The 112,605-nt window shown below is 67.5% G+C and carries 109 protein-coding genes, 1 tRNA gene and 1 pseudogene (1 of these 111 only partly in view); 63 read left to right on the top strand and 48 right to left on the bottom strand.

Going from position 1 to position 112,605, the window contains the following annotated elements:
• Positions 1 to 1,478: the 5' portion of a DNA-3-methyladenine glycosylase 2 family protein gene (locus ACQI46_RS24235; RefSeq protein ID WP_427096594.1), read on the bottom strand. The gene continues 139 nt to the left of window position 1, outside the view; only the first 1,478 of its 1,617 coding nucleotides appear in the window; its start codon is at positions 1,476 to 1,478; the stop codon falls past the left edge of the window.
• A gap of 91 nt (positions 1,479 to 1,569) precedes the next feature.
• Positions 1,570 to 2,169, bottom strand: coding sequence for a TetR/AcrR family transcriptional regulator (locus tag ACQI46_RS24230; RefSeq protein ID WP_427096593.1), 600 nt, complete (start codon positions 2,167 to 2,169; stop codon positions 1,570 to 1,572).
• A 179-nt stretch (positions 2,170 to 2,348) separates the two neighbouring features.
• Here ACQI46_RS24230 and ACQI46_RS24225 point away from each other — a divergent pair, with 179 nt between their 5' ends.
• Genes ACQI46_RS24225 through glsA form a run of 3 tightly spaced genes read left to right on the top strand, consistent with a single transcriptional unit; the run spans position 2,349 to position 5,499 of the window.
• Positions 2,349 to 3,719: an aromatic ring-hydroxylating oxygenase subunit alpha gene (locus tag ACQI46_RS24225; protein ID WP_427096592.1), complete on the top strand. Its 1,371-nt coding sequence runs from the start codon at positions 2,349 to 2,351 to the stop codon at positions 3,717 to 3,719.
• A gap of 14 nt (positions 3,720 to 3,733) precedes the next feature.
• Positions 3,734 to 4,177 carry a hypothetical protein gene (locus tag ACQI46_RS24220; protein WP_427096605.1) on the top strand — a complete coding sequence of 148 codons (444 nt, stop codon included), beginning with the start codon at positions 3,734 to 3,736 and terminating at the stop codon, positions 4,175 to 4,177.
• A 41-nt stretch (positions 4,178 to 4,218) separates the two neighbouring features.
• Positions 4,219 to 5,499: a glutaminase A gene (gene glsA / locus ACQI46_RS24215; RefSeq protein ID WP_427096591.1), complete on the top strand. Its 1,281-nt coding sequence runs from the start codon at positions 4,219 to 4,221 to the stop codon at positions 5,497 to 5,499.
• 12 nt (positions 5,500 to 5,511) lie between these two features.
• Here glsA and ACQI46_RS24210 read toward each other — a convergent pair whose 3' ends face one another.
• The 4 genes from ACQI46_RS24210 to ACQI46_RS24195 all read right to left on the bottom strand — a co-directional run bounded on the left by ACQI46_RS24210 (position 5,512) and on the right by ACQI46_RS24195 (position 11,147).
• Complete coding sequence (locus ACQI46_RS24210; RefSeq protein ID WP_427096590.1) at positions 5,512 to 6,444, bottom strand: LysR family transcriptional regulator; 933 nt, start codon at positions 6,442 to 6,444, stop codon at positions 5,512 to 5,514.
• Positions 6,445 to 6,509: 65 nt separating this feature from the next.
• Positions 6,510 to 8,855, bottom strand: coding sequence for a CoA transferase (locus tag ACQI46_RS24205; RefSeq protein WP_427096589.1), 2,346 nt, complete (start codon positions 8,853 to 8,855; stop codon positions 6,510 to 6,512).
• Between the two features lie 2 nt (positions 8,856 to 8,857).
• Positions 8,858 to 10,051, bottom strand: coding sequence for an acyl-CoA dehydrogenase family protein (locus tag ACQI46_RS24200; RefSeq protein WP_427096588.1), 1,194 nt, complete (start codon positions 10,049 to 10,051; stop codon positions 8,858 to 8,860).
• Between the two features lies 1 nt (position 10,052).
• Positions 10,053 to 11,147, bottom strand: coding sequence for an acyl-CoA dehydrogenase family protein (locus ACQI46_RS24195; RefSeq protein ID WP_427096587.1), 1,095 nt, complete (start codon positions 11,145 to 11,147; stop codon positions 10,053 to 10,055).
• A 235-nt stretch (positions 11,148 to 11,382) separates the two neighbouring features.
• On the opposite strand from ACQI46_RS24195, the gene ACQI46_RS24190 reads away from it, so the two are divergent.
• Both ACQI46_RS24190 and ACQI46_RS24185 read left to right on the top strand, forming a co-directional pair.
• Positions 11,383 to 12,549: a thiolase family protein gene (locus ACQI46_RS24190; RefSeq protein ID WP_427096586.1), complete on the top strand. Its 1,167-nt coding sequence runs from the start codon at positions 11,383 to 11,385 to the stop codon at positions 12,547 to 12,549.
• 15 nt (positions 12,550 to 12,564) lie between these two features.
• The gene (locus tag ACQI46_RS24185) at positions 12,565 to 12,960 is read left to right on the top strand and encodes a Zn-ribbon domain-containing OB-fold protein (protein WP_427096585.1); all 396 of its coding nucleotides are present in this window, start codon (positions 12,565 to 12,567) and stop codon (positions 12,958 to 12,960) included.
• Here the strand turns inward: ACQI46_RS24185 and ACQI46_RS24180 are convergent.
• The gene (locus ACQI46_RS24180; RefSeq protein ID WP_427096584.1) at positions 12,957 to 14,564 is read right to left on the bottom strand and encodes an adenylate/guanylate cyclase domain-containing protein; all 1,608 of its coding nucleotides are present in this window, start codon (positions 14,562 to 14,564) and stop codon (positions 12,957 to 12,959) included. The two genes, ACQI46_RS24185 and ACQI46_RS24180, sit on opposite strands and share 4 nt — an antisense overlap.
• 47 nt (positions 14,565 to 14,611) lie before the next feature.
• On the opposite strand from ACQI46_RS24180, the gene nucS reads away from it, so the two are divergent.
• Together nucS and ACQI46_RS24170 are read left to right on the top strand one after the other, a co-directional pair.
• On the top strand, positions 14,612 to 15,283 hold the full coding sequence (nucS, locus tag ACQI46_RS24175) for an endonuclease NucS (protein ID WP_427096583.1): 672 nt from the start codon (positions 14,612 to 14,614) through the stop codon (positions 15,281 to 15,283).
• Positions 15,283 to 15,576 (top strand): hypothetical protein, encoded by a 294-nt coding sequence (locus ACQI46_RS24170; RefSeq protein ID WP_427096582.1) that lies wholly within the window; start codon positions 15,283 to 15,285, stop codon positions 15,574 to 15,576. The genes nucS and ACQI46_RS24170 overlap by 1 nt, the downstream gene beginning before the upstream one ends.
• Position 15,577: 1 nt before the next feature.
• Here ACQI46_RS24170 and mce read toward each other — a convergent pair whose 3' ends face one another.
• Positions 15,578 to 16,054, bottom strand: a complete 477-nt coding sequence (mce, locus tag ACQI46_RS24165; protein ID WP_427096581.1) for a methylmalonyl-CoA epimerase — start codon at positions 16,052 to 16,054, stop codon at positions 15,578 to 15,580.
• A gap of 92 nt (positions 16,055 to 16,146) precedes the next feature.
• Between mce and ACQI46_RS24160 the strand changes: the two genes are divergently transcribed.
• Genes ACQI46_RS24160 through ACQI46_RS24150 form a run of 3 tightly spaced genes read left to right on the top strand, consistent with a single transcriptional unit; the run spans position 16,147 to position 18,676 of the window.
• Positions 16,147 to 17,328: an acetyl-CoA C-acetyltransferase gene (locus ACQI46_RS24160; RefSeq protein WP_427096580.1), complete on the top strand. Its 1,182-nt coding sequence runs from the start codon at positions 16,147 to 16,149 to the stop codon at positions 17,326 to 17,328.
• Positions 17,329 to 17,373: 45 nt separating this feature from the next.
• Positions 17,374 to 17,769, top strand: a complete 396-nt coding sequence (locus tag ACQI46_RS24155) for a DUF3817 domain-containing protein (protein WP_427096579.1) — start codon at positions 17,374 to 17,376, stop codon at positions 17,767 to 17,769.
• Between the two features lie 13 nt (positions 17,770 to 17,782).
• On the top strand, positions 17,783 to 18,676 hold the full coding sequence (locus tag ACQI46_RS24150; protein ID WP_427096578.1) for a tetratricopeptide repeat protein: 894 nt from the start codon (positions 17,783 to 17,785) through the stop codon (positions 18,674 to 18,676).
• 110 nt (positions 18,677 to 18,786) lie between these two features.
• Here the strand turns inward: ACQI46_RS24150 and glgB are convergent, their stop codons facing one another.
• A complete protein-coding gene (gene glgB, locus ACQI46_RS24145) occupies positions 18,787 to 21,024 on the bottom strand; it encodes a 1,4-alpha-glucan branching protein GlgB (RefSeq protein ID WP_427096577.1) in 2,238 nt (745 codons plus the stop codon).
• Positions 21,025 to 21,027: 3 nt separating this feature from the next.
• Entirely contained in the window at positions 21,028 to 23,118 is a 2,091-nt protein-coding gene (locus tag ACQI46_RS24140) for an alpha-1,4-glucan--maltose-1-phosphate maltosyltransferase (protein WP_427096576.1), read from the bottom strand.
• A 221-nt stretch (positions 23,119 to 23,339) separates the two neighbouring features.
• On the opposite strand from ACQI46_RS24140, the gene glgP reads away from it, so the two are divergent.
• Both glgP and ACQI46_RS24130 read left to right on the top strand, forming a co-directional pair.
• On the top strand, positions 23,340 to 25,979 hold the full coding sequence (gene glgP, locus ACQI46_RS24135; RefSeq protein ID WP_427096575.1) for an alpha-glucan family phosphorylase: 2,640 nt from the start codon (positions 23,340 to 23,342) through the stop codon (positions 25,977 to 25,979).
• Entirely contained in the window at positions 25,976 to 26,824 is an 849-nt protein-coding gene (locus ACQI46_RS24130; protein WP_427096574.1) for a virginiamycin B lyase family protein, read from the top strand. Before glgP ends, ACQI46_RS24130 begins: the two co-directional genes overlap by 4 nt.
• 2 nt (positions 26,825 to 26,826) lie before the next feature.
• On the opposite strand, the gene ACQI46_RS24125 is transcribed toward ACQI46_RS24130, so the two are convergent.
• From ACQI46_RS24125 to ACQI46_RS24115, 3 genes are read right to left on the bottom strand one after another with little or no spacing between them, the layout of a single operon-like run.
• Complete coding sequence (locus tag ACQI46_RS24125) at positions 26,827 to 28,269, bottom strand: neutral zinc metallopeptidase (RefSeq protein ID WP_427096573.1); 1,443 nt, start codon at positions 28,267 to 28,269, stop codon at positions 26,827 to 26,829.
• Positions 28,266 to 30,284: an ATP-dependent DNA helicase gene (locus tag ACQI46_RS24120; RefSeq protein WP_427096572.1), complete on the bottom strand. Its 2,019-nt coding sequence runs from the start codon at positions 30,282 to 30,284 to the stop codon at positions 28,266 to 28,268. The genes ACQI46_RS24125 and ACQI46_RS24120 overlap by 4 nt, the downstream gene beginning before the upstream one ends.
• Positions 30,285 to 30,289: 5 nt before the next feature.
• Complete coding sequence (locus tag ACQI46_RS24115) at positions 30,290 to 31,666, bottom strand: nicotinate phosphoribosyltransferase (protein ID WP_427096571.1); 1,377 nt, start codon at positions 31,664 to 31,666, stop codon at positions 30,290 to 30,292.
• Here ACQI46_RS24115 and clpS point away from each other — a divergent pair.
• Genes clpS through rdgB form a run of 11 tightly spaced genes read left to right on the top strand, consistent with a single transcriptional unit; the run spans position 31,665 to position 39,123 of the window.
• The gene (gene clpS / locus ACQI46_RS24110; protein WP_427096570.1) at positions 31,665 to 31,979 is read left to right on the top strand and encodes an ATP-dependent Clp protease adapter ClpS; all 315 of its coding nucleotides are present in this window, start codon (positions 31,665 to 31,667) and stop codon (positions 31,977 to 31,979) included. The two genes, ACQI46_RS24115 and clpS, sit on opposite strands and share 2 nt — an antisense overlap.
• Positions 31,980 to 31,985: 6 nt before the next feature.
• Entirely contained in the window at positions 31,986 to 32,567 is a 582-nt protein-coding gene (locus ACQI46_RS24105) for a DUF2017 domain-containing protein (protein WP_427096569.1), read from the top strand.
• A 13-nt stretch (positions 32,568 to 32,580) separates the two neighbouring features.
• Entirely contained in the window at positions 32,581 to 33,603 is a 1,023-nt protein-coding gene (locus tag ACQI46_RS24100; RefSeq protein WP_427096568.1) for a P1 family peptidase, read from the top strand.
• 41 nt (positions 33,604 to 33,644) lie between these two features.
• A complete protein-coding gene (locus tag ACQI46_RS24095) occupies positions 33,645 to 34,058 on the top strand; it encodes a Mov34/MPN/PAD-1 family protein (protein ID WP_427096567.1) in 414 nt (137 codons plus the stop codon).
• A 20-nt stretch (positions 34,059 to 34,078) separates the two neighbouring features.
• Entirely contained in the window at positions 34,079 to 34,360 is a 282-nt protein-coding gene (locus ACQI46_RS24090) for a MoaD/ThiS family protein (protein ID WP_427096566.1), read from the top strand.
• Between the two features lie 9 nt (positions 34,361 to 34,369).
• Positions 34,370 to 35,341 (top strand): cysteine synthase, encoded by a 972-nt coding sequence (locus ACQI46_RS24085; protein WP_427096565.1) that lies wholly within the window; start codon positions 34,370 to 34,372, stop codon positions 35,339 to 35,341.
• Entirely contained in the window at positions 35,332 to 36,021 is a 690-nt protein-coding gene (locus ACQI46_RS24080; RefSeq protein WP_427096564.1) for a rhomboid family intramembrane serine protease, read from the top strand. The genes ACQI46_RS24085 and ACQI46_RS24080 overlap by 10 nt, the downstream gene beginning before the upstream one ends.
• A 7-nt stretch (positions 36,022 to 36,028) precedes the next feature.
• Positions 36,029 to 36,859, top strand: a complete 831-nt coding sequence (murI, locus tag ACQI46_RS24075) for a glutamate racemase (protein WP_427096563.1) — start codon at positions 36,029 to 36,031, stop codon at positions 36,857 to 36,859.
• 58 nt (positions 36,860 to 36,917) lie between these two features.
• Positions 36,918 to 37,712, top strand: a complete 795-nt coding sequence (locus tag ACQI46_RS24070) for a cyclic nucleotide-degrading phosphodiesterase (protein WP_427096562.1) — start codon at positions 36,918 to 36,920, stop codon at positions 37,710 to 37,712.
• 9 nt (positions 37,713 to 37,721) lie between these two features.
• Positions 37,722 to 38,504: a ribonuclease PH gene (gene rph / locus ACQI46_RS24065; protein ID WP_427096561.1), complete on the top strand. Its 783-nt coding sequence runs from the start codon at positions 37,722 to 37,724 to the stop codon at positions 38,502 to 38,504.
• A 10-nt stretch (positions 38,505 to 38,514) separates the two neighbouring features.
• The gene (gene rdgB / locus ACQI46_RS24060; protein ID WP_427096560.1) at positions 38,515 to 39,123 is read left to right on the top strand and encodes an RdgB/HAM1 family non-canonical purine NTP pyrophosphatase; all 609 of its coding nucleotides are present in this window, start codon (positions 38,515 to 38,517) and stop codon (positions 39,121 to 39,123) included.
• Between the two features lie 26 nt (positions 39,124 to 39,149).
• Here rdgB and ACQI46_RS24055 read toward each other — a convergent pair.
• The 3 genes and pseudogenes from ACQI46_RS24055 to ACQI46_RS24045 form a co-directional block, all read right to left on the bottom strand.
• Positions 39,150 to 40,211, bottom strand: a pseudogene (locus ACQI46_RS24055) (acyltransferase family protein); the annotation flags it as partial.
• A complete protein-coding gene (locus ACQI46_RS24050) occupies positions 40,183 to 40,557 on the bottom strand; it encodes a DUF3817 domain-containing protein (RefSeq protein WP_427096559.1) in 375 nt (124 codons plus the stop codon). The gene ACQI46_RS24050 and the pseudogene ACQI46_RS24055, both read right to left, overlap by 29 nt.
• The gene (locus ACQI46_RS24045) at positions 40,554 to 40,949 is read right to left on the bottom strand and encodes a hypothetical protein (RefSeq protein WP_427096558.1); all 396 of its coding nucleotides are present in this window, start codon (positions 40,947 to 40,949) and stop codon (positions 40,554 to 40,556) included. The genes ACQI46_RS24050 and ACQI46_RS24045 overlap by 4 nt, the downstream gene beginning before the upstream one ends.
• Before the next feature lie 92 nt (positions 40,950 to 41,041).
• Here ACQI46_RS24045 and ACQI46_RS24040 point away from each other — a divergent pair.
• Positions 41,042 to 41,127: transfer RNA gene (locus tag ACQI46_RS24040), tRNA-Leu, on the top strand.
• A 102-nt stretch (positions 41,128 to 41,229) separates the two neighbouring features.
• Here the strand turns inward: ACQI46_RS24040 and ACQI46_RS24035 are convergent.
• From ACQI46_RS24035 to ACQI46_RS24020, 4 genes are read right to left on the bottom strand one after another with little or no spacing between them, the layout of a single operon-like run.
• Positions 41,230 to 41,529 (bottom strand): cytochrome C oxidase subunit IV family protein, encoded by a 300-nt coding sequence (locus ACQI46_RS24035; RefSeq protein ID WP_427096557.1) that lies wholly within the window; start codon positions 41,527 to 41,529, stop codon positions 41,230 to 41,232.
• 2 nt (positions 41,530 to 41,531) lie between these two features.
• Positions 41,532 to 42,137: a cytochrome c oxidase subunit 3 family protein gene (locus ACQI46_RS24030; protein WP_427096556.1), complete on the bottom strand. Its 606-nt coding sequence runs from the start codon at positions 42,135 to 42,137 to the stop codon at positions 41,532 to 41,534.
• A 17-nt stretch (positions 42,138 to 42,154) separates the two neighbouring features.
• Positions 42,155 to 42,904 (bottom strand): hypothetical protein, encoded by a 750-nt coding sequence (locus ACQI46_RS24025; RefSeq protein WP_427096555.1) that lies wholly within the window; start codon positions 42,902 to 42,904, stop codon positions 42,155 to 42,157.
• Entirely contained in the window at positions 42,901 to 43,644 is a 744-nt protein-coding gene (locus ACQI46_RS24020; RefSeq protein ID WP_427096604.1) for a hypothetical protein, read from the bottom strand. The genes ACQI46_RS24025 and ACQI46_RS24020 overlap by 4 nt, the downstream gene beginning before the upstream one ends.
• A gap of 205 nt (positions 43,645 to 43,849) precedes the next feature.
• Between ACQI46_RS24020 and ACQI46_RS24015 the strand changes: the two genes are divergently transcribed.
• Complete coding sequence (locus ACQI46_RS24015) at positions 43,850 to 44,452, top strand: TetR family transcriptional regulator (RefSeq protein WP_427096554.1); 603 nt, start codon at positions 43,850 to 43,852, stop codon at positions 44,450 to 44,452.
• A gap of 7 nt (positions 44,453 to 44,459) precedes the next feature.
• Here the strand turns inward: ACQI46_RS24015 and ACQI46_RS24010 are convergent, their stop codons facing one another.
• Positions 44,460 to 44,699 (bottom strand): hypothetical protein, encoded by a 240-nt coding sequence (locus tag ACQI46_RS24010; protein WP_427096553.1) that lies wholly within the window; start codon positions 44,697 to 44,699, stop codon positions 44,460 to 44,462.
• A 45-nt stretch (positions 44,700 to 44,744) separates the two neighbouring features.
• A complete protein-coding gene (locus ACQI46_RS24005; RefSeq protein ID WP_427096552.1) occupies positions 44,745 to 45,596 on the bottom strand; it encodes an AraC family transcriptional regulator in 852 nt (283 codons plus the stop codon).
• A gap of 36 nt (positions 45,597 to 45,632) precedes the next feature.
• Between ACQI46_RS24005 and ACQI46_RS24000 the strand changes: the two genes are divergently transcribed.
• Entirely contained in the window at positions 45,633 to 46,895 is a 1,263-nt protein-coding gene (locus ACQI46_RS24000) for an amidohydrolase family protein (RefSeq protein ID WP_427096603.1), read from the top strand.
• A gap of 5 nt (positions 46,896 to 46,900) precedes the next feature.
• Here ACQI46_RS24000 and ACQI46_RS23995 read toward each other — a convergent pair whose 3' ends face one another.
• Entirely contained in the window at positions 46,901 to 47,476 is a 576-nt protein-coding gene (locus ACQI46_RS23995) for a TetR/AcrR family transcriptional regulator (protein WP_427096551.1), read from the bottom strand.
• Positions 47,477 to 47,589: 113 nt separating this feature from the next.
• Between ACQI46_RS23995 and ACQI46_RS23990 the strand changes: the two genes are divergently transcribed.
• The 6 genes from ACQI46_RS23990 to ACQI46_RS23965 are packed head-to-tail and all read left to right on the top strand — an operon-like array spanning position 47,590 to position 53,745.
• Complete coding sequence (locus ACQI46_RS23990; protein WP_427096550.1) at positions 47,590 to 48,603, top strand: NAD-dependent epimerase/dehydratase family protein; 1,014 nt, start codon at positions 47,590 to 47,592, stop codon at positions 48,601 to 48,603.
• The gene (locus ACQI46_RS23985) at positions 48,600 to 50,825 is read left to right on the top strand and encodes an acyl-CoA dehydrogenase family protein (RefSeq protein ID WP_427096549.1); all 2,226 of its coding nucleotides are present in this window, start codon (positions 48,600 to 48,602) and stop codon (positions 50,823 to 50,825) included. The genes ACQI46_RS23990 and ACQI46_RS23985 overlap by 4 nt, the downstream gene beginning before the upstream one ends.
• Before the next feature lie 28 nt (positions 50,826 to 50,853).
• The gene (locus tag ACQI46_RS23980; RefSeq protein ID WP_427096548.1) at positions 50,854 to 52,062 is read left to right on the top strand and encodes a thiolase family protein; all 1,209 of its coding nucleotides are present in this window, start codon (positions 50,854 to 50,856) and stop codon (positions 52,060 to 52,062) included.
• Positions 52,063 to 52,071: 9 nt separating this feature from the next.
• Positions 52,072 to 52,488: a Zn-ribbon domain-containing OB-fold protein gene (locus ACQI46_RS23975; RefSeq protein ID WP_427096602.1), complete on the top strand. Its 417-nt coding sequence runs from the start codon at positions 52,072 to 52,074 to the stop codon at positions 52,486 to 52,488.
• Between the two features lie 34 nt (positions 52,489 to 52,522).
• Positions 52,523 to 52,936, top strand: coding sequence for a nuclear transport factor 2 family protein (locus ACQI46_RS23970; protein WP_427096547.1), 414 nt, complete (start codon positions 52,523 to 52,525; stop codon positions 52,934 to 52,936).
• Complete coding sequence (locus tag ACQI46_RS23965; protein ID WP_427096546.1) at positions 52,933 to 53,745, top strand: SDR family NAD(P)-dependent oxidoreductase; 813 nt, start codon at positions 52,933 to 52,935, stop codon at positions 53,743 to 53,745. The genes ACQI46_RS23970 and ACQI46_RS23965 overlap by 4 nt, the downstream gene beginning before the upstream one ends.
• A gap of 7 nt (positions 53,746 to 53,752) precedes the next feature.
• On the opposite strand, the gene ACQI46_RS23960 is transcribed toward ACQI46_RS23965, so the two are convergent.
• From ACQI46_RS23960 to ACQI46_RS23930, 7 genes are read right to left on the bottom strand one after another with little or no spacing between them, the layout of a single operon-like run.
• Positions 53,753 to 55,069, bottom strand: a complete 1,317-nt coding sequence (locus tag ACQI46_RS23960) for an MFS transporter (RefSeq protein ID WP_427096545.1) — start codon at positions 55,067 to 55,069, stop codon at positions 53,753 to 53,755.
• Positions 55,066 to 55,923, bottom strand: a complete 858-nt coding sequence (locus ACQI46_RS23955) for a putative hydro-lyase (RefSeq protein WP_427096544.1) — start codon at positions 55,921 to 55,923, stop codon at positions 55,066 to 55,068. Before ACQI46_RS23955 ends, ACQI46_RS23960 begins: the two co-directional genes overlap by 4 nt.
• Positions 55,924 to 55,968: 45 nt before the next feature.
• The gene (locus tag ACQI46_RS23950; protein WP_427096543.1) at positions 55,969 to 57,429 is read right to left on the bottom strand and encodes an adenylate/guanylate cyclase domain-containing protein; all 1,461 of its coding nucleotides are present in this window, start codon (positions 57,427 to 57,429) and stop codon (positions 55,969 to 55,971) included.
• A gap of 13 nt (positions 57,430 to 57,442) precedes the next feature.
• The gene (locus ACQI46_RS23945) at positions 57,443 to 58,783 is read right to left on the bottom strand and encodes an MFS transporter (RefSeq protein WP_427096542.1); all 1,341 of its coding nucleotides are present in this window, start codon (positions 58,781 to 58,783) and stop codon (positions 57,443 to 57,445) included.
• A gap of 4 nt (positions 58,784 to 58,787) precedes the next feature.
• On the bottom strand, positions 58,788 to 59,090 hold the full coding sequence (locus ACQI46_RS23940) for a hypothetical protein (RefSeq protein WP_427096541.1): 303 nt from the start codon (positions 59,088 to 59,090) through the stop codon (positions 58,788 to 58,790).
• A gap of 40 nt (positions 59,091 to 59,130) precedes the next feature.
• Complete coding sequence (locus tag ACQI46_RS23935; protein WP_427096540.1) at positions 59,131 to 60,639, bottom strand: class I adenylate-forming enzyme family protein; 1,509 nt, start codon at positions 60,637 to 60,639, stop codon at positions 59,131 to 59,133.
• Complete coding sequence (locus ACQI46_RS23930) at positions 60,636 to 61,499, bottom strand: SDR family oxidoreductase (RefSeq protein WP_427096539.1); 864 nt, start codon at positions 61,497 to 61,499, stop codon at positions 60,636 to 60,638. The genes ACQI46_RS23935 and ACQI46_RS23930 overlap by 4 nt, the downstream gene beginning before the upstream one ends.
• Before the next feature lie 171 nt (positions 61,500 to 61,670).
• On the opposite strand from ACQI46_RS23930, the gene ACQI46_RS23925 reads away from it, so the two are divergent.
• Genes ACQI46_RS23925 through ACQI46_RS23910 form a run of 4 tightly spaced genes read left to right on the top strand, consistent with a single transcriptional unit; the run spans position 61,671 to position 65,710 of the window.
• Positions 61,671 to 63,248, top strand: a complete 1,578-nt coding sequence (locus ACQI46_RS23925; RefSeq protein ID WP_427096538.1) for a methylmalonyl-CoA mutase family protein — start codon at positions 61,671 to 61,673, stop codon at positions 63,246 to 63,248.
• Between the two features lie 2 nt (positions 63,249 to 63,250).
• The gene (locus tag ACQI46_RS23920) at positions 63,251 to 63,670 is read left to right on the top strand and encodes a cobalamin B12-binding domain-containing protein (RefSeq protein WP_427096537.1); all 420 of its coding nucleotides are present in this window, start codon (positions 63,251 to 63,253) and stop codon (positions 63,668 to 63,670) included.
• A 28-nt stretch (positions 63,671 to 63,698) separates the two neighbouring features.
• Positions 63,699 to 64,655, top strand: a complete 957-nt coding sequence (locus ACQI46_RS23915; protein WP_427096536.1) for an LLM class F420-dependent oxidoreductase — start codon at positions 63,699 to 63,701, stop codon at positions 64,653 to 64,655.
• Positions 64,652 to 65,710: a CaiB/BaiF CoA transferase family protein gene (locus ACQI46_RS23910; RefSeq protein ID WP_427096535.1), complete on the top strand. Its 1,059-nt coding sequence runs from the start codon at positions 64,652 to 64,654 to the stop codon at positions 65,708 to 65,710. Before ACQI46_RS23915 ends, ACQI46_RS23910 begins: the two co-directional genes overlap by 4 nt.
• On the opposite strand, the gene ACQI46_RS23905 is transcribed toward ACQI46_RS23910, so the two are convergent.
• Complete coding sequence (locus tag ACQI46_RS23905) at positions 65,698 to 65,994, bottom strand: 2Fe-2S iron-sulfur cluster-binding protein (protein ID WP_427096534.1); 297 nt, start codon at positions 65,992 to 65,994, stop codon at positions 65,698 to 65,700. The genes ACQI46_RS23910 and ACQI46_RS23905 overlap by 13 nt on opposite strands.
• A gap of 141 nt (positions 65,995 to 66,135) precedes the next feature.
• Between ACQI46_RS23905 and ACQI46_RS23900 the strand changes: the two genes are divergently transcribed.
• From ACQI46_RS23900 to ACQI46_RS23885, 4 genes are read left to right on the top strand one after another with little or no spacing between them, the layout of a single operon-like run.
• A complete protein-coding gene (locus ACQI46_RS23900; protein WP_427096533.1) occupies positions 66,136 to 67,569 on the top strand; it encodes a class I adenylate-forming enzyme family protein in 1,434 nt (477 codons plus the stop codon).
• Positions 67,547 to 68,362 (top strand): acyl-CoA dehydrogenase family protein, encoded by an 816-nt coding sequence (locus ACQI46_RS23895; protein ID WP_427096532.1) that lies wholly within the window; start codon positions 67,547 to 67,549, stop codon positions 68,360 to 68,362. Before ACQI46_RS23900 ends, ACQI46_RS23895 begins: the two co-directional genes overlap by 23 nt.
• Positions 68,349 to 69,431, top strand: a complete 1,083-nt coding sequence (locus ACQI46_RS23890) for an acyl-CoA dehydrogenase family protein (RefSeq protein ID WP_427096531.1) — start codon at positions 68,349 to 68,351, stop codon at positions 69,429 to 69,431. Before ACQI46_RS23895 ends, ACQI46_RS23890 begins: the two co-directional genes overlap by 14 nt.
• An 8-nt stretch (positions 69,432 to 69,439) precedes the next feature.
• Positions 69,440 to 70,204: an enoyl-CoA hydratase/isomerase family protein gene (locus ACQI46_RS23885; protein ID WP_427096601.1), complete on the top strand. Its 765-nt coding sequence runs from the start codon at positions 69,440 to 69,442 to the stop codon at positions 70,202 to 70,204.
• Positions 70,205 to 70,433: 229 nt separating this feature from the next.
• Here ACQI46_RS23885 and ACQI46_RS23880 read toward each other — a convergent pair whose 3' ends face one another.
• Positions 70,434 to 71,198, bottom strand: a complete 765-nt coding sequence (locus tag ACQI46_RS23880; RefSeq protein ID WP_427096530.1) for an SDR family NAD(P)-dependent oxidoreductase — start codon at positions 71,196 to 71,198, stop codon at positions 70,434 to 70,436.
• Complete coding sequence (locus tag ACQI46_RS23875; RefSeq protein ID WP_427096529.1) at positions 71,195 to 71,959, bottom strand: SDR family NAD(P)-dependent oxidoreductase; 765 nt, start codon at positions 71,957 to 71,959, stop codon at positions 71,195 to 71,197. The genes ACQI46_RS23880 and ACQI46_RS23875 overlap by 4 nt, the downstream gene beginning before the upstream one ends.
• A gap of 108 nt (positions 71,960 to 72,067) precedes the next feature.
• Here ACQI46_RS23875 and meaB point away from each other — a divergent pair, with 108 nt between their 5' ends.
• Positions 72,068 to 72,943, top strand: a complete 876-nt coding sequence (gene meaB / locus ACQI46_RS23870; RefSeq protein ID WP_427096528.1) for a methylmalonyl Co-A mutase-associated GTPase MeaB — start codon at positions 72,068 to 72,070, stop codon at positions 72,941 to 72,943.
• A gap of 6 nt (positions 72,944 to 72,949) precedes the next feature.
• On the opposite strand, the gene ACQI46_RS23865 is transcribed toward meaB, so the two are convergent.
• Both ACQI46_RS23865 and ACQI46_RS23860 read right to left on the bottom strand, forming a co-directional pair.
• A complete protein-coding gene (locus ACQI46_RS23865; RefSeq protein ID WP_427096527.1) occupies positions 72,950 to 74,566 on the bottom strand; it encodes an FAD-dependent oxidoreductase in 1,617 nt (538 codons plus the stop codon).
• Between the two features lie 27 nt (positions 74,567 to 74,593).
• Positions 74,594 to 75,325: an IclR family transcriptional regulator gene (locus tag ACQI46_RS23860; RefSeq protein ID WP_427096526.1), complete on the bottom strand. Its 732-nt coding sequence runs from the start codon at positions 75,323 to 75,325 to the stop codon at positions 74,594 to 74,596.
• Between the two features lie 145 nt (positions 75,326 to 75,470).
• On the opposite strand from ACQI46_RS23860, the gene ACQI46_RS23855 reads away from it, so the two are divergent.
• Genes ACQI46_RS23855 through ACQI46_RS23765 form a run of 19 tightly spaced genes read left to right on the top strand, consistent with a single transcriptional unit; the run spans position 75,471 to position 96,072 of the window.
• Positions 75,471 to 76,337 (top strand): alpha/beta fold hydrolase, encoded by an 867-nt coding sequence (locus ACQI46_RS23855; RefSeq protein ID WP_427096525.1) that lies wholly within the window; start codon positions 75,471 to 75,473, stop codon positions 76,335 to 76,337.
• The gene (locus ACQI46_RS23850) at positions 76,334 to 78,037 is read left to right on the top strand and encodes a bifunctional 3-(3-hydroxy-phenyl)propionate/3-hydroxycinnamic acid hydroxylase (protein WP_427096524.1); all 1,704 of its coding nucleotides are present in this window, start codon (positions 76,334 to 76,336) and stop codon (positions 78,035 to 78,037) included. Before ACQI46_RS23855 ends, ACQI46_RS23850 begins: the two co-directional genes overlap by 4 nt.
• A complete protein-coding gene (locus ACQI46_RS23845) occupies positions 77,985 to 78,902 on the top strand; it encodes a 3-carboxyethylcatechol 2,3-dioxygenase (protein ID WP_427096600.1) in 918 nt (305 codons plus the stop codon). The genes ACQI46_RS23850 and ACQI46_RS23845 overlap by 53 nt, the downstream gene beginning before the upstream one ends.
• Positions 78,902 to 80,701, top strand: a complete 1,800-nt coding sequence (locus ACQI46_RS23840) for an FAD-binding protein (protein ID WP_427096523.1) — start codon at positions 78,902 to 78,904, stop codon at positions 80,699 to 80,701. Before ACQI46_RS23845 ends, ACQI46_RS23840 begins: the two co-directional genes overlap by 1 nt.
• Before the next feature lie 6 nt (positions 80,702 to 80,707).
• On the top strand, positions 80,708 to 82,027 hold the full coding sequence (locus ACQI46_RS23835) for an LLM class flavin-dependent oxidoreductase (RefSeq protein WP_427096522.1): 1,320 nt from the start codon (positions 80,708 to 80,710) through the stop codon (positions 82,025 to 82,027).
• Position 82,028: 1 nt separating this feature from the next.
• The gene (locus ACQI46_RS23830; RefSeq protein WP_427096521.1) at positions 82,029 to 82,865 is read left to right on the top strand and encodes a coniferyl-alcohol dehydrogenase; all 837 of its coding nucleotides are present in this window, start codon (positions 82,029 to 82,031) and stop codon (positions 82,863 to 82,865) included.
• A 1-nt stretch (position 82,866) separates the two neighbouring features.
• Complete coding sequence (locus ACQI46_RS23825) at positions 82,867 to 83,865, top strand: cyclase family protein (RefSeq protein WP_427096520.1); 999 nt, start codon at positions 82,867 to 82,869, stop codon at positions 83,863 to 83,865.
• Between the two features lie 2 nt (positions 83,866 to 83,867).
• Positions 83,868 to 84,464 carry an NADPH-dependent FMN reductase gene (locus ACQI46_RS23820; RefSeq protein WP_427096519.1) on the top strand — a complete coding sequence of 199 codons (597 nt, stop codon included), beginning with the start codon at positions 83,868 to 83,870 and terminating at the stop codon, positions 84,462 to 84,464.
• Entirely contained in the window at positions 84,461 to 85,285 is an 825-nt protein-coding gene (locus ACQI46_RS23815) for an alpha/beta fold hydrolase (protein WP_427096518.1), read from the top strand. The genes ACQI46_RS23820 and ACQI46_RS23815 overlap by 4 nt, the downstream gene beginning before the upstream one ends.
• Positions 85,282 to 86,106, top strand: coding sequence for an SDR family NAD(P)-dependent oxidoreductase (locus ACQI46_RS23810; protein WP_427096517.1), 825 nt, complete (start codon positions 85,282 to 85,284; stop codon positions 86,104 to 86,106). The genes ACQI46_RS23815 and ACQI46_RS23810 overlap by 4 nt, the downstream gene beginning before the upstream one ends.
• A 53-nt stretch (positions 86,107 to 86,159) precedes the next feature.
• Entirely contained in the window at positions 86,160 to 86,813 is a 654-nt protein-coding gene (locus ACQI46_RS23805; protein ID WP_427096516.1) for a TetR/AcrR family transcriptional regulator, read from the top strand.
• Between the two features lies 1 nt (position 86,814).
• Entirely contained in the window at positions 86,815 to 87,009 is a 195-nt protein-coding gene (locus ACQI46_RS23800; protein WP_427096515.1) for a ferredoxin, read from the top strand.
• Between the two features lie 40 nt (positions 87,010 to 87,049).
• On the top strand, positions 87,050 to 88,279 hold the full coding sequence (locus ACQI46_RS23795) for a cytochrome P450 (protein ID WP_427096514.1): 1,230 nt from the start codon (positions 87,050 to 87,052) through the stop codon (positions 88,277 to 88,279).
• Between the two features lie 35 nt (positions 88,280 to 88,314).
• Positions 88,315 to 89,490, top strand: coding sequence for an amidohydrolase family protein (locus tag ACQI46_RS23790; RefSeq protein ID WP_427096513.1), 1,176 nt, complete (start codon positions 88,315 to 88,317; stop codon positions 89,488 to 89,490).
• 8 nt (positions 89,491 to 89,498) lie between these two features.
• Positions 89,499 to 90,767 carry a M24 family metallopeptidase gene (locus ACQI46_RS23785; RefSeq protein WP_427096512.1) on the top strand — a complete coding sequence of 423 codons (1,269 nt, stop codon included), beginning with the start codon at positions 89,499 to 89,501 and terminating at the stop codon, positions 90,765 to 90,767.
• Positions 90,757 to 91,890 carry a M24 family metallopeptidase gene (locus ACQI46_RS23780; RefSeq protein WP_427096511.1) on the top strand — a complete coding sequence of 378 codons (1,134 nt, stop codon included), beginning with the start codon at positions 90,757 to 90,759 and terminating at the stop codon, positions 91,888 to 91,890. The genes ACQI46_RS23785 and ACQI46_RS23780 overlap by 11 nt, the downstream gene beginning before the upstream one ends.
• On the top strand, positions 91,883 to 92,842 hold the full coding sequence (locus ACQI46_RS23775; protein WP_427096510.1) for an enoyl-CoA hydratase/isomerase family protein: 960 nt from the start codon (positions 91,883 to 91,885) through the stop codon (positions 92,840 to 92,842). Before ACQI46_RS23780 ends, ACQI46_RS23775 begins: the two co-directional genes overlap by 8 nt.
• 6 nt (positions 92,843 to 92,848) lie before the next feature.
• Complete coding sequence (locus tag ACQI46_RS23770) at positions 92,849 to 95,260, top strand: CoA transferase (RefSeq protein ID WP_427096509.1); 2,412 nt, start codon at positions 92,849 to 92,851, stop codon at positions 95,258 to 95,260.
• Positions 95,261 to 95,271: 11 nt separating this feature from the next.
• Positions 95,272 to 96,072 (top strand): SDR family NAD(P)-dependent oxidoreductase, encoded by an 801-nt coding sequence (locus tag ACQI46_RS23765; protein ID WP_427096508.1) that lies wholly within the window; start codon positions 95,272 to 95,274, stop codon positions 96,070 to 96,072.
• On the opposite strand, the gene ACQI46_RS23760 is transcribed toward ACQI46_RS23765, so the two are convergent.
• The gene (locus tag ACQI46_RS23760; protein WP_427096507.1) at positions 96,069 to 97,130 is read right to left on the bottom strand and encodes an NAD-dependent epimerase/dehydratase family protein; all 1,062 of its coding nucleotides are present in this window, start codon (positions 97,128 to 97,130) and stop codon (positions 96,069 to 96,071) included. The two genes, ACQI46_RS23765 and ACQI46_RS23760, sit on opposite strands and share 4 nt — an antisense overlap.
• A 58-nt stretch (positions 97,131 to 97,188) precedes the next feature.
• Between ACQI46_RS23760 and ACQI46_RS23755 the strand changes: the two genes are divergently transcribed.
• Complete coding sequence (locus tag ACQI46_RS23755) at positions 97,189 to 97,986, top strand: lysophospholipid acyltransferase family protein (protein ID WP_427096506.1); 798 nt, start codon at positions 97,189 to 97,191, stop codon at positions 97,984 to 97,986.
• Positions 97,987 to 98,047: 61 nt separating this feature from the next.
• The gene (gene fadD12 / locus ACQI46_RS23750) at positions 98,048 to 99,592 is read left to right on the top strand and encodes an acyl-CoA ligase FadD12 (protein ID WP_427096599.1); all 1,545 of its coding nucleotides are present in this window, start codon (positions 98,048 to 98,050) and stop codon (positions 99,590 to 99,592) included.
• Here the strand turns inward: fadD12 and ACQI46_RS23745 are convergent.
• The 5 genes from ACQI46_RS23745 to ACQI46_RS23725 form a co-directional block, all read right to left on the bottom strand.
• A complete protein-coding gene (locus tag ACQI46_RS23745) occupies positions 99,589 to 101,028 on the bottom strand; it encodes a WS/DGAT/MGAT family O-acyltransferase (protein WP_427096505.1) in 1,440 nt (479 codons plus the stop codon). The two genes, fadD12 and ACQI46_RS23745, sit on opposite strands and share 4 nt — an antisense overlap.
• 54 nt (positions 101,029 to 101,082) lie before the next feature.
• A complete protein-coding gene (locus ACQI46_RS23740; RefSeq protein WP_427096598.1) occupies positions 101,083 to 102,114 on the bottom strand; it encodes a phosphotransferase in 1,032 nt (343 codons plus the stop codon).
• Between the two features lie 75 nt (positions 102,115 to 102,189).
• Positions 102,190 to 103,026: a mycofactocin-coupled SDR family oxidoreductase gene (locus ACQI46_RS23735; protein ID WP_427096504.1), complete on the bottom strand. Its 837-nt coding sequence runs from the start codon at positions 103,024 to 103,026 to the stop codon at positions 102,190 to 102,192.
• Positions 103,027 to 103,066: 40 nt separating this feature from the next.
• On the bottom strand, positions 103,067 to 104,191 hold the full coding sequence (locus ACQI46_RS23730; RefSeq protein ID WP_427096597.1) for a cytochrome P450: 1,125 nt from the start codon (positions 104,189 to 104,191) through the stop codon (positions 103,067 to 103,069).
• 333 nt (positions 104,192 to 104,524) lie between these two features.
• Positions 104,525 to 105,247, bottom strand: coding sequence for a TetR/AcrR family transcriptional regulator (locus ACQI46_RS23725; protein WP_427096503.1), 723 nt, complete (start codon positions 105,245 to 105,247; stop codon positions 104,525 to 104,527).
• A gap of 190 nt (positions 105,248 to 105,437) precedes the next feature.
• Here ACQI46_RS23725 and ACQI46_RS23720 point away from each other — a divergent pair, with 190 nt between their 5' ends.
• Complete coding sequence (locus tag ACQI46_RS23720) at positions 105,438 to 106,220, top strand: enoyl-CoA hydratase (protein ID WP_427096502.1); 783 nt, start codon at positions 105,438 to 105,440, stop codon at positions 106,218 to 106,220.
• A gap of 206 nt (positions 106,221 to 106,426) precedes the next feature.
• Here ACQI46_RS23720 and ACQI46_RS23715 read toward each other — a convergent pair whose 3' ends face one another.
• The 7 genes from ACQI46_RS23715 to ACQI46_RS23685 are packed head-to-tail and all read right to left on the bottom strand — an operon-like array spanning position 106,427 to position 112,235.
• Positions 106,427 to 107,230: an acyl-CoA dehydrogenase family protein gene (locus ACQI46_RS23715; protein WP_427096501.1), complete on the bottom strand. Its 804-nt coding sequence runs from the start codon at positions 107,228 to 107,230 to the stop codon at positions 106,427 to 106,429.
• A 2-nt stretch (positions 107,231 to 107,232) separates the two neighbouring features.
• Complete coding sequence (locus tag ACQI46_RS23710) at positions 107,233 to 108,354, bottom strand: acyl-CoA dehydrogenase family protein (RefSeq protein ID WP_427096500.1); 1,122 nt, start codon at positions 108,352 to 108,354, stop codon at positions 107,233 to 107,235.
• The gene (locus ACQI46_RS23705) at positions 108,351 to 108,782 is read right to left on the bottom strand and encodes a nuclear transport factor 2 family protein (protein WP_427096499.1); all 432 of its coding nucleotides are present in this window, start codon (positions 108,780 to 108,782) and stop codon (positions 108,351 to 108,353) included. The genes ACQI46_RS23710 and ACQI46_RS23705 overlap by 4 nt, the downstream gene beginning before the upstream one ends.
• A complete protein-coding gene (locus ACQI46_RS23700; protein WP_427096498.1) occupies positions 108,766 to 109,986 on the bottom strand; it encodes an amidohydrolase family protein in 1,221 nt (406 codons plus the stop codon). Before ACQI46_RS23700 ends, ACQI46_RS23705 begins: the two co-directional genes overlap by 17 nt.
• A 38-nt stretch (positions 109,987 to 110,024) precedes the next feature.
• The gene (locus ACQI46_RS23695; protein WP_427096497.1) at positions 110,025 to 110,354 is read right to left on the bottom strand and encodes a hypothetical protein; all 330 of its coding nucleotides are present in this window, start codon (positions 110,352 to 110,354) and stop codon (positions 110,025 to 110,027) included.
• On the bottom strand, positions 110,347 to 111,684 hold the full coding sequence (locus ACQI46_RS23690; protein WP_427096496.1) for an aromatic ring-hydroxylating oxygenase subunit alpha: 1,338 nt from the start codon (positions 111,682 to 111,684) through the stop codon (positions 110,347 to 110,349). The genes ACQI46_RS23695 and ACQI46_RS23690 overlap by 8 nt, the downstream gene beginning before the upstream one ends.
• A gap of 8 nt (positions 111,685 to 111,692) precedes the next feature.
• The gene (locus ACQI46_RS23685; RefSeq protein ID WP_427096596.1) at positions 111,693 to 112,235 is read right to left on the bottom strand and encodes a carboxymuconolactone decarboxylase family protein; all 543 of its coding nucleotides are present in this window, start codon (positions 112,233 to 112,235) and stop codon (positions 111,693 to 111,695) included.
• Positions 112,236 to 112,605 lie beyond the last annotated feature (370 nt).

Here is a 112,605-nt window from a genome sequence, read left to right as displayed (position 1 = left end):
CCCTCCTTCGGTGGCCAGTGATTGACGGCATGGTCCAATGCCGTCCAAAGATGTTGCGTGGCATAGGAACGCCACGGCCGCCAACGGCTGCTGTACTCGACCAGAGTCCTCGGCGCCGACGGTATGCCAAGCCGAGCTGCGGCCGATGTGACACCCAGATCCGTCGCTGGAAACGCGTCCGGATCACCGAGACCGCGCATCGCGATCATCTCCGCCGACCACGGCCCGATGCCGGGCACTGCCAGCAGACGTCGTCGTGCGTCGTCCCAGTCGCAGCCACTGTCGAGCACCAGTGCGCCGGTAGCCAGCGCGTCGACCAACGCGGCCAGCGACCGCTGCCGCGACTTCGGCATGGCCAGATGGCGGTCGTCGATGTCCAACAGCTGCTCCACGGTCGGGAACAGGTGGGTGAGGCCGCCATCCGGGTCGGCGACAGGAGAGCCGTAGGCCGCGGTCAGGCGGGCGGCATGGGTGCGTGCCGCGGCTGTCGACACCTGCTGCCCCAGCAGCACCCGTAAGGCCAATTCGTGCTCGTCGACAGTTCGCGGGATCCGTTGTCCCGGCGCACGTTCCACGAGCGGTGCCAGGGCGGTGTCGGCGCTGAGTGCCTCCACCACCGCTGCGGGGTCAGCGTCGAGGTCGAGCAGTCGCCGGCATCGTGCGATCGCCGCAGACAGGTCGCGGAAGTCGTCGAGAACCAGTCGGCACCGGACATGGTCGGGCTGCGGTGTCAGGGTGACGATGCCCGCTCCGTGCGGCAGCCGGAGAGTCCGACGGTAGGCGCCGCCACGGACCTCCTCCACACCCGGAACCGCGGTCGCAGCCAGGTGACCGAACATGCCCTCGAAGGCGAATGGTTGCCGCACCGGCAGGCGAAGCGTCATCACCCCCGTCGCCTCCGGCTCTTGACGGCGGAAACGGGCGCGGGAGCGCAGTGCCGTCGGGGTCAGATCGCTCACCGCTCGCACCGTGTCGTTGAACTGGCGGATGCTGGCGAAGCCCGCCGCGAATGCCACGTCGCTGAACGGCATATCGGTCGTCTCGATGAGGACCCGAGCGATCTGCGTGCGCTGGGCTCGGGCCAGCGCCAGCGGTGCGGCGCCCAGCTCAGCCTGCATGAGGCGCTCGAGCTGACGCACGGTGTAGCCCATCCGGGTGGCCAACCCGGTGACGCCTTCGCGGTCGACCGTTCCGTCGGCGATCAGGCGCATGGCACGGGCGACGGTGTCGCCGCGCACATTCCATTCCGGAGAGCCCGGTGACGCGTCCGGCCGGCAGCGCTTACAGGCGCGGAAACCGGCTCGTTGCGCGGCCGCCGCAGTGGGATAGAAACGCACGTTGCGGGGCAGTGGTGTCCGTGCCGGACAGCTCGGCCGGCAGTAGATCTTGGTGGTGAGCACGGCGGTGACGAACCAACCATCGAACCGCGCGTCCCTGGATTGGACGGCGCGGTGGCAGCGGTCGAAGTCGGTGTGCATCTCTTTGACAATCGCATGCCGGTGCACCCGGGCACTAGCGGAAAAGCGACATCCGAGCGGCAGAAGATGCCCAGTCGCGCAGCGCCGGGAATTACTCGGCGACGCGCACGCTGGAGATCACCAACTGCAGATAGGGGCGGTAGAGGTCCTCGCCATCGAGGTGACTGTCGAGGGTGATGCCGTTGTTGGCGGCCAGAACGACTCGAGCGAGCGTCTCGGCATCAATGGTCAGGGTGCCGCCGATGCGTGCCACGTTCTTGCTGATGAATTCGCCCAGCGCGCGGACGGTTTCGCGACGCTGGGCCGCGACTCGTTCCCGCGCATCGGGGTTGCGGAGCAGGAACAATGTCAACTCGTATCCGAGTGCTGCGCGGTCCGGGCCGCTGCTGAGTTGACGCCATCGCTCGGCCAACTCGTCGATGTCGACGTCGCTGAGGCGATGGAAGGACATCATCACCTCGGCGAAACCGTCGAGGAATCGCTGACGTTGCCGGTCGACGACCTCGAGAAAGAGCTTCTCTTTCGCGCCGAACTGGGAGTAGATCGCTCCGCGGGTGAACCCCGCTGTTTCGGCGATCTCTTCGAGCGCTGCGCCGGTCAGACCCTTGCGGGCGAAGACTTCTTCGGCGGCATCGAGCAGGATCTGGCGGGTGTGCTCGGTACGCCGCTCCTTGGTCCATCGTTCGGCCACGAGCCCATCCTCCCACCACAGCCGGGGATCGTGTGACGCCCGAGAGCGCAACGGTAGATACAGTCTTGTATTCAAGATACGCCTCTGTATAAAGTGAGGCCTGTCACATCCGCGCCAAGGTCAGCCCCGCCGTCGCGAGATGTCCGACCGGCCCACCAAGGAGGACTGCCGTGCTGCCGATGACCCGCCCCGGAGAGTGGCTCGATCCCGACTCAGGCCTTGGTTTGTGCCTGGACGACCTCCAGCCCGGGACGTTCAACATGACCATCTCCACCGACCGCTACACGTGTCCGGACTACGCCGCCCGGGAGCGGCGCGCGATCTGGAAGCGGACGTGGCAGATTGCCGGTCGGGTCGAGGATCTCCCGAAGGCCGGCGACTGGAAGAAGTACGAGATCCTCGATCAGTCGTTCCTCATCGTGCGCGGCAAGGACGAGAAACTCCGCGGATTCGTCAACGCCTGCCGTCACCGGGGAAATGCGCTGTGCACCACCGAGACCGGCAATGCCAAGCGGGGCTTCCTCTGTCAATACCACCTCTGGTCCTATGACCTCGAAGGCAAATTGAAAGGCCTGCTCCGCGAGAATCTCGCCGGACCGATCGACAAGAACGAGAACTCGCTGCTGGAGGTGTGTGTCGACACATTCGCCGGGTTCATCTTCCTCAACCCGGATCCCGATGCCGAGGCGCTGCGCGACTACCTCGGTGAAGACGTCGTCGCCTTGCTGGAGCCGTACAACATCGAGAAGTTCACGACGGTCATGGACGTCACTGAGGACCTCGAGTGCAACTGGAAAGTCGTGATGGACGCCTTCGAAGAGGGCTACCACATCAACGGCATCCATCCCCAGTTGCTACAGGTGCTGCACATCAATCCGCGGACCGCGCGGTACCGGTTCTTCGAAAACCACAGTGTCGCAATGGCGCCGTTCGAGGTGGTGGGCGCCGGCGTGCAGGATCAGGTCGCCGGGATCCTGGCCCTGCCCGAAACCTTCCCGGGCACAGTCGCGGTCATTCCGAGGTTCCAGGAACTCATCGCGCCGTACCAGGACCAGGACGGCAACGTGACGTTACCGGAGGGGCTCACCGCGCGACTGCTGCTGCAGCAGGCCACTCGCGAGGTGCTCACCGGTATGGGACTGGATGTCAGCGGTCTGACGGATTCACAGATGGTCGACAACCAGGGTTGGGTGCTGTTCCCCAACTACTTCATGACGGTGCGCGCCGGAGAATGCCACGTCATCATGTCCCGGCCCCATCCCAGCGGGGACCCGAACCGGTGCATCTGGCACGTCGCCAGTTACATGTACGTGCCCGACGAGTTCCGCGACGCAGTCCGCGCTGAGCCGCTCGTGGTCGACACACCAGGCAGCCACAAATACTTCGAGGCGTTGCAACAGGACTACGAGCAGATGCCGCGACAGCAGAAAGGTCTGCGTAACGACCGACTCGACCACATGTCGCTGGTCAAGGAGGAAGTCGTGATCGCGCACTTCCACTCCGTGGTGGACCGTTTCATGGCCGATACCGTCACGAAGGGACATCTGTGAACATCAAGAGCGCCATGACCACCATCGACGAGGCGATCAACGGCACCACCGGGCGATCGCGTGCGGTGTTGCAGTACAGCCAGACCATGAGTCGTCTGGTGAAAAGCGCCAAGGAACCAGGATTCTCCGAGCAGAGTTGGGAGCCTTTGGCGGAGTTGATCGCACTGGACGACTTTGTGCGAATCGGCCCGTTCAAGGAGGTGATGAACTGGGCCGAGTACACCGAGTTCCTGACCACCTGGGCAAAGTCCTCGGATTGGGACTGCTCCTTCAAACGCATCAGTGAGACCGGCGAGATCGTCCTGCTCGAACTCGAAGAGCGCAGCCAGATCGGCGATTTCAGCAGCGTGGTGAACAGCGCATCGGTTTACGAGTTCGACGCCGACAACAAGATCACCCTTGTGGCGATCTACCTGCAGATGCAGTTGCCCGACCAGGCGCCGCTGCCCGAGCTGTAGAGCGACGACGCGACGCGTGTCGGTGCCCTACACTCGCGCCCATGGCCGAGTTGGTGCAGCGGTACCTGGACCGCATCCGCGCCGAGCACGCCTCCGTCGACGACGGTGCGGTGGCCGACTACATTCCCGAGCTCGCCGGGGTCGACCCCGACAAGTTCGCCCTGTCGCTGTCCATGGCCGACGGTTATTCATACGAATCCGGCGATGCAGCATGCCAATTCACCATCCAGTCGATATCCAAGCCGTTCACCTACGCGCTGGCGCTCGACCAGATCGGCGTCGCGGCCGTCGACGCCAAGATCGGTGTCGAGCCCTCGGGTGAGGCCTTCAACGAGATCAGTGTCGACCGCGCCACCAAGATCCCGAAGAATCCGATGATCAACGCTGGCGCCATCGCCGCGGTCTCGCTGGTTCCGGGTTCGTCACCCGAGCAGAGATTCGGGTTGATCCGGGATTTCTACTCCGCGTTCGTCGGCCGCCGCCTCGAGCTGGACGACGCCGTCTATCGGTCGGAGAAGGCGACCGGCAGCCGCAACCGGGCGATCGGGTACATGCTGCAGAGTTTCGGCGTGCTCGACGACGATCCCGACGAAGTCCTCGACGTGTACTACCGGCAATGCGCCCTGCGTGTCACGAGCACAGACCTGGCCACCATGGGGGCGACGCTGGCCCGAGGCGGGTTGAACATGCGCGGAGAGCGTGTCACCGACGCCGCGGTGGTCAAACGCACGCTGTCGGTGATGGTGACGTGCGGCATGTACGACGCCGCCGGAGATTGGGTGAGCGCGGTGGGGATGCCCGCCAAGAGCGGGGTCGGCGGCGGAATCGTCGCGGTGTTGCCCGGCCAGTTCGGCATCGGCGTCTACTCACCACGGCTAGACCAGAAGGGCAACAGCGTGCGCGGAGTGCGCGTGTGCCGCAGCCTTTCCGAGCAGTTGGGCATGCACTTTCTGACCGTGCGTCGCGATTCGCGCACCACGCTACGCAATGTGTACGAACCCAGCGCCGGCATCCGGATCTACGAAACCCACGGCGATTTGTTGTTCAGCGGAACCGAGCAGGTCGTGCGCATCGTCGAGCATGACCGTGACCGCTTCGACGTCGCGATCCTCGACGTGTCGCGTGTCGACGACATCGACGATGCGGCGCGCGCGATGCTCGCGGAACTGGGGTCCGAACTCCGCGCGGAAGGCAAGCAGGCCATCCTCGTCGATCCCGACGGCGCAGTCCTGCGATCCGCCGACGATGTCGGAAAGATTCGGTTCTCCACCCCCGATGACGCGCTGGCCGCCGCGCGAAAATCGTTGCGCCCCAAAGTGTGACGCCTCCGGGGTTCAGGCTCCGCGATGCACCGGTGCCAGCCGCTCGGCGATCTGCCCGACCAGCAACTCCACCTCAGCGGCTCGCCCCTGTACTCGCTCAGGAGCCCACGCCAACGCGATATCGGCCGGGGCCCAGGTGCTTTCGTCGACCGGAATGAGTTTGAACTCCGGGGGCGAGAAGATCTTGCCGATGAACGAGTCGGGTGCGTAGCTGACGACCGCCACCAGGTGACGGTTGAACACCTGCGTGGCCATCTCCACCTCGCCGCCACGCTGGTTGGTGGTGCGGACGATGCGGTGGATGCCCCTCTGGTTGAGCAGTCGGGTCAGCCCGGCCAGGACCACCGGGTTGGGTCGGGCGAAGTCGATGGCCACCTCGCGGTCACGCAGTTCCTCGATCGCCACCACGTCGCGGTCGGCCAGAGGGTCGTCGAAACGGACCGCGATCGCTCCCTGATAGCTGGCCACCACCTGGTACCGCAACCGCTTGTCGGATGCCGGCAGATGGATCAGCCCGATCTCAGCTTGTCCCGCGATCAGTTTCGCCGTCACCTCGGCCGCCGAGCCGGGGACACTGAACTCCGACGGCGTCGGCAACGCGGCCAGCGCAGTCTCCACCTGAGTCAACAGGTCCGACGGAGCGTAGGCGGTGGCGCTGACCCGGATCGGGGCAAGGCCCTGCACGCCGCGCACGGCGGTCGCCTTGAAGTCCTCGACCTGCCGGAGGATCTCGCGGGCCGGCCCGATCAGACGCTCACCGAGCGGGCTGAGACGCACCTCGTGGTAACCGCGTTCGAACAGCGGCCCACCGAGTTCCTTCTCGAGCAGCTTGATCTGCTTGCTCAGCGGCGGGGGAGTGATCATCAACTTGTCCGCGGCACGCTTGAAGTGCAGTTCGTCGGCGACCGCGACGAAATACCGGAGCCTGGTGAAGTCGATGTCCATTCCTGCGCATTCGGATGTGGTGGCGTACCACCTCCGCATGCTACGAGATCGGCGCTGCGAGCCCGTCAGGCCTGCATCGGGCTCTCGACCTGCGGCGTCTCGAGCACCCCGCGCTCGTGGAGGGCCGTGATCTCGTCGGCATCGAGCCCGAGCAGTTCGGCGGCGATCTCGGCGGTCTGCTCACCGAGCAGCGGGGCCTGACCCAGTGGAGGATCGGCGACGTGATCGCAATGGATCTGCACGTTTTCCATCATGAACGGCTCGGACCCGTACGGGTGCAGCTCCTCCCGGAACGCGCGGCGCTGCTCGTAGTAGCGCCAGGTCGGGACCTCGTGGGCGTGCAGCACGGCGCCGGCCGGCACCCCGGCGGCCTGTAGCGCTTCCATCGCCTCGGCGGCCGACCGCTGCGTCGTCCACTCGCGTAGAGCGCTTTCCAGGCTGTTCTGCTCGTCGTGGGCGACGCCGAGTACCTCCCGCAGTGCGCGGCGGTCGTCGTCGTCGCGGACGGTGACCGCGACCCAACTGTCCTCACCGGCGGCCGGGAACATGCCCCACGGCCCGTGCCGAGCGTCCTCACCGCGGTGGTGCCCGGCGCGCTCGAGCGCTTCGGCGGTGATGTCGGCGGCCAGATGGCTGAGCATGACCTCCGCCTGGGAGATGCTGGCCGCGCCTCCTGTCCCGGTGCGTTCCCGACGCAGCAGCAGGGCCATCGCCGTCAGCGCGCCGATGCGGGCCGCGACGTGGTCGGGATACACGGTGACGGTGTCGCAGAACGTCTCCGACTCGCCGGGGTAGACCCACAGATTGGTGAACCCGACAGCGGCGCGCACCAGCGGTCCGTAGCCCAGGCGCTTGGCCCACGGTCCGGTGGGCCCGAACGCGGAGCTGTCGACGACGACAACTTCGGGGTTGACGTGCTGCAACGTCGCGTAGTCCATACCCAGTGCTTCGGCCACCCCGGGCTTGTAGTTGGTCAACACCACATCGGAGACCTTCACGAGGCGGTGCGCCAGTTCGCGGCCTTCGGCGCTGCGCAGGTCCAACCCGATCGAACGCTTGTTGCGATGGCCGGCCGCAAAGGGCTGGGTCATCGACGTCAGCCGGCCGACCCGGAGTCCGTCCGGATGGGCCGAGTGTTCGATCTTGACGACATCGGCGCCGAGATCGCCGAACAATCGCGCGGTGTCGGCACCGACCACGATGACGCCGAGATCCAGCACCCGGATTCCCTCCAGCGGCAGGCCGTCGCCGCGGCGTTGCCGTGCCGCAAGAAGCGGTGCGCTGCTCGGGCGCGGATGCGCCGCGCCATCGACATTGAGCGCGCTGGCACGTTGGCCGTCGATTTCGGCGACGCCGACCGGCACCGGGCCGACCACCCCGGGCGCCAGCTCCGCGTCGCGGAAAAAGCCGCGCTCGGCGAAGTGCTCGGCGTTGAGCGCTTCCGCCAACGTCAGGACCGCGGCGGTCGGAACACCGTGCGCTTGCCCCTGGGCTTCGAGTTCTGAACGCGTCTTGTCGGCGCAGAACCGTTCGATCGCGTCCAGCAGATGCGGTGAGTGGAACCGTTTTCCGAGCTTGTCGTAGCTGGGGTCGGCGAATTCCTCTGGGCTGCCCATCCATTCGAACATGCCGCGCCACTGCCGCTTGGCCAGGATGCAGATGCGGACGTGACCGTCCTTACACGGAATGATCGGGTAACGCTGACGTTCGGCGTTCCAGTCGCGGCGCTGTGCGCTCAACGCCACCCCCGCCGATGCACTGCCGGCGGTGCCGAACGGCGGATCCAGTGTCTGCATCGCGCCGTCGAGGACCGAGAAATCGATCAGATCGCCTTCGCCGGTGCGCAACCGGTCCAGATAGACGGCGATTGTCATCACCGCGGCCTGGGCGGCGGCCACCTGATACGGCAGTTCCGCCGGCGGAACCAGCGGTTCGCGACCCGGGATGCCGGAGCGCGACAGCTCACTGGTCAGCGCATGCAACACCGGGGTGGTGGCCTGCCACTGCCGGTAGTCGGTGTCCCGGCCGAAGTCGCTGATCGACAGCACCACCAGTTCCGGGTGCTGGGAGCGGATGCTGCGGACCGACAGCGCGGCTTCAGCGGCTGAGCCCGGTCGGCTGTTCTCGACGAGAATGTCTGTAGCCCCGACCAAGTCGGCAAAGTGCTGTCGGCCCGCCTCGTCGGCCAGGTCGACGTCGACGGTGTCCAGGCCGTGTCGGTCGATCGCCGTCTGAATCGGGACCTCATCGATGAACGGACCCGCCGCGGTGTCGTCGGTGATGCCGGGCAGACGCACCACCGTGACGTGCGCGCCCAGGTCGGCGAACAGACGGCCGACCGCGGTCATCGGGCCCGAGGTCAGGTCCAGGATCTCGACACCCGCCAACGGCGGGTCATAAGAGGTGGTCACGGTCAGCTCCGGCGTGCTTGGCGGAACGGGATGTCGCGGTCGGCCTCGGGTTCCTTGGGCAGGCCCAGCACCCGCTCACCGATGATGTTGCGCTGAATCTGGTCGGTGCCGCCGCCGATCGAAGTGAAGAATGCGTTGAGCGTCAGGAAGTTGACGTCGTCGGCCTCCGGGTTCTCCGGGCCGGACAGCAGCGCCTTGGCTCCGATGATCTGCGTCTTCATCGCCGCCTCGGTGTGCAGGATCTTCGACATCGCCAACTTGCCCAGTGACATGATCGAACTCGAGGTGCCCTGCGACGCAGAGGCTTTCGCGCGGGCATTGTTCAGCCGGTTGAGTTCGCGCATCGCCAGCACCTTCGCCAGGGGGTGGCGCACGGCGGGGTCGTCGAGGACGCCGTGCTCGCGTGCGAGGTCGATGAGGCTGTCGGCCTTGCGGTTTCGCGAGCCGCGCCCGCTGTCACCCATGATCGAGCGCTCGTAGGCCAACGCGACCTGCAGTGCGCGCCAACCATTGCCCTCTTCGCCGAGCATGTACTCGTTCGACACGGTTGCGTCGGAGATGAACACCTCGTTGAAATGTGACTCGCCGGTGATCTGCACCAGTGGACGCACCTCGATGCCCGGCTGCTTCATCGGCATGATGAACAGGCTCAGGCCCTTGTGCTTCGGGACATCCCAGTCGGTGCGTGCGAGCAACAGTGCGTAGTCGGCGGTTTGGGCGCCGGAGGTCCACACCTTCTGTCCGTTGACCACCCACCGGTCGCCGTCCCGGACCGCGGTGGTGCGCACACTGGCCAGGTCGGACCCGGCGCCCGGCTCACTGTAGAGCAGGCAGGTGCGGGCGCGTTCGACGAGGAAGTCGCGCAGCAGGTCGTTCTTGAGTTTCTCGGTGCCGAGCGCGAGGACGGTGTTGGCGGGGATGTTGTACTTGTCCTGCCGGGAGCCCGGCGCCTTGACCGCGGCGAACTCCTGGCCGATCACGTTGGCCAACTTGTTGGGGTAGCCGCGGCCGAACCACTCGGCCGGGTAGGTCGGAACGGCGTATCCCGCGTCGAGCACCTTCTCCAGCCAGGCCACCCGCTCCGGCGACGATGCCCATGGATCGGAGTTCTTCGGCAGCGGTTCGTAGTTGTCCCGCAGCCAGGTGCGGACCTCTTCGCGCAGGTCGTCGGCGCTGGGCAGATCAGCGGTGGTCATGTCAGGCACCTTTCGAGACGAGGTAGCGCTCCCGATGAAGCCGCGAGCCGCCGAACAACTGCATGCCGGTGCGCGCCCGACGCAGGTACAGGTGAGCCGGATGCTCCCAGGTGAAGCCGATACCGCCGTGCATCTGGATGGCGTTCATCGCGATGGTGTCGTAGGCCTCCGCGCACGAGAAGCCCGCCAGCGCGATGGCGCCACCGGCACCCTCGCTGCCGGACGCCTTCTCGGCCGCCGCGTGCTGTGCCGCCGAGGTTGCCGACTCCACCTCGAGCAGCAAGTCGGCGGCCATTTGCTTGAGCGCCTGGAAACTGCCGATCTGGCGGCCGAACTGAACGCGTGTCTTCAGGTAGTCGACGGTCATGTCGAAGATACGGCGGCTGCCGCCGACCTGCTCTCCGGCCGAGGCGATGACGGTGTGGTCCAGCGCCTCCTGCACGGCCTGCCACCCGGCCTCGCCGAGACGGCGGGCCGGGGTGCCGTCGAAGGTGAACGTCGACAGCCGCACGGTGGGATCGAACACGGTCGCGGCCGTGCGCTGGAGACCGGTCGCCTCAGGGGAGACCTCGAACACACCCACTCCGTCGTCGGTGCGCGCGACGACCAGAATGACGTCGGCAACCTGACCCCAAGTCACGTAGTGTGCGGCGCCGTTGAGCGTGCCGTCCGAATCAGCGGTCACCTCAACACCTTCCGGTGTCCACGTACCAGCGCTACCGGTCAGGGCCACGGTGCCGATGGCGGTGCCGTCGGCCAGCCCGGGCAACAGCCGCTGCTTGTCCTGCGCGGAGCCGGCCGCCTCGATCAACGCGACGGTCAGCACGGCACTGGAGATGAACGGCGCGGGCAGCAGCGCCGCGCCGGTCTCCTCGGCGACAGCCTCCACCTCCAGCGCGCCGAACCCGAGTCCACCGTGGTCGGCGTCGACCAGCATGCCCAGCACGCCCTGTTCGGCCAGGCGTCGCCACAGCTCGCGGTCGAAGCCTTCCTCGGAGGTCATCACGCGGCGCACGTCGTCCTCTGTGCACTTGTCGCGCAGCAACTCTCCGACCGCCGTGCGCAGCTCTGCGCGCTCGGCCACACTGATGGTCATTCCAACCGCCTTCCTGGTCGTTGGCTCCCATGCTCGGGGTTGCCCGACGCGGTGTACATCACGAATCGCGACACCGACGCGTTTCCGTTTCGGACATCGTGCCCCGAACGCGTTTCCGAAGCGAGCATGTGCCGGTGTGCCGTTCGGTCGTTTACCAGAGCGGAATGGTCGCGCCGAGAATCAATGCGCCAGACTGTGCGAGCAGCCTGTGAGCAGATGAGGAGCCGCATCGTCGATGAGCGTTGTCACGCCGGCCATCGCCGGTCTCGGGATCACCGAACAGGGCAAGGTCTACGGAAAGACCGCGCGGCAGTTCGCCGCGTCGGCCGTGCGGCTCGCCGCGGCCGACGCCGGCCTGGAGCTCGACGAGATCGACGGGCTGCTGGTTTCCGGCGGGATCAAGGCGCGTGTCGGCATCGAACTGCAGGACACCCTGGGACTGCGCGATCTGAAACTGTTGACGTCGATGCAGGGCTTCGGTTCCACGGCCGGTCAGATGGTGCAGTACGCGTCGATGGCCGTGCAGGCAGGCATGGCCGGCGCGGTGGCGATCGTCTGGGCCGATGCGCCGTTGAAGGAAAAGTCCCGGTCGTCGGCAGCATACTCAGGAGGCGGCTCGCTGCCGCGCGGGTTCGACGGCATCACAGCGTCCAACGGCATCATGTCGCCGACGACGATGTACGCCCTGGCGGCGCGCCGCCACATGAAGAAGTACGGGACGACCAGCGACCAGCTCGGACACATCGCTGTGGCACAACGGGATTGGGCGCAACTCAACCCGCTGGCACAGTTCCACGGAACGCCGCTGACGCTCGACGAGTACCACCGCAGCCGCTACATCGCCGAGCCCTTCCACCTCTTTGACTGCTGCCTGGTCAGCAACGGCGGTGTGGCGGTGATCGTCACCTCGCTGGAGCGCGCCCGCACGCTGCGTCAACCGCCGGTGCGGGTGCTGGGTTGGGCGCAGGCGCATCCCGGTCGCTCCGGCATCCGCAACGACGACTTCGGTCTGGTCAGCGGCGCGGCGCAGTCGGGTCCCGCCGCGTTGAAGATGGCGCAGACCTCGCTCGACGAAATCGGGGTGGCGCAGATCTACGACTGCTACACCTTCACCGCACTGCTGACCCTCGAGGACTACGGGTTCGTCCCGAAGGGCGAAGGCGGACCGGCGATGGCCGAGCCCGGAATGATCGGCCCGAACGGCAAACTCAAGTTCAACACCGGCGGCGGTGAGCTCAGCGCGTTCTACATGTGGGGGATGACCCCGCTGCACGAAGCTGTGGTCCAGGCACGCGGACAGGGCGGCGACCGGCAGGTGGCCGACCATGACCGGGTCCTGGTCTCGGGCAACGGCGGAATCCTCGACTACCACTCCACCCTGGTTCTGGGCACCGACAACTGAGGAGCGCGAAAGTCCATGCCCATCTTCCCCGTTCAGCGTGACGCGGCCTCCGCAGAGTTCTTCGACGGCGCCAAGCGCGGCGAGTTCCTCCTGGTGCGTGACACCGAGACCGGCGAGTTCCTCGCGCCCCAGTTCGACGTCTCCGTCGATCCGACGCGTTACACCTACGTCGCCGCAGCCGGCACCGGCACCGTCGTCAGCTGGTCGGTCGTGCACCAGCGCGGCGGTGACGGCGTGGTGCACCGACTGCCGGTCGGCATCGTCGAACTCGACGAGGGGCCGTGGTGGTGGACGTCGTTCCCCGCGGCCGATCCCGACGCCGACCTGTTCGGGGCGCGGGTGCAGGTCGCGTTTCAGGTGCTCGGCGACAGCGAGGACGCCGAGGCGATCCCGTACTTCACGGTGATCTAGTCGACGACCGGGGTGGCCAGCTGCGTGGGCTGCTCGTACCCGCGCAGCGTCACGGTCTGCCCGAGCGTCCACTTCGCACGTTCGGCCTCGGTGGCGCGGTTCACCGCCTCGGCGGACGCGACCACCCGTCCGTCCTCCTTCTTGGCCAGCTCGCACAGTCGCGCCGCCTCGTTGACCGGTTCCCCGATGACGGTGTACTCGAAGCGTTCTTTGGCGCCCACGTTGCCCGCCACCACCACTCCGGCGGCGACGCCGACACCCGCTGGGCATTCCGGAACCTCGTCCCGCAGTCGTTCCGCCATGGTGCGGGCCGCGGCCAGGGCTTCAGTCTCGGCGTTGTCGAGCGAGACCGGTGCGCCGAACACAGCGAGTACCGCGTCGCCCTCGAATTTGTTCACCAGGCCGTGGTGCTTGTCCACCTCGTCGACGACGACGTCGAAGAACCGGTTGAGTACCTCGACGACCTCGACGGGCGGGCGGCTGGTGACGAGCTGGGTGGAACCGGTGATGTCGACGAAGACGACGGCGGCGTAGCGTTCCTCACCGCCCAACTCGATCTGCTGCCTCTCAGCGGCCAGCGCGACCTCGCGTCCCACATGCCGACCGAACAGATCGCGCACCCTTTCCCGCTCGCGCAGACCGTCCACCATCGAGTTGAATCCGCGTTGCAGCTCACCGAGTTCGGTGCCGTCGAACACCACGAGGTTGCAGTCCAGATCGCCGTCCTCGACGTGCTTGAGCGCGCTTCGCACGACGCGGACCGGAGTCGCGATCAGCCACGACAGCAGCCACATCAAGACCAGACCGAAGAGCAGGGCGATGATCGCGATGATCATCACGGCCACCGCGAACTGGGTGGCGCTGAGATTGCCCATCGACAACGTGAACAGCGCCAGCAGCAGGATGCCCAGGACGGGGACCCCGGAACTGAGCAGCCACACCGTCATTGTCCGGCCCATGACGCCGTGGGCCAGTCGCCGTGGCGGGCGGCCCGCTTCCAACGCCTGAGCGGCGATCGGCCGTAGCGCGAACTCGGTGATCATGTAGCAGGCCGTGGCCACGACGATTCCCGGGAAGCCCACCGCGAACAGGAACCTCGGGATGAAGTCGGTGTCGTGCATGCCGTAGAGCACGGTCAGCAGCACGGCGCCCACACCCCACAACAGAAGCAACGCCTGCGCCACCCGGGCCGGGGCGCGGAATACGTTGCGCTGGTCGTCGCGCGTGGGTCGCCGTTCTTCGAGGGCCCAGCGCAGCGCACTGACCGTGCGCGAGGTGATCCAGGCCGTACCGAAGATCAGTGCCACCCCCATGTACGCCGGCACGACCCCGAAGGTCAACCACGCCGGGGCATCGCTGAACACGCTGGGCACGGGGATGGCGACGGTGTTGAGTAGCAGCGACACCGCGATGCCGAGCACGTTGGTGAACAGGAGGAAAAACGTGAGGATGATCTGGATCCGGACGCGCCGACGGCGCTGGTTCTCTTCGGATCTGCCGAGCAGCCAGGAGCCGTAATCCGGCGTGCCGAGCCGCCCGCTCTGCCGGGTCAGCGTCTCCAGCACCTGGCCCAACCGGTGCGGCACGCTCTTGGTGGCGTTCATCGTCCCGTCAGCCTAGTGACCGGACGCGCGGCATCTATGGTGGTTCGGTGCGTCTTGTCATCGCCCAGTGCACCGTGGACTACGTCGGCCGACTCACCGCGCACCTGCCGTCGGCGCGACGGCTGTTGCTGTTCAAGGCCGACGGGTCGGTCAGCGTGCACGCCGACGACCGGGCTTACAAGCCGCTGAACTGGATGAGCCCGCCCTGCTGGGTCTCCGAGGAAGCCACCGGCGACGTGAAACTGTGGATCGTCGAGAACAAGGCCGGCGAACAACTGCGCATCACCGTCGAGGAGATCGAGCACGACTCCAGCCACGAACTCGGAGTCGATCCGGGTCTGGTCAAAGACGGCGTCGAGGCCCATCTGCAGGCGCTGCTGGCCGAGCACGTCCAGCTGCTCGGGGATGGCTACACGTTGGTCCGTCGCGAGTACATGACGCCCATCGGGCCGGTCGACCTGCTGTGCCGCGACGAACAGGGTCGATCGGTGGCCGTGGAGATCAAACGCCGCGGGGAGATCGATGGCGTCGAGCAGTTGACGCGCTATCTGGAACTGCTCAACCGGGACTCACTGCTGGCTCCGGTCGCCGGCGTGTTCGCCGCCCAGCAGATCAAACCGCAGGCACGCACGCTGGCCACCGATCGTGGAATTCGTTGCGTGATCCTGGATTACGACAAGATGCGCGGCATGGACAACGACGAGTTCCGCTTGTTCTGATGGGTAAGCGGCGCGCTCCGCGCAAACGGACTGTCGTACGCGCGCCGCTACCCGCGTCGCGATGGGTCGAGGTCGGACCCGACGGTGATGACTACGAGGTGCGACCGATCACGGCGACCCGGGCGACCAAGGTCTACCGGTGCCCTGGCTGCGACCACGAAATCCGGCCGGCGACAGCACATGTCGTGGTCTGGCCGGCCGACGGTGCCGGCGGCGTCGAAGATCGCAGACATTGGCACACGGCGTGCTGGCAGCACCGCGCCACGCGCGGCCCGACCCGGAAGTGGTCGTGAGTCAGTGAGTGGCGTCGGCGGCCGGCTCGACCAGCTCGATCAGCACGCCGCCGCCGTCCTTGGGATGGACGAAGTTGATGCGGGAGTTCGCGGTGCCCCGGCGCGGCGCGTCGTAGATCAGGCGGATGCCGTCTTCGCGCAGACGTTCGCTGATCTTGTCGATGTCGCTCACCCGGTAGGCGAACTGCTGCAGACCCGGCCCGCGCTTGTCCAGGAACTTCGCGATGGTGGAGCTGTCGTCGATCGGGGCCATCAGCTGGATCTGGGTGCTGCCGACGGGCGCCCCGCGCACCGACAGCATCGCCTCGCGGATGCCCTGTTCTTCGTTGACTTCCTCGTGCAAAACGATCATGCCCAAGTGGTCGTGGTACCACTTGATCGCCTCATCCAGGTCGCGGACGGCGATGCCGACATGGTCGATCGCGGTCACCAGCGAAGTGGCCAGGGCCGGACGGGCGTCAGTCTGCTCGGCGGTCATATCAGAAAGGTAACCTAACAAGATCAGTTTCGAATACCCAGGTACGCCCGTATAGCCTTTTCCCCAGTGCTTGAAACAGCTTGGAGGTAGTCATGACCACGTCGGTGATAGTTGCTGGAGCGCGGACCCCGGTGGGGAAGCTGTCGGGATCGCTGAAGGACTTCTCCGGAAGCGACCTGGGCGCCGTGGCGATCGCCGGCGCGTTGGAGAAGGCGAACGTCGCACCGTCGGCGGTCGAGTACGTGATCATGGGGCAGGTCCTCTCGGCCGGAGCCGGGCAGATGCCCGCGCGCCAGGCCGCCGTCGCGGCCGGCATTCCGTGGGACGTCCCGGCGCTGACCATCAACAAGATGTGCCTCTCCGGCATCGACGCGATCGCGCTGGCCGACCAGCTGATCCGGGCCGGTGAGTTCGAAGTCGTCGTCGCCGGCGGTCAAGAGTCGATGACCCAGGCACCGCACCTGCTGATGAACAGCCGGTCGGGCTACAAGTACGGCGACGTCACCGTCCTGGACCACCTGGCCTACGACGGCCTGCACGACGTGTTCACCGACCAGCCGATGGGCGCGCTCACCGAGCAGCGCAACGACGTCGACAAGTTCACCCGCGAGCAGCAGGACGAGTACGCGGCCGGCTCGCATCAGAAAGCCGCGGGTGCCTGGAAGGACGGCGTCTACGCCGACGAGGTCGTCCCGGTCAAGATTCCGCAGCGCAAGGGCGATCCGATCGAGTTCACCGAGGACGAGGGCATCCGCGCCGACACCACCGGCCAGTCGCTGGCCGGGTTGCGTCCCGCCTTCCGCAAGGACGGCACCATCACCGCCGGCTCGGCGTCGCAGATCTCCGACGGCGCCTGCGCGGTCGTGGTGATGAGCAAGGCCAAGGCCGAGGAGCTGGGCCTGAGCTGGCTGTGCGAGATCGGCGCGCACGGCGTGGTCGCCGGACCGGACTCCACTCTGCAGAGCCAGCCGGCCAACGCGATCAAGAAGGCCGTCGCCAAGGAGGGCATCGGGCTCGACGACCTCGACGTCATCGAGATCAACGAGGCGTTCGCCGCGGTTGCGCTGGCCTCGACCAATGAGCTCGGTGTGGACCCGGAGAAGGTCAACACCAACGGCGGCGCCATCGCCATCGGCCATCCCATCGGGATGTCCGGGGCACGCATCACGTTGCACGCCGCGCTCGAGCTGGCCCGCAGAGGTTCGGGTTACGCGGTGGCCGCTCTGTGCGGTGCCGGTGGTCAGGGCGACGCCCTGATCCTCCGTCGCCCCTGAGACGTCAACGACACTTTGTAGTAGTTCGTGTCGGACTCGGGCACAATGGCGGCCATGACACGCAGTTTCGATGTCCGCAGTGCGGCGGCATGGTTCCGTCTGGTCGCCTTCGCCGAAGCGCTGAGCTGGGTGGGTCTGCTGGCCGGCATGTTCTTCAAGTACCTCGGCTCGCCGCGCACCGAGATCGGCGTCAAGATCTTCGGCCCCGTCCACGGCGGCATCTTCGTCGCCTTCCTCATCGCGGCGTTCTTTACCGGCATCGCCCTGCAGTGGCGGCCCGGCACATGGTTGCTGGCGTTGCTCGGCAGCATCGTCCCTCTGGGCAGTGTGATCTTCCTCATATGGGCCGATCGGACCGGCCGGATGGCGGAGCCGCAGACCGATCCGGCCGGGTCGGACGGCTTGGGTCAGGCACGGCGAACGGTGCCGGAAACGACGTGACAAACTTGGTGCCGTGACGCGTCCTCGACCTCCGATCGGCCCCGCCCTGGCCGGCGCCGTAGACCTGTCGGCACTCAAGCAACGTCCCGCCACCGGTGAGGGTGCGCCCGCGGGCGCCACCCCGGGCGGTGTCGAGATCACCGAGGCCAACCTCGAAGCCGAGGTGCTGGTCCGCTCCAACGAGATTCCCGTCGTGGTGCTGCTGTGGTCACCGCGCAGCGACGCCAGCGTGCAGCTCGGCGACGTGCTCGCCGGCCTGGCCGCCAACGATGCGGGGAAGTGGTCCCTGGCCACGGTCAACGTCGACACCACACCGCGGGTGGCGCAGATGTTCGGCGTGCAGGCGGTGCCGACCGTCGTGGCGCTCGCCGCGGGCCAACCGCTCTCGAGCTTCCAGGGCATGCAGCCGCCCGAGCAGCTGCGCCGCTGGGTCGATTCGCTGCTCAACGCCACGGCCGGCAAACTGAGCGGCTCGGCCGATGCCGACGTCGAGCAGGTCGACCCCGAGGTGGCCCAGGCGCGGGCCCATCTCGACCAAGGTGACTTCGAATCCGCCCGCAGCGCTTACCAGGCGATCCTGGACGCCAACCCGGGTCACGCCGAAGCCAAGGGTGCGGTCCGTCAGATCAGCTTCCTGCAGCGCGCGACCACTCATCCGCAGGATGCGGTCGCCCTGGCCGACGCCGCACCGCAGGACATCGACGCCGCGTTCGCCGCCGCCGACGTGGAAGTCCTGCAGCAGGATGCGGCCGCGGCGTTCGCCCGGTTGACCGCACTGGTCAAGAGCACCGCCGGAGACGACCGCGCCAAGGTGCGCGCGCGACTGGTCGAGCTGTTCGATCTGTTCGACCCGGCCGACCCCGATGTGATCGCCGGCCGACGCAACCTGGCCAACGCGCTGTACTGACCCTCGTCTCACGCCGCCGAAATTGCATTCCACGCGCGTCAACTCGCGACTTGACGCGCGTGGAATGCAAGTTCGGCAGGGAGGGCGGGAGGTTCCCGAGGCTGAGGGTGCTAGGGCTGCTCGGGTGCGGACGGGATCTCCGGTTCGAACCACACCGCTGACAGCGGCGGCAGCACCATCACCGCCGACGCCGGCCGGCCGTGCCACGGCTCATCGGTCGCTTCGACCGCGCCGTAATTGCCGATGCCTGCACCGTGATAGGCGTCCGAATCGGTGTTGAGCACCTCGCGCCACACCCCGGCGTGCGGCAGGCCCAGCCGGTAACGGGAGTGCTCGGATCCCGAGAAGTTGAACACGCACGCCATCATCGATCCGTCGTCACCGAACCGCAGGAAGCTCAACACGTTGTTGGCCGAGTCGTTGGCGTCGATCCACGAGTAGCCCTCGGGCTTGGTGTCGCGCGACCACAGCGCGCGTCGGCTGCGGTAGATGTCGTTGGCGTCGGTGAGCATGCGCAGAATGCCGTCGGAGAAACCCTGCTCGTCGAGCTGGAACCAGTCGACTCCCCGCTCTTCGGACCACTCGCCGCGCTGACCGAACTCCTGACCCATGAACAGCAACTGCTTACCGGGGTGGGCCCACTGGTAGGCCAGCAGGCTGCGGATGCCGGCGGCCTTCATGTGGTCATTGCCGGGCATGCGGCCCCACAACGTGCCCTTGCCGTGCACGACCTCGTCGTGGCTGATCGGCAGGACGAAGTTCTCGCTGAAGGCATAGATCATCGAGAAGGTGATCTCGCCGTGGTGGAAACTGCGGTGGATCGGGTCGCGCTTGATGAACTCCAGGGTGTCGTTCATCCAGCCCATGTTCCACTTCATCGAAAAGCCAAGACCGCCAAGGTTTGTCGGTCGGGTGACGCCCGGCCACGACGTGGATTCCTCGGCGATGGTGACGATGCCGGGCGTCGCCTTGTGCACGGTGGCGTTCATCTCCTGCAGGAACTGCACCGCCTCGAGGTTCTCCCGGCCGCCGTAGATGTTGGGCGTCCACCCACCTTCGGGACGCGAGTAGTCCAGATACAGCATCGAGGCGACGGCATCCACGCGTAGGCCGTCGACGTGGTACTCCTGCAACCAGTACAGCGCGTTGGCGACCAGGAAGTTGCGGACTTCGGCACGCCCGAAGTCGAAAACGTAGGTGCCCCAGTCCAACTGTTCGCCGCGGCGGGGGTCCCCATGCTCGTAGAGGGCGGTTCCGTCGAACCGGCCCAGCGCCCACGCATCCTTGGGGAAGTGCGCGGGCACCCAGTCGACGATGACGCCGATACCGGCCTGGTGCAGCTTGTCGACCAGGTACCGGAACTCGTCGGGGGTGCCGAACCGGGACGACGGCGCGTAGTACGACGTCACCTGGTACCCCCAGGAGCCGCCGAACGGATGCTCGGCGACCGGCAGCATCTCCACGTGCGTGAAGCCGTGCTGCACCACGTATTCGGTGAGCTGATCGGCCAGTTCGGTGTAGCTCAGGCCGGGCCGCCAGGAACCCAGGTGCACCTCGTAGGTGCTCATCGGTTCGAAGACCGGGTTACGCAGCGCCCGCGCCGACATCCACTCGTCGTCGTTCCATGTGTAGTCGCTGGCGAACACTTTCGAGGCGGTCTGCGGCGGCACCTCGGTGGCGAACGCCATCGGGTCGGCGCGTTCGGTGACCGCACCGTCGGCGCCGTGCACCCGGAACTTGTACAGGCCACCGTCGGGGAATCCGGGCCAGAACAACTCCCACACCCCGGTCGAACCCAGCACCCGCATCTGCGCTTCGTTGCCCCAGTGGTTGAAGTCGCCGATGACGCTGACGCCCTTGGCGTTGGGTGCCCAGACCGCGAACGACACTCCCTCCACGACGCCGTCGGCGGTGGTGAAGCTGCGCGGGTGCGCGCCGAGCACCTCCCACAGCCGCTCGTGGCGTCCCTCGGCGAACAGGTGCAGATCCATCTCGCCGAGGGTGGGCAGGAACCGGTAGGCGTCGGCGACGGTATGGACGAACGCCGACTCGTCTTCGGAGTAGCTGATCTCGAGGCGGTAGTCGATGAGATCGGTGAAGGGCACCGCAACCGCGAACAGGCCGGCCTCGATGTGGAGGAGCGGGTAGCGCACGCCGCCGATGACGGCGTTGACCTTGACCGCGTGTGGACGGTAGACGCGGATGACGGTGTGGTCGTCGTACTCATGGGCGCCGAGCACCGCGTGGGGGTCATGATGTTCGCCGGCGAGCAGCCGGTTCAAATCGGCCGTGTGTGGCCGCAGATGCGGGCTGTCGACGGTGTTGGTCACTCCGGACGCGTTGGTCATCAGTCACTCCCTACGCAGTAGGTTCAGTCGTTGGTCGGCGGGAATCTGGGGCATGTTCAGCACATGGGCCACCGCGCGGGCGGGTTCGAGCCGCACGTAATTGCCCTGGCCCCATTGGTATTCCTCTCCGGTGATCTCGTCGCGAACCCAGAACCGGTCCTGCTGCTCCATGCCCACGGCGCCCATGTCGAGCCACAACGTGCCCTCTTCGGGCCCGAACGGGTTGAGCGTGACCACCACGAGCACCTGATCGCCGGACACCGGATCGAACTTGCTGTAGGCCAGCAGCGCGTCGTTGTCGACGTGGTGGAACGTGATGGTGCGCATCTGATGCAGTGCCGGATGCACACGGCGGATCTCGTTGAGCCGGGTGATGAACGGCTCCAGCGATTCGCCGTCGGCCAGCGCGGCGTCGAAGTCGCGCGGACGCAGTTCGTACTTCTCCGAGTTCAGGTACTCCTCGCTGCCTTCCCGCACCGCGCGGTGCTCGAACAACTCGTACCCGGAGTAGACGCCCCACGTCGGGCTCATCGTCGCGGCCAGCGCAGCGCGGATCGCGAACATGCCCGGCCCGCCGTGCTGCAGGCTCTCGTGCAGGATGTCGGGGGTGTTCACCCAGAGGCTCTGCCGTGCGTAGTCGGCGTGCTCGGCGAGCTGCTGACCGAACTCGGTGAGCTCCCACTTGGCGGTCCGCCAGGTGAAGTACGTGTACGACTGCGTGAAGCCGAGTTTGGCCAGGCCGAACAGCCGCGCCGGGCGGGTGAACGCTTCGGACAGGAACAGCACGTCGGGGTCGACGTTCTTGGCCTCACCGATCAGCCACGCCCAGAAGTTCGGCGGTTTGGTGTGCGGGTTGTCCACGCGAAACACCTTGACGCCGTGGGAGATCCAGAACTTGACCACTCGCAGCACCTCTTCGTACAACCCGGCCGGGTCGTTGTCGAAGTTCAGCGGGTAGATGTCCTGGTACTTCTTCGGCGGGTTCTCGGCGTAGGCGATCGTGCCGTCGGGCAGCACCGTGAACCACTCGGGGTGCTCGCGTGCCCACGGATGGTCGGGCGCGCACTGCAGGGCCAGGTCGAGCGCAACCTCCAAGCCCTCGTCCCGGGCGGCGGCGACGAAATCGTCGAAGTCCTCGATGGTGCCCAGGTCGGGGTGCACGGCGTCGTGGCCGCCCTCGTCGCTGCCGATCGCCCAGGGCGAGCCGACGTCGTTCGGGCCCGCGGTGACGCTGTTGTTACGACCCTTGCGGTGCACTTTGCCGATCGGGTGGATCGGCGGCAGGTACGCGATGTCGAACCCCATCCGGGCGACGCGGGGGAGGGCTTTGGTCGCGGTGGCGAACGTGCCGTGGACCGGGTGGCCAGCGCTGTCCCACCCGCCGGTCGACCGTGGGAAGAACTCGTACCACGAGCTGAACCGCGCCAGCGGCCGGTCGACCCAGATGCCGTACTGCTGGCCCCGGGTGACCAATTCGCGCAGCGGATACTTGTCGACCAGCTCGGTCACCTCGGGCGCCAGCGCCGGGCCTGCGCGGTAGAACGGATCGCCGGGTTCGCGCAGCCGCGCCACGGCCTCGGCCAACGGATAGCGGTCCTGACGCGGCACCCCGGTGGCGGCACGCTCGAGCAGCTTCGCGCCGACCAACAGGTCGTTGTTCAGTTCGCCCTCGCTCTGGCCGGCTTCGAGCTTGGCGGTCACGTTCTTGCGCCACGTCGCGATCGGGTCGCCCCAGCCGTCGACCCGGAACGTCCACAAACCCACCGCGTCGGGGCAGAACTGGCCGTGGAAGACGTCGGGGGTGCGGCCCTGCGCCATCGGCAGCGTGCTCGGGCGTACCCGCGCCGCGGTGTTGACCACCTCGTCGATCGGCACGGCCTCCGGGGAGCGCACGCGTCCGGGTGGCTCCTCGGCCAACGGCGGATACGTCGTTCCGTGGTAGCGCACCACCAACGTCGCGGAGACCGCGTCGTGGCCCTCGCGCCACACCGTGGCGCTCACCGGCACGACCTCGCCGACTACCGCTTTGGCGGGAAACCGTCCATTGGACACAACAGGCGCTACGTCGTCGATCTCGATACGACCGGCGGTCACTGGCCACCACTCCCTACCACTCGTCCGTGTGCGCGGCGCGCTTTGCGCGCGCCGCTGCTGGTGTCGCGCACAGCCCGGTGTTCGGCGCTGAACCCCGCTGAATCTCTTCTGCCGCCTATACCCACCGTAGTGTCGCGCTCAACCACGGGAAGTGCTCGCGAAGGCCGGCAAAAGCAGCCGGGCGCCCCTCACCGCCGGCGATGTCAGTAAGGTTGACTTGCGTGAAAGCTCTTCGCAGGTTCACCGTCCGTGCCCACTTGCCCGACCGGCTGGCTGCGCTCGAGCGGCTCTCCACCAATCTGCGTTGGTCGTGGGACAAACCAACCCAGGACCTCTTCGAGGCCATCGATCCGGAACTGTGGGCGTCGGTGGGCTCGGACCCGGTTGGTCTGCTCGGCCAGGTCAGCCCCGCGCGTCTGCAGGAACTCGCCGACGACGACTCGTTCGCCGCCCGGCTGGACAAACTGGCCGCGGATCTGGACGACTACATGACCCGACCGCTGTGGTATCAGCAGCTGGCCGAACGCAACGGCAAGCAGGGCGACCCCGATGGCGTCGTCCTGCCCAACGGCATCGCGTACTTCTCGATGGAGTTCGGGGTGGTCGAGGTACTGCCGAACTACTCCGGCGGGCTGGGCATCCTGGCCGGTGACCACCTCAAGTCGGCGTCCGATCTGGGGCTGCCGTTGATCGCCGTGGGGCTGTACTACCGCTCCGGGTACTTCCGGCAGTCGCTGACCGCCGACGGTTGGCAGCACGAGAACTACCCGTTGCTCGATCCGCAGGGCCTGCCGCTGCGGCTACTCACCGGTGCCGACGGCAAATGCGCTCTGATCGATCTGGCGCTGCCCGGCGGCGCCACCTTGTACGCGCGCATCTGGATCGCCCAGGTCGGGCGGATCCCGCTGCTGCTGCTCGACTCCGACATCCCGGAGAACGAGCACGATCTGCGCGGGGTCACCGACCGGCTCTACGGCGGCGATCAGGAGCACCGGATGCGCCAGGAGATCCTGGCCGGCATCGGCGGGGTGCGTGCCATCCGCGCGTTCACCGAGATCGAAGGGCTGCCCGCCCCCGAGGTGTTCCACATGAACGAGGGCCACGCGGGTTTCCTCGGGGCCGAGCGCATCCGCGAGTTCATCGAGGCCGGGCTGGATTTCGACACCGCGCTCACCGTCGTGCGCGCTTCGACGGTGTTCACCACACACACCCCGGTGCCCGCGGGGATCGACCGGTTCCCGTTGGATCTCGTGGAGCGCTACTTCGGCCCGGAGAACGGTTCGGGAGGCTCGCGCCTGCTGCCCGGTGTCCCGTTGGAGCGCATCTTGTCCTTCGGCGCCGAGGACGACCCCACGAAGTTCAACATGGCGCACATGGGTCTGCGGCTGGCCCAGCGGGCCAACGGCGTCTCGCTGCTGCACGGCCGGGTCAGCCGTGAGATGTTCTGCGATCTGTGGCCGGGGTTCGACGCCGCCGACGTGCCGATCGGTTCGATCACCAATGGTGTGCACGCACCCACGTGGGCGGCGCCACAGTGGCTCGAGCTGGGCCGCGAGCTGCTGGGCAGCGAGGATCTCACCTCCTTGCGGGAACCGGAGACCTGGAAGGGTCTCCACCGTGTCGAGCCCGGCCACCTGTGGTGGATCCGATCGCAGCTGCGGGCCGAGTTGATCGACGACGTGCGTGCGCGTCTGCGCCGGTCCTGGCTGGAGCGGGGGGCGCCGGCCGCGGAGTTGGGTTGGACGGCAAAGGCATTCGACCCTTCGGTGCTGACGATCGGGTTCGCGCGCCGCGTTCCGACCTACAAGCGGCTCACGTTGATGCTGCGTGACCCGGAACGGTTGGCCAAACTGCTGCTCGACCCGGAGCGACCGATCCAGCTCATCGTCGCGGGCAAGTCCCATCCCGCCGACGAAGGCGGCAAGGCGCTGATCCAGCAGGTCGTTCGGTTCGCCGACCGCGAGGATCTGCGGCACCGCATCGCGTTCCTGCCGGACTACGACATGTCGATGGCACGCAAGCTGTATCACGGGTGCGATGTGTGGTTGAACAACCCGCTGCGGCCTCTCGAGGCCTGCGGCACGTCGGGCATGAAGAGCGCGCTCAACGGTGGCCTGAACCTGTCGATCCGCGACGGGTGGTGGGACGAATGGTTCGACGGTGACAACGGATGGGAGATCCCGACCGCCGACGGTCTGACCGACGAAAACCGGCGTGACGACCTGGAAGCGGCTGCGCTGTACGACATCCTCGAACGCGCGGTCGTGCCGAGGTTCTACGACCGCGACGAGCACGGCATCCCGGTGCGGTGGGTGGAGATGGTGCGACACACCCTCGAGGTGCTCGGCCCCAAGGTGCTCGCCTCGCGCATGGTGCGCGATTACACCGAGAAGTACTACCTGCCCGCGGCACGCGCGCTGCGGTTGTCGATCGAACCCGCGCAGTCGGCGCCGGAGTACGACGTGCCCTTCGGCTCGGCGCGCGAACTCGCCGAGTACCGGCGACGGGTCGGACACAACTGGCCGGGTGTCCGCGTCGTCGAGGTGGACAGCTCCGGGCTGCCCGACACGCCGCTGCTCGGCTCGGAGATGACGTTGACGGCGCGGGTGCAGCTGAATGGGCTGCGGCCCGACGAAGTTTCGGTCCAGGCGCTGGTCGGACGCGTCGACGCCAGCGACACGCTGGTCAAGCCGGTCACGGTCGCGATGACCCATGCGCGGACGGGCGAGGACGGGGTGGAGATCTTCTCGGCGACCACGCCGCTGCCGGTCACCGGGTCGGTCGGGTACACGGTGCGGGTGCTGCCGCATCACCGGCTGCTGGCCGGGGACAACGAACTCGGACTCGTCAGCTTCGCGTGACGTCGCCGTTGCAGGTCGCGCTCGACGGCGGGCCGTACCAGTTGGTCGTCGGCCCCGACGGGGCGATGTGGGTGACGCTGGCACACGCGGGGGCGATCGCGCGTGTCACCGGCGCCGGTGCGGTGACGGTGTATCCGATCGGGCCGGACAGCCGCCCGACGGTCATCACCGCCGGACCCGACGGCGCCCTGTGGTTCACCCGCTCCGGCGACGACCGCATCGGTCGGATCACCACGGACGGTGAGTTGAGCGCCTTCGATCTACCTGACGGCTCCCACCCGTACGGGATCACCGCCGGACCCGACGGAGCGCTGTGGTTCACCGCGATGACCGCCGGCACGGTCGGCCGGATCACCGTCGACGGTGAGATGTCGGCCGAACACCGGGTCGGCGGCGCACCGGCGATGATCGTCACCGGACCGGACAACGCGTTGTGGTGCACGCTCAATCAGGCCGGCGCCATCGGTCGAGTGACTCTGTCCGGGGACGTGACCGTGCGCGAAACACCCACGCGGGCTTCGGGTCCCGTCGGGATCACCACGACTCACGACGACACCGTGTGGTTCACCGAGATCCGCGCCGAACGCCTGGGTCGGATCCCGATGAACGACGCGATCCAGGAGATCGAACTGCCCGGGAAGCCGCACGCGGTGCTGGCCGATCCCGAGGACGGCGTGTGGGTCACGCTGTGGGGGTCGAGCCAGGTGGCCCGTGTCAGCGGCGACGGCGACATCGGCACCATCGACCTGCCGCCCGGCTGTGAACCCCACGGCCTGGCCGTCGACACCGAGGGCGCCATCTGGGTTGCGCTGGAAGCCGGGTTCGTGGTCCGCCTGCCCGGCTGAGACTAGGCGAACCGCGCAAAGCAGCGGTCGGCGTCGCCGAGTACGCCCACCCGGAACGCGTCGATGCGGGAGAAACCCGACGGCACCGATTCGCCGTTGACGTCCCCGGCGGCCAGCCCGTTGGTCAGCAGCCCGGACACGGCTTCGTCGACGTCGCCGGCGGTCAGTACCACTGTGTCACCGCCGGGAGTGTGGAGTTCGGCGGTCATCTTCGCCGTCGCCACCCCCGTCAGACACGCGGTCCGCAGTGCCGCGCCGGCGGTGTCGAGTGCGACCCCACCGCGTTCGTGTTGCAGGGCAAGCATGAACCGGGACACCAGTACCGAGTAGGCGACGTTGTCGCCGGTGGCCAATGGGTCGGCCTGCGGCAGGTGCGCCTGTCCGCCCAGCTCGTGCAGTCCGTCGAGATCGACCAGCACCGTGTTGGTCGCCGGACAGAACGACACCGGAGGGCTGGGTCGCGCGTCGGCGCAGCCGCCGTGCTCGGCGGTGAACCGCAACGCCGGTGGGGTGCGCGGACGGAACAGGATGGTCATCGCATCGGCCACGGCGTGGACCGTCTTCTCGGTGACCGGCAGCTCGCCGGTCTGGTCGTCGGCGAGCAGCAGCGGCAGATCGCCTCGCCGCTGGGCGATTTCGCGCAGGTCGATCACTGCGCACGCCGACGGGCCGTCGGTGAAGCCGAACTGGAATGCCGACAGGCGTTCGAAGGCCGATCCGTGCTCGTTCACGCCGACGTCGAGATCGTTCTCGTGCAGCACGGGATCGCGGAACGCGACCACCGCGGCCAGCACCGTGTTCAGGCCGTCACCGGTGTTGAGGGCAAAGCGCGGCGAGTTGTCCTCGGCGACCCAGCGCAGATACGCGCCCGCGAAACAGTCGGCCTGCTGTTCGGCCACCAGGGTTGCGCTCTCGTCGGACGTCAGGCCGGCTTGACGGGACACGGCGTGGCCGTACTCGTGGGCGAGCACCATCACCACACCCATGTCACCGAACGCGCGCTGCAGGCCGGGCATCATCGCACCGCGGTCCCATCCGATGGTCCGGTCGGGGTAGCAGTACGCGGCGTTGATCAACGCGAACGTGGAACCGCCGCAGAACTGTCCGTCGAAGCCGTCGGCATCCCACGAGATCACCGCGGTCGCCGGAACAAACTGCGAGCCAAAGGTTTCCGGGTACGCCGTCTGCCAGAATCGTTCGACGTCGCTGATCGCCAGCCCGGCCAGGGCGTCGACGTCACCGCCGTCGGTGTCCACGACGGTCCGCGTGGCGGGTTGGGCGCTCGACCGCAGGCCGCTGGGCCCGTCGGTGGCCGGCATCCCGGCGACCGAGAACGGGTCGGCGAACACCGAGACCGGCCGACCCTGCAGTGCGGCCGAGCATCCCACGGCTCCGATCGCCGTGGCCGCCGCGACGGCCGCGGCCAGCAGCCCTGCCAGTCTCACCGCACCGCCGTTTCCTGCGGCGCCGAGGCGCCCGAGCCGCGCAAACGTTGCAGCGCGGCGCGCACGGCTGCGCCGTCGGTGGTGGTCCAGAACGGCGGCAGTGAGGCGCGGAGGAAGTTGCCGTAGCGCGCCGTGGCCATCCGCGAGTCCAGGACCGCGACCACGCCGCGGTCGTCGACGCGGCGCAACAGCCGGCCGGCCCCTTGCGCGAGCAGCAGCGCGGCATGGCTTGCGGCCACGGCCATGAAGCCGTTGCCGCCGCGGGCGGCGATGGCGCGCTGACGTGCGGTCAGCAGGGGATCGTCCGGGCGGGGGAACGGGATGCGGTCGATGAGCACCAGCGACAGCGACGGTCCGGGAACGTCGACGCCCTGCCACAGCGACAGAGTCCCGAACAGTGACGTGGATTCGTCGCCGGCGAACCGGGCCACCAGTGCGGCTGTGGTGTCCTCGCCCTGACACAGCACGGGGCTGTCGAGCCGTTCGCGCATCACCTCGGCGGTCGCCCGGGCGGCTCGCATCGACGAGAACAACCCGAGGGTGCGGCCGCCGGCCGCATTGATCAGCGCGGCGATCTCGTCGAGCTGCTCGGCCGAGCCGGTGCCGTCGCGACCGGGTGGTGGCAGATGCGCTGCGACATAGAGGATTCCGGCGCGCGGGTGATCGAACGGCGAACCGACGTCCAGGCCGCGCCAGCGCATGGCCTTCTCGCCGGTGCCGGCCAGGCCCCACGCGGCGGCCATCGCGTCGAAATTGCCTCCGATGGTCAGGGTGGCCGAGGTCAGCACCGCGGTGGCGCGGCCGAACAGCCGGCTGCGCAACAACCCGGACACCGACAGCGGCGCCACCCGCATCACCGCGCGAGCGCCGGATCTGGCGTCCTCGCTGTGCTCGACCCAGACCACGTCGGTGCGGTCGGGGATGGCGGGCACGAAAGAGTCGAGAATCCGGGCGGCGGTATCGGCGATGTCGGACAGCGCCGTCGACGCTTCGGAGCGGGCCGCCGCGGTCTTCGGGTCGTTCGGTGCGGTGTCGACCGCTGTGCGGGCCGCCTGGGCGGCGTCGCGCAGCAGGGTGAGGTAGGAGGCCATCTCCTCGTCGAGGGTGTCGATGCGTCCGTCCCGCGCGTCGAACAGGGCCGAGGAGAACGTGGCGGCGGCCGCGTCGAGCCGCTCGGTCAATTCGGGTCCGATCAGCCGCGACGATCGCCGCTGGGCCACGCCGAGGGCTGTCGCCGACAGTTCTGCGGTGGCCGCGGAGGTCACCCGGTCGACGAGGTCGTGGGCTTCGTCGACGACGAGCAGATCGTGCTCGGGCAGCACATTGGCGCCACCGATCGCGTCGATGGCCAGCAGTGCGTGGTTGGTGACGACGACGTCGGCGTGCGCGGCGCGGTCCCGGGCGCGTTCGGCGAAGCAGTCGGTGCCGAACGGACAACGCGACACCCCGATGCACTCTCGTGCCGACACACTGACCTGGCCCCAGGACCGGTCGGGCACGCCGGGGACCAGATCGTCGCGGTCACCGGTGTCGGTGTCCGAGGACCACTCGGTCAGGCGGGCCACGTCGCGACCCAGGGCGCTGGCTGCGACCGGCGAGAACAATTCCTCCTGGGGTCTGTCGTCGGGCTCCTGGAGGCCGGCGGCTCCGTTGTGGACCTTGTTGAGGCACAGGTAGTTTCCGCGTCCCTTCAAGAGTGCGAACGCCGGACGGCGGGGGAGTGCGGGCGTGAGTGCCTCGGCCAGACGCGGCAGGTCGCGGTCGACCAGCTGACGTTGCAGCGCGATCGTCGCGGTGGACACCACGACGGGTTGCTCGGCCGCGAGCGCATGGGCGATCGCCGGTACCAGGTAGGCCAGCGACTTCCCGGTTCCGGTGCCGGCTTGCACGGCGAGGTGCTCACCGCTGTCGAAAGCGCGCGCGACGGCTTGGGCCATCGCGATCTGGCCCTGGCGCTCGGCGCCGCCGAGAGCGGCGACCGCCTTGGCCAGCAGGGGAGTGACGTCGGGGGCCATCGGACTCAGTGGGTACGCACCGGCGGAACCAGCCGGGTCGGAATCGCCGGCTCACCTTTCGAGAGGCTCAACCCGTCCCACGGCAGTTGCCGCAGACCGCGGGCGACCCGTTCGCGTGCGCCTTCCAGCGACAGGTCGGCCACCGGTTCGCCGGCGCGCACCAGCGGGACGGTCAGCGGTTGGTGCACCAGGTCGTCCGGCAGCTCCGGCGGCGCGCCCGCGGGGTGGACGACCTCCTCGACGACGGTGCCGGTGTCTCGCGCCAACCGCAGCGCTTCCTTGCGTCCGCCGTGGGACTGCTTGAGCGTGCTGCGCTTCTCGACCGGGATGCCGTCGACCTCGACCAGCTTGTAGACCATGCCCGCGGTCGGCGCGCCGGAACCGGTGACGACCGACGTGCCGACGCCGTAGCTGTCCACGGGCTCGGCGCGCAGCGCAGCGATACCGAACTCGTCGAGGTCGCCGGAGACCACGATGCGGGTGTCGGTGGCCCCGAGCGTGTCGAGCTGCCGCCGGACCTGGCGGGCCAGCACGCCGAGGTCGCCGGAGTCGATGCGGACCGCGCCCAGTTTCGGGCCTGCGACCTCGATCGCGTGCGCGACCCCCGCGGTGATGTCGTAGGTGTCCACCAGCAGTGTGGTGTCGATGCCCAGCGCGTCGACCTGAGCGCGGAACGCGGCCTTCTCCGAGTCCGCGCGCGACTGACCGGCCTGCGTGTGCAGCAGCGTGAACGCGTGTGCGCTGGTGCCCAGCGCCGGTACCCCGTACTCGCGTTGGGCCTGCAGGTTGGACGTGCCGGCGAAGCCGGCGAGGTAGGCCGCGCGGGCGGCGGCGACGGCGGCCCGTTCGTGCGTACGCCGGGACCCCATCTCGATCAGCGGTCGGTTGTCGGCGGCGCTGACCATCCGGGCGGCCGCCGAGGCGATGGCGCTGTCGTGGTTGAAGATCGACAGCGCCAGCGTCTCGAGAACCACGCATTCGGCGAAGGTGCCGTGCACCGACAGGACCGGGGAGCCCGGGAAGTACAACTCGCCTTCGGAGTAGCCGTCGACGTCACCGGTGAAGCGGTATCCCGCCAAGTAGTCGAGGGTGTCGTGGTCACAGAAAGCGGACAGTTCATCGAGGATGTCGCTGTCGAATCGGAACTGTGCCAGCTCCTTGACGAAGCGGGCGGTTCCCGCGGTGACGCCGTAGCGTCGGCCGTCGGGCAGTCGCCGCGCGAACACCTCGAAGGTGGTGCGACGTTGGGCGGCGCCGCCGTGTAGCGCTGCGGCGAGCATCGTCAGCTCGTATTTGTCGGTCAGCAGCGCCGGGGACGACGAAGTCACAGGCCAACCGTATCGGTTCGGAGCGCGAGTGTGACCCCGGTATTCTTGCGCCATGGTCACACCGGCGCTGGCTCGACCGGGAACCCGCGAGGACACCGAAGCGGCCACCGATGTCGAGGAAGATGTCGCTACCGACGCCCCCTGGGTGACCATCGTCTGGGACGACCCGGTCAATCTGATGACCTATGTGACCTACGTTTTCCAGAAGCTCTTCGGTTACAGCGAGCAGCACGCCACGAAGCTCATGCTGCAGGTCCACAACGAAGGTAAGGCGGTGGTGTCGGCGGGCAGCCGGGAGTCCATGGAAGTCGATGTGTCCAAGCTGCACGCTGCGGGGCTGTGGGCGACCTTGCAACAGGATCGCTAACCCGCTGTGCGTAAATGGAAGCGGGTCGACAGTGCCCAGGGTCCGCGGTTCCGGTCCGCGCTGGCCGCGCACGAAGCCGAGTTGCTGAGCAGTCTCGTGACGTCATTGGCCGGAATGCTCGACGACCGCGCGGCCTCGGCTCCCGTCGACGAACTGTCCGAGATCACCGGCATGCGAACGGGCAATTCCGTTCCCCCGCAAGACGACACGATGAAACGCATCCTGCCCGACTTCTACCGGCCGGCGACCGACCATCCTGCCGGCTCCGGTCCGGCGGAGAGCCTGAACGGCGCGCTGCGCAGTCTGCACGAACCCGACATCATCGACGCGAAACGCCAAGCGGCGCAACGGCTTCTGGACACCGTCCCGGCCGGCGGCGGGAAGGTCGAATTGTCCGAGGAGGACGCGCACGCCTGGGCCGGTGCGGTCAACGACGTGCGGCTGGCGCTGGGCACCATGCTCGAGATCGGTCCCGACGGGCCCGACCGGCTGCCGCCGGAGCACCCGATGGCCGCCCACCTCGACGTGTATCAGTGGCTGACGGTGTTGCAGGAGTATCTGGTGCTCGCCCTGATGGGTTCGCGATGAGCAGAAGGTCCCGATGAGCGGCGCGATCACCGACGTCGGCGGCATCCGCGTCGGCCACCACCATCGCCTCGACGACGACGCGCAGCTGGGTACGGGGTGGGCCACCGGCACCACCGTGGTGCTGACCCCACCCGGCACCGTCGGCGCCGTCGACGGACGTGGCGGCGCGCCCGGCACCCGTGAAACCGACCTGCTCGAGCCGAGCAACTCTGTGCGTCACGTCGATGCGGTGGTGCTCACCGGGGGCAGCGCGTTCGGGCTGGCGGCCGCCGACGGCGTGATGACCTGGCTGGAGGAACAGCAGCGAGGCGTGGCGATGGACGGCGGCGTGGTGCCGATCGTGCCGGCGGCGGTGATCTTCGATCTGCCGGTCGGGGGTTGGCGGTGCCGGCCCGACGCCGACTTCGGTTACCAGGCGGCGCAGACCGCCGGCGGCGACGTCGCGATCGGCACCGTCGGCGCCGGTGTGGGCGCGCGGGCCGGTGTCCTCAAAGGCGGGGTGGGGACAGCGTCGATGACGCTCGAGTCCGGGGTCACCGTCGGCGCGCTGGTCGTGGTCAACTCCGCGGGCGACGTCGTCGACCCGGCCACCGGGCTGCCGTGGCTGGCCGGGCAGATCGAGGAGTTCGGGCTGGTGCCGCCGCCGGCGGCGCAACTCGCCGCCTACGCGGACCGTCACGGCGAGCTCAGCCCGCTGAACACCACGATCGCGGTGGTCGCCACCGACGCGGCGTTGAGCAAGGCGGCGTGCCGGCGGGTGGCGGTCGCCGCGCAGGACGGTCTGGCCCGCACCATCCGGCCATGCCATACCCCGCTGGACGGCGACACCGTGTTCGCGTTGGCCACCGGGGCGGTGGAGGTGGTGCCCGATCCGACCACCCCGGCGTCGATGTCACCGGAGTTGTCGCTGGTCGCCGCGGTGGGTGCGGCGGCGGCGGACTGTCTGGCCCGCGCGGTGCTCGTCGGGATGCTGGCCGCCGAACCGGTGGCAGGAATACCCACCTACCGTGGCATGTTGCCCGGAGCATTCGGGTGAGACGCTCCCGACGCGTCGGGGTGTGAGAAAGGAACTGTGCAGTGCTGGTGATCCGTGCCGATCTGGTCGAGGCGATGGTCGCTCACGCGCGCGCCGACCATCCGGACGAGGCGTGCGGCGTCATCGCCGGACCGGAGGGCTCTGACCGGCCCGAGCGGTTCATCGCGATGACCAACGCCGAGCGGTCGCCGACGTTCTATCGGTTCGACTCGATGGAGCAGCTGAAAGTGTGGCGATCCATGGACGAGGCCGACGAGGCTCCGGTCGTCATCTACCACTCCCACACCGGGACCGAGGCCTACCCGAGCCGCACCGACGTCAACCTGGCGTCCGAACCCGGCGCCCACTACGTGTTGATCTCCACCCGCGACCCCGAGACCCACGAACTGCGCAGCTACCGCATCGTGGACGGGGTCGTCACCGAAGAGCCTGTCACCATCGTCGAGCAGTACTGAGAAGTCAAGGAGACCGAACCATGGCTGTATCCGTGTCCATCCCCACGATCCTGCGCACGCACACCGGCGGCGAGAAGCGCGTCTCCGCGTCGGGCGAGACGCTGCAGGCGGTGATCGCCGATCTCGAAGCCAACTACTCCGGCATCTCCGAGCGCCTGATCGATCCGGACAAGCCGGGCAAGCTGCACCGGTTCGTCAACATCTACGTCAACGACGAGGATGTGCGCTTCTCCGGCGGGCTCGACACCACGATCTCCGACGGGGACTCGGTGACGATCCTGCCCGCCGTCGCCGGCGGCTGAGCACCGTCTATGACGCGATACGACTCGCTGCTCCAGGCGCTGGGTAACACCCCGCTCGTCGGACTGCCGCGGCTCTCGCCGCGCTGGGCCGACGAGGACGGTGTGCCGCACGTGCGGCTGTGGGCCAAACTCGAGGACCGCAACCCGACGGGTTCGATCAAGGACCGGCCGGCCCTGCGCATGATCGAGGACGCCGAACGCGAGGGCCGGCTGCGTCCCGGCGCGACGATCCTGGAGCCCACCAGTGGCAACACCGGGATCTCGCTGGCGATGGCCGCCCTGCTCAAGGGCTACCAGATGATCTGCGTGATGCCGGAAAACACCTCGATCGAACGGCGACAACTGCTGGAGCTCTACGGTGCGCGCATCATCTACTCGCCCGCAGAGGGCGGCTCGAACACCGCGGTGGCCCAGGCGAAAGAGCTTGCCGCGCAAAACCCTTCGTGGGTGATGCTGTACCAGTACGGCAACCCGTCGAACGCGGCCGCGCACTACGACGGCACCGGCCCCGAGTTGTTGGCCGACCTACCGGAGATCACGCACTTCGTCGGCGGACTCGGCACCACCGGCACCCTGATGGGTACGGGGCGCTTCCTGCGTGAGCACGTGCCGGGAGTGCAGATCGTGGCGGCTGAACCGCGCTACGGCGAAGGCGTCTACGCGTTGCGCAACATCGACGAGGGATTCATCCCCGAGCTCTACGACCCGGACGTGCTGACGACGCGGTTCGCGGTGGGCTCATACGACGCGGTGCGACGCACCCGCGAACTGGTGCAGCGGGAGGGCATCTTCGCCGGCATCTCCACCGGCGCGATCCTGCATGCGGCGCTGGGGATGGCGGCCAAGGCCGTCAAGGCCGGCGAGCGCGCCGACATCGCGTTCACCGTGTGCGACGCCGGGTGGAAGTACCTGTCCACCGGTGCCTACACCGGTAGCCTGGACGACGCGGAAGATGCGCTGGAAGGGCAACTATGGGCGTGACGGGCACCGGTGGTCATCCCGGCCCGCCCGGACGCCCCGCGCAGAAGCGGCCCGCGTGGGTCGTCGGCGGTGCGACCATCGTCTCGTTCGTCGTGCTGTTGTGGCTCATCGAGATCCTGGATTCGTTGCTGGGCCACAGCCTCGACAGCAACGGCATCCGCCCATTGGAGAGCGACGGTCTGACCGGCATCCTGTTCGCTCCGTTGCTGCACGCCAACTGGGAGCATCTGATGGCCAACACCGGCCCGGCGCTGGTGCTCGGCTTCCTGATGACGCTGGCCGGGCTGGCCCGGTTCGTGTGGGCGACGGCCATCATCTGGATCGGCGGAGGTCTCGGCACCTGGTTGATCGGCAATCTCGGGGCGCCGACGTATCAGGGAATGGCGGTGGAAACCAACCACATCGGGGCGTCCTCGCTCATCTTCGGTTGGTTGACGTTCCTGATCGTGTTCGGGTTCTTCACCCGCAAGGTGTGGGAAATCGTCGTCGGTGTGGTCGTGCTGTTCGTCTACGGCAGCATCCTGCTCGGCGTGTTGCCCGGCACCTTCGGGGTGTCCTGGCAGGGCCACCTGAGCGGCGCGGTAGCCGGGGTGCTGGCCGCCTACCTGCTGTCCGGCCCGGAGCGCAAGGCCCGGGAGAGTCGCAGCCGACGGCCGACCCCGCCGTACCTGACGTCGTGAGGCGCCGGTGACCGACCAGCAGGCGCCGATCGGGATCTTCGACTCGGGCGTCGGCGGACTGACCGTCGCGCGCGCCATCATCGACCAACTCCCCGGCGAGGGCATCGTCTACGTCGGGGACACCGGCAACGGCCCCTATGGCCCGTTGACCATTCCCGAGATCCGGGCGCACGCGCTGGCGATCGGCGACGACCTGGCGGGCCGCGGTGTCAAGGCCCTGGTGATCGCCTGCAACAGTGCGTCATCGGCGTGCCTGCGGGACGCCCGCGAACGGTATGCGCCGATTCCGGTGGTGGAGGTGATCCTGCCCGCGGTGCGTCGCGCCGTCGCCGCGACCCGCAACGGACGGATCGGCGTGATCGGCACCGCGGCGACCATCGCGTCGGGGGCCTATCAGGACGCGTTCACCGCGGCGCGCGACGTCGAGGTGTTCGCGACCGCCTGCCCGCGGTTCGTCGACTTCGTCGAACGCGGAGTGACCAGCGGCCGGCAGGTCCTCGGGCTCGTCGAGGGCTATCTGGAACCCCTCCAGCTCGCCGGGGTCGACACCCTGGTGCTCGGCTGCACGCACTACCCGATGTTGTCGGGCCTGATCCAGCTGGCGATGGGCGACGGCGTGACGTTGGTGTCCAGTGCCGAAGAGACAGCGAAGGATCTGCTGCGGGTGCTCACGGAACGGGATCTGCTCCGGCCGCGCGACGCCGACGGGAATCCACCGCAGCGGATATTCGAGGCGACCGGCGATCCGGAGTCGTTCACCATGCTGGCGACGCGCTTCCTGGGTCCGACACTGGACCGGGTGCGCCCCGTGCAGCGTCACGTTCGCGCCCCCGGGTGATCTGTGTCAGCGAAAGCGCCGATGTTTTCGTCGAAGCCGTGACGGGCATGGCAAGCTAGTGAGCGTGCGAATCACCGTACTCGGTTGCTCCGGCAGTGTGGTCGGTCCCGATTCGCCCGCGTCGGGATATCTGGTCACCGCGCCCGATACGCCACCCCTGGTCCTGGACTTCGGCGGCGGTGTGCTCGGTGCGCTGCAACGCCACGCCGACCCGAACGCGGTGCACGTGTTGCTGTCGCACCTGCACGCCGACCACTGCCTGGACTTGCCCGGCCTGTTCGTCTGGCGTCGCTACCACCCGACCCCGGCGACCGAGCGCGGCGTCATCTACGGCCCGGCCAACACCTGGACCCGGTTGGGTGCGGCGAGCTCCCCAGAGGGGGGCGAGGTCGACGACTTCACCGACATCTTCGACATCCGCCACTGGATCGACAACGAGCCGGTCCAGATCGGCGCGCTGACGGTCGTGCCGCGATTGGTCTGCCACCCCACCGAGTCCTACGGGATGCGGATCACCGACCCGTCGGGCGCCACGCTGGTCTACAGCGGCGACACCGGTTATTGCGACGCCCTGATCGACCTGGCCCGGGACGCCGACGTCTTCCTCTGCGAAGCGTCGTGGACGCACTCGCCGGACCGTCCGCCGCGTCTGCACCTGTCCGGCACCGAAGCAGGTCGCGCAGCCACCGAAGCCGGTGTGTCGGAATTGCTGCTCACCCACATTCCACCGTGGACGTCCCGGGAGGACGTCATCAGCGAAGCCAAAGCCGAGTTCGACGGACCGGTCCACGCCGTCGTCTGCAACGAGACCTTCGAGGTCACGCGAACGGAGCGGGCTGAAACGACCCGCTAGGGTTGGGCCGTGTCCACACGAGAAGACGGCCGCCAAGACCACGAGTTGCGGCCGGTCACCATCACCCGTGGTTTCACCACCCATCCGGCCGGTTCGGTGCTGGTGGAGTTCGGGCAGACCCGAGTGATGTGCACCGCCAGCGTCACCGAAGGCGTCCCCCGTTGGCGCAAGGGCTCCGGGCAGGGCTGGTTGACCGCCGAGTACGCGATGCTGCCGGCAGCCACCCACGACCGTTCCGACCGCGAGTCGGTCAAGGGTCGCGTCGGAGGCCGCACGCAGGAGATCAGCCGCCTGGTCGGGCGGTCGCTGCGCGCGTGTATCGACCTTGCGGCGTTGGGGGAGAACACCATTGCCATCGACTGCGACGTGCTGCAGGCCGACGGTGGCACCCGCACCGCAGCCATCACCGGTGCTTACGTGGCGCTGTCCGACGCCATCACCTATCTGTCCGCGGCCGGCAAGCTGTCGGATCCCCGCCCGCTTTCCTGCGCGATAGCTGCCGTCAGCGTCGGGGTGGTCGACGGGCGCATCCGCGTGGATCTGCCCTACACCGAGGACTCCCGCGCCGAGGTCGACATGAACGTCGTCGCCACCGACACCGGAACCCTGGTCGAGATCCAGGGCACGGGCGAAGGTGCGACGTTCCCGCGCTCGACCCTGGACAAGATGCTCGACGCCGCGATGGCCGCATGCGACGAGTTGTTCGAGGTCCAGCGGAAGGCGTTGGAGCTGCCGTATCCAGGGGTGCTGCCGGAGTCCGGCGAACCGCCGAAGAAGGCTTTCGGGAGCTGATCGGCGCTTGATGCCGCAACTGCTTGTCGCCACCCGTAACCGCAAGAAGCTCGTCGAGTTACGGCGTGTCCTCGACGCCGCGGGACTGGCCGGTGTGACGTTGCTGAGTCTCGATGACGTGCCGCCGTTCGAGGAGGCGCCGGAGACCGGCGCGACGTTCGAGGCCAACGCACGGGCCAAGGCGCGCGACGCGTTCAACGCGACCGGGGTGCCGACGGTCGCCGACGACTCGGGTCTGGAAGTCGACGCTCTGAACGGCATGCCCGGCGTGCTCAGTGCCCGGTGGGCCGGACGGCACGGCGACGACGCGGCCAACACCGCGCTGCTGCTGGCCCAGCTCGCCGATGTACCCGACGATCGTCGCGGTGCGGCGTTCGTGTCGGCGTGCGCGCTGGTCTACGGTCCAGAGGCGTCGGACAGTGCGGTGGTGCGCGGTACGTGGAGCGGCGCGATCACACGGGAACCGCGGGGCGCGGGCGGATTCGGGTACGACCCGGTGTTCCTGCCGGCGGGGTCGGAGAGAACCGCCGCAGAGTTGACGCCACAGGAGAAGGACGCCGCCTCGCACCGCGGCCGAGCGTTGGCCGAGTTGCTGCCGTCGCTGCGCGCGGTGTTCTGAGGTCGGGTCAGGCGGTGTAGGAGCCAGGCCGCGGGCACTGTCCCGAGCAGGGTGGCGGCGATGAGGCCCGGCATCGACCCGGTGAACAGCGGCCAGTCGAGCACCAGGTGCAGTACCAAGCCCATGATCACCACGTGGACGAGGAAGATCTCGTAGGAGATTTCGCCCAGCCACACCATCGGGCGGCTGGCCAGCACGCGCCGGAACGAGTTGTCGCCGCCCAGCACGAGTGGCGCCAGCACGAGAGTCGCAACCGCAGCGAACAGCAGCGCCTTGATGCTCGGCACCCACACCGGGTCGGGACCGAGGATGGCACCGCCGAGCGGGGTCGCGGCCACCAGGAACGCGACCCCGGCGAGCGGTACCGCGACGATGGCCGAGCAGCGCGCACCGAGGTGCTGCAGGACCGCCAATCCCATCCCGCCGGCGAAGCACGCGAGATGGCCGGGCAACCACATGCCGGCTGAGTTGGGCAGCACGTCGGTGCCGGCGACCACCAGCAGCCACACCGGGGACACCGCGGCCAGGCCCGCCACCAACGTCAGTGCGCGCCGCGGCCGCCAACCGCGGCCGATCACCAGAGCGGCCAGGGCGGGCAACGCGACGTAGAAGCTGGCTTCGACGGCGAGGCTCCACATCTGCGACAACCCCGGATGCAGCAGCGTGATCACGTAGTCGTCGGTGTAGATCTGCGTGAACGTCAGGTGGCGCAGCAGACCGTGCCAGCTCTGGCCCGGGTTCGGCCCGGGCGTGAAGTACAGGTACACGGTGTAGGTGATCAGTACCGTCGCGACGTAGGCCGGAACGATCCGACGGATCCGGCGCCGCCCGTAGGTGGCCACACCCGGTCCGGGTCGGCCGTCGGCGGCGGCACGCACCCACGGACGGAACAACAGGAAGCCCGAGAGCGCGAAGAAGATCGCGACGCCGACTTCGAGGCGGGCGTAGATGGCGCCGAGGTAGCCGTGGGTGAGATACCCGGTCGCGAACGCGGCGTGGGTCGCGACGACCAGGAGCGCCGCGACGGCTCGGAGACCGGTGAGGGACGGATCCCGCCGGTCAAGCACGCGCGTGTGGGTCGGCTCCATCGTCGAGGCCGAACTGTTCCTTGATGTTCTGGGTCTGGACGTGCTCGACGATGATGCCGACCAGCGGGATGGTGCCGGCCAGCAGCACGCCGACCGTCTTGGCGATGGGCCAGCGCACCTTCACCGCGAGGTTGGCGGTGAACAGCAGGTAGATGAAGTAGACCCAGCCGTGCACGACGGCGATCCAGCCCAGCGAGTCGTCACCGAACCCGTACTTCATCACCATCTCGTAGCAGAGCGCGATCAGCCATACGCCGGTGATCCACGCGAGCACTCGGTAGCCCAGCAGTGCCTTGCGGATGGTTTCGACAGGGATCAGGGGGGTGGGGGAGTCGGGTGCGGTCACGTACCGGTTCCTCTTGTCTGCTGCGTCCTGTGGTCTTCGGTATCGGCTTTGGCCAACTCGGCGAGGTAGGCGTTGTACTCCCGCAGGGTCGTGTCGGCGTCGGTGGCGGCGGCCGGCGCGGGCCGTTCGGGGAGGAGACCCGCAGGGATCTCGGTGACAGTCTGACGGTTCGGCGGTTCCGGTGGGGCGTCTTCGTAGCGCACGAACTTGTAGTACGCGTACACACAGAACCCGGCGAACAACGGCCATTGCAGCGCGTACCCGAGGTTCTGGAAGCTGCCCGAGCTGGACTCGAACCGCTCCCACTGCCACCACGCCAAAGCCAGACAGCCCAAGGTTCCGGCGCTCACCAGAAGGATGAGCGCCGGCCTCCTACGCCGCGTAGTGGACATCCTTCCAAGGTACCGCGACATCTTTGGGTCCGATGAATTCGTCCATCACGAGACAGGCCCTGACAATCCGGCGTTGATACGATCGCTGCGCTGCGGGCGTGGCGGAATGGCAGACGCGCGGTCTTTAGGTGTCCGTGTTCGAAAGAACGTGTGGGTTCGAGTCCCACCGCCCGCACCAATGTGGCGCTCCGCTTTCGCCGAGTGTGCGGGCAGGGTGGTGTACCGGTCGTTTTTCCGCCACAGGTGCACGTTGGGCGAACGTCACTAAATCGCCGCCGCCTCAGAGCAGATAGATGACGAACACCACGGCGACCAGTCCCGCCAGCCAGCCGTCGGTGGCGCGTCGCAGCCAGCGCGGAGCGGTGCGGACCTCCATGAAGTACTGGATCACCAGTCGGCTCTTGATCACCGTCAGCGCCAGGACGAGTGCGGTGATCGGCGTGCTCGGCTCCACGGTCTCGGTGAAATGAGCCGGGGCCAGCCACCACGAGCCGATGGTGATGGCCACCAATGCCACCCACGCCCACGTGATGGCGCGTTGGGTGGTGGGTTCGCGGCGGCGTGTGAAGACGGTTGCCATGTTCACCTCAGTACGTAGAGCAGGCCGAAGATGATGACCCAGAGCAGGTCGACCATGTGCCAGTAAATGGCGCCGGACTCGACCATGGAGACGCGGCGGCGAGCCGGGTTGCGCAGTTCTCGGACCACGACGCCCAACACGATCAACCCGATCAGCACGTGCACCAGATGCACGCCCGTGATCACGTAGTAGAACGAGTAGAACAGGTCGGCGTTGGTGTGGCCGGCGGTGATCTTGGCGTACCACTCGTAGCCCTTGAACACCATGAACAGCACACCGCCGAAGCCGCTGGCGTACACCAGCTGGATGGCTCGACGGTGGTCTCCCGCTCGTGCCGCCAAGACGCTGCGGGCCACGAACCATGAACTGGTCAACAGGATCACGGTGTTGACGACACCGATGTTGATGTCCAGATGCTGTTGTGCGGCAAGGAATTCCGCCGAGTTCATGGTCCGGTAGATCATGTAGACGACGAAGTATCCGGCGAAGATCACCAGGTCGCCGAGCACCATGACCCACATGTCGGTGTCGCCGGGCAGGTGGCTGCCCGGTTTGAGTGTGTCGGTGGGTCGGCGGGTGGCCGACGAACGCGACGTGGATTGCGTCATGGGTTTCTTCCTCGAGCTCAGTCCACGGGTGGGGCGTCGGCGGGTTCGCGTTCGGCGGCTCTCTTCAGCAGCAGGATCAGCAGTCCCAGCCAGGCGGAGAACACGACGACCGACCACCAGAAAGCCAGTGAGCCGTTCCATGCGAACGGGCCCGACTGGAAGACGAACATCTGCGTGGCGATCACCTCGGTGACGATCTGCCAAATGGTCACGTAGGCAAACCACTTCGGGAAGATGTCGTTCTTGTCGTAGAGGATCGCGATCGCGAACACCAGGTAGGCGGCGGTGAAACAGCCCAAAGACCCGTTGTACGACAGCATTCCGACGTCGTAGAGCAGGCTGACCAGTTCTGGGTCGCGATCGGCCCGGAAGGTCGCGGTCAGGAAGCACACCGCGACGAGTAGGAACCCGGGCAAGGCTCCGACGCCCATCCCCGCGATGTAGCCATACGCGAATACCGAGCCGACCGACATCCGCTTGATCTGGTAGGCGACCAGTCCGTTGGTGACCGCGGCTCCACCGAGGAGAATGAGCAGCAGCGCGAACCCGATCTGGATGGTCAACCGGTTGTCGGTGAAGAACGCGACCTTGTCGACCGCGGTCACGTCCGGACGTGGTGGCGGCGTGACCCGTGCCAGTACGCAGATGATCACACCGAAGACGCCGTACCACGCCGGGAAGAACCAGGTGATCAGCCGGACGTCGGGTTTGGCGGGACCGGGCTGATCCGATGTGGGCGCGGAACGTCCCGGTGTCAGGACGCTCATCCGGCGATGACCCCGTCTTGGACGGCCTGTTGGCGCAGCACTTTTCGTAGGACGACGAACATCACGACGACGAAGGCGGCGAACGCGCCGTTGCGCAACCAGAACGCCAGCAGGCCGTCCCAGGCCAACGGCCCGGACTGCATGACCGCCGCGCCGGCGGCGGGGATCATGGCCACCGCGGTGGCCGCCGAGTAGTGCCCGACCCATCGTGGGAACACCGCGTCGGGTCCGTTGTCGAAGTAGACCGCGACGGCCAGGAGCAGGAATTGGGCCACCACCATGCCGACCGGGGCGATGAAGACGATCCATGCCAGGTCGTTGAGGAGCATGACCAACTGCGGGTCACGCTCAGGGCGGAATGCCGCCACGAGGAAGAAGATGTTCGACAGCGCGAAGATCGTCGCTCCGCTCACCACTGCGGTCAGATAGCAGTATGCCAACACGTGGCTTTGGTCCATGCGCTTCATCTGCGTCACGATCACCATGAAGAACGGCAGGATCATGATGCCGCACAGGTTGAACGTGACCTGGCTGAAGCGGATCCACGCAGTGTTGTCGGTGTAGAACGAAGCCACCTCTCCGGCGTTGAGCAGCGGCGACATCGGCGGCCAGAAACCGGGAAAGGCCAGCAGTGCGATCAGTAGCACCGCTCCGACGGCAGGTCCGGTCCACAGGCTGACCCACTGCGCCTTGATATTGCCCGCCTGCGGGCTGTCCTGCACTTGCTCGAGGATCTGCACCTCGACCTCCATCATGACTTGAGTCAGGTTCTGTTTCTAAAGGACGAAGCCCGAGAAGTCCGGACCACGCGTAAAGAGCGGCCATACCGCGCCTTTGACTAGATTGAACCGTAACGCCCGGGAGGCGGTTAGGGAAGACTTTCTGATTCCAGTCAGTAATTGGGCTACGGTTGTCTGCAGAGATGGCCGGATCAGGAGGCGAGCGATGGTGCTGAACGTCCCCCCACGCGTCCGCAAGGGTCAGCAGACGCGCGAGCGGTTACTCGGCGCAGCGGTCGCCGAGTTCCAGCGTGCCGGCATGGCGGCAGCCGACATCAGCGCGATCGTGTCGGCCGCGGGCGTGGCTCACGGGACGTTCTTTTTTCACTTCCCGACCAAGGAACACGTCCTGCTCGAGCTGGAGAAGCGCGAGGAGGAACGTATGGCCGCGGAGCTGGCACGCATGGTGGCCACCGACCACAAGGTCGAGGACACCTTGCACGAGGTGCTGCGGGTGTTGGAGAAGGTGGAACGCCGACTCGGCCCCCGATTGTTCAAAGACTTTCTGGCGCTGCACTTCACGACCAAGAGGCCGCCCGCCGAAGCCTGGTCGAGTCACCCGTTCGTCGCAGCGGTGGTCGAGGAACTGCTTCGGGCACGCGAACGCGGGGAGATACCCGTCGAAGTCGACGTGGTGCATTGCGGGGTTTCGTTCCTGGTCGGCCTCTACGCCTTGCTGATCACGATGCCCGAGGACAAGGGCGCACGCTCCGCCGCGCTGGCCGAATATCTCACGACCTACCGGTACGGGTTGCGGATCGTGGAGTAGCGCTGAGTCACACCCCTGCTTCGACTGCGACGACGCGCTCGGTGGCTTCCATCTTGAAGCAGAAGATGCTGGCCGAAAAGCTCAGTAGTGCCGCGGCGCCCGCCAGAACCGCGATCAGGGTCTCCGACATGCCCCAACTGGCCAGCCCCACCGCCAGCGCGATGACGGCCGCCATCAACAGGAACAACCCCGTGGTGGCGACCGCCTCGTTGAAGGGATCGTCAGAGTGAGGGGTGCCTTCTGCCATGCCGCCTAGATAGCCGCGTGGCAACGTCGCCAAACCTCGCGGCGGTCACAGGTTCGATTCGCCGACCCGGCGTCGATATGCCGATGGGGTCTCGCCGCAGTACTGCGTGAACGCTCGGGTGAAGGAGCTCACGCTGTCGAATCCGACGGCGGTGGCGGTGTCCTGAACCGACTGCAGCGGCGCGGCCAGCAAGGCCATGGCGCGCAGCATGCGGGCCTGCAGGAGATAGGTGCGCCACGGCAGACCGAGGGTGTCGGCGAACAGGCGGCGCAACGTGCGTTCGGACACCGAGACCGCGCGGCTGACCTGCGCACAGGTGGCGGTGTCGAGGTGTTCCTTGGTGTAGGCCATGGCCGCAGCGACGATCGGGTGGTCCGAGGTGGGCAGGCTCAGCGGCGCCTCGTGGTCGAGAGCCTCGGTGACCAACTCGGCCAGAGTGCGGAAGAACGCATCGGAGATGTCGTCGCCCTGCGCGCGTTCGATCGGCCAGCGCAGCGCGTAGACCATCATCTCCCGGATCAACGTGGACACCGCGAGAATGCGTGCGCGGTCGCCGGCCTCGGTGATCAGCGAAGGGTCGAACATCACCGCGATCGTCTTGACATCGGGGTTCATCACGGCCTGGTGCTCGAGTCCGGCCGGGATCCAGGCCGCCTGCTGCGGCGGCAACAGGTAATGGGCCGCATTCGTCTCGACCTCGACGACGCCGTGCAGCGCGTACTCGATCTGGTGCACGTCATGCGAGTGCCAACCGGTGATCAACGCGTCGCCCTCGTAGAGGTAGCTGCCGCCCAGGGCTCGCCCGCCGCGGCGCAGGTCGATCACGCGGCGGGCAGGCCGTGAATCCAGATTGGCCGCCTCGGACAAGTATCTGTCCGAGAATGCAGAGACGGTCATGTCTGTAGACGGTACTACTGGGATATGAGCACGGAAATGAGCCCTGACGACCTGATCCTCGTGAGTATCGACGACCACGTGGTGGAGCCGCCGGACATGTTCCTGCGCCACGTGCCGGCCAAGTACAAGGAGGAGGCGCCGATCGTCGTCACCGACGACAAGGGCGTCGACCAGTGGATGTACCAGGGCCGTCCCCAGGGGGTGAGCGGGCTCAACGCCGTGGTGTCCTGGCCCGCCGAGGAATGGGGCCGTGACCCGGCCGGCTTCGCCGAGATGCGGCCCGGTGTCTACGACGTGCACGAACGCGTCCGCGACATGAACCGCAACGGCATCCTGGCCTCGATGTGCTTCCCGACCTTCACCGGTTTCTCGGCCCGTCACCTGAACATGCATCGCGAAGAGACGACTCTGGTGATGGTGTCGGCCTACAACGACTGGCACATCGACGAGTGGGCCGGCTCCTACCCGGACCGCTTCATCCCGATCGCGATCATGCCGACCTGGAACCCGGAAGCCATGTGCGACGAGATCCGCCGGGTGGCCGCCAAGGGCTGCCGGGCCGTGACGATGCCTGAGCTGCCGCACCTGGAAGGCCTGCCCAGCTACTTCGACGAGGACTACTGGGGTCCGGTGTTCCGCACGCTCTCGGAGGAGAACGTGGTGATGTGCCTGCACATCGGCACCGGCTTCGGCGCGATCTCGATGGCCAAGGACGCACCCATCGACAACCTGATCATCCTGGCCACCCAGGTGTCGGCGATGTGTGCCCAGGACCTGCTGTGGGGTCCGGCGATGCGCAACTACCCGGACCTGAAGTTCGCCTTCTCCGAGGGCGGCATCGGCTGGATTCCGTTCTACCTCGACCGCAGCGACCGCCACTACACCAACCAGAAGTGGCTCCGGCGCGACTTCGGCGACAAGCTGCCGTCGGACGTGTTCCGTGAGCACTCCCTGGCTTGCTACGTGACCGACAAGACCTCGCTGAAGCTGCGCCACGAGATCGGCATCGACATCATCGCGTGGGAGTGCGATTACCCGCACTCGGACTGCTTCTGGCCGGATGCGCCCGAGCAGGTGCTCGCCGAGCTGAACGCCGCAGGCGCCGACGCCACCGATACCAACAAGATCACGTGGCAGAACGCGTGCAACTTCTTCAGCTGGGACCCGTTCGCCCGCACGCCCAAGGCCGAAGCCACCGTGGGGGCGTTGCGCGCCAAGGCCACCGACGTCGACACGTCGATCCGCTCGCGTGCCGAGTGGGCGCGGCTCTACCAGGAAAAGCAGCTCGCTCGAGCCTGATCACCTCACGTCGCTGCGATACCCGCCAACACCGTGCGGGTGATCGCTTCGGCGCGAACGGGTTCGAAGGACCGTCCCTCGGTCAGGATGGCGTACACGATGCCGCCGACGATTGCGTCGGCGGCATCGCGCGCCGCGTCCTCACCGAATCCCGCCGATTGCAACCGGTCTCGCACCGTGTCGTGCAGAGGCACGCTGAACCCCGCGCGCAGCCGGGCCGCGGTGTCGCGATGTTCCATTCCGGCGGTGGTCAGAATGCGCAGCATCGCGTTGCCGCGTGCGGTGGTCAATGTGGTGGCCAATTCGGTTGTCCACCGGCAGCAGTCCGCGGTGAGGTCGCCGGTATCGGTCATCGGCCGCAGGATGCGGTCGGCGTACTCCAGGATCACGTCGGCGACCAAGGCGTACCGACTGGGCCACCACCGATAGATCGTCTGTTTCCCCACGCCGGCGCGGGCGGCTACCGCCTCGATGCTGAGCTTGTCGAAGCCGCGCTCGAGCAGCATCTCCCGGGTGGCGCGGACGATGGCCAGCCGCGACTTCTCGCTGCGTCGCCGCGGTGCCGCGACTCCAGTGGTCATGGATTTCCGATCCTGTTGGCTCGCACCTTTACACGCGTGGACACTGCCCCGTAGTCTCCCACAAGACGAGACGGTGCGTCTCGCAGATGGTGGATCGCGCGAAGGGTGAGGTGATGGCGACGAAGCTGGTGATCGGCGCCAGCGGATTCCTCGGATCGCACGTCACCCGGCAGTTGGTCGCCCGCGGCGACGACGTACGCGTCCTGATCCGCCCGACGAGCGCCACACGGGCGATCGACGGACTGCCGCTCGACGTGCGCCACGGGGACATCTTCGACACGGCTGCCCTGCAGTCGGCGATGGACGGCTGCGACGTCGTGTACTACTGCGTCGTCGACGCGCGTCCGTGGCTGCGCGACTCCCGACCGTTGTGGCGCACCAACGTCGACGGTCTGCGCAACGTGCTCGACGTCGCGGTGCGCGCGGATCTGTCCCGATTCGTCTTCACCAGCACCATCGGCACCATCGGGCGGGTCGAGACCGGCCTGGCCGACGAGACGACGACCCACAATTGGGCCGATGTCGGCGGCGACTACATCGCATCCCGGGTGGCCGCGGAGCGGCTCCTGTTCGACTACTGCGCCGCCGCGGGGCTACCGGGGGTAGCCATGTGCGTGGCCAACACCTACGGACCCGGCGACTGGTTGCCGACTCCCCACGGCGGTCTGCTGGCAGGTGCGGTCCGCGGCAAGCTGCCGTTCTACATCGACGGCTATGAGGCCGAGGTGGTCGGTGTCGAAGACGCCGCTGCCGCACTGCTGCTGGCTGGAGAGCGCGGCCGTCCGGGGGAGCGCTACATCGTCTCCGAACGATTCATGAGCGCCCGCGAGATCTATGAAATCGGCTGCGCTGCAGTCGGTGTGGCGCCGCCCTCGCGCGGCATTCCGATCAGGGCAATGGCGGCGGCCAGTCACGTCGCCAATGCGGTGTCCCGGATGCGGGGTACCGAGACCAAATTCACGCCGCTGAACATCCGCCTGATGAACATCATGTCGCCGATGGACCATTCCAAGGCGGTGCGCGAACTCGGATGGCAGCCGCGTCCGACACCCGACGCCATCGCCGCCGCCGCACACTTCTTCTCCGACCGACGCCGCGGCAAGAACACCCAGGAGGCCACCGCGTGAGCATCGGCCTCACCCCGGAACAGCAGCAGCTCGCCGACGCGGTCACGCAGTTCGGCATCCGGCATGCCCCGGTCGCAGACACGCGCGCAGCGTTCGACACGCTGGCCGGTGGGCAACTGCCCAGTTGGTGGAAAACCTTCACCCAACAGGGATTCCATGCCGTGCATCTGTCCGAGGCGGTCGGCGGCCAGGGCGGCTCGCTTGTCGACACCGCGTGCATGTTGGAGGCCGCCGGCACGGCGCTGCTCCCGGGCCCGGTGCTGCCCACGGTGCTCACCGGGGCAGTGGCGATGCTCGCACAGGACACCCGAGCGTCGAAGGCGCTGTTGACCCGGCTGGCCTACGGTGTCCCGGCGGCGCTGATCCTGCCGGTGCGCGGAGCCGTGGCGGCCACCGCGGTGGACGACGGATGGCGGCTCCACGGCAGCACACCGGCCACACCGGGGGTATGTGCGGCGCAAGTCATCCTGCTCGGCGTGACCACCGACGACCAAACGCTGTGGTGCGTGGTCGATCCCGCCGGGCCGGGGGTCACCGTCGAGCAGCGCACCGGCACCGACAAGACCGTCGACGTCGGGGTTCTGCGCCTCGACGGTCACGTCGTCGCATCCGACGGTGTGCTCGCCGGTGTGGACGAACTGCGGGCGCACTCGACCGTCGTGGCGCTGACCGCCGGCGCGGCCGCCGGCGCGGTGCGCTGGTGCGTCGATGCGGTGACGGGTCATCTGCGCACCCGCGAACAGTTCGGCAAGCCGATCGGCGCCTTCCAGGCACTGCAACACCAGGCCGCGATGCTGCTGGTCAACTGCGAACTGGCGACGGCAGCGGCATGGGATGCGGTGCGGGCACTGTCCGAGCCGTCCCCGACGCAGCACCAGATCGCCGCCGCGGGTGCGGCGCTGATGGCGATCGCTCCCGCCCCCGACCTCGTCTTCGATGCGCTGACCATGTTCGGTGCCATCGGGTTCACCTGGGAACACGACCTGCACCTGTACTGGCGCAAAGCCACCAGCCTGGCAGCCTCGATCGGCCCGGCCGGTGATTTCGCGGAAACCCTCGGCGCACTCACCGTGACCGAAAACCGGGACGTATCGGTCAAATTGGGTGACGCCGACGCCGAATTCCGGCGCTGGATCGCCGACACACTCGATCACGCGATGACCCTGCGCAACGACCGCCCGGGCCGGCAAGGTGACTACGAGAACCTGGCCACCGGTCCGCAGCGCACCCTGCTGGCCGACGCCGGACTCATCGCGCCGCACTGGCCCAAACCGTGGGGTGTGGCCGCCACCCAGCGCCAGCTCCTCATCATCGACGAGGAGTTCGCCAAACGCCCGGCGCTGGTGCGTCCGTCGCTGAACATCGCCGAGTGGATCTTGCCGACGATCATCAGCTCGGCGCCCGAACATCTGCAGCAGCGGTTCATCCCGCCCACCCAACGCGGCGACATGACGTGGTGCCAACTGTTCAGTGAGCCGGGCGCAGGATCGGACCTGGCCTCGCTGACCACCAAGGCCACCAAGGTCGACGGAGGGTGGCGCATCAACGGCCACAAGATCTGGACGTCCTCCGCGCACGTCGCCGACTACGGCGCACTGCTCGCACGCACCGATCCGGACGCCGCCAAACACCGCGGGATCGGCTATTTCATCGTCGACATGCGCTCCGACGGGGTCGAGTTGCACCCGATCCGCCAGGTGACCGGCGAGGCACACTTCAACGAGGTGTTCCTCAACGACGTGTTCGTGCCCGACGAGATGCTGCTCGGCGGCCCCACCGACGGCTGGAACCTCGCGATCGCGACCATGGCGCAGGAGCGCGTCGCCATCAGCGGCTACGTCAACTTCGACCGAGCCCGCATCCTGCGGGCCATGGCCGCGCAGGATCGCCCCGACCGTGCACGGGTGCTGGCCGCCCTCGGAGAAGCCGACGCGTACGCCAACGCGATCAAGGTGTTGGCAGTGCGGGAGGTCATGCGGCTGCTCGACGGGCAGGCCCCCGGCCCCACCTCGAGCATCGCCAAGGTCGCCATGAACGTGATGCTGCGCCGAACCTTCAAAGCCACACTGGATCTGGCCGCACCCGCCGCGCTGGTCGAGGATGCTGACCCGGCGATCATCGAACCCTACTTCCACCTGCCCGCCGAACTGATCGGCGGCGGCACCAAAGAAATCCAGCTCAACATCATCGCCCAGATGATCCTCGGACTGCCCCGGGGATGAGCGGGCCATCGTAGGGAAGCGAGAGTACATGGGACTGCGCGGAGAAGCGGCGATCGTCGGCTACGTCGAGCTGCCGCCGGAGCGGCTCAACAAGGCCACCCCGGCCGGATTCACCCTCGAACAGTGGGCCGAACTCGGCTCGGCGGCCCTTGCCGACGCAGGACTGTCCGGCGAACTCGTCGACGGGATCGTCACCACGCATTTGAGCGAGTCGGAGATATTCGTTCCGTCGACAGTGGCCGAATACCTCGGAGTACGAGCTGGTTTCGCCGAGATGGTCGATCTGGGCGGCGCCAGCGCTGTGGGCATGGTGTGGCGTGCCGCAGCCGCCGTCGAACTCGGCATCTGCGACGTCGTGCTCTGCGCCATCCCGGCCCGTTACATCACCCCCACATCGGACAGGAAGCCCAAACCGCTCAGCGACGCGGTGTTCTTCGGCGCCTCCAGCAATCAGTACGGTTCTCCGCAAGCCGAATTCGAGATCCCGTATGGCAATCTCGGCCAGAACGGGCCGTACGGCCAGGTGGCCCAGCGGTATGGGGCCGTCTACGGCTACGACGAGCGTGCCATGGCCAAACTCGTTGTCGACCAACGGTTCAACGCCAACCACACCGAGGGCGCCATCTGGCAGCACACCCCGGTGACCATCGAGGACGTGCTGGCCAGTCCCGTCATCGCCGACCCCTTGCACATGCTCGAGATCGTGATGCCCTGCGTCGGCGGCGCGGCCGTCGTCGTCGCCAATGCCGAGGTGGCGGCCCGAGCGGCCAACCGCCCCGTGTGGATCAAGGGATTCGGCGAGCAGGTGCCGTTCAAGACGCCGACCTACGCCGAAGATCTGCTGAACACCCCCATCGCGCGCGCCGCCGACACGGCGTTCTCGATGTCCGGCCTGACCCGGGAGCAGATGGACATGGTCTCGATCTACGACTGCTACACCATCACCGTGCTGCTCAGCCTCGAAGACGCCGGCTTCTGCGAGAAGGGCAAGGGAATGGAGTTCGTGTCGTCTCACGACCTGACGTTCCGCGGGGACTTCCCACTCAACACCGCCGGTGGACAGCTCGGGTTCGGACAGGCCGGCAACGCCGGCGGCATGCACCACGTCTGCGATGCCACCCGTCAGATCATGGGCCGCGCCGCGGCTGCACAGGTGCCCGACTGCAACCGCGCGTTCGTCTCCGGCAACGGCGGCATCCTCAGCGAGCAGACCACCCTCGTCCTGGAAGGGGACTGATCCGTGACCATGCCGTCGTTCGAACGACCGATGCCGGTGAAAACCCCTACCACAGCACCTTTTTGGGATGCCCTGGCCGAGCACAAGGTGAGGATTCAGTACTCGCCGTCACTTCAGTCCTACGTGTTCTACCCGCGGGTGCGCGCCCCGAGAACCTTGGCCGACGATCTGGAATGGCGCGAGATCTCCGGCATGGGCACCCTGTACTCGTTCACGGTGGCGCGCCGGCCCGTGGGCCCGCACTTCGCCGACGCGGTGCCGCAGCTGCTGGCCATCGTGGAATGGGATGAGGGACCGCGGTTCTCCACCGAACTCGTCGACGTCGCCGTCGAAGACATCCGCATCGGCATGCGGGTCAAGCCGGTGTTCTGCGATTACCCCGAGCACGACGTGACGATGCTGCGCTACGCACCGGCCGACCGCTGACGGCAACCGGCCGCCGCCCGAATGGAGACATCTCATGAACGTCCGTGAGGACCGCCAGGACATCGCCGATGTCCTGACCCGCTATGCCACCGGGATCGACCGTCGGGACTGGCCGTTGTTCCGCACCGTGTTCACCCAGGACTGCGAACTCGACTACGGCGACATCGGCACCTGGCACGGGGTCGACGCCGTCGTCGACTTCATGACCGCCGCACACGAGATGGCCGGCCACACGCTGCACCGCATCACGAACACCGCGATCGAGGTCGACGGGGACACCGCCACTTCACGCGCGTACGTCGACGGGCTGATCCTGTCGCCGGACAACACCTCCGGCGTGAACGCGACCGGCTTCTACGATGACGACCTCGTACGCACCGACACCGGTTGGCGGATACGGCGCCGCCGGTTCACCGTCGTGCTGATGCGGACAGTGAGCGCGGGATGACGTTCGCCGAAACCTACGGGCCCTGGGCGCTGGTCGCCGGCGCATCCGACGGCGTCGGCGCTGCGTTCGCGGCCGCGCTGGCGCAGCGCGGTGTCAACGTCGTCCTGCTGGCGCGCCGGGAGGCGGTGCTCGAACAGGTCGCTGACGACATCCGCGCGGCCACCGGTGTGCAAACCCGGGTGCTGTCCGTCGATCTCGCGACCGAGACGGCGGTGCAGACGGTGATCGACGCGACCGCCGACCTGGACATCGGTATGCTCGTGTACTGCGCCGGGGCCGATCCGAACTTCAAACCCTTTCTCGCCGAACCGGTTCAGGCCGCCGAGGCGATGGTGGCCCGCAACTGCATGATGCCCGTGCGGCTGTGCCACCACTTTGCGCCGGCGATGGTGGCGCGCGGACGCGGCGGCATCGTGATCTTCGGGTCCGGGGCCGGGTGGGCCGGGGCGCCCAACATGGTGGTCTACGGCGCCAGCAAGGCGTTCGACATGGTGTTCGCCGAGGCCCTGTGGGCGGAACTGCACGACAGCGGCGTCGACGTCCTGGGACTGATCCTCGGCAAGACCGACACTCCGTCGCTGCGCCGGCTCGAACACGAGCGCGGCATACTCGCGTCGCCCGAGGAACGGCCGCAGGACGCCGTGTCGGTCGACGACGTGGTCGACGAGGCGTTCGCCAACCTACGCAACGGGCCCACGTGGATCGTCGGCGAGAACGGCCGCGCTGCGGCGCAGATGATCGGCGCCATGCCGCGCAACGATGCGGTACGGCTGATGATGCAGGCGACCGCCGAGTCGATGGGCGACTGACGCCGGCTCACGCGTCGACGAGTTTGCGTAGTGGGCGGCGCGCCGTCTCGCGCATGGTCAGCAACGTCCCCAGTGTCACCACGGCGGCGATGATGACGTAGTACGCCGGTGCGAGGTCGTTGCCGGTCCGCGACACCAGCCACGTCGCCACGTACGGGGCGGTGCCGCCGAACACCGCGACCGACAGGTTGTAGCCGACCGAATACCCGCTGGACCGCACCCGCGTGGCGAACAGCTCCGCCGCCGCGGCCAGTGATGCACTGACGAAAACTGCTTCGATCGCGGCCAGCGCCGCATGGGCGGTGACCGCCGCGGCCAACGACCCGGTGTTGAGCAACAAGAACAGCGGATAGGTGAAGACCGCGAACGCGATGGCCCCGGTGTACAGCAGCGGCTTGCGTCCGACCCGGTCCGACAGCGCGCCCAGCGGCGGGATCAGCACCAGCGCAACCACGCTCGCGACCGTGATGGACACGAACGCGTCGGTCTTGGTGAACTCGAGCGTCTCGGTGAAGTAGCTGGGCAGGAACGTGAACACCACGTAGAAGCCCACGTTGTGGATCACCACCAGCCCGAAGATCTGCAGGATGGGCCGCCACGCGGTGGTCAGCGCCTCCTTCAGCGGCGAGGACGACACCTCGCCTTCCTCGCGCAGCGCCTCGAATTCCGGTGTGTCACTGAGCTTCATACGGATGTAGAGGCCCACGACACCCAGCGCGCCGGCGATCAGGAACGGGATCCGCCAACCGTAGGAATCCATCGCCTGCTGCGACAGCACCGTTTCCAGTGCGGTGACGGTGATCGATCCCAGCACGAAGCCCAGCACCACCGACCAGACGAGGAAGGACACGACGAACCCGCGGTGCTTGTCGGAAGCGTATTCGGCCAGGAAGCAGGCGCCGCTGCCGTATTCACCTCCGGCCGAGAAACCCTGAAGGCAGCGCATCAGCAGCAGCAGGATCGGGGCCAGCATGCCGATGGTGTCGTAGGTCGGAATCAAGCCGATGGCCAGGGTCGATGCCGACATCAACAGGATGACCAACGCAAGCACCTTCTGGCGGCCGATCCGGTCGCCGAGCGGGCCGAAGAAGAAGCCGCCGAGGGGACGCATGAAGAACGCGGCCGCGAAGATCGCGAAGGTGTTCAACAGCGCCGCGGTGTCGTCGCCCTCGGGAAAGAACTTCGTGGCGATGTAGGTGGCCAGGAAGCCGTAGATCGCGAAGTCGAACCACTCGACGGCGTTGCCGATGGCGGCCGCACGCACCGCGGCGCTCACCGGTGAAGGCGCATCGGCGCGACGGGTGGAACTCTGGTCGACGGTCATGGCTTTCCTCCGGGCGATTCGGAATCCAATGCTGTTGCGGCGGTGTCGAAGTCCTGGTGGGGGCGGTCGGTGAGGAACATGTGGCCCGGGGCGTGGAAGATGGCCAGCGCGGTTCGCGCCTCGGTGACCGCGATCTGCGGGGTGACGCCACAGGCCCAGAAGACCGGCACCTCGTCCGTTCCGACCTGCACCGGGTCGCCGAAGTCCGGGCGCCCCAGGTCGGTGATCCCCAGTGCGGCGGGATCGCCGACGTGCACGGGTCGGCCGTGCATCGCCGGGAACCGCGACGTGATCGCGACCGCGGTGGCGATGCGCTCGGGCGGCAGGGGCCGCATCGAGACCACCAGAGGCCCGGCGAAGCGGCCCGCGGCTGCGCACGGGCGGTTCGTCACATCCATCGGCACGTTGACGTTCTGCTCCTGATGCGCCAGGGGGACACCCGCTGTGCCGAGCGCCCATTCGAACGTGAACGAACACCCGAGGAGAAAACCGACGAGATCGTCGCGCCAGTAGGAACCGATGTCGGTCGGCTCGTCGACGCACCGACCGCCGCTCATGACGCGGTAGCGCGGCAGGTCGGTGCGCAGGTCGGCGTCCGCGGCCAGCGTCGTGGGATGGGGCGATCCAGTGTCGGTGATCTCCAGAACCGGGCACGGCAGAGGATTGCGGGCGCAGAACCGGGCGAAGTCCAGCGCGTCGCCCTCCGGCAGCACCACCAGGTTGGCCTGTGCACAACCGGGCGCCAGACCGCTGGTGGGACCCGTGTGCGCACCGCGTCTGATGTCGCGGCGCGCCGCCGCTGCGCCGGTGGCCGCGACGACAGCGTCGGATGCCCGAATCGCTGTAGAACGCATACGCCTGCATTCCCCGCCGTGCGGGCGTAGTAACACGCGGGCACGTCACACGTCGGTTAACTCCGGCCGGTAGAGCCGCGTCGGCTCGGTGCGCCCGCGCAACACGGCTTCCCCGCACGGAGCCCAATGCTGCTGTTCCTCGACGGGTGCCCGACGATAGGCCGCCTGCGAACACAAGGCGCGTTCCTCGCCGTCCTTGGCGCGGTCGGCGAGTCGCGCGGCTTCGTTGACGGCGTCGCCCACCACGGTGTACTCGTAGCGGTTGGCCGCGCCGATGTTGCCGGCAAAGACGGCGCCGGCCGACACCCCGATCCCGAAGTCGACGGGCAGGGTGCGCAGTTCGGTGGCCAGGGCGCGGGCTGTCGCCAGCGCCGCCGCCGCCGGTGCGTCGATGCGCAACGGCGCGCCGAACACCGCCAGTGCCGCGTCGCCCTGGAACTTGTTGATCAGCCCGTCTCGGTCGTCGACGGCCGCCACCACGAGGCGGAAGAAATCGTTGAGAACGGCTGCCACTTCATGGGGTTCGCGGTCCACCGCCAGCCGGGTCGAATCCACCAGATCGATGAACAGCACGGAGACGTCGCGCTCGTCGCCCGACAGTGAAGCGCTTTGATGAACGGCGCGTCGGGCCACCTCCTCGCCCACATGGCGACCGAACAGGTCGCGCAACACATTACGTTCGCGCAGCCCGGCGACCATGCTGTTGAAACCGCTTTGCAGCCGACCGATCTCCGACCACTCGTACACCTCGATGGACCGGTCGAAGTTGCCCTTCTCGACGTCGGCCATCGCGGTGACCACTTCGTTGACCGGGTCCGAGATCGACATCGACACCAGCATGACCGCGCGGAAGCCGAGAACCACCGCCACCAACGCCAGGACGAGCACGGCGAGCTCGATCGGCGCAGTCGGATCCAACAACCAGTCGTTGGAGCGCAGCGTCAACAACACCGCGATCGCGGTCCCGGGAAGCCCGGTGCAGACCATCCAGGTGAGGAGCAGCCGGGTGCGCACGCCCGGCGCCACCGCGCGCACGGCTCCGGCGGGCACGGCGGCCAGCAGCGGCCGCACGGTGCGCAGCGTGAACAGGAAGCCCGTGCAGACCGTTGCGATGGCGCCGAACATGATGGCCGAGGTGATCACGACGAACGTGTCGACGGGCGCGGTGCGGTTCAACGGTACGACGATCGCGGCCGCGAAGATCCACGGAGCGAGCGTGAGGGCCGCCTGACGACGCATCGTCTTGGCGGCGGTCTTCACCTCGTCGGGCGTGGGTGCGCGGTCGTGGCCCAGCCAGCGCAGCGACGGAGCGAGGATGGCGACCGCACCGCCGGCGACCGTGGCGGTGCCGACGGTGCCGATGACGGCCAGGGCGATGCCGTTGGATGCGGTCAGCACACTGCTGCCGGCCAGTGAGATGACGAGGGCGACCACCTCGCCGAGGGTGAACAGCCACGCGGAGATCAGGCCCGCGGCGTAGCGGAACATCAGGCGTGGCGGCCTCATCGGGCCGAAGGTATCAGCCGGTCGCCGTCGACGGCTCTGCTTCGACGCGTTCGCCGATCGGCCCGTGCTCGGGGCGACGCCAACCGCCGGGCAGGAAGCACACGGCCAGCGCCGAGATCACCGAGACGCCAATGAGATACGCGGCGATGGCGGTGCTCGTGCCGAACGCGGCATAGAGGGCGGTGGCGATGGTCGGGGCGAACGCCGAGCCGACCACCTGCGAGAGTGTGTAACCCATCGACACACCCGAGTAACGAACGTCGGCGTCGAATGTCATGGAGAACAACGCGCCGGTGACGCCTGCTGCCGGTGCCATCGCCAAACCGAAGATCAGCACCAGTGCCACCACGAACAGTGCCGGCCGTCCGGTGTCGATCAAGGCGAAGGTGGGGAAGACGGCCACGCCCATCGCCACCACGCCCGCCAAGTACAGCGGCTTGCGTCCCACCCGGTCCGACAGCGACCCGAACAAGGGATAGGTCACCACCGCCACAACCGCACCGATGAAAACCCCGAGAAGAGCCCACTGCCGCGGGATTCCGGCAGCCGTCGTCGCGTAGGAGACCAGGTATGCCACGCAGATGTAGGCGAACACACCCTGGGACAGATACGCACCCGCGATCAACAGGATCTCGCGCCAGTGCCGGCGCACCGCGGCCACGATCGGGGTGCGCGCCACTTCCGAGCGGCGCTGCAGGTCGGCGAAATCCGGGCTCTCGGTGACGGTCAGCCGCACGACCAGGCCGATCACGATGAGGATCGCGCTGACCAGGAACGGAATTCGCCAGCCCCACGAGAGGAACTGTTCGTCGGGCAACTGGGCGGCCAGGTAGAACGCCAGTGTCGCCGCAGCTGTCCCGGCAGGAGCGCCCATCTGCGGGAACGCGCCGTAGAAGCCGCGGCGGCGTGCGGTGGCGTGCTCGACCGCCATCAACGTCGCACCACCCCATTCGCCTCCGACGGCGAACCCCTGCGCCAGACGCAGCAGGGTGAGCAGGATGGGCGCCGCCAGACCGATCTGCGCGTAGGTGGGCAACAACCCGATCAGGACGGTCGAGACGCCCATGCCGACCAGCGAGTAGACCAACATTCGGCGACGGCCGACCCGGTCCCCGAAATGACCGAACACGATGCCGCCCAACGGGCGGGCGAAGAAGCCGACCCCGAACGTCGCGAACGAGAGCAGCACTCCGGCGGCGGGGGATGCGCTGGGAAAGAACAACTTCGGGAACACCAGCGCGGCGGCGGTCCCGTAGATCAGGAAGTCGTAGAACTCGACCGTCGTGCCGATGAAGCTCGCCAGCGCGACCCGGCGCGGGGAGACCCGCGCCGGCGCGGTCGAACGCTGCGACACGGTGTCAGTCGCTGGCCGGAAGCGGCTTGGCTTCCTTCAGCGACAGCGGCGTCGAACCGACGCTCAGAGTGCCCTTGCCGGCCTTGGTGACCAATACCTCGGCGCCGTTGTCGTCGACGTAGCGCTTGCCCATCAGGTTGCCGTCGGCCAGCGAATCATCCAGGGACAGGCTCGAATCGACGTCGTCGCCGATCGGGACCATCGGGGCTCCGCCGGCGCGGAGGTCGTCGAGGCTGTCGGCGCTGCGCACGACGATGACCTGGGTGTCGCAGACCTGGCTCTGCAGGCGGGTGCCGTTCTTGATCATGCGGGGGCTCCTTGTGTCGCGCCGGCCGAGCCGGCGATCGTTATGTAACCGGCTGTGCCGGCGATCGGTCCTGATTCAGTTCGGCTACGAGTTCGCGGCGCAGCACCTTGCCGGTCGCGTTGGTGGGCAGTTCCGCACGGAACACCACCCGATCGGGGGTGCGGGATCCCCGCAGTTGTGCGCGCACGTGGGCGCGCAGCTCTTCGATGTCGGGGTCGGTACCGGGTTGGGGCACCACGACCGCGACGATGATCTGACCCCACTGCGGGTCATCTGCTCCGACGACCGCGCAGTCACGCACGTGCGGATGCTCGACGAGGACGTCCTCGATCTCGGCCGGTGCGATGTTCTCGCCGCCGCGGATGATGGTGTCGTCCGAGCGGCCCCCGATGAACAGGTAGCCCTCGGCGTCGAGGTAGGCGACGTCCTTGGTGGGGAACCAGCCTTGCTCGTCGAGTACCGACCCGATGTCGGTGTACTTGCCCGACACCTGGTCGCCGCGCACGAACAGCTCGCCGGTTTCGCCGGGACCCAGCACGGTGCCGTCCTCGGCGCGGATCTCGACCTCGATACCCGGCACGGGCTGACCGACCGAACCCAGCCGGCGCAGGGCCGCGTCGTCGGTGGCGCTCAGTGCGGCGCGGTGGTCGTCGGGCGTGAGCACCGCGATGGTCGAGCTGGTCTCGGTCAGACCGTAGGCGTTGACGAAGCCGACCTCGGGCAGCAGCGACAGCGCCTTGCGCACCAGGGGGAGTGGCACTTTCGACCCGCCGTAGGCCAGTGTGCGCAGGGTGGGCAGCGCGGCGTTCTGTGCTTCCAGGACGCTGACGATGCGGTCGAGCATGGTCGGCACCACCGTCGCCGAGGTGACTCCTTCGGTGCCGACCAGAGCCACCCACCGCTGCGCGTCGAAGTGCCGCAGGTACACCATCTTTCGGCCCGCGTACAGGTTCGACAGCGCCGCGCCGACGCCGGCGATGTGATACGGGGGCACGCAGATCAGCGCGGCGTCATCGGGTTCGGCCGAGGCGAACTCGACGGTTCCGGTGATGTAGCTGGTCAGGTTGTTGTGGGTGAGCTCGACGGCCTTGGGCTTGGAGGTGGTGCCCGAGGTGAACAGCACGACCGCGACCGCGTCGGGGTCGGCGAACTCGACGGCCGGTTCGTGGGTGCGGGAGGCTTTGAGGAAGTCCTCGGAGGACAGGGTGCGGTATCCGTCGCCGACGGCCTCGCGGTACTCGTCGTCGACCACCACGAGCGGATCGGGGAGCCGGTCGAGCAGCGCTCGCAGGCCCTCGGCCGAGAGCCGGTAGTTCAGCGGGGTGACCGGGATGGCGGCGCGGGCGGAGGCGAACAGCAGCAGCGGCAGCATCGCGCCGCCGGTGCCGACGTAGGCGACGTGCTGCGCGCCCGAGGCGGCGATGACGCCGGCGCCGCCGTCGGCCAGCGAGCTGACCTGCTCGGTGGTCAGCCGGAGGTCGTCGTCGACGACGGCGGTGCGGTCCGGGTCGCTGGAGGCTGCCATCTCCAGCAGCAGCGAGATACTCATGCGCTCACCGGGGCGTCCACGAAGATGTCACGGATGGGATTGTCCCCGCCGCCGTAGCGCGACAGGTCGGTTACGCCGGACTCGACGAGAACTTCGGAGTCGATGTAGCAGTTGCCGTTGACCTCCGCGGCGGTCCGCGACAGGATCACCGCCGCGGCGTCGCCCATGATCTCCGGGCTGCGCGAGGACTTGGCGAGGTCGGCGCCGTCGGCGAGGTTGGTCACCGCCGAGGTGGCGATGTAGGTCTCCGGCCACAGGCAGCTGAAGCCGATCCCGGCGCCGTCGCGTTCCTGGCGGTACTCCTCGGCCCAGCCCAGCGACAGCAACGTCATCCCGTACTTGGACAGGGTGTAGGACGGGTGGGCGCCCAGCCAGTACGGGTTCATGTTCAGCGGCGGGGCCAGCGTGAGCACGTGCGGGTTGGCCGACTTGCGCAGGTGCGGCAGGGCGGCCTTGGTGAGCAGGAAGGTGCCGCGGACATTGATGTCCATCATGAGGTCGAACTTCTTCGCCGACAGCATTTCGGTCGGTTCGGTCGCGATCGCGCTCGCGTTGTTGACGACGATGTCGACGCCGCCGAAGTGCTCGACGGCGGTCTCCACGGCGCGCGCAACGTCCTCTTCCTTGCGGACGTCGCCGACCACGGCGACGCCCTTGCCGCCGGCGGCTTCGACGTCGGCGACGGCGGTGTGCACGGTGCCGGGAAGCTTGGGGTGCGGCTCGGCGGTCTTGGCCAGCAGCACGACGTTGGCGCCGCCGCGCGCTGCGCTCAGCGCGATGGCCAGCCCGATGCCGCGGCTACCGCCGGACACGACCATGGTGCGGTTGGCGAACGGGGTCTCGCTCGGCGAGCTGGACATAGGCCTCCTCATACGGCGGCAGATAGTGCCGTTCTCATTTTAGGCGAATCCCATAATCGCGGTGTGCCGGGGTTTCGCTGCGTCAATCCGGGTCCACGCACCTACTGCTGCGTGCAGCTTTCCCGTAGACGGTATTGGCATTCTCATTTTTTGCAAGTACGTTATCCAGCGATGAGCGAGCCAGTACAGACACCGTCGGGCATTCCGCTGGAACCCGTGTACGGGCCGGGCGATCGGTCGGCAGATCCGCCATCGCCGGGCACCTACCCGTTCACTCGCGGCAACTTCGCCTCCGGCTACCGCGGCAAGACGTGGACTTTCCGCCAGTACTCGGGATTCGGCACCGCCGAGGAGTCCAACCGTCGCTACCGGTACCTGCTCGACCAGGGTGGCACCGGTCTGTCGGTGGCGCTCGACCTGCCGACCCAGTGCGGATACGACTCCGACGATCCGGAGTACGGCGAAGAGGTCGGCCGTGTCGGTGTCGCCGTCGACACGCTCGCCGACGCGGAGATCCTCTTCGACAGCATTCCGCTCGAGTCCATCAGCACCAGCTTCACCATCAACGGCACCGCCGCGATCCTGCTGGCCTTCTACGTCGCGGCGGCGGAGAAGAAGGGGGTGCCGCGGGAGAAGCTGACCGGCACCATCCAGAACGACATCCTCAAGGAGTACGCCTCGCGCGGCACGTGGATCTGGCCGCCGGAACCGTCGCTGCGGCTGATCGCCGACACCATCGAGTTCTGTGCTGCCGAGGTGCCGCGATTCAACGCGATCTCGGTGGCCGGGGCGCATTTCCGCGACGCCGGCGCCAACGCGGTGCAGGAGATGGCGTTCACCCTGGCCGACGGCGTCACCTACTGCGACACCGTGGTCGAGCGCGGCCGGATGACCATCGACAAGTTCGCCCCGCAGATCTCGTTCTTCTTCTACACCCACGGCGACTTCTTCGAAGAGATCGCCAAGTACCGCGCCGGTCGCCGGCGGTGGGCCACCATCGTGCGCGAGCGCTACGGCGCGACGACGGACAAGGCGTCGATGTTCCGCTTCGGCTGTGTCGCCGGCGGCGCGTCGCTGTACGCACCGCAGGCCCGCAACAACCTGGTCCGGGTGGCCTATGAGGCCATGGCCGCCGTGCTCGGCGGCGTGCAGTCGATGTTCACCGCGGCCTGGGACGAACCGTTCGCGCTGCCCAGCGAGGAGTCGGCCACCCTGGCCCTGCGCACGCAGCAGATCCTGGCCTACGAGACCGGGGTGACCAAGGTCGCCGATCCGCTCGGCGGGTCGTACTTCGTCGAGGCGCTGACCGACGCCACCGAAGAGAAGATCATCGAGATCATGCACGACCTGGAGACCCACGGCGGCATGGTGCGCTGCATCGAGGACGGGTACCTGCAGGGGCTGATCGCCGACGAGGCGTTCAAGATCCACCAGGAGGTCGAATCCGGGGAGCGTCCGGTGGTCGGCGTGAACAAGTTCGTCGTGGACGAGCCACCGCCGGACATCGCCACCTACGAGCTCGACGCCGAAGGCCGCGACACCCAGCTCAAGCGGCTGGCGAAGGTCAAGGCCGAGCGTAGCGACGTCGCGGTCAAGGAGGCCCTTGCCGCGCTGGCCCGGGCCGCCGAAGGGGACGCCAACCTGATGCACAACCTGATCGACTGTGCGAATGCCTATTGCACTGTGGGAGAAATGGTCTCGACGTTGAAGTCCGTGTGGGGCGAGTTCCGGCAACCGGTGGTGTTCTAGAGATGGCTGATTCCGCTACCGCACAGCCGGTCCGTGTGCTCGTCGCCAAGCCCGGCCTCGACGGTCACGACCGTGGCGCCAAGATCGTCGCGCGGGCGTTGCGCGACGCCGGGTTCGAGGTCATCTACACCGGGATCCGGCAGCGCATCGAAGACATCGTGTCCATCGCGCTGCAGGAAGATGTTGCGCTGGTCGGACTTTCGATCCTGTCCGGGGCGCACGTCGCGCTGACCGCGCGTACCGTCGACGCGCTGCGCGCCGCCGACGCCGGTGACATCGCCGTCGTCGTCGGCGGCACCATCCCGCAGGGTGACGTCCAGAAGCTGCTCGACGCCGGCGCCGCGGCGGTCTTTCCGACCGGAACCTCGCTCGACGACCTGGTCCGGGACGTGCGCGAGCTGACCAAGCAGACCGCGCAGTGACCGCACGCTTGCTGGAGGAAGCTGACACATGAGACTCGGAGTGATGATCGGGGCCGAGCGCGGCGACATGGCGCGCAAGGTCAGCAAGCTGGTGGCCGACATCGAGTGGGCGGAGTCGGCCGGCCTGGACACCGCGTGGATGCCGCAGGTGCCCAACGACTTCGACTGCTTGACCATGGTGGCGCTGATGGCGGCGCACACGTCGCGCATCGAACTGGGCACCGCCGTGGTGCCGTTGCAGGCGCAGCACCCGATCGCCCTGGCTCGTCAGGCCCTCTCGGTGCATGCGATGGCCGGTGGGCGCCTTGCGCTGGGGGTCGGCCCGTCGCACCACTGGATCGTGCGCGACATGCTGGGGCTGCCCTACGACAAGCCGGCGGCCTACACCCGTGATTACCTCGAGGTGTTGAACGCCGCCTTGGCCGGCCCGGGCGACGTGGACGTGGAGAACGACACCTTCACCGTGCACAATCCCACCGTCCTGGGCGCCGAGCAGCCGCTGCCGGTGCTGGTGGCCGCGCTGGGCCCGGTGATGCTGCAGATCGCCGGGGAACGCGCTGACGGTACCGTGCTGTGGATGGCCGACGAGAAGGCGATTGGCGAGCACATCGCACCCAAGATCAACAAGGCCGCCGCCGAGGCTGGGCGTCCTGCACCGCGCATCGTGGCCGGCATCCCGGTCTGCTTGTGTGCGAACTCCGAGATCGATGCGGCCAAGGAGCGGGCCAACCGCATCCTCGCCGAAGCCGAGACCTCACCGAACTATCAGCGGTTGCTCGACCGCGGTGACGCCCGCAATGTCGGCGACCTGTGCGCGGCCGGTGACGAAGAGTCGATCTTGGCCCGGTTCAAGCAGTTCGCCGACGCCGGCGTGACGGATCTGTCTGTGCGGCTGTTGCCCATCGGGGAGACGCGTGACGAGCTCGTCGCGTCGAAGTACCGCACCCGTGAGGTGATCGCCGAACTCGCCAAAGCTGTGCAATGACCACCTCGGCACCTCTGGCCGGCATCCGGATTCTCGAGGTCGGCGTGATGCTGGCCGGGCCGTACGCCACGATGATGCTCGCCGATCTCGGCGCCGAGGTCATCAAGATCGAACCTCCGGGCGGGGAGATCTCCCGTCAGGTCAGCGACAGCTATTTCGCCAGCCTGAATCGCAACAAGCGCAGCGTGTGCCTCGACCTGCGCTCGGAGGAGGGACGCGCCCGGCTCGGTGCGCTGGTCGCGGACTCCCACGCGCTGCTGGTCAACATGAAGCCGTCGGCGATCCGCCGACTCGGGCTGACCTACGACTCGCTGAAGCAGTACAACGAACGCATCGTGTGCGTGGCGATGACGGGTTTCGGTCTCAACGGCGGCGACGACCCCGCGTTCGACTACGTCATCCAGGCGGGCACCGGGGTGGCTGCGATGACCGGCGACCCCGAGGGCCCGCCGACGCTGCCGGGTTACTCGTCGGCGGACAACTCCACCGGTTTGACCGCGGCGCTGGGCCTGCTGGCCCAGATCGTGTCCGGTCGAGGCGGACAGGTCGACGTGTGTCTGCGGGACGTGATGCTGTCGCAGTTGAACTACCGGGCGGCGGCGTACCTCAACGACGGCGTCGAGCCGCAACGCCACCCATACGGCGCGCACTCCTACTACGTTCCGGCGCAGCTGTTTCCGACCGCAGAGGGATTCCTGGCGCTGTTCATCACCCACGACGCGTTCTGGGCGGCGTTCTCGCGCGAGGCGGGCATCGAGGGCTTTCCCGCGATGGCCGAGCGGGCGGCCCACCGAGAAGAGGTGCTGGCACTGGTCTCCGCGGCGCTGTCCGGAGACACGGCGGCCAATTGGGAGGCCCGGCTGCGGCCGCTCGGTATCCCCGCGGCCGCGGTGCGCACGCTGCCCGAGGCCCTGCGCGCCACTCCCGAGGTGCTGGTCACCGCAGGTGACTTCCGGCTGGTCGGCAGCCCCATCAGGATCGAGGGCTACGAGCCGGTGTACCAGCCGGCCCCGCGGCTCGACGAGCACTCCGGGGCGGCGGCTCAGTCGTCGTAGGTGACCGATACCGACGGGGTCTCCGGAACCGCCTGGCAGGTCAGGACATATCCGCCCTCGACCTCATCCTCGGTCAGCGCATCGTTGACCCGCATCGTGGCCTTGCCTTCTGTCACCAGCGCCATGCAGGTACCGCAGTTGCCGGCTTCGCACGAGAACGGCGGACCCATACCGGCGCGGCGCGCGCTCTCCAGAAGCGTCTCGTTCGGTCGGGCGGCCACCGACGCGGTGCTGCCATCCAGCTTGATCGTGATGGTGCCCTGGGCGTCACTCGGCTCTGTCACTGCAGTCCCTACCGGTGCGTGGGGGCCGTACGGCCCGCGCTCGACATTGTCATTCTGATAATAGGAGAATAATATTCTCGCCGACGCACGGTACCCCTCTCATCCTTGTCACCAAACATCCATCCCCCGGAAGGGAGCGACATGACTGCAGCCGTGGCGCTCACCTACGAGGACCGTGAATATAGCCTCGCCGACCTCGACGCGCTGACAGCGGGCATGGCCGCGACGCTTCGGCGCCGCGGCGTGGGGGAGGGCGCCCGGGTGGCGCTGATGTCGTCGAACCGGCCCGAGTTCGTCGTGGCGCTGCGCGCGATCTGGCAGCTCGGCGCTGCCGCGGTGTTGTTGAGCCCCGCGTGGAAGCGCGCGGAGGTGGATCACGCCGTGTCGCTGACCGATCCCACGCACGCCGTCGGCGACCACCCGGTGCTGTCCGACGTGATGCCGATGCTGCACCTCGACGAGCCGGTCGCCCCGGTCCAACTGACTCCGAGGCCGGTCGACCCCGCCGCCGATGCGGTCATCGTCTTCAGCTCGGGCACCACCGGAATGCCGAAAGGCGTGCGCCACACCCACGGGTCACTGGCTGCCGCGGTGCGGCACTGGCGCGCAGGCCTGCAGTTGACCTCGGCCGATCGTCTCCAGATCATGACGCCGCCGTCGCACATCCTCGGCCTGCTCAACATCGTGATGGCACTCGACACCGGGGCCTGGATCCGTCTGCACCGCAGGTTCGACATCGACGCCATGCTGCGGCACATCGAGACCGACCGCATCACGATCGAAATGGCCGTCGCTCCCATCGCATTGGCGCTCTCGGCCCATCCGGGCCTGGAACGGCACGATTTGAGCTCCCTGCGTTACGTCATGTGGTGCGCCACGCCCGTCACCGAGAGCGTCGCCCATGCAGTCTCCGCCCGCACCGGAGTGAAATGGGTGACGGCGTACGGTGCCAGCGAACTGCCGGTGATCTCCTGCAACGATCTCGACGGCGCACATCTGGACACCGTCGGGCGCGCCGTGGAGGGCGTGCAGGTACGAATCGTCTCGCTGGAGTCGGGTGAGCCGGTCGCGCCCGGCGTCGAGGGGGAGATCCAAGTGCGCTCCGACGCCGCGATGGCCGGGTACCTGCCCGAATCATCCACAGCCGAAGCGTTTTCCGGCCACTGGTACCGCACCGGCGACGTCGGCACCATGGACGCCGACGGCTGGCTGCGGATCACCGACCGCGCCAAGGAGATGATCAAGGTGCGCGCGTTCCAAGTAGCCCCGGCAGAGGTCGAAGCCGTGCTGCACGGTCATCCCGCCGTCGAGGACTGCGCGGTGTTCGGTGTGCCGTCAGCCGACGGCGAGGCCATCGTCGCCGCGGTCAAAGCCGCCGGCGCCGTCGACCCCGAAGAACTCGCCGGCCTGGTGGCAGATCGCCTCGCCTCGTACAAGAAGCCCAGCCGCGTCGTTTTCGTCGACGAGATCCCGCGCCTGCCATCAGGCAAAGCGCTTCGCCGAGTGTTACGGGAGCGAGTGATGAGCGCTCGCGCGAAGAACGGAGGAAACCGTGGACGTCCGCTTGACAAGTGAACAACGACAACTGCGTGACGCCGCTGCAGGACTGGCCGCCGACCTGGGGCCGGGCTCGGTCGCCGAACTGGACGACGACGCCCGCATCGGGCGTCTCGAGAAGGCCGTCGACGCGACCGGCTTCCGCACCCTCCGGTCGGACGGCGCGTCGGCGGTCGAGGTCGCCTTGGTGGCCGAGGAGTTCGGCCGCGGCCTGGTCGACGTGCCCTTCGTCGGACCGCTGTTGATCGACGATCTGCAGCGGCGCCTCGGTCGGGAGGTGAGCGGTCCGTCGTCGTCGGCGCCGACCGTCGACCTCACCAACAGCCTCACCGGCGTGGCGGAATCGCCGGCCGAGCTCGAGGAGCTTTCCGAGGAGGATGCGGGCCGCTGGTACGCGCTGGCCCTGACCGCCACCACCGCGGACATCCTCGGCGCCGCCCGCGGAACCCATGCGCTGGCCACCGAGTACGCCAAAGTGCGGTCGCAGTACGGCGCGACCATCGGTTCCTATCAGGCCGTCGCGCACCTGCTGGCGGAAAGCCTGGCCCTGATCGAGGGGTCGATCAGCGTGGCCCGGCATGCCGCGTGGGCGGTCGACGAACTGCCGGTCGCCGAGGCGATCGAAGCCGGCCGGGTGGCCAAGATCTACACCGCGCGGGCCGCCATGACGGTGTGCGAGACCTCGATCCAGGTGCACGGCGGCATCGGCAACACCTGGGAATGCCTGGCCCATGTGTACCTACGACGAGTGCTGGCCGCCACCGAGGCGTGGCCGGTGAATCTGGAGGAGCTGACCATTGGACTTTCGTGACTCGCCCGACGAGGCCGCGTTCCGGGAACGGCTGCGCGGCTGGCTGACCGAGCAGAAGGGCAAGTTCCCGACCTCCGGTGACGCCTACTGGGCCAAGGCCGGTGAGTGGCACCAGGCACTGTTCCAGGCCGGGTTCTTCGGCACCTCGTGGCCGAAGGCGTACGGCGGCCAGGATCTTCCACCGGTGTACGACGTGATCGTCGATGAGGAGATCGCCAAGGCCGGTGCGCCGGCGCGTCCCAGCCTGGGATACCTCGTCGTCGGCCTGAGTCACCATGGCAGCGAAGAACTTCGGCAGCGTTTTCTGCCCGGCATGATCAACGGCACCGAGCGGTGGTGCCAGGGCTTCTCCGAGCCGGGCGCCGGATCGGATCTGGCGTCGCTGACCACCACCGCGGTGCGGGAAGGTGACGAGTACGTCATCCACGGGCACAAGATCTGGACCAGCTACTCCGACGTCGCCGACTGGTGCCTGGTGCTGGCCCGCACCGACAAGGACGTGCCGAAACACAAAGGCATCTCGGCGTTCATCGTCAGCATGCACCAGCCCGGCATCGAGCAGCGGCCGCTGAAGATGATCAGCGGCGTCACCAAGGAGTTCGGCCAGGTCAGCTTCGACGGCGCCCGCGTGCCGGTCGAGAACATGGTCGGCGCGCCGGGGGAGGGCTGGAAGCTGGCGATGACGGTCGTCAGCCACGAGCGCGAACCCTCCACCCTGGGCTTCTCGGCGCGGTACGGAAAAACGGTGCGGCAGTTGGCGTCCCGCGTGGACGGAGCTCCGCCGGAGGAGCTGTCCTGGGCGTGGGTGCAGACCGAGATGTTGCGGCTGCATGTGCGTCGGCGGCTTTCCGAGCAACTCGACGGCATCACCCACGGCCCGCAGGGGTCGCTGGACAAGCTGCTGATGACGTGGACCGAACAGTCGGTGGGCCATGCCGCGCTGAAGACCGTCGGCACCGCCGACGAGGAGATGTTCGGCGCCTACATGTACAGCCGCGCGCAGAGCGTCATGGGCGGCACGTCGCAAATTCAGAAGAACATCATCGCGCAACGAATCCTAGGACTGTGAGACCCCAAATGTACGGCATGCCAGATGAAATCGACGTTCAGTCCGACGGTGCGCTGCGCATCATCACATTGAACCGGCCGGACGACCTCAACGCGGTCAACGACAACCTGCACGTGGGGTTGGCCAAGATCTGGGAGGAACTCAACGAAGACACCGGCGCGCGAGCTGCCGTCATCACCGGTGCGGGCCGGGCGTTTTCGGCCGGCGGCGACTTCAACTATCTCGACGAGCTCCGCAACGACGAAGCGCTGCGCCAGAAGACCATCAAGCACGGCCGCGATCTGGTGATCGGCATGGTGCGCTGTCGTATCCCGGTCATTGCGGCGGTCAACGGCCCGGCGGTCGGTCTGGGCTGCAGTCTGGCCGCGCTGTCGGATGTCGTCTACATCGCCGAGAACGCGTTCTTCGCCGACCCGCATGTGTCGATCGGTCTGGTGGCCGCCGACGGCGGTCCGCTGGTGTGGGGTTCGCAGATCAGTCTGTTGCAGGCCAAGGAGTTCGCGCTGACCGGTGTCCGGATCAAAGCCCAGCGCGCGGTCGAGCTCGGTCTGGCCAACCACGTCGTCGAGGATCCGCTCGCCGAGGCGATCGCGTGTGCCAAGAAGATGATCGAGCTGCCGCAGCAGGCGGTCGAGGCCACGAAGCGGCTGATGAACATCCAGCTGGAGAAGTCGGTGATGGCGTCGCTGGACTACGCGAACCTCGCTGAGTACGTGTCCTTCGGGACAACGGATTTCAACAGGATCGTCGACGGCCTGATCGCCAAGAAATAGAGCGCTCCACTAGTTTGCGCGAGCGCGCGTGTCTGTCCCTCGACACGCCGTAATTCTCGTGCATTTCGCGCGCGCTCGCGGCGACCGAGCGCGCGCGGAATGCCGAATACCGGTCGACAGCCGGCAAGCCGTCAAGAGAGTGCGCGCGCTCGCGCCGATCGAGCGCGCGTGAAATGCCGCCTGCCCTCGGCGTGTTGGGGGACAGACACGCGCGCTCGGCAAAACGAGGCTAGCGGAGATCCAGCTCTTCGGAACGCTGGATGGTTCCGGTGATCCCGGAGGCGTCTTGCTGGGCTAAAAGCACCGCGGCGCGGGCCATGGCCTCGGGTGGCTCGACCATCTCGGGCGGGATCTCGACACCCCCGCCACCGGCCTGCCAGCCCTCGGTCAACACCACCCGCGACGGGCTCAGACAATTGACCGCGATGTTGTCGGCCTTCAGATCGCTGGCCAGCCCCAGATACAGACGTTCGGTCGCGGCCTTGGACACCCAGTAGGCATTGGCGCCGTAATCGGTCATCGTCACCCCGGTGGTCGTCACCGCGATCAGCGAACCCCCGCCGCGGGCCCGCACATGCGGAATGACGGCCTTGGTCACCAGGAAGACACCCGTGGTGTTGACGTCGAGGCACAATTGCCAGCGTTTGAGCGGGGTGGTCTCGACAGGTCCCATCCAGAGCACGCCCGCATTCGCCACCAAGATGTCGATCCCGCCGAACTCCGCGACCGTCCGATCGACGGCGTGTTCGACGGATTCTTCGCTGGTGACGTCGCAGCGCACCGGCAGCGCCTGCCCGCCCGCATCGCTAATCCCTTGCGCCACAGCACCGATGGTGCCCGGCAGCTTGCCCTCGACCTCCGAACGCGCAGCGACCGCCACAGCGGCGCCCGCCTCGGCCAACGCCCGGGCGACGGTCGCTCCGATGCCACGGCTGGCCCCCGCGACGAAGGCCACCCGCCCGTGCAGCGGGCGACCCCCGTCCCCACCGCTCATTTCGGCGGGAAGCGCAGTGCCCCGTCGAGGCGGATGACCTCGCCGTTGAGGTAGTCGTTTTCGACGATGCTCTGTGCAAGCCGTGCGTACTCCGTGGACCGGCCCATGCGCTTGGGGAACGGCACCTGCGGGCCCCAGTACTGCTCGAGCTGGTCGGCCGCCTTGCCGTACGCGGGGGTGTTGATGGTGCCCGGCGCAATGGTGACGACGCGAATCCCCAACGGTGACAGGTCACGCGCGGCGACGAGCGTCATTCCCAGTACGCCGCCCTTGGCTGCCGAATACGGCAGCTGCCCGATCTGACCCTCCATGCCCGCGATCGACGCGGTGGTGATGATGACGCCGCGTGCACCCTCGTCCAGCGGTTCGGTCTTGGCGATGGCCGCCGCGGACAACCGCATGACGTTGAACACCGCCGTCAGATAGAACTCGATGGTCGTCCGGAAGCCCTCCAGGTCCAGCGGTGAGCCGTCCTTGCCGATCAGGCGGCCACCGCTGGCCGGGCCGCCGTGGGTGTCGACCGTGATCCGCAGCGGTGCAAGCGCTTCGGCGACGGCGATCGCCTCGTTGACCGAGTCCTCGGAGGTGGCATCGGTGCGGACGTAACGCACGCCGAGCTCCTTCTCGAGCTCCTTGCCCCTCTCATCGGCGAGGTCGGCGACGACCACCTTGGCGCCGGCGTCGTGCAACCGACGCACTGTCGCCTCGCCGAGGCCACCCGCGCCACCAACGACCACTGCCGAACTGCCGGCGATCTCCATGCGTGTGACCCTCCTTGAAACGCGGACTCTCGTGCTGGGAGAATAACATTCTCCATTCAGCACGGGAACGGATGAAACGAGGTGAGTGGTCTGCGTACTGTTCCAGTCGTGACCATCGACGAGCTCGTGACTGCGGCCCGCAGCGGATCGCTCAGAGCCACCGGTCGTCTGCTCAGCTATGTGGAAAGCGACCGGCGCGACGAGGTGCTCGACGCCCTGGGCGACGTGGCGCCGGCCCGGGTCGTCGGGATCACCGGTCCTCCGGGTGCCGGCAAATCGACCACGGTGGGGGCGCTGGTCGGGGCATACCGTAGCCGCGGTATGCGGGTCGCCGTGCTGGCCGTCGATCCGTCCTCGCCGTACAGCGGTGGTGCGCTGCTCGGCGACCGGATCCGGATGGCCGCGCACATCAACGATCCCGAGGTGCTGATCCGGTCGGTGGCCAGCCGCGGCCATCTGGGCGGCCTGGCCGCTGCCGTGCCGGCATCGATCACGCTGTTGTCGGCGCTGGCCTACGACCTGGTGATCCTCGAATCCGTCGGCGTCGGGCAGTCCGAGATCGAGATCGCCGCGGTCGCCGACCCGACGGTCGTCGTCCTGAATCCCGGGGCGGGTGACGCCGTGCAGGCGGCCAAGGCCGGCCTGCTCGAGGTCGCCGACATCGTCGCGGTCAACAAGGCCGACCGCGAGGGCGCCGACCAGACCGTCCGCGATCTGCGGGCCGAGACCGCCGCGCCGATCGTGAAACTGATCGCGGCGCGCGGTGAGGGTATCGAGGAACTCATCGACGTCATCGAGGCCACCCATCGGACCGACGACGCGTCCCGGCGGACCGCGCGGGCCCGCTCGCAGATCCTGTCGCTGGCCCAGACGCTGCTGCGTGAACACGCCGACCTCGACCAGCTCGCTGCCGCGGTGGCCGACGGGACGTCGAACGCCTACGCGGCGGCCGCCCGGCTCATCGCCGGGCAGGCCGACCGGTGAGGGTGCTCAGGTAGCCGACCGGCCGGTGGCCGCGGTATAGCCGGCGCGGTAGCCGAAAACCATTGCCGGACCGAGTGTTCCGCCCGCCCCGCCGTAGGCCTTTCCGGTCGCGCCGGCCATGGCGTTGCCGGCGGCGAACAGCCCGGTGATCGCGGTGCCCGAGACGTGCAGCACGCGGCCGTCGCGATCGGTGCGCGGACCGCCCTTGGTGCCCATCGCACCGACCGATACCGGTACCGCGTAGTACGGCGCGGTGTCGATCGGTCCGAGGGTCTTCCCGGCGGTGGTAGGGGCGTTGGTGTCACCCCAGTAGCCGTCATAGGCGCTGGCGCCGCGACCGAACTCGGGGTCGTGTTCGGCGGCCACGTTGGCGTTCCACGCCTCGAGCGTGCGGGCCAACCCGTCGGCGTCGATGCCGGTCTTCTCGCCGAGTTCGGTGAGATCCCCTGACTGGCAGAACCATTCGGGCACCGGACCGTCCGGGTCGACGCCGAGGAACCCGTAGTTCTTCAGGTGCAGCGAGTCGAACACGATCCACGCCGGGTCGTTGGCGTAGCCCAGCTTCGGGTCGAGGTAGTGGAATGGGCCGGCCATCGAGTTGTACTCGCCGGCTTCGTTGACGAAGCGCTTACCGGCCCGGTTGACGATGATGCTGCGCGGGCGGGTGCGCTCGAGTCGGACGCTGCGGCTGCGGGGATGACCTTCGAACGTGTCGCCGGGGATCTGCACGATCGGCACCCACCACGCCTCGCCCATGTTGGCCAGGTCCGCGCCGAGGGCCATGGCCATCCGCAACCCGTCACCGGTGTTGTTGGGCGGGGACACCGCTCCGCGCATCGGGCCACGCAGATAGGCCTCCACCAACCGCGGATCCCATTCGAACCCGCCGGTACCGAGGATCACCGCACGGCGAGCCCGCACCCGGACCTCATTGCCGCTCAGCTCAATTCGTACTCCGGTGACGCCGAGTGCATCGGTGAAGAGTTCGGTCGCCCGGGCCTCGGTGTGCGGTGTGACGCCGAGGTCGAGCAACCCTTTGAGTAGACCCGCGATCAACGACGTCCCCGCCACGCAGTAGTCACCGGCGTCGTCGTCATCGAGCGAGGCGTGGATGCGCGCGCGGGTCTCGGCGTCGATACCGACGTTGCTGAAATCCGCGGGGAACGAGGTGATGCGGTCGCGCCACTGCCCGAGCGTCGAGAGGTCGAACGGCTTCGTGTTCAGCGAACGACCACCGCCGGGCCGCCCGCCGGGTAGCTCGGGCTTGTAATCCGGGAAGCCCTCGGCGACTTCGAACCGCAGGTCGCTGTGCGCCTCGACGAAGTCGAGCATCGGCGTGCCGGTGCGGACGAACGTCTCCACCAGGTCGTCGTCCATGACGCCGAGGGACTGGGCGTGCAGATAGGCCAGTGCGTCCTCGACGCTCAGCTCTCCGTCGGGGGACCGGTTGTGCGCGGGAATCCAGACGATTCCTCCCGACACGGCGGTGGTGCCGCCGACGGTTGCCGCCTTCTCATACACCTCGACGGAAGCGCCCTGTGCCGCAGCGGTGAGCGCGGCGGTCAGTCCCGCGCCTCCACTGCCGAGCACGACGACGTCCACCTCGTGGTCCCAGTCGGTCACCGGTGTTCCCTTCTTCCAGCGTCGGGGTCAGGACAGCACTGCTGACAGCTCATGGGCTGCCTTGAGGACGGCGTCGCGGCCGCGTTCGACGACGTCTTCGCGGTGCGAGATCAGGTTGATGCAGGTGGGCGGCGACGGTGGCCGGCGCCGAACCGGTACTGCCAGACCGTAGGTGTTCGGCTCCACCTCGCCGTGGGTGATCACCCACCCCTGTTTGCGGGCTTGCTCGACGAGGTCCCGTTCCCCCGGTCGCGGAGGCATGCTGGCCAGCAGAGCGACCCCTGCCGCGCCGCGCTCGAGCGGGTAGCGGCTGCCCTCGTGGAAGGAGAGCTGGTAGTAGACGTTGGTCGGTGCCATGACCGCGATGGCGACCTGCTGGTCACCCTCGGCGACCAGCAGCGACACCGTGGTGCCCAGTTCGTCGGCCAGGGCGCGCAGCGTCGGCACGCACAACTGGCGGACGTTGTTGTCGAACGATGCGCCGAGCAGTGCCAGGGCCGCAGCCGAGCGGTAGCGGCCGTCCTCGCCCTTGGCGATGAAGCGGAACTGCGCGAGCGTGCTCAACAGCCGGTAGGCGATCGTGCGGTGCACGCCGATGTCGTCGGCGACCTGAGTGACGGTCAACCCGGTGGGGGAGCTCGCGACCAGTTGGAGCGCGCTCAGTCCGCGAGCCAGCGTCTGCGAACCGGGCACGGCGGCACCGGCAGCTGCTGCGCTGTCGGCGCCGGAGGAAGCCGATTCGCCGGACGCTCGAGTCATACGGACCTTCCTTGACAGAAACCCGCCGTGAGAGTGATGCTCTAACTATAGTGCACATGGATGTGCGATAAATGAGCGAGACGCTTACAAAATACGAGAATACGATTCTCGCCGTCAAGGGTTTCCAGGCCGGAAAGGGAGTGCGGTGACGGAGTTCGAGAGCGTGTGGAGCGACCTGCAGGGCGTCGCGTTCTCCCAGGGGTATCTCGACGCAGGGGGAGTGCGCACTCGCTATCTGCATGCCGGCGACACCTCCAAGCCGGCGTTGGTGTTCCTGCACGGCTCCGGCGGACACGCCGAGGCCTACGTCCGCAACCTCGAGGCTCACGCCCAGCACTTCTCGACCTGGTCGATCGACATGCTGGGCCACGGCTACACCGACAAACCCGGGCATCCCCTCGAAATCCCGCACTACGTCGACCATCTCGTCGCGTTCCTCGACGCGATCGGCGCGCAGCGGGCCCACATCAGCGGCGAGTCGCTGGGCGGGTGGGTCGCCTCGCGAATGGCGGTCGACCACGCCGACCGACTCGACCGCCTGGTGCTCAACACCGCCGGCGGATCTCAAGCCGACCCCGAGGTGATGCAGCGCATCATCACGTTGTCGATGGCGGCGGCCGAGAATCCGACCTGGGACACCGTGCAGGCGCGCATCAAATGGCTGATGGCCGACAAGTCCAAGGACTACGACGACATCGTCGCCAGCCGGCAGCGCGTCTACCGCCAGCCCGGCTTCGCCGACGCGATGCGGGACATCATGGCGTTGCAGGACCCCGAGATCCGCGCCCGCAACCTGATCCGCCCCGAGGACTACGGGTCCATCACCACCCCCACGCTGGTTGTCTGGACCAGCGACGACCCGACGGCCGACGTCGACGAAGGCCGCCGCATCGCCTCGATGATCCCCGGTGCGCGGTTCGAGGTGATGCCCGGCTGCGGGCACTGGCCGCAGTACGAGGACCCCAAGACGTTCGACCGGCTCCATCTGGACTTCCTGCTGGGGCGCGCATGACCTCGACGGCGCAGCTCACCGACGTCGACGTCGTCATCGTCGGCGCTGGACCGTCCGGCCTGACGTTGGCGAACATCCTCGGGCAGCAGAAGATCCGCACTCTGGTCGTCGACGAGCGCGACACCCTGATCGACTATCCGCGCGGGGTGGGGCTCGACGACGAGGCGCTGCGCACGTTCCAGTCGATCGGCCTGGTCGACAACGTGCTGCCGCACACGGTGCCCAACCAGATCCTTCGGTTCTTCGACGGCGACCGCAAACTGCTGGCCGAAATGGCCCCGCCCGACGCGCGTTTCGGCTGGCCCAAGCGCAACGGCTTCGTCCAGCCGATGGTCGACGCGGAACTGTTCGCCGGCCTCGGCCGCTTCGACACCGTCGATGTGCGGTTCGGGCACCGCATGAGCAACTGCACCGACGACGGTGACGTGGTCACCGTCGAGTTCGCCGACGGTCAACCACCCGTCACCGCACGGTACGTCGTCGGCTGCGACGGCGGCCGCAGCGCCACCCGACGCCTGATGGGGGTGTCGTTCGACGGCACCACCTCCTCGACGCGCTGGCTGGTCGTGGACTGCGCCAACGACCCGCTGGGCCACCCCAACAGCGAGGTCGGCGCCGATCCTCGGCGCCCGTATGTGTCCATCGCGATCGCGCACGGCATCCGGCGCTTCGAGTTCCTCATCCACCCTCACGAAACCGATGAGCAGGCCGACGATCCCGCGTTCGTCCGCCAGATGCTCGGACAGCTGGTGCCGTACCCGGAACGCGTCGACATGATCCGGCACCGGGTGTACACCCACCATTCGCGCATCGCGGGCTCGTTCCGCAAGGGCCGGTTGTTGCTGGCCGGCGACGCCGCACATCTGATGCCGGTGTGGCAGGGCCAGGGCTACAACAGCGGCATCCGCGACGCGGCGAACCTGGGCTGGAAACTCGCCGCGGTGGTCAGCGGGCAGGCCGGCGACGCGCTGCTCGACACCTACGACGTCGAGCGCCGCAAGCACGCGCGCGCCATGATCGATCTGTCGACCATGGTGGGCCGGGTCATCTCACCGACGAACCGCCGCGTGGCCGCGCTCCGCGACCGGGTGATCCACGCCGCCTCGGTGGTCCCCACCCTGAAGCGCTACGTGCTCGAGATGCGGTTCAAGCCGATGCCCAGGTACCTGCAGGGCGCGGTGCACCACGCGCAGCCGGCCAGCCCGAACTCGCCGACGGGCACGCTGTTCATCCAGCCGCGCGTCGACACCCGCGACCGGTCCGACGTGCGACTCGACGATGTCATCGGCCCCGGCTTCGCAGTCCTGTGCTGGAGCAACAACATTCGCGCCGTCCTCGGCGAAGCCGCCTTCAGCCGGTGGAAAGCCCTCGGCGCCACCTTCATCGAAGCCCGCCCGATGACCCAGCTGCACTGGACGGGACACGACGATCCCGACGTCGTCGTCATCGGCGACCGCACCGGAGCGCTGAAGTCGTGGTTCGACGTCTACACCGATTCGGTGCTGTTCCTGCGTCCCGACCGCTGCATCGCCGGGGCCTGCATCGCCCAGCGCGCACCCGAGGTCTCGCAGGCGCTGTTCGGCGTGCTCCATCTGACCCAGGAAGGAGGCCCGAGTTCGGATGGCAAGTCAGATCGCGCTGTGCGCCATGTCGCACAGTCCGCTGCTGGATCTTCCGGGACCGTCAGCGGAACTCCTTGACGACATCGAGTCGGCGATCACGGTCGCCCGCGAGTTCGTGGCGGCCTTCGATCCTGAACTGGTCGTGACCTTTTCGCCCGACCATTACAACGGCTTCTTCTACCGTGCGATGCCGCCGTTCTGCATCGGCACCGCCGCTCGCGGCGTCGGCGACTACGGCACCTACGCCGGACCGCTGGACGTCCCGGCCGAATTGGCGACCGACTGCGCCCGCGCGGTGCTGGACGCCGATGTCGATGTGGCGCTGTCGGCGGAGATGGACGTGGACCACGGCACCGTCCAGCCGTTGCAGAAACTCTTCGGCGACGCGACCACCAAGCCGGTGATCCCGGTGTTCGTCAACTCGGTGGCCACCCCGCTGGGTCCGATGCGACGGGTCCGGGCACTCGGTGATGCCGTCGGCGCGTTTCTGGCCACCCTCGGCAAGCGCGTGCTGGTCATCGGCTCCGGTGGGCTGTCCCACGACCCGCCCGTACCCACGCTGGCGACCGCACCCCCGGCGGCCCTGGACCGCATCGTGCGCGGGGTGCCGATGACGACCGAACAACGCCAGGCCCGGCAGACCGCGGTGATGGAGGCGGCACGCCAGTTCGCCGCCGGTGCCGGCGCCCTGGCGCCGTTGAACCCCGAGTGGGATCAGGCGTTCCTCGATCTGGTCGACACCGGTCGCCTCGCCGAGGTCGACGCGTGGGACAACACCTGGATCGCCGCGCAGGCCGGCAACTCGGCCCACGAAGTCCGCACCTGGGTGGCGGCGTTCGCCGCGCAGGCCGCGCAAGGTCCTTATCAGACCGGCAGCCGGTTCTACCGTGCTGCCCCCGACCTGATCGCGGGATTCGCGATCCGAACGGCGGTGTCCACCTGATGAATTCGCCAGCACTCCAGCCCTTCGACCACGTCACCGATGTCCTGGTGATCGGGTCCGGTGGCGGCGGCATGACCGCCGCGCTGGCCGCCCGGGCCGAGGGGCTGAACACCCTGGTGGTGGAGAAGGCGCCGCGCTTCGGCGGCTCCACCGCGTTGTCGGGCGGCGGGATCTGGGTACCGGGCGCGCCGTCGCAACGCCGCGAAGGCTACGTGCCCAACCCCGACGACGTGTTCGGCTACCTCAAGGAAATCACCGGCGGACTCGTCAGCGATGCCCGGCTGCGTGCCTATGTGGACGCGGCGCCGGAGATGATGGAGTTCCTCGAAAAGCTCAGTCCGTGGCTGGAATTCGTGTGGAAGCCCGGATACGCCGACTACTACCCGGAGCTGCCCGGCGGCTCGGCGCTGGGCAGCACGATCAACGTGCCCGAGATCGACCTGCGGGTGCTCGGCGACGAGGAACAGAACCTGCTGGCACCCCTGGCGATGGCGCCCAAGGGTATCTGGTTCGCGCCGAAGGATCTGCGGCTGTTCTATCAGGTCCGGCAGAACTGGCGCGGCAAAGCGGTGCTGCTGAAGCTGATCTGGCGGATGGTGCGCGCGCGGGTCTTCGGCGACCGGATGGCCGCGATCGGGCAGTCGCTTGCCGCGCGTCTGCGCCTGGCGATGAAAGAGCGCGACATCCCGCTGTGGCTCAACGCGCCGATGACCGAGCTGATCGCCGATGTCGACGGCAGCGTGATCGGCGCGGTCATCGAACGCGACGGCGTGGCCCAGCGCATCCAGGCCCGCCGCGGCGTGATCCTGGCCAGCGGAGGATTCGACCACGACATGGCATGGCGGCTCGAGCACCTGCCCGAACTCAAACGCGTCCGCGACCTGGCCGGCGACAAGGACTGGAGCTTCGGCAACCCGGTCGCCACCGGTGACGGCATCCGGGCCGGGGAGAAGGTGGGCGGATCCACCGAACTGCTCGACGAGGCCTGGTGGTTCCCCGCGATCTGCTGGCCCGACGGGCGCCTGCAGTTCATGCTCAACGAACGGATGATGCCGTCGCAGTTCGTCGTCAACGGCGAGGGCAAGCGCTTCATCAACGAGGCCGCCCCGTACATGGATTTCGCCCACGCGATGATCGATGGCGAGCGCTCCGGAGTCACCCACATCCCGTGCTGGCTGATCACCGACATCCGGTCGTTCCACCGCTACGTCGTCGCGGGTCACCTTCCGCTGCCGAAGATCCCGTTCGCCCCGGTGCCGACCGGGTGGAAGGTGCCCAAGGCGTGGTTGGACTCCGGGGTGGTGTGCGAAGGCAGCAGCTTCGAGGAGCTGGCCGAAAAGATCGGGGTTCCGGCCGACCAGCTGCGTGCGACCGCTGAACGCTTCAACGAACTGGCCCGCCGCGGCCACGACGACGACTTCAACCGCGGCGACAGCGCCTACGACAACTATTACGGCGATCCCACGCTGCCCAACCCGAACCTGCACCCGCTCGGCAAGCCGCCGTACTACGCGTTCCAGATCATCCTCGGAGACCTCGGGACCTCGGGCGGACTGCGCACCGACGAGCACGCCCGGGTGCTGCGGGCCGACGATTCGCCGATCCGCGGGCTGTACGCCGTGGGCAACGCCTCGGCCGCAGTCATGGGACGCAGTTATGCCGGTGCCGGCGCCACGATCGGCCCGGCGATGACGTTCGGCTACGTCGCGGTCAAACACATAGCAGGTACCGGCGCGGCCGCGAGCCCTGATCACCAACCCCCGTCAGCCATCGATAGCCCCGAATCTTCAAGGAGGTAAACAGAAGTGAAGATTTCCCTGTTCTACGAGTTCCCACTGCCGCGGCCATGGTCCGAGGACGACGAGCACCAGCTGTTCCAGCACGGCCTCGACGAGGTGGAACTCGCCGACAAGGCCGGGTTCTCGACGGTGTGGCTGACCGAGCACCACTTCCTCGAGGAGTACTGCCACTCCACCGCCCCCGAAATGTTCCTGGCCGCAGCCAGCCAGCGCACCAAGAACATCCGGCTGGGCTTCGGCGTCATGCACCTGCCGCCGCCGATCAACCACCCGGCCCGCATCGCCGAGCGCGTCGCGACACTGGACCACCTGTCCAACGGCCGCGTCGAATTCGGCACCGGTGAGGGATCGTCGGTGGCCGAGCTCGGTGGGTTCAACATCGACCCGGCCGACAAACGCACCATGTGGGAAGAGGCGCTGGAGGTCTCGATCCGCTGTATGACCGAGGCGCCGTTCACCGGCTTCAAGGGTGAGCACGTCGAGATGGCCGCCCGAAACGTCATCCCCAAGCCGCTGCAGAACCCGCACCCGCCGGTGTGGGTCGCCTGCACCCGTCCCTCGTCAGTGCAGATGGCGGCCCAGAAAGCGATCGGCGCACTGAGTTTCGCCTACACCGGTCCCGAAGCGCTCAAGACGCGCGTCGACGGGTACTACAAGGAATTCGAAGAGGCGGGCGCCCCGGTCACCCCGGCGATCAACCCGAACATCCTGGCCATCGGCGGTGACCTGTCGATGATGGTGGCCAAGTCCGACGAAGAGGCGCTCAAGCGTCTCGGCATCGGCGGCGGGTTCTTCTCGTTCGGCATCATGCATTACTACGTCAACGGCATGCACACCCCGGGTCGCACCGGCGTGTGGGAGCTCTACGAGAAGGCCGTCAAGGAGGACCCGACGCTGGCATACGGCCCCGGCCGCGGCGCGATCGGTTCCCCGGAGACGGTGCGGGAGTTCCTGCGCGGCTACGAGGCCAGCGGCGTCGACGAGATCATCCTGCTGCTCAATCCGCGCAGCCACGAGGGCACCATGGAGTCCATCGAGATCATGGGCAAGGAGATCCTGCCCGAGTTCATCGAGCGCGACGAGAAGGCCGTCAAGGACAAGGCCAAGCGGCTCGAGCCGGTGATCGAGAAGGTCGAGGCGCGTCGCCGGCCTTCGGAGGCGCCGATGTTCGACGAGACATATGCGTTCGGCGGCCTTCCGACAGGTCGGGGCGGCAAGTTCACCGCCGGTGAGATCCCCGAGGCCATGGCCGAGATCAACGAGGGCCGCGTCAAGGCCGCGGAGCAGGAGAAGCAGGCCAGGGCGGTCAAGGAGGCCTCGGGCTGACGTGGGCGCACTGGATGAGCTGGTGCGCTACGACGGCAGACACGTCGTGGTCACCGGCTGCGCCTCCGGGATCGGCGCCCGGGTGGCCGACCAGTTGGCCGCGCTGGGCGCCCGAGTCACCGGGCTGGACCTGCGAGAGCCCGAACAAACGTCGGCAGCAAGAGAATTCGTGGCCGTCGACCTGGCCGACCCGGCGTCGGTGGCCGCTGCGGCCGCCGCCGTCGACGGCGAGGTTCATGCACTGTTCAACATCGCGGGGGTCTCCTCGGGCATCGGCGACCCGGTGCTGGTCATGCGGATCAACTTCCTGGGCATGCGGCAGTTCACCGAGGCGCTGATCGACCGCATGCCCGAGGGGTCGGCGATCACCAACGTGTCGTCGTTGGCCGCGTCGGGGTACCGCGACCACGCGCACGTGACCGCCGGGCTGCTCGACACCACCTCGGTGGACGAGGGTCTGCAGTGGTGCGCGGAGCATCCCGATGCGTTGGCCGACGGCGGTTACCGCCAGTCCAAGGAGGCGATCATCCTCTACGGGATGCGTAAAGCCGTGGAACTGGGTCCGCGAGGCATCCGGGTCAACTGCAGCGCACCAGGGGTTACGGAGACCCCGATCCTCGACCAGCTGCGGTCGAGGTACGGCCAGCAGTACCTCGACTCGTTCAGCGCACCCCTGGGCCGGGTGTCGACCCCCGAGGAGCAGGCTGCGCTGCTGGTCTTCCTCGGCAGCCGCGCTGCCGGCTACGTCACCGGGCAGGTGGTGTGGGCCGACGGCGGCATCTCCGCCGAGCGGTTTCTTGCTCAGAACGCTGAATCCGAAGCGAAACAGAGGAGTTGACGTGGCCGGCAGTATGACCGATTTCCGGCGGATGGCCGATCAGGTCCGCAACTGGGGCCGGTGGGGAAGCGACGACGAACTCGGCACGCTGAACTTCATCACGCGCGAGAAGGTCGCCGAGGCCGCGGCCACCGTCAAGAGCGGCAAGGTCATCTCGTTGGGCGGGGACTTCAGCGCCGGCGGCCCGCAGGGCGCGTTCAAATTCCGGCAGAACCCCGTGCACACGATGACCGTCGACGGCGGCGACGCCTCCACGCTCGTCGAGTACGGACCGCAGTGGCTGCGCAACGCCGTGGCAGCCGACATGAGCGCGTTCTTCGCCGACAACCCATTCCGGTTCAACGACGACATGATCGTGATGCCGCTGCAGGCCGCGACCCAGTGGGATGCGTTGTCGCACGTGTACTACGAGGACAAGCTCTACAACGGCTACCCGGCGGACTCGGTCACCAGCTTCGGCGCGTTCCACCTGGGCATCGAGAAGGTCGACGTCAAGGGCATCACGTCTCGCGGGGTGCTGCTCGACGTGGTCGCCCACCGCGGTGCCGAGACGTTCTGCGAACCGGGCACCACCATCACCCCCGACGAACTCGACGAGATCGCCGCCCGGCAGAAGGTCGAGATCCGTTCCGGGGACGTTGTTGTCGTCCACACCGGGTGGTGGACCCGGTTCCTGTCCACCGGCGAAGGCACCGAGCCCGGCGCGGGTCTGGACTGGACGTGTGCGGCGTGGCTGCACGAGCGCGACGTGGCCGCCGTGGCCGCCGACAATCTGATGGTCGAGGACCCGGACCCGGGCAACGGCATCGAGGGCACCTTCCTGCCGATGCACATGCTCTGCCTGCGCGACATGGGGTTGATGCTCGGCGAGTACTGGGATCTCGGCCCGCTGGCCGCGGACTGCGCCGCCGACGGCGTCTACGAATTCCAGCTCGTCGCACCGCCGTTGAAGGTCGTCGGTGCGGTCGGGGCCCCTGTCAGTCCCATTGCGATCAAGTGAGGATGTCAGTGACCGAAAGCAAGCAACCGTTCATCGTCGGCCTGGGCGGCACGCTACGCGCCAACTCGTCGACCGAACGAGCCGTGCGGCACTGTCTGGAAGCAGTCGAGCGCCAGGGCGGGCGTACCCGCATGTTCGCGGGCCCGGACCTCGACTTGCCCATGTACGCGCCACACCAACTCGAGCGCACCCCGGGAGCTCTGGAACTGGTTGCGGCGCTGCGTGATGCCGACGCCGTGGTCGTCGGGTCACCGGGATACCACGGCGCCATCTCAGGCCTGGTGAAGAACGCGTTGGACTACATCGAGGACCTGCGTGAAGACCCGCGGGTGTATCTGGACAACACCCCATGGGGGTGCATCAGCTGCGCGTACGGCTGGCAGGCCGCGGTCGGCACCCTGACCCAACTGCGCAGCATCGGGCACGCGCTGCGCGCCTGGCCGACCCCGCTGGGTGTGGCGATCAACTCCGCCGACCCCATCTGGGACTCCTCCGGCGCGCTGGCCGACACCGAACAGGGCAAGGCGGTCGCCAACCAATTGGAACTGCTGGCAAGCCAATTGCTGGCGTTCGCGCAGACCTCGAGGACCTTCACGTGAGCGGTCGACGGTCGGTAACCGTCGACGGTCTGCACACCAGCTACCTCGAAGCCGGAACCGGCGACCCCGTCGTCCTACTACACGGCGGTGAGTTCGGCGCCAGCGCGGAGATCGGCTGGGAGCACACCGTCGACGCGCTCGCACGGCGCTATCGCGTACTGGCGCCCGACATGCTCGGCTTCGGTGACTCGGCCAAAGTCGTCGACTTCACCGACGGCCGCGGCATGCGCATCCGCCACATCGCGCGGTTCTGCGAGGTCATGGGCGTCGACAGCGCCCATTTCGTGGGCAACTCGATGGGTGCGATCAACCTGCTCGTCGACGTCACGTCCGAGAAGCCCGTACTGCCGCTGCGCAGCCTGGTCGCGATCTGCGGAGGCGGCGAGATCCAACGCAACGAGCATGTCAGCGCCCTGTACGACTACGACGCCACTTTCGATGGGATGCGCAAGATCGTCCGTGCGCTGTTCCACGACGAGTCCTACCCGGCCGACGAGGACTACGTGCGGCGGCGTTACGAGTCCAGCATCGCACCGGGCGCGTGGGAATCGTTGGCTGCGGCCCGATTCCGGCGACCGGGCCTCGAGCCGCCGGCCACGCCGAGCAGCGCGCGCGCCTACGAGCGCATCACCGTGCCGACGCTGATCGTGGAAGGAGGCGCCGACAAGCTGCTGCCACCGGGGTGGTCCGCCGAGATCGCCGGCCAGATCACCGGCGCCCGCTCGGCGATCATCGACGCCGCCGGACATTGCCCGCAGATCGAGCAGCCCGCGGCGCTCAACGCGTTGTTGTTGGACTTCTTGGAAGGAATCACGGGATGACGGAACTGGCCGGGAAAGTCGCGATCGTCACCGGCGGAGCATCCGGGATCGGCCGCGGAATCGCTGCACGGTTCGCGGCCGAGGGCGCCGGTGTGCTGATCGCCGACGTGCGCGACGACCTCGGGGAGGCGCTGTCGGCCGAACTCAACGCAGCCGGCGGGCGCACGGTGTACCGCCACACCGACGTCGGCGACCAGAACGAAGTGGCCGACATGGTGGCCGCGGCGGTGAGCGAGCTCGGCGGTCTGCACGTCATGGTGAACAACGCCGGCATCTCGAGCCCGCTGAAGAAGGGCTTGTTCCACGAGGACCTCGAGGAGTTCGACCGGGTCATGCGGGTCAACCTTCTCGGCGTGATGGCCGGCACGCGCGACGCCGGTCGTCACATGGCCGAGCACGGCGGCGGCTCGATCATCAATCTCGGATCGATCGGCGGCATCCAGGCCGGCGGCGGCGTCTCGAGTTACCGAGCCTCCAAGGCTGCGATCATCCACTTCACCAAGTGCGCGGCGATCGAACTGGCCCACTATGAGATCCGGGTGAACTGCCTGGCCCCGGGCAACATCCCGACGCCGATCCTCGCGTCGTCGGCCACCGACGAGGACCGTGCGCGACTGGAGAAGTTCGAGGCCCGGATTCGCCAGCAGATGCGCGACGACCGTCCCCTGAAACGGGAGGGCACGGCCGACGATGTCGCCGAGGCGGCCCTGTACCTGGCGACCGACCGTTCGCGGTACGTGACCGGAACCGTGCTCCCCGTCGACGGCGGCACCGTGGCCGGGAAGGTGATCGCGCGCAAGCCGGCGGCCAGTCCTTCGTGACCGCGTTAAATCAGTTGCTTGACTTATCTGGTGTGACGGGGTTCACTCATGGGGTGACCACCGCCCGGAGTGTCCGTGCCGACCGCGCCAGCAGCACGCAAGAAGCGATCCTGAAGGCCGCCGAGCGTCTCTACGCCGAACACGGCGTGTTCGCCGTGTCCAACCGACAGGTCAGCGAAGCCGCCGGCCAGGGCAACAACGCCGCCGTCGGATATCACTTCGGCACCAAGACCGACCTGGTCCGGGCCATCGAGCACAAGCACCGCGGCCCCATCGAAGCGCTGCGGGAACGCCGCGTCGCCCAGATCGAGGATCCCGCCGACATGCGTGCGTGGGTTGCCGCCCTGGTCTGCCCGCTCACCGATCACCTTGCCGCTCTGGGCAATCCGACGTGGTATGCCCGGTTCGCCGCGCAGGTGATGACCGACCCGGCCTACCACAACATGATCGTCAAGGATGCGCTGTCGTCGCAGTCGTTGGTTCGTGTGCTCGACGGCATCAACGGCTGCCTGCCCGACCTTCCGGTCGACGTGCGCGTGGAACGCAACATCATGGGCCGGAACCTGTTGATGCACAGCTGTGCCGATCGGGAGCGATTGCTGGCCCAGGGCTCGCCGGTGGCCCGGTCGTCGTGGCAGGACGCGGCAACCGGCCTCATCGACGCACTCATCGGACTGTGGCACGCGCCCGTGACGGAGACGAGTTGACATGAAAGTCACCGTCGACCAGGACAAGTGCGTTTCCTCCGGCCAGTGCGTACTCAACGCCGGCGAGGTCTTCGACCAGCGGGACGACGACGGCGTCGTCGAGCTGCTCATCGCCGAGCCCGGACTCGAGTACGCCGACCAGACCCGTAAGGCCGCGGCCGCATGCCCCGCCCTGGCCATTCATCTCGAGGAGTGAAGACCCATATGACCGACGACGGCTTGCCGGAGGAGACGAAATGACGGACACGCTTGCCCAAGAAGCTGTTTCGGTGCCCGAGTACCCGATGGAGCGCTCAGCGAGCTGCCCGTTCGCGCCGCCGCAGCAGATGCTCGAGATGAACGAGAGCAAACCTCTGTCGCGGGTGCGCATCTGGAACGGGACCACGCCGTGGCTGGTCACTGGGCACGCGGTGGCGCGGGAACTGTTCGCCGACTCCCGGGTCAGCGTCGACGACCGCATCGAGGGCTTCCCGCACTGGAACGAGCACATGCTAGCGACGGTCGACAAGCGCCCGCGCTCGGTGTTCACGTCCGACGCCGAGGAGCACACCCGGTTCCGCCGGATGCTGTCCAAGCCGTTCACCTTCCGTCGCGTCGAGGCGCTGCGTCCGGTGATCCAGGACGTCACCAACGAGTGCATCGACGAGATCCTGGCCGGTCCGCAGCCCGCCGACATGGTGGCCAAGCTCGCGCTGCCGGTGCCCACCCGCGTGATCAGCGACATGCTCGGGGTGCCCTATGAGGACCACGAGTTCTTCCAGGAGCACGCCAACGCCGGACTGGCCCGCTTCGCTGCCGCGGATGCCATGCAAAAAGGCGCGATGAGCCTGCACCAGTACCTGATCAACCTGGTCGAGGAAAAGCAGAAGAACCCGGCCGAGGACGCGGTGTCCGACCTGGCCGAACGCGTCACCGCCGGCGAGATCAGCGTCAAGGAGGCCGCCCAGCTGGGCACCGGCTTGCTGATCGCCGGCCACGAGACCACCGCCAACATGATCGGCATCGGCATCCTGGCGCTGCTGGAGAACCCGGAACAGGCGGCGGCGCTGCGTGATTCCGACGACCCGAAGTTCATCGCCAACGCGGTCGAAGAACTGATGCGGTACCTGTCCATCATCCAGAACGGACAGCGTCGGGTGGCTCTGGAGGACATCGAGATCGCCGGCGAGACCATCAAGGCGGGGGAGGGCATCATCCTCGACCTCGCCCCGGCGAACTGGGATGCGGCGGCGTATCCCGAACCCGACAAGCTCGACTTCTCCCGCGACGCCGGTCAGCAACTCGGCTTCGGCTACGGCCGGCACCAGTGCGTCGGTCAGCAACTCGCCCGTGCCGAGCTGCAGATCGTGTTCCACACGCTGCTGCGCCGCATGCCGACGATGCGCCTGGCCATCCCCTTCGACGAGGTGCCCTTCAAGCACGACCGGCTCGCCTACGGCGTCTACGAACTACCAGTGAACTGGTAACAGCCCTCTCCCACAGCCCGATTGGAGTTCCCACGATGTCCAGCCCGACATTGCCGTCCCCGCTCTATCCCCCTGAAGGTTGGGGTGCGCCCAAGCACCGCCAGGGTCATTCCACCGGAACCGTCGCCGGACTTCCCCAAGGCACCGAGATCTTCTCCGCCGACAACCACATCTCGGTGGCCGACGACATCTTCTACAACCGCTTCCCCGACGAGCTCAAAGGCGCGGCCCCGCGCATCTGGTACGAGGACGGCGCCTACATGGTCGGCATGAAGGGCAAGGCCTGGACCGGAGGCGACTTCGGTCGCGTCCTGATGCAGTACGACGACCTGGCCGGCGCGGCGTCGAACAACATCGCCGCGCGGATCCGGGAGCTCAAAGAGGACGGCATCGACAAGGAGTTGGCATTTCCGAATGCTGTACTCGCCCTCTTCCATTACCCGGACAAATCGCTGCGGGAGCGGGTCTTCCGTATCTACAACGAGCACATCGCCGATCTGCAGGAGCAGGCCAAGGGCCACTTCTACGGTGTCGGCCTGATCAACTGGTGGGACCCCAAGGGCACGCGCAGCACCCTCGAGGAGCTCAAGTCCTACGGGATCAAGACGTTCCTGCTGCCGCTGAACCCGGGTAAGGACGACGACGGCAACATCTACGACTACGGCAGCACCGACATGGACGCTGTCTGGGACGAGATCGAGGCGGCGGGCCTGCCGGTCAGCCACCACATCGGCGAGACCCCGCCGAAGACGCCGTGCCAGAACAACAGCGTCGTCGTCGGCATGATGGTCAACGTCGACTCCTTCCGTGAGCAGTTCGCGAAGTATCTGTTCAGCGGCATCCTGGACCGTCACCCGCAACTCAAGGTCGGCTGGTTCGAAGGCGGCATCGCGTGGGTGCCCACGGCACTGCAGGACGCCGAACACATGCTGGCGTCCTACCGCCACATGTTCAATCACGAACTGCAACACGGCATCCGGTACTACTGGGACCACCACATGAGCGCGTCGTTCATGGTCGACCCGCTCGGACTGCAGTTGATCGACCACATCGGTGTCGACAACGTGATGTGGTCCTCGGACTACCCGCACAACGAGAGCACCTTCGGCTACTCGGAGAAGTCGTTGGCCACCGTCGTCGAGGCGGTCGGCTCCGAGGCCGCGGTGAAGATCGTCAGCACGAACGTGCAGAAGTTCCTGGGGCTTGTGTGACCGAAGCGATGACAGCCTCTATTGATTCGGGCGTCACGCAGATCGCCCGGACCGGGTACACGTGGCTGGACATCCCTGACGAGCCGGACTTCGCCCGGATGCGTCGGGAGGTCGGGTCGCGTCTGCACGCCGCCATGGCCGACCAGGGCGTGGATGCGCTGGTGCTGCTGGGCAACAGCAACGTCATGTATGCCACCGGAATCAGCTGGCCCCTGGCCGACGCGGGCCTGTCCCACGTCGAGCGGCCGGTGGCGGTGGTGCTCGCCGACGACGAGCACCCCCACCTGTTCCTGCCGTTCCGCGAAGGTGCGGCCATGGAGTCGGATCTGCCCGACGACCACGTGCACGGGCCGGTCTATCTCGAATTCGACGAAGGGGCCGCCGAATTCGCGCAGACGCTGGCGCGGCTCATCCCGTCCGGCGCGACGATCGCGACCGACGAACTGACCGGTGCGATGCGTCGGGCCGGCACCGCCCTGTTTCCCAACGCGCCGGTGGACGCCGGACCGGTGGTCGGTGCGGCCAAGATCGTGAAGACGATCGACCAGATCGCGTGCATCCGGCGGGCGTGCCAGATCACCGAGGTCGCTGTCGGCGAGATCCAGAGGTCGCTGGCCCCGGGGGCACGGCAGATCGATCTGTCGGCCGAGTTCGTGCGTCGCACCTTCGAACTGGGCGCCACCACGAACATGTTCGACTCGATCTGGCAGGTCATGCCGACGTCGAAGGACGAGGGTCCGTGGACGACCACCGGTGATCTGGCCCTGCCGCTGCTGACGACAGAACGTGAGCTGGCCGAGGGCGATGTGCTCTGGACCGACGTGTCGATCGCCTACCACGGTTACTGCTCCGACCACGGCCGCACCTGGATCGTCGGTCGCGAACCCACACCGGTTCAACAGCAGCAGTTCGACAAGTGGAGCCAGATCGTCGACGCCGTGCTCTCGGTGACCAAAGAGGGTGCGACCTGCGGGGACCTCGGGCGCGCGGCGACAGCGGCCGCGGGCGGGGAGAAGCCGTGGCTTCCGCACTTCTACCTGGGGCACGGCATCGGCACCAGCGCTGCCGAAATGCCCATGATCGGAACCGATCTCGGCCAGGAATGGGACGACAACTTCGTGTTCCCGGCCGGCATGCTGCTGGTGTTCGAACCGGTGGTCTGGCAGGACGGCACCGGCGGTTACCGCGGTGAGGAGATCGTGGTGGTCACCGAGGACGGCTGGATGCCGTTGACCGCGTATCCCTACGACCCCTACGAGGTGTCCCGTGGGAACTGAGATCGAGGCCGACGGCCACGCACTGCGCGTCAGCCGTCGGCAGCGCGCTCTCGCGCAGATGGAAGCCCATGACCTCGACATGTTGGTGCTCGGCAGACAGGCCAACGTGCGCTACATCTCCGGCGCCCCGCAGCTGTGGGTGGTCGGCACGCGGCCGTTCGGACCGATCTGCGAGTTCGTGCGGGCAACCGGGGAAATCCATCTCAACAGCACCTGGGACGAGGGCATCCCCGAGGAGATCCCGCACGAGAACCTCTACGGGTTCGCGTGGAACCCGATGACGTTGGTCGGCATCCTGCAGAACATCGAGGGCGCGGACACCGTCCGCCGCGTCGGAACCGATGCGCTGACACCGATGTTCGCGAAGCTGTTGCCCATGGCATTCCCGAACGCGGAGTTCGTCGACGCCGAGCCGGCCATGCAGGCCGCCCGCCGGATCAAGACACCCGAGGAGGTAGAGGCTTTGCGACGCGCGCTTGTGGTGGCAGAAGAGGGGCTGGCCGCCGGTGTCGGCGCGCTCGGCCCGGGCACCACCGAGGGCGCACTGGCCGGTGCCGTGCTGGAGGCCGAGGCGGCCGGCGGCGTGAGCACCCCGGCGACCCAGGATGCGGCGTGGGTGACGTCGAAGCAGCATCCGTGGCGTCGTGCCGAGGGCGACGGCGTGGTGCGCGAGGGTGACCTGGTGGCGTTGTCGGCCGGGGTCCTGGCCGACGGCTACGTCGCCGAAGTCGCCCGCACACTGCACGTCGGTGAGCCGACCGACGCGGTGCGCGCCCTGTACCGCCGGCGAGACGACCTGTGGGACAGGCTGATCGATGCGTGCCGGCCCGGTGCACCCACCAGCGGCCTGCTGGACGCCTACGAACAGGCGGGTGAGCAGTTGCCGGCGATGCCGGTGGCGCACGGTCTCGGCCTGGGGTTCGATCCGCCGGTCGTGACACCGCGTCTGCGGGCCACCGCAGACGCCGAGAATCTCGAGGAAGGCATGGTGATGGCGGTAACCGCCTATGTGTGGGAACAGGGCGTCGGTGCGGTGTTCACCCGCGACGCTGTCTTGATCACCGCCGACGGCGCCGAGGTCCTCTCGGCCGCTCCGGCATACCGTGAGGCCGTTCATGGCTGAGCGGCCGAAACCGGAGGAGATCATCCTCTACGAGAAGGACCCCCGGACCAAGATCGCCACCATCACGTTCAACCGCCCGGAGTTCCTCAACGCTCCGACCTCGATGGCGCGGTTGCGGTACGCCGATGTGCTGCGCGCGGCCAACACCGACAACGACGTCAAGGTGGTGATCATCCGCGGCGTCGGGGACAACCTGGGCAGCGGTGCGGATCTTCCGGAGTTCATGGAGGGCAACGACAATCCTGCCGCGCGCCTGGCCGAGCTGCGACTCGAGGATGACGGGGTCGGCGAGGTCACCTATCCGCCGAAGGGGACGTTCCGCAACGGCGCCACCATCAGCGCGTGGTATGCGAACTCCCAAGCAGGCAACCGCGCGCTGCAGGATTTCAAGAAGATCAGCATCGTCGAGGCCAAGGGCTACTGCTACGGCTGGCACTTCTACCAGTGCGCCGACGCCGACCTGGTGATCTCGTCCGACGACGCGCTGTTCGGGCACCCGTCGTTCCGCTACCACGGCTGGGGTCCCCGAATGTGGACGTGGGTGCAGATGATGGGGCTGCGCAAGTTCCAGGAGATGGTGTTCACGGGGCGTCCGTTCACCGCCGCCGAAATGTACGACTGCAACTTCCTCAACAAGGTGGTCGCGCGCGACCAGCTGGAAGCCGAGACGCAGAAGTACGCGTTGGCATGCGCGCGAAACCGCCCGGTGGACACCGTCTTCCAGCAGAAGATGTTCTTCGAGATCTTCAAGCAGCAGCAGGGCGAGTACATGGGCAGCCTGCTGAGCGCGTTCTTCGAGTCGATGGGCAACGGTGTGGCCAACGACAGCGACGAGGACCTGGACATGTTCGAGTCGATCGACAGCGGGCTCTCGGCCGCGGTCAACGACAACGACAGCAAGTTCCCGCCGGAGTTCCGGCTGAGCAAACGCAACCGGGCCAAGAAGGACTAGAGAGGATTGACCGAGCCTCCGCTTTCCGGCTACGTCGTCGTCGATTTGGCCAGTGGCATCGCGGGTAACTACTGCACCAAGTTGCTCGCCGACGGCGGCGCGACGATCGTCAAAGTCGAGCCGCCGCAGGGCGATCCGTTACGCAATTGGTCCGCTTCCGGCGCCGAGATCATCCCCGGCACCGACGGCGCGCTGTTCTCGTTCCTGGCGTGCAGCAAGCACAGCGTGGTGGCCGAACCGGGTGCCGACGACGACTTCGTCGACGCACTGCTCGCCGGCGCCGACGCGGTCATCTGGTCGCGCGGGTCGGGCGTCACCGAGACCGCCCGGTTCACTCCGGCAGCGATCGGTGAGCGCCACCCGCACCTGACCGTCACCGCGATCACCCCGTTCGGCCTCGACGGGCCGTGGGCCGACCGCCCGGCCACGGAGTTCACGCTGCAGGCGTGGTCGGGTGGCATCGTCGGGCTCGGCCGTGGGGCGCCCGACCGGGCACCGGTGTACGTCGGCGGCCAGGTCGGTGAGTACCTCGCCGGCGCCTACGCCAGCGCGGCCACGCTGGCGTCACGGATGCGGGGCGGCGCCGAGGTGATCGACCTGTCCATGCTGGAGACCTCGGTCCTCGGGCTCACCTACTATCCGGTGAGCTACTTCGAGATGCTGGGCCGACCGTGGCGCGACGCGCGGCGACTGACCGTGCCGGGCATCGCCCGGGCGAAGGACGGTCTGGTCGACATCGGTTGCGGCACAGCCCAACAGTGGTTCGACCTGTGCGCCATGACCGGGCACGTCGAGTGGATCGACGAGGAGTCGCCGCTGTCGATCACCGAGCAGGCCAACGAGAAGGCCGAGGAGCTCTACGCCTGGGTCGCCGAACAGACGGTCGACGAGATCCGCGATCTGGCCACGGCCTTCCGCATCCCGAACGCGCCGGTCGCCAACGGCGCCAACGTCGAGCAGCTCGACCACTTCGTGGCGCGCAGCAGCTTCGTGGTGAACCCGCGCGACGGCTTCACCCAACCGACGCAGCCCTACCGCACCACGCCGCCGATGCTGCAGCCGCCGCTGCCCGCGCCGCGCCTCGGCGAGCACACCGAGCACTACCGCGCGCGAACGTGCAGCGACGGTAGTCGAGCAGGTGACACCGCTACGGTGAGTGCACCCTCGCAACGAGACGGCCTGCCGTTCGCCGGGTTGCGGGTGGTCGACATGACGACGTTCTGGGCAGGTCCGAGCTGCACGCACCTGCTCGCCATGCTCGGCGCCGATGTGATCCACGTCGAGTCCACCCGGCACCCGGACGGCACGCGGTTGATCGCCGGGATCCCGGTGACCGAAAACCAGTGGTGGGAAAAGTCGCCGATCTTCTCCGGCCTGAACACCAACAAGCGCGGCATCACGTTGAACCTGCAGAGCGACACTGGCAGGGACCTGCTGAAGAAGCTCATCGCGACCGCCGACGTCGTGGTCGAGAACTTCACGCCGCGGGTGCTGGAGAGCATGGGGTTGACCTATGACGTGGTGCGCGAGATCAAACCCGATGTCGTCATGGTCCGCATGCCCGGCTTCGGGCTCGACGGACCGTGGCGGGACAATCCGGCCTTCGCCTACGTCATCGAAGCGGCCGCCGGCATCAGCTGGCTCACCGGCTACCCCGACCGCAATCCGTTCGAGCCGTACTCGGTGGGCGACCCGAACGCCGGCGTGCACGCCTGCAACGCGATCCTGATCGCACTCGAGCGCCGGCGCCGCACCGGCGAGGGGTCGATGGTGGAAGCCGCGATGGTCGATGCTGCGCTCAACGTCGCCGCCGAACAGGTCATCGAGTACTCGGCCTACGGGACGGTGCTGCAACGCGACGGCAACAGGGGACCGACCGCCGCACCGCAGAACCTGTACCTGTCCAAGGACATCGACGAGTTCGGGCGCCTCGACAGCTGGGTGGCGGTGGCCGTCGCGACCGATGTCCAGTGGACCGCCTTGCGTGAGGCGTTGGGCGACCCGCAGTGGGCACGGTCGGCCGAGCTGGCGACCGCCGCGGGGCGGCGCGCCCACCATGACGAGATCGACCGGCATCTGGGCCGGTGGTGCGGCGAGCGCAGCGCCGACGCGATCGTCGAAACGCTCTGGGACCGTGGAGTTCCCGTGGCCAAGGTGATCCAGCCGCACCGGCAGGCGGAGCTGGCCCAGCTCCGGGCGCGCGGCTTCTTCGAACCCGTCGACCATCTGGTCAACCCCACCACACCGCACAGCACGCTGCCGTTCAACTCCACCCGCGGACCGCAGCGCGTCCACACCGCCCCCGCACCACTGCTGGGACAACACAACCGGGAAATACTCGGCGAACTCGGTCTGACCGCCGACGAGATCCGTGCGCTGGAAGCCGAAGGGGTCATCGGAACGACCCCGGCCCGTTAGCCTTTCGTACCATGCCCATCGCTGCGTCCGACATCCTGCTGACTGGTCGCGTCGCCGTGGTGACCGGGGGAGGCGCCGGAATCGGGCGAGGCATCGCCGAGGGGCTGGCGGCCTTCGGTGCGTCGGTTGCGGTATGGGAACGCGACCCGGACACGTGCACGGCCACCGCCGAAGCGATCGGCGGGTTGCCCGTGGTGCTCGACGTCCGCGACAGTGCCGCCGTCGATGCGGCGCTACAGCACACCGAGCAGGAACTCGGAACGGTCTCGATCCTGGTGAACAATGCCGGCGGGACCTTCCGCTCGGGCTTGCTGGACACTACCGAAAACGGTTGGGATGCGCTGTACCGCAGTAACCTTCGTCACGTCCTGCTGTGCACGCAGCGGGTGGCGCGACGACTGGTCGCCGTCGGTGCCCGGGGCAGCGTGATCAACGTGACCTCGATCGAGGGGGTACGAGCCGCCCCTGGGTACGCGGCCTACGCTGCCGCCAAAGCCGGCGTCATCAACTACACCAAGACCGCGTCGTTCGAGCTGGCCCCGCACGGGATCCGCGTCAACGCACTGGCGCCCGATCTGACGATGACCGAGGGACTGGCCGCGATGGCCGGCGGGGACATCGGAGGCGGTGCCGCGATCCCGTTGGGGCGTGCCGGACATGTCGACGAGCTCGCCTCCGCCGCGGTCTTTCTCGCCTCGGACATGGCCAGTTACATCACCGGGCAGACGCTGCACGTCGACGGCGGGACGGAGGCGGCCGGCGGGTGGTACGTGCACCCCGTCAGCGGGGCCCCGACGTTGGGGCCGGGCTAGGAATCCGGTGCCGGGTCGCCGATGCCGCGGCGGATCGCGCCCCACGGATCGGCGTACTGGCCCGGCTGCTTCCAGTAGGCGGAACGGCGCACCAATATGACCCGCACCAGCGGCGCGATCACCCGCAGCAGGTACTTTGACGGACCGGCGCGCCGGTGGGCCTCGGCGAGCATGTCCGGCCACGAATGATGTTGGAAGCCCAGCGCTTCCTGGGCTCGGGCGGTGTCCATCCAGTCGGTGACGAACCAGTCCTCATCGCTGTCCGGATTGCCTTTACGGCCCGTCGGCAGGCCGCCCTCGAGGCCGCGTGACGCGGCCAGAGCCGGGCCGACGTCGCCCTGCAACACGCGATGCGAGTCGTCCCCGGCGATCAGCAGGATCTCACCGGCGACATCGGCGGTCGTCGCCGCCGCGAACGCCCACGCGACGTCGCGCACGTCGACGGTGTGCAGCCGGCCGTCGGTGGGCAGCGTGCTCTCGAAATACAACGCGTCGAGGTTGAGCGCCATGGCTTTCGGGTCGGCGGTGAGGACACCGCCGAGGCGCAGCACCACCCACTCCAGCGAGGACGCCCGCACGATCGCCTCGGCCTCGGCCTTGTGGGTGCTGTACAGGTCGGAGTGCCGGGTCGGTGTCTCGGCGGTGACGGGGCCGGTGGATCGGTGTGGGTTGCGGGCACCGTAGACCGCGTTGCTCGATGCCTGCACGAAGCGTGGGGGAGTGGGCTGGGACTCGGCGATCCGGACCAGTGTCGCGGTCGCGTCGACGTTCACGCGACGCGCCAGGGCCCGGTTCTTGTAGATTGCCGGCGGGATGATCGCCGCGAGGTGGATGATGGCCTCGGGCGCCGCGTCGGCGACCAGACGGGCGGTCTGCTCGGCGTCGGTCAGGTCGGTCCACGCGACGGTGACGCCGGCGGGCAGCCGCTCGGCGGCCTTACGGTTGGCCGGGCTGTCCAGGTCGGCCACCACCACTCGGCGACCGAGTTCAGCCAGTCGGCGTACTGTGGCGGTACCCACCAGCCCGAAGCCGCCGGTTATCAGGACTGGTCCCGCCACTACGCCCCCTACCTGCGAATATGACATTCTCGTTATCCGAGAGTAACATAATCGTTCGATGCCCGACGAGCGCGCCGAGATGGCGAAGTGGGACCCTGGCTTCACCCGGCAGATCACGAACTGGGTGGGGCCCCTCATCAAGCGTTACTTCCGCGCCGAGGTGCGCGGTATCGACTCCATGCCCGACGCCGGTGGTGCACTGGTGGTGTCCAACCACTCCGGCGGCATGCTCACCCCGGATGTGCTGGTCTTCGCGCCGGAGTTCTACGGCAGATTCGGCTTCGACCGCCCGCTCTACACGCTCGCGCACTACGGGGTCTTCATCGGCCCACTCGGAGATCTGCTCCGTCGTGCCGGCGTGATCGAGGCGAGCCGCGAGAACGCGGGGCGCGCACTACGCGACGGCGCTGTGGTGCTGGTGTTCCCGGGGGGTGACTACGACTCGTACCGGCCGACGCTGACCGCCAACCGCGTCGACTTCGCAGGGCGTACCGGGTATGTCCGGACCGCGATCGAGGCGGGTGTGCCCATCGTGCCGGTGGTGTCGATCGGTGCGCAGGAGACCCAGTGGTTCCTCGCGCGCGGCGACTCGTTGGCGCGCAGGATCGGCCTGACTCGCGCCCGGATGGAGATCCTGCCGGTCAGCGTGGGTTTCCCGTTCGGGCTGTCGGTCATCTTCCCGCCCAACGTGCCGTTGCCGGCCAAGATCGTCACCCAGGTTCTCGAGCCGATCGACGTGCAGGCAGAATTCGGCGAGGACCCCGACATCGACGAAGTGGACCAGCACGTGCGCTCAGTCATGCAGACTGCTCTCGACGAGTTGGCGCGTCAGCGCCGATTCCCGATCCTGGGGTGATTGCGTGGCTGACCAACTGGGGCTTCTGAACACGCTGTGGCAGGCGAGGTTGATCGCGCCGATGCGGCCCGACCGGTACCTGCGCATGGGGTTGGCCGTACGACGCGCGGGCCTCACCGCGACCGTCGGCTTTGCCACTGCCGCGCAGCGCTGCCCGGACAAGGCCGGCCTCATCGACGAGCGCGGCACCCTGACGTGGAAGCAACTCGACGACCGGTGTGACGCGCTCGGCGCGGCCTTGCAGCAGTGGCAGCCGGGAACCGTCGCGGTCATGTGCCGCAACCACCGCGGTTTCATCGAGGCGCTGGTCGGTGCGAACCGCATCGGCGCCGACGTGCTGTTGCTCAACACCTCCTTCGCCGGACCGGCGATGGCCGAGGTGATCCAGCGCGAGGGCGCCGATGTCGTCATCTACGACGAGGAGTTCACCGAGACGGTGGACCGCGCCCTGCGTGATGTGCCGGACGCCACCCGCGTTCTGAGTTGGGTCGACGACCCGGGCGGGACCGCGACCACCACCGACGCGCTGATCGAGGCCCACCTGGGCCGTCGACCGCAACCGAGCGACCGTAAGAGCGACATCATCCTGCTGACCTCCGGTACCACCGGAACGCCCAAGGGCGCCAAGCGTTCTGCGGGCAGTGGTGGAGCCGGCGACCTCAAGGCCGTCCTGGACCGCACGCCGTGGCGCGCGGAGGAACCGATCGTGATCGCGGCCCCGATGTTCCACGCCTGGGGGTTCTCCCAGTTGTTGTTCGCCGCGCTGCTGGCGTGCCCGATCGTGACGCGCCGCAAATTCGACCCCGAGGCGACGCTGGAACTCGTCGACCGGCACCGGGCCACCGGCCTGGCCGTCGTCCCGGTGATGTTCGACCGCATCATGGACTTGCCCGACGAGGTTCGAAACCGCTACAGCGGCAGGTCGTTACGATTTGCGACCGCATCGGGATCGCGGATGCGCCCCGACGTCGTCATCTCGTTCATGGACCAGTTCGGCGACGTGATCTACAACAACTACAACGCGACCGAAGCCGGCATGATCGCCACGGCCACCCCGCAGGACCTGCGGGCAGCACCCGACACGGCGGGCCGGCCCGCCGACGGAACCGAGATCCGCATCCTCGACGACGACCGACGCGAGGTACCCACCGGCGAGGTCGGCCAGATCTTCGTCAAGAGCTCCACCCTGTTCGACGGCTACACCTCGGGAACCACCAAAGACTTCCATGACGGCTTCATGGCGTCCGGCGACATGGGTTACCTCGACGACGCCGGCCGCCTGTTCGTGGTGGGCCGAGACGACGAGATGATCGTTTCCGGCGGCGAGAACGTCTACCCGATCGAGGTGGAGAACACCCTGATCGCCCATCCCGCGGTCGCTGAAGCCACCGTGCTCGGCGTGGACGACGAACAGTACGGCCAACGGTTGGCCGCGTTCGTGGTGCTCAACGAAGCCGACGGACAGCCGTCGGTGGACGACCTCAAACAACACGTCCGCGACAACCTCGCGAATTACAAAGTGCCCCGGGACATCACGATCCTGCCGGAGCTGCCGCGAGGGAGCACCGGCAAGATCCTGCGCAACGAACTGCGCGAGCTGACCTAGTCGCTGCCACAGGGTGCGGGCGCCATCGCGCTGGTCACCGGCGCGGATTCGGGCAGGCCGCCCGCCGCGCGTAGTTCGTCGAACGCGTGCACCATCGCGTCGGTCGCCTCGTGGGGGTCGGTGAACGTGCGGTCGTCGGAGAGCACCGCGATGTCGAGCTGGTCGACGTAGCTCCACACCGTCATATTGAAGGCACTGCCCGCGGAAAGCACTCCGACGGAGTAGATTTCGCTGACCGGAGCACCGCCGATATGGCCGCGCTGACGAGGTCCGGGCACATTGGAGATCGCCACGTTCATGAGCCTGTTGTGGTTGGCGCGTTTGGACTGGGCACGAAACAGTGTGGGCGCCAACGGTGGTGGCAGGTACTCGAGGTACCGGGCCTGCAGCGTCGGTCCGAGGAGGTCGTAGTTCTCCTTGGCGCGCTTGGTCGCCTCGGCGATCAGCGCGACCCGCTGCAGCGGATCGTCGACGTGGACCGGTACCGAGACCATCAGACCGCCCAGTTCGTTGCCGGTGATGCGGTCGGCCGACTTGTCGATGCTGATCGGGACGGTCGCCAACAGCGGCCGGTCGGCGCGGCCGTCGTAGCGCAGCAACAATTCCCGCAGCCCCCCGGCGGACATCGCGAGGACGACGTCGTTGAACGTGACGCCCAGCTGCTTGGCCGTCTCCTTGACCTCGGCCAACGACAACGTCGCCGTGGCGAACGTGCGCACCGGTGACACCACGTGGTTGAGGAATGTCGGCGGAGCGTTGAACGGGCGGGCCAGGTCCGGGTTGGCGCGCCGCTGCCGGGCGCGCTGTCGCAGTCGTCGGACACCGCGGGCGGTGTCGGCCAGCAGGCCGGGCAACTCGGTGAAATTCTTGAAGTGGTCGAGCTGTGCCTCTTTGACCAGCTGCGCGGTAGACGGTGGGTCACACGACTCGGGCGGTCCGTCGCGCTCGTCCGGCGCGGAGCCCGCCAGATCCATCAGCCGCGCCAGCAGGTTGGCCGAGGCGACACCGTCGGCGAGGGTGTGGTGCACTTTGCCGATCAGAGCGAAGCGGTCGTCGGCCATGCCCTCGGCGAAATAGAACTCCCACAAGGGTTTACTGCGGTCCAGCGGTGTGCTGGCGATCCGGCCGATGACCTCGTCGAGTTCGCGGCGGCCCCCCGGCGCAGGCACCTGGACGCGACGCAGATGGTAGTCCAGGTCGACGGGGCAGTCGGGCAACCACATCGGGTGATGCAGCCGCCACGGGATGTCGACCAGCCGGTAACGCAGCGGGTCGAGCAGATGCAGACGGTGCTCGATGGTCCGGCGGAACGAATCGAAGCCGAACTCGCCCTCGAAACCCGAGGCGTCGATGACCGCGACCTTCAACGTGTGGGTGTGCACATTGGGCGTCTCGCTGTACAACAGCATCGCGTCCATGCCGTTGAGTCGCTTCATGGGCACAATGGAACCACCCGCCGGCCATGATCAGTTCCGTTTCGGCGAATGGGATCAGCTGCTGATCGTCTCGAGTGCCTCGGCGGTCTGCAGGTCGACGAACGCCGCGGCGTATCGCTGCGCCAGCGCGAGGCAGATGTCGGCACTCTGCCAGGCGTCGCCGCCCGACAGGGTGGCCATCCAGATCGCCAGCCCGTGCGCCACGGAGGCGCGGTAGCGCAGCCAGACATCGTCGCGACCGGGCATCTCGGAGGCAGGCAGTTCCAGGGCCCCGTGGTACTCGTCGAGCAGATCGCGTTCGCTGCGGCGGCGGTCCTCGATCGTCAGTGCGCCCTGAAGGAAGTAGCCCAGATCCAGGGAGTAGTTGCCTCGCCGCACCATCTGCCAGTCCAGGAAGCCGACAGTCTCGCCGGTCGGCGAATCATCCGGTGCGACATAGGTATTGCCGATGTGCGGGTCACCGTGCAGCAGGGTGGCGGGCGACGCGGTGAGCGTGCCGATGTAACGCGCCCAGATGTCGACGAACAACTCGGTCCCGCTCAGCGCGAGCACCTCGGGAGCGACGGTGTCGCCGAGTCGTTCGCGGGCGATGTCCAGCGGGGCGTATTCCAGCCCCTCGAAGGCCACGAACGGCTCCACCCAGGACAGGGCCGGGTTGCCTGTCAGCCGCTCACCCCAGTACCGGCTGTGCAGCCGGGCCAGACCCCGCACCCCGGCGGCCGCTTGATCGACCGTCAATGGACGGGTGGAGTCGCGCGGATCGGCGCCCCGTCCGACCACGTCCTCCATGATCATCAGGAAGTCGCGACGGTCTTCGTCGATCATCGCGGCATAGACGGCCGGGTGATTCAGCGGCAGCACCACGCCCGAGGCGAACAGCCTCGGTTCGTGGTACAGCCCGCTGGTCAGTGCGACCAGATCGGCGTGCTCAGGATCCACCGCCTTGGCGAACACCGTGGCAGGTCCGGTTCCCGTGGAGTAGCTCAGCGCGAGCCGGGCGCGACGGTTGGTGCCGTCGTCGCGCAGTGCGACCTGCACCTCGCCGACCTCAGCGCCCGGAAAGTGCCGGGCGAGCACGGAAGTCATCCACTCGGGGGTGATCTCGTCCCAACCTTGCGGGATCGCGAGTTCCTTCGACGGCACGCCGTTCTGGTCTTTCCGCTACTTCAGGCAGCTGCCGCCGTCGACCGGCAGCGTCACGCCGGTGATGAAACGTGCCTCGTCGGACGCGAGGAACAGCACCGCGTTGGCGATGTCCTCGGGCTCCACCCAGCCGATGGGCAGGGTGTGCATGAGCTGCCCGACAACCTTCATGTCGTCCGGGCCCGGGTTCTCCAGGTCGGGACGGAACAACTTCATCGTGGGCTCGTTCATGAACAGCGGGGTGTTCACGTTGGTCGGGTGCACCGAGTTGACGCGGATGTTCTGGGCGCCGAGTTCGACGGCGAAGGTCCGCATCAGGCCGACGACGCCGTGCTTGGCGGCGACGTAGTGGCCGGTGTGCGGGTAGGCCTTCAGGCCGCCCACCGAGCTGGTCAGGATGATCGAGCCGCCGCGTCCACCGGCCAGGATGTGCGGGACGCCGGCCTTGACGGTCTTCCAGACGCCGGAGAGGTTGACCCCGATCATGTCGTCCCAGTCGGGCTCTCCGGTGTCGTGCAGCAGCTGACCGCCGTTGCCGATGCCGGCGTTGGCGACGATGATGTCGAGCCGGCCGAACTCCTCGACACCGGCGTCCACGGCGGCCTTCAACACGTCGAAGTCGCGGACGTCGACCTCAGTGGTGTGGATGCGGCCACCGGCGTTCTTGACCAGATCGGCGGTCTCGGCGAGGTCCTCCGGGTTCGACAGCGGGATCAGCACGCTGTCGATCTGCTTGCAGATGTCGACGGCGATGATGTCGGCGCCTTCCTCGGCCATCCGGACGGCATGCGCCCGTCCCTGCCCACGCGCGGCGCCGGTGATGAATGCGACCTTGCCTTCTAGACGTCCTGCCATGTTCTTTCGGATCCTTACTGTCGTGGTGGGGTGGGTGGGTTCAGGCGATGAGGGTGGGCATGGATTCCCAGCCGCGCACCGCTGTGGTCTGCGACGGACGGGCGTTGTCCCAGTCGACTTCCCATTCGGGGAACCGCTTGAGGATCTCTTCGAGCGCGACCCGGCCTTCGAGCCGGGCCAGGGCGTTGCCCATGCAGAAGTGTGTCCCGGCGCCGAAGGTCAAGTGGGAGCGCAGTTCTCGATGGATGTCGAAGACGTCACCGTTGGGCGGGAAGCGACGGTGATCGCGGTTGGCCGCACCGATCATCAGCAGCATCGCGCTGCCGGCGGGCACCTTTTGCCCGTAGTACTCGGTGTCACGCGTGACGTAGCGGGCCATGTGCAGCGCAGGCGGCTCCCAGCGCAGGATCTCTTCGATCGCCTGGGGGATCAGGCTCGGATTCTGCGCCAGCTCGCGACGCTGGTCGGGGTAATCGGCAAGCGTCTTGCCGGCCCATCCGATCAACCGGGTCGTGGTCTCGGAACCAGCGGTCGCCACCACTGTCAGGTACATCAGCAGCTCGTCGCGACGCAGCCGCCGCACCGTACCGGTCTCGTCCTCGAACTCGACGTTGAGCAGATCGGTCATGATGTCGTCGGACGGGTGCTTGGTGCGGTAGTCGATGAACTCCTCGAACACCTCACCGGTGGCCATCAGGTCGGCGTTCTCGCTCTGCAGCGTGGCCTCGCCGTGCTCGGTGACCCGACGCTGATGCTCTTCGGGGATACCCAGTAGCATCCCGATCACCCGCATGGGCATCTGCTCGCCGAGGTCGTTGACGAAGTCGAATCGGTTCGTGCCCACGAGCGGATCCAGGCAGCGGGCGGTGAACTCGCGGATCTGCGGCTCGAGCGCCAGCACCTTGCGCGGGGTGAACATCCGCGACAGCAGGTTGCGATGGATGTTGTGGATCGGCGGATCTTCGAAAATCAAAGTGCCGGGCGGGATCTCCATGCCTGACTTGATGATTTCCAGGAGCGCGCCACGACCGGAGATGAAGGTCTCGTGGCCGATCAGGGCCTTGTTGACGTCGTCGTAGCGACTCAGGGCGTAGAAGTCGTGTGTCTCGTTGTAGTAGAGAGGCGCCTCTTCGCGGAGGCGGGCGAAGACCTCGTAAGGGGCCATATTGAGATCGACGCTGTAGGGGTCGTAGGACAGGTCGGCTGGCTGGGCATTCTGTACGTCGGAATTCTCAGCGCTGATCGTCACGGTATCCCTCTCGCCGGACCGGTGCTTTTTAGACAGAAGTCGTAAGACAGCGGGCTGCCATCTGTCTCACACTGTGGCACTCCTTACAGCGAAGTGTCAATGGTGGACTCAATCACGGCAGAGCGCGCTCTCCGATTAGAAGAACATGCCTCTCATGTGAATGGACGGCGTTGAACAGGTCTTTTGGGTAAGCGGAAGCGTCAACTGCCGATTTGGCGATTCTGACTCGTGAGAGCGGGGTTCTCGGACCTAGCGTGCGGCGAAACCGTGCGCGCAGAAGTCCCAGACCTCGTCGGCCGTGATGGGATTCGGAGTACCGTCGCCGGCATCGCCGCTGCTCTGTGCGACGAACATCACCGTCTGCATGGTCATGGCCGCCATGCGCTTCGGATTGATGCCCTCGCGGAGCTTCCCGGCGGCGCCGGCGTCCTCCATCAACTCCGTGAGCAAAGCAAGCAGCGGAGCGTGGGCGATCTTCACCTCGGAGGGATGTGAGACCAGCAAACGGGGGGCGAAGTCTGTGAACAGAGGACGTTTGGCCGCCGGGTCGGGGCGCGACGTCTCGAACAGCAACTGGATGGCGACTTTGAGTCGCTCGAGCGGGTCCTCCTGGCCGGACGTCGCGGCGCGGATCTGGTCCGCCGACCGGCTCAGAGCGTCTTCGAACAGGGCCAGCAGAAGCTCGTGTTTACCGTCGAACTGCAGGTAGAAGCTGCGAAGCGACTGGCGCGACCGGTCCACGACCTCTTGGACGGTGAAGTCGGTGCTGCCCTTTTCGATGATGATGGCCTGTGCGGCGTCGAGAAAGCGCTGCACACGCTGGGCGGCGCGGAGCTTGGCGGTCTTGATGGACCGCTCGACGGCGCGCTGCTTCCAGGCCGGCTCCTCGCTCGGCGTGGTCACCGGCGGCCCGTCGGCTGCAGACCGGTTGGGAAGAACATGGACTGACTGTACCGGAGATCGTCTTGCCATTGCGGTCCTCGACCCCCTCTCGGCCCTCGTGTCAGAGATTGTAACTTCCTCATCGCGAGAATAGTATTCTCGTTTTCGAGATAATAGAAGGCCTTCACAAGGAGCTGTCCGAATCGCGGCATTTCCAATCGACGCGATTCCCGCTCTCAATACCCGCACCCGCTGCGCTGAAACCCCGAGGATTTGCCGCATGTACATCGACTACGAGGTCGCCGACAAGATCGCCACGATCACGCTGAACCGGCCGGAGGCCGCCAATGCGCAGAACCCCGAACTGCTCGACGAACTCGACGCGGCGTGGCAGCGGGCTGCAGAAGACCCCGAGGTGGCAGTGATCGTGCTGCGCGCGAATGGAAAGCACTTCTCCGCCGGCCATGATCTGCGCGGCGGAGGACCCGTTCCGGACAAGATCACGCTGGAATTCATCATTCAGCACGAAGCCAAGCGCTACCTCGAATACACCTTGCGCTGGCGTAATGTGCCCAAGCCGTCGATCGCCGCGGTGCAGGGCCGATGCATCTCCGGCGGCTTGCTGTTGTGCTGGCCGTGCGACCTGATCATCGCCGCCGATGATGCGCAGTTCTCCGACCCGGTGGTGCTGATGGGTATCGGCGGTGTCGAATACCACGGGCACACTTGGGAACTCGGGCCCAGAAAGGCCAAGGAGATCCTGTTCACCGGCCGGGCGATGACCGCAGAGGAAGTGCACAGCACCGGAATGGTCAACAAGGTGGTGCCGCGCGATCAGCTCGACGCCGAGACGCGGGCGCTGGCCGAGCAGATCGCGAAGATGCCGCCGTTCGCGCTACGGCAGGCCAAGCGCGCGGTCAACCAGACGCTCGACGTGCAGGGCTTCTACGCCGCCATCCAGTCGGTCTTCGACGTGCATCAGACGGGCCACGGCAACGCGTTGAGCGTGGGCGGATGGCCGGTGCTGGTCAATCTCGACGAGATGAAGGCCAACATCAAGTAGTAGCCCCTCGCCCCGTTTTGTCGAGCGCGCGTGTCTGTTCGGCGGCGCGCCGGGCAGCTACGGCATTTTGCGCGCGTTCGTCGGCCGCGACCGTACGCAAAAGCGCGCGCTGTCTCGGCGTGTCGCCGGACAGACACGCGCTTTCGCGGAACGGAGTCACGCGGAACGCGAGTCTCGCCCAGAAGGGAGTCTCGCCCAGAACGGAGTCAGAGGTAGGCCAGGCGGGGGACCGAACCGCGGGCACGCAGGCCGGCACCGGCCTTACGCGCCAATTCCTTTGAGTTGCCCAGCAATCCGTCGAGCACCATGGCGCGCTTGATGTGCACGTGCAGTTCGTGCTCGTCGGTGAAACCGACACCGGCGAGCACCTGCTGACAGTGCTTCGCAGCGGTCAGCGCGGCCTTGCCCGCCGCTGCTTTGGCCAGCATGGCGGTCAGGTCCGCACTCTCGGTGCCGGGAAGCTCCAGCGTCGCCTCGGCGCCCTCGATGGCGACCAAGGTCTCCGCCAACCGGTGACGCACCGCCTGGAAGCCCGCGATCGGACGGCCGAACTGCACGCGGTCGAGCGCGTGTTGGCGGGCCAGGCTCAGCATCGCGCGTGCCGAACCCACCAGCCACCAGCCCACGGCACGCCGGGCTTCGCCCATGCGCATCAACTCCCCGTCGGGCACCCGCTTCAGCGGTAGACCGCCCAGCGTGGGGGATTCCGCACTCGGGGTGCGCTCCCACACCACCCAGCCGCCGCCGGTGTACGGCATCGGGGGCGTACCCCCGGGCTCGGCGCCGATCGTCTCGAGCATCACGTCGTTGAGCACCGACGCGTACGAACCGGTCTCGCCCAGCAGGCGGAACACAAGTGGGATCGCGACATCCGGCATGTCCGACAGCATCTCGGCCCAACCCAGCTCGGCCAGCGCCGTGTCGAGCTCGGGGCCAGAGGCCGCCAGCATGGTCTTGCGCAGGGTGTCCTCGAGCATGCCGAGTGACTGGGCGTCCATGTTCTGGTCCATGGTCACTCCTTCCCGAGATCCAGCAGACGGCGAGCGATGATGTTGCGCTGCACTTCGGCGGTGCCTCCGTAGATCGTGGCAGCCCGCGAATACAGGAACTCGGTGCGCCAGTCAGAGTTTTCGAGTTCGATCACGCTGGGCAAGAGATCGCGGACGGTGTCGTAGAACTGTTGTTCAGCGCCGGCGAGCAGCACCTTGTCGATCGAGGTGTCCGGACCCAGTCGCTGTCCGTCTGCCAGCCGGTGCTGGGTGGCCCGGGACCGGCACCGCAACGTGTGCAGGGCCAGATACACCTCACCGAGGTCGGAGTCCGACGCGGTGCCCAGGCCTTTGACGATGCCGATCAGCTCGTCGAACCGGGAGTACAGGTACGCGATGCGTTGCCAGAAGCAGCTGGACCGCTCGTAGGGCAGCAGGTCCATCGCGAGTTGCCAGCCATCACCGGGCTTTCCGAGCATCCGGTCGGCGCCGACGACGACGTCGTCGAAGTACACCTCGCAGAACTCGTCGACGCCGTGCATGGTGTGCAGAGGGCGCACCGTGATCCCGGGGGTGTCCATGTCGACAAAGAACGCCGTGATCGCCTGGTGGTTGGGAGTGTCGGCGTCGCCAGTGCGCGTGAGCAGGATGCACCGCTGCGAGAACTGGGCGAAGCTGGTCCAGACCTTCTGCCCGTTGATCACCCACTGATCACCCCGCTGGGTGGCGCGCGTGGTCAGCGAGGCCAGGTCGCTGCCGGAGCCGGGCTCGGAAAACCCTTGGCACCACAGCTCTTCGCCGCTGAGAAGCTTGGGCACCATTTCGGCGGCCAGACCGTCCGGGGCGTAGTCGATCATCGTCGGGGTCAGTACCTCGAGCATCGAATACGGTCCGGGCTCGGCGAGCCGCCGGCCCACGACTTCTTCGCCGACCACTGCGCGCAGGATTGCCGGACCGCCGAGTCCGCCGGCCGCTTCAGGCCAGCCGTAGCGATTCCAGCCGGCGTCGTAGAGCGCCCGCTGGACGCGGAAGAACTGCCGGATGTGGTCTTCCAGGGAGTGCGCGCCGTCCGGCGGAGTCAGGTCGTTCTCGTCGAGCCACGCCTGCAGCTGGGACCGGAACTCGGCGGTGTCGGTGGAGATCATCCCGCCTCCGGCCGTCCGATGGCGTGCGGGCGTCCGGAGTCGTGCTCACCGTTGCGCCGAATGAACGTCATGGCACGGGTTTTCAACCGCCAGCCGTCGTCGGTGCGGAGGTAGGTGTCGTTGTAATAGCCGATGCGCATGTCGTGCTTCGAGTGCTCGATGAAGCACAACGGCTGGGTGCCGGTCGCCTTGTCCGGGTCGTCGGCGTCGAGCGTCACCAGTGAGGTGCCGGTCATGAAGAGCCCCTTGGGCGCGGCGTCGACCAGCTCGGGGAAGCGGTTCAGCGTGTACGTCGAGCCGAATGCGCTGTAGGTCCCGTCCGGCGTGAACACCGAGACCAGTCCGTCGATGTCACCCTGGGTGATGGTGACTGCGTATTTCGCCAGGAGCTGTTGGATCTCGACGAGATCCTCAGTTCGGTTGCTCATGTCGGTAGACCTTACCGCCCTTCATTACAAAGTTGACATTGCGTGTAACGCCGATGTCCTCCAGCGGATTGCCGGGCACCGCGATGATGTCAGCGAGGTATCCCTCGGCGAGCCTGCCGAGCGAGTCCGACTTGTTGATCAGATCCGCTGCCACGACCGTCGCTGACCGCAGCACGGCTGCCGGCGGCATGCCCCAGTCCACCAGCGTGACCAGTTCGTCGGCGTTCTTTCCGTGCGGAATCGCCGGGGCGTCGGTGCCCACGGCGATCTTCACGCCGGCCTCGTAGGCGGCCTTGATCGACGTCCGAGCCTTCGGGAACATCTCGGCGGCCTTGGCTTGCAGTTCCGGCGGGGCCTTCGAGACGTCCATGTACTCGGCCAGTCGTCGCGTGGTCACCAGGAAGCGGTCGTTGTCGACCATCATCTGGATGGCCTCGTCGTCCATCAGGAATCCGTGCTCGATGCAGTCGATTCCGCAGTCGACGGCGTGCTTGACGGCTTCGGCGCCGTGGGTGTGCGCGGCGACCCGCAGACCGCGGCGATGCGCCTCATCGACGATCACACGCAGCTCTTCGTCCGAATAGTGTTGTGCCCCGGCCTCTCCCGTCAGCGACATGACGCCGCCCGAGCAGCACACCTTGATCAGTTGCGCGCCGTGCTTGATCTGGTAGCGCACCGCCTTGCGGATCTCGTCGACCCCGTTGGCGATGCCCTCCTCGATGGTCAGCTCGAGCACGCCGGGCATGAACGCGGCGAACATCGTCGGGTCGAGGTGACCGCCCGTCGGTGTGATGGCGTGACCCGCGGGGATGACTCGCGGACCTTCGATCCAGCCGGCGTCGATGGCTTTGCCCAGTGCGACGTCGAGCAGGAATCCGCCTGTCTTGACGAACAATCCGAGATTGCGCACCGTCGTGAATCCCGCCCGCAGTGTGCGCCGGGCGTTCCCCACTGCGCGCAGCACCCGCGTCGGCGGATCGTCCTGGACCTGAGACAGCCCGGGGTTCTCTCCGCGACCACCCATCAGGAGGTTGACTTCCATGTCCATCAGGCCAGGAAGCAGGATGGAATCCCCGAGATCGATGATCTCGCCTTCGGGTGTTCCGCCGATTCCGACGATGCGGTCACCGTCGATACGGACGACACCGGGGAGGATCTCCCCGGTGTCGACGTCGACGAGACCCGCTGCCTTGAGGGTCGTCAATGAGCCGTTTGCGCGAAGAGCGCCGGACGTGGCCACCGTCAGACCACCGGCTCCTTGATCAGGTTGATATAGGCCGCGCCGCTGTCGAGGACCCGCGGCTGCTTCCAGACCTCGACGGGGAAGCTCACCATGACGATCGACTGGCCCAGGTGCACAAGAGCCTTGGCGTCATCGGGCATGCTCTTGAGCGGGAACCGGGCGTCCACGTAGACCATGATGTCCTCGAGACGGGCCAGGCCGGCGTCGTAGAGCTCCTGCATCTCCTCCATCGTGGAATTGAGGCGCTTCTGGTAGCGCTCCTCCTCGGTGGGCAGGCACCAGTCGGCGAACCGCTCCAGATCGGCGAATTCCTCGGGCAGCTTAGGCATTGGCGGCTTCCTTCGACTCGGTGGTGGTGTGCTTGCCGTTCGTTGACCCGTTCTGGTTTGCGAGAGACTCCTTGTACCGGTCCACGTACTTGTGGGCGGTGTGGTGCAGGTGACGCAGCAACACTTCCTGATCGCAGAGCGGGAAGTCGAGCACGGCCCGGGTGCCGATCTGGGTCTGGGTGGCCTCCAGGGTGTTGGCGTCCTGGAACGCGTACTCCTTGAATGTCACCGCGGCCAGCTCCTGAGACAACCGCTCGCGCAGGTTCTTCGGCGGCACGAAGTAGAGATCGGCCTCGAAGATGTGGGTGTCCACCCCGGTGGGCCAGTAGTTGTAGGTGAGATACCAGCCGGGCACCCAGAACAGCAGGGTGAAGTTCGGGAAGAACTCGAACGAGTCCTGGCCCCAGGTCTTGTGGCGGCCCGGGTTGATCGCCGGCGGCAGCTCGTCGGGCAGGATGCCTTTGATCTTGGGGCGGTCCCACGGTCCGAACAGGCCGCTGTGCAGGATGCGCTCGATGGGCTTGACCATCTTGAGATCCTTGGGCGGGCTCATGCCGCCCCAGGACGAGATCATCGAGTGGTCGCCCTTGATGTCGTAGTGCAGCGCCTCGAAACCGAACTTGGCGAGCTTCTCGGCTTCCTCCTTCTCGGCCTGCTTCATGTGCAGGATCGGCGCGTGGTAGAACTCGACGAACGCGTCGATGAACAGCTTCCAGTTCGACTTGATCTCCGCGCGGTAGCTGTAGTGCTCGGTCATCTCGTGGAAGGGGTAGCCCTTCAAGCCCTGGCCGAATTCGCCGAGGTACTCCTCGAGCGAGACGGCGTTGTCGTCGAAGTTGACGAAGATGAAGCCCTCCCACACCTCGCAGCGCACCGGCTTGAGCGGGTAGTCCTGCTTGTCGAGGTCGAAGAACTCCTGCTCCTGCTGGACGAAGGTGAGGTCGCCCTTGAGGTTGTAGCGCCAGGCGTGGTACTTGCAGACGAACTGGCGGCAGCTGCCGGAAGTCTCCTCGCCGGGGTAGTCGTTCCACACCAGCTTGTTGCCGCGGTGCCGGCACAGGTTGTAGAACGCCCGAACCTGTTCGCCGTCGTTGACGATGATGATCGAGGTCCCGGGTCCGACCGACGGCATCTCGCGGGTGAAGTAGCTTCCCTTCTTGGGCAGCTGCTCGACCCGGCCGACCTTGAGCCATGTCTTGCGGAAGATCGCCTGTTGCTCGAGCTTCCAGTGCTCGGGGTCGATCGAGTCCTCGTAGTTGACCGGAGTGGTGCCGAGTTCGGGCCAGTTCTCGGTCCAGCTGCCGGCGGCAGGTTTCGGGAAGTGTGCCATTGGGTTCGCTACCTCTCTGGGTCGGTACTGGCGTCGGGTTCTACGCCAAAGGTGTTGATCGCCATGGCGAGTGAGCCATAGCAGCCGATTGTGAAGACGAGCTCCATCAGCTGGCGCTCGTCGAGGTGGTTGGACAGCGTTGTCCAGGTGGAGTCGGAGATGGCGGCGCGGTCTCGGAGCTCGTCGACCGCGGCCAGGACGGCGCGGTCGACTTCGTCGGCAGCCTCCCCGCGGGTGACGCCGTCGATGTCCTCGTCGGTGAGTCCGACGTCGCGGCCCATGGTGACGTGGTGACGCCACTCGTACTCGCAGTTGGTGTTGTGGGCGATCCGGAGCACCGCCAGCTCGCGCAGCCGCTCGGGCAGGCTGGCCCCGTAGAGCAACTGGAAGTTGAACCGGAGAAACCCTCGAGCGAGCTTCGGGTGCCGCACCAGGGTGGCGACGAGGTTGCCGGTCCCCTCCGGGTTGCGCATCTCCGCCGGCATCAGGCCCGAAAGCGCCTTGTCGACGGCCTCGTCCCACTGGTCCGCGGGCAGTGGGGCCACTCGCACCGTCGGCCTCCTCTCGTTCATGAGAATCAGGTTCTCATATTTGACCAACAGATTTCCACTTTCTGATGTCGGCGTCAACGGAGGCGGCCGAAATGGCCGGTCAGCGCGGCGAGGACGCGCGGTCTTCCTCACCGTCTGCCAGCATCGATGTCACTGCCGAACGTTGATTCTCGCTCAGCGAGAAGCTAGTTTCCTTGGAAGGAGAACAACGGCAGCGACCAGATGTCCTCGAGTGGGAGCCCGGGGCGGAAGGAAAGCCATCATGCACAAAGACGACATGATTTTGATCAGCGTGGACGATCACATCGTCGAGCCGCCGGATATGTTCAAGAATCATCTGCCGAAGAAGTATTTGGATGAGGCGCCGCGG

Source organism: Mycobacterium sp. SMC-4, assembly GCF_050205565.1.
Classification (GTDB): domain Bacteria; phylum Actinomycetota; class Actinomycetes; order Mycobacteriales; family Mycobacteriaceae; genus Mycobacterium.
The sequence above is the reverse complement of the archived record's forward strand: the minus strand, read 5'-3'. Positions and strand labels throughout refer to the sequence as shown.

Excerpts from the sequence above, each read along its gene's own strand:
- ACQI46_RS24225 (WP_427096592.1), top strand. The coding sequence starts at position 2,349 with ATGACCCGCCCCGGAGAGTGGCTCGATCCCGACTCAGGCCTTGGTTTG.
- ACQI46_RS24220 (WP_427096605.1), top strand. The coding sequence starts at position 3,734 with ATGACCACCATCGACGAGGCGATCAACGGCACCACCGGGCGATCGCGT.
- glsA (WP_427096591.1), top strand. The coding sequence starts at position 4,219 with ATGGCCGAGTTGGTGCAGCGGTACCTGGACCGCATCCGCGCCGAGCAC.
- ACQI46_RS24210 (WP_427096590.1), bottom strand. The coding sequence starts at position 6,444 with ATGGACATCGACTTCACCAGGCTCCGGTATTTCGTCGCGGTCGCCGAC.
- ACQI46_RS24200 (WP_427096588.1), bottom strand. The coding sequence starts at position 10,051 with ATGACCACCGCTGATCTGCCCAGCGCCGACGACCTGCGCGAAGAGGTC.
- ACQI46_RS24195 (WP_427096587.1), bottom strand. The coding sequence starts at position 11,147 with ATGACCATCAGTGTGGCCGAGCGCGCAGAGCTGCGCACGGCGGTCGGA.
- ACQI46_RS24190 (WP_427096586.1), top strand. The coding sequence starts at position 11,383 with ATGAGCGTTGTCACGCCGGCCATCGCCGGTCTCGGGATCACCGAACAG.
- ACQI46_RS24185 (WP_427096585.1), top strand. The coding sequence starts at position 12,565 with ATGCCCATCTTCCCCGTTCAGCGTGACGCGGCCTCCGCAGAGTTCTTC.
- ACQI46_RS24180 (WP_427096584.1), bottom strand. The coding sequence starts at position 14,564 with ATGAACGCCACCAAGAGCGTGCCGCACCGGTTGGGCCAGGTGCTGGAG.
- ACQI46_RS24170 (WP_427096582.1), top strand. The coding sequence starts at position 15,283 with ATGGGTAAGCGGCGCGCTCCGCGCAAACGGACTGTCGTACGCGCGCCG.
- mce (WP_427096581.1), bottom strand. The coding sequence starts at position 16,054 with ATGACCGCCGAGCAGACTGACGCCCGTCCGGCCCTGGCCACTTCGCTG.
- ACQI46_RS24160 (WP_427096580.1), top strand. The coding sequence starts at position 16,147 with ATGACCACGTCGGTGATAGTTGCTGGAGCGCGGACCCCGGTGGGGAAG.
- ACQI46_RS24155 (WP_427096579.1), top strand. The coding sequence starts at position 17,374 with ATGGCGGCCATGACACGCAGTTTCGATGTCCGCAGTGCGGCGGCATGG.
- glgB (WP_427096577.1), bottom strand. The coding sequence starts at position 21,024 with ATGACCAACGCGTCCGGAGTGACCAACACCGTCGACAGCCCGCATCTG.
- ACQI46_RS24120 (WP_427096572.1), bottom strand. The coding sequence starts at position 30,284 with ATGGCCCCCGACGTCACTCCCCTGCTGGCCAAGGCGGTCGCCGCTCTC.
- clpS (WP_427096570.1), top strand. The coding sequence starts at position 31,665 with ATGGTCACACCGGCGCTGGCTCGACCGGGAACCCGCGAGGACACCGAA.
- ACQI46_RS24115 (WP_427096571.1), bottom strand. The coding sequence starts at position 31,666 with ATGGCGCAAGAATACCGGGGTCACACTCGCGCTCCGAACCGATACGGT.
- ACQI46_RS24100 (WP_427096568.1), top strand. The coding sequence starts at position 32,581 with ATGAGCGGCGCGATCACCGACGTCGGCGGCATCCGCGTCGGCCACCAC.
- ACQI46_RS24090 (WP_427096566.1), top strand. The coding sequence starts at position 34,079 with ATGGCTGTATCCGTGTCCATCCCCACGATCCTGCGCACGCACACCGGC.
- ACQI46_RS24085 (WP_427096565.1), top strand. The coding sequence starts at position 34,370 with ATGACGCGATACGACTCGCTGCTCCAGGCGCTGGGTAACACCCCGCTC.
- ACQI46_RS24080 (WP_427096564.1), top strand. The coding sequence starts at position 35,332 with ATGGGCGTGACGGGCACCGGTGGTCATCCCGGCCCGCCCGGACGCCCC.
- rdgB (WP_427096560.1), top strand. The coding sequence starts at position 38,515 with ATGCCGCAACTGCTTGTCGCCACCCGTAACCGCAAGAAGCTCGTCGAG.
- ACQI46_RS24045 (WP_427096558.1), bottom strand. The coding sequence starts at position 40,949 with ATGTCCACTACGCGGCGTAGGAGGCCGGCGCTCATCCTTCTGGTGAGC.
- ACQI46_RS24035 (WP_427096557.1), bottom strand. The coding sequence starts at position 41,529 with ATGGCAACCGTCTTCACACGCCGCCGCGAACCCACCACCCAACGCGCC.
- ACQI46_RS24030 (WP_427096556.1), bottom strand. The coding sequence starts at position 42,137 with ATGACGCAATCCACGTCGCGTTCGTCGGCCACCCGCCGACCCACCGAC.
- ACQI46_RS24025 (WP_427096555.1), bottom strand. The coding sequence starts at position 42,904 with ATGAGCGTCCTGACACCGGGACGTTCCGCGCCCACATCGGATCAGCCC.
- ACQI46_RS24015 (WP_427096554.1), top strand. The coding sequence starts at position 43,850 with ATGGTGCTGAACGTCCCCCCACGCGTCCGCAAGGGTCAGCAGACGCGC.
- ACQI46_RS24010 (WP_427096553.1), bottom strand. The coding sequence starts at position 44,699 with ATGGCAGAAGGCACCCCTCACTCTGACGATCCCTTCAACGAGGCGGTC.
- ACQI46_RS24005 (WP_427096552.1), bottom strand. The coding sequence starts at position 45,596 with ATGACCGTCTCTGCATTCTCGGACAGATACTTGTCCGAGGCGGCCAAT.
- ACQI46_RS24000 (WP_427096603.1), top strand. The coding sequence starts at position 45,633 with ATGAGCCCTGACGACCTGATCCTCGTGAGTATCGACGACCACGTGGTG.
- ACQI46_RS23995 (WP_427096551.1), bottom strand. The coding sequence starts at position 47,476 with ATGACCACTGGAGTCGCGGCACCGCGGCGACGCAGCGAGAAGTCGCGG.
- ACQI46_RS23990 (WP_427096550.1), top strand. The coding sequence starts at position 47,590 with ATGGCGACGAAGCTGGTGATCGGCGCCAGCGGATTCCTCGGATCGCAC.
- ACQI46_RS23980 (WP_427096548.1), top strand. The coding sequence starts at position 50,854 with ATGGGACTGCGCGGAGAAGCGGCGATCGTCGGCTACGTCGAGCTGCCG.
- ACQI46_RS23975 (WP_427096602.1), top strand. The coding sequence starts at position 52,072 with ATGCCGTCGTTCGAACGACCGATGCCGGTGAAAACCCCTACCACAGCA.
- ACQI46_RS23970 (WP_427096547.1), top strand. The coding sequence starts at position 52,523 with ATGAACGTCCGTGAGGACCGCCAGGACATCGCCGATGTCCTGACCCGC.
- ACQI46_RS23965 (WP_427096546.1), top strand. The coding sequence starts at position 52,933 with ATGACGTTCGCCGAAACCTACGGGCCCTGGGCGCTGGTCGCCGGCGCA.
- ACQI46_RS23960 (WP_427096545.1), bottom strand. The coding sequence starts at position 55,069 with ATGACCGTCGACCAGAGTTCCACCCGTCGCGCCGATGCGCCTTCACCG.
- ACQI46_RS23955 (WP_427096544.1), bottom strand. The coding sequence starts at position 55,923 with ATGCGTTCTACAGCGATTCGGGCATCCGACGCTGTCGTCGCGGCCACC.
- ACQI46_RS23950 (WP_427096543.1), bottom strand. The coding sequence starts at position 57,429 with ATGAGGCCGCCACGCCTGATGTTCCGCTACGCCGCGGGCCTGATCTCC.
- ACQI46_RS23940 (WP_427096541.1), bottom strand. The coding sequence starts at position 59,090 with ATGATCAAGAACGGCACCCGCCTGCAGAGCCAGGTCTGCGACACCCAG.
- ACQI46_RS23935 (WP_427096540.1), bottom strand. The coding sequence starts at position 60,639 with ATGAGTATCTCGCTGCTGCTGGAGATGGCAGCCTCCAGCGACCCGGAC.
- ACQI46_RS23930 (WP_427096539.1), bottom strand. The coding sequence starts at position 61,499 with ATGTCCAGCTCGCCGAGCGAGACCCCGTTCGCCAACCGCACCATGGTC.
- ACQI46_RS23925 (WP_427096538.1), top strand. The coding sequence starts at position 61,671 with ATGAGCGAGCCAGTACAGACACCGTCGGGCATTCCGCTGGAACCCGTG.
- ACQI46_RS23920 (WP_427096537.1), top strand. The coding sequence starts at position 63,251 with ATGGCTGATTCCGCTACCGCACAGCCGGTCCGTGTGCTCGTCGCCAAG.
- ACQI46_RS23915 (WP_427096536.1), top strand. The coding sequence starts at position 63,699 with ATGAGACTCGGAGTGATGATCGGGGCCGAGCGCGGCGACATGGCGCGC.
- ACQI46_RS23910 (WP_427096535.1), top strand. The coding sequence starts at position 64,652 with ATGACCACCTCGGCACCTCTGGCCGGCATCCGGATTCTCGAGGTCGGC.
- ACQI46_RS23900 (WP_427096533.1), top strand. The coding sequence starts at position 66,136 with ATGACTGCAGCCGTGGCGCTCACCTACGAGGACCGTGAATATAGCCTC.
- ACQI46_RS23885 (WP_427096601.1), top strand. The coding sequence starts at position 69,440 with ATGTACGGCATGCCAGATGAAATCGACGTTCAGTCCGACGGTGCGCTG.
- ACQI46_RS23880 (WP_427096530.1), bottom strand. The coding sequence starts at position 71,198 with ATGAGCGGTGGGGACGGGGGTCGCCCGCTGCACGGGCGGGTGGCCTTC.
- ACQI46_RS23875 (WP_427096529.1), bottom strand. The coding sequence starts at position 71,959 with ATGGAGATCGCCGGCAGTTCGGCAGTGGTCGTTGGTGGCGCGGGTGGC.
- ACQI46_RS23860 (WP_427096526.1), bottom strand. The coding sequence starts at position 75,325 with ATGACTCGAGCGTCCGGCGAATCGGCTTCCTCCGGCGCCGACAGCGCA.
- ACQI46_RS23850 (WP_427096524.1), top strand. The coding sequence starts at position 76,334 with ATGACCTCGACGGCGCAGCTCACCGACGTCGACGTCGTCATCGTCGGC.
- ACQI46_RS23845 (WP_427096600.1), top strand. The coding sequence starts at position 77,985 with ATGTCGCACAGTCCGCTGCTGGATCTTCCGGGACCGTCAGCGGAACTC.
- ACQI46_RS23840 (WP_427096523.1), top strand. The coding sequence starts at position 78,902 with ATGAATTCGCCAGCACTCCAGCCCTTCGACCACGTCACCGATGTCCTG.
- ACQI46_RS23820 (WP_427096519.1), top strand. The coding sequence starts at position 83,868 with ATGTCAGTGACCGAAAGCAAGCAACCGTTCATCGTCGGCCTGGGCGGC.
- ACQI46_RS23810 (WP_427096517.1), top strand. The coding sequence starts at position 85,282 with ATGACGGAACTGGCCGGGAAAGTCGCGATCGTCACCGGCGGAGCATCC.
- ACQI46_RS23800 (WP_427096515.1), top strand. The coding sequence starts at position 86,815 with ATGAAAGTCACCGTCGACCAGGACAAGTGCGTTTCCTCCGGCCAGTGC.
- ACQI46_RS23795 (WP_427096514.1), top strand. The coding sequence starts at position 87,050 with ATGACGGACACGCTTGCCCAAGAAGCTGTTTCGGTGCCCGAGTACCCG.
- ACQI46_RS23790 (WP_427096513.1), top strand. The coding sequence starts at position 88,315 with ATGTCCAGCCCGACATTGCCGTCCCCGCTCTATCCCCCTGAAGGTTGG.
- ACQI46_RS23785 (WP_427096512.1), top strand. The coding sequence starts at position 89,499 with ATGACAGCCTCTATTGATTCGGGCGTCACGCAGATCGCCCGGACCGGG.
- ACQI46_RS23775 (WP_427096510.1), top strand. The coding sequence starts at position 91,883 with ATGGCTGAGCGGCCGAAACCGGAGGAGATCATCCTCTACGAGAAGGAC.
- ACQI46_RS23765 (WP_427096508.1), top strand. The coding sequence starts at position 95,272 with ATGCCCATCGCTGCGTCCGACATCCTGCTGACTGGTCGCGTCGCCGTG.
- ACQI46_RS23755 (WP_427096506.1), top strand. The coding sequence starts at position 97,189 with ATGCCCGACGAGCGCGCCGAGATGGCGAAGTGGGACCCTGGCTTCACC.
- fadD12 (WP_427096599.1), top strand. The coding sequence starts at position 98,048 with ATGCGGCCCGACCGGTACCTGCGCATGGGGTTGGCCGTACGACGCGCG.
- ACQI46_RS23745 (WP_427096505.1), bottom strand. The coding sequence starts at position 101,028 with ATGAAGCGACTCAACGGCATGGACGCGATGCTGTTGTACAGCGAGACG.
- ACQI46_RS23740 (WP_427096598.1), bottom strand. The coding sequence starts at position 102,114 with ATGACTTCCGTGCTCGCCCGGCACTTTCCGGGCGCTGAGGTCGGCGAG.
- ACQI46_RS23735 (WP_427096504.1), bottom strand. The coding sequence starts at position 103,026 with ATGGCAGGACGTCTAGAAGGCAAGGTCGCATTCATCACCGGCGCCGCG.
- ACQI46_RS23730 (WP_427096597.1), bottom strand. The coding sequence starts at position 104,191 with ATGGCCCCTTACGAGGTCTTCGCCCGCCTCCGCGAAGAGGCGCCTCTC.
- ACQI46_RS23725 (WP_427096503.1), bottom strand. The coding sequence starts at position 105,247 with ATGGCAAGACGATCTCCGGTACAGTCAGTCCATGTTCTTCCCAACCGG.
- ACQI46_RS23720 (WP_427096502.1), top strand. The coding sequence starts at position 105,438 with ATGTACATCGACTACGAGGTCGCCGACAAGATCGCCACGATCACGCTG.
- ACQI46_RS23715 (WP_427096501.1), bottom strand. The coding sequence starts at position 107,230 with ATGGACCAGAACATGGACGCCCAGTCACTCGGCATGCTCGAGGACACC.
- ACQI46_RS23710 (WP_427096500.1), bottom strand. The coding sequence starts at position 108,354 with ATGATCTCCACCGACACCGCCGAGTTCCGGTCCCAGCTGCAGGCGTGG.
- ACQI46_RS23705 (WP_427096499.1), bottom strand. The coding sequence starts at position 108,782 with ATGAGCAACCGAACTGAGGATCTCGTCGAGATCCAACAGCTCCTGGCG.
- ACQI46_RS23695 (WP_427096497.1), bottom strand. The coding sequence starts at position 110,354 with ATGCCTAAGCTGCCCGAGGAATTCGCCGATCTGGAGCGGTTCGCCGAC.
- ACQI46_RS23690 (WP_427096496.1), bottom strand. The coding sequence starts at position 111,684 with ATGGCACACTTCCCGAAACCTGCCGCCGGCAGCTGGACCGAGAACTGG.